The following is a 99,818-nucleotide window of genomic DNA, read 5'->3' as shown; positions in this document are numbered from 1 at the left end:
TCCTTGATAAAGATTATTTTTGGTACAAAAATAATTTTAGCAGGTGTAGCCCTTTTTTTATATTCTAATTTAACCTACTTTTTACATTGGCCAGGGTCAAAACATGAATAATAAATTCTTCCAGTTGTGAAAAAATAAAGTAAAAATTAAAAACATCATAAAATCAAAAATTTCTTTTTTAACTATTTAATTTAGAAATAAAGAGTAAAAATTTTTTTCTGACATTGGATGATTAGAAATATTATTGTATAAAAGTGTCATAACTAATTTTTATAAATTAAAAACGAAAAAGAATTAAATAATCACCAAATTTTAAAAGTTATAACAAACTTATAACTTAAAAAGCTAATTAATCTTTCTTCAAACCTTTCAATATGTAACCTTAAAAACAAGATATGGCCTGTCTTATAAGTATAAAATCAAAACAAGACATTTACCATTTCATATACAATCAAATATTTATCTACTAAATATAGCAATTTACAAATTTTAAAAATTTATTATATAAAAAATTTAAAGTTTAAGATATTATTAATTTTGCCAATAAAATATAAAAATATCATTGGTAATGTTATTAAAAGCTAATTAGCCAACAAATACCAAAAATAATTTAAATTGTAAAAATAACGCAGAAGATATAAAAATAAACTTCAAAAAAATGCACTTTTATAAAAACACATTCTGAAAGAAAGATTAAAATTTTTTATAATAAGCTCATTAATTTTCCAAACTAAAATCTTTTTGAATTAAAATCCAAAAGTCATTATTTTTATAAATACCTCACCATTATTATTTGTACAACTCTACGTATTTATCAATCATTTCATAATAATTGGAATGGGATTTTAAATTATTTCTTTGATTTGAGTTTAAAAAATCTATAAGAAATTTAATAAAATCTTCATTTTTAGAAAGGACTATAGTGTTCATTTCCCTTACACATCCAACATCTGTACTTACAACGGGTATCCCCAATTGTTGAGCTTCAAGGATAACAAGAGGCATGCCTTCCTCATCAGATGTTAATAGAAACACATCAAAATCTGCCATTAATTCTATTGCATCTTTTCGAAAATCAAGAAATTTAATTTTTTTTGTTAAATAAGGTTTTTCATTAAGAATTTTTTTTACTTGGTTTGAATAATAATTTTCAACCACACTTCCACCAATCCATACGAAAAAAACATCATCCACTTTTTTAATAACCTCTTCTGCAATTTCAAGAAATCTTATCGGATTTTTTTGTTTATCAAGCCTGGAAACATTACCAATAATTTTTATATTTTCAGGTATATTAAGTTCTTTTCTAAGCTTTCCTTTTTGAATATTTTCTATTGGTAATATCTCATTTTTAATTACAGCATATTTAGAAGCGGAACCAATTTTAAAATTTTCAGCTTTTTGCTTTTCTCTATTGCAAAGAAATACGATATAATCAGAAAAATTTGCTGCAATACGTTCTAACATAATAAAGATTTTCCTTTTAAGTCCTTTATATTGTTCTATTCCCCAAAAACCGTGCTGCGTGTAAATAATTTTTTTGGTTTTACATTTTTTTGCTGCAATTCTTGCTAAGAAGCCAGCTTTCGAAGAATGAACATGAACTATATCATAATTGCCTAACTTTATAAGCTTCTTAATTTCAAAATATGCTTTTAAATCTTTTATTGGGTTTACATTACGAACAAGATTTTCTAAACGATAATATTTTACACCAATCTTTTCTAATTCTTCAAACAAAATCCCATTCCCTTCACCCGCTGCAACTTCTATTTCAAACTCTTTAGAATATTTTTTCTTTATTCCATATACAATTGTATATAAAACTTTTTGCCCTCCTGCCCAATCCGAACGCGTTATAATCTGTAAAATCTTCTTTTTCAATCATTACACACTCCCTTTGCTTTGATTTCAACCTGCCATTTTACAAAAAGTAAAAGTATAAAAATATACATAAATATACTAAATCAATCTTTTACTTTATACTCACTTACAATTCAATTGTTTTCAAAACTGATACTTAAAACAATTAAATATTAAATAGTTTAAAAAATTAAATTTCTTAGAATAAATAATCCTTCAAATGTGTTATTAAAAATATCAAAATCAATACTATTTCGCACCCCTCTTCCAAACAACCGCTTCAAATGTTTGCAAAATTATCATCAAATCCATAAAAACATTTCTATTCTTAATATAGTACAAATCATAACTTAACTTCTTTTTTGTCTCTTCTATTGACGAGGAATATTTATACATTATCTGTGCCCAACCAGTTAGTCCTGGTTTCAACCTATGTCTTTGTGAATAATACGGTATTTCTTGTTCAAACATCCTAACAAAAGGAATTTGTTCTGGCCTTGGCCCAACAATGCTCATATCTCCTTTTAACACATTTACAAATTGCAACGATTCATCTATCCTAGTTGGACGTATAAACTTTCCTATTTTTAAAATTCTATGTTTTTCATCATCCACAAACCTTGCTTCATTTTTATTCTCTTTTCTCATACTCCTTAACTTTATTAGCATAAACTCGCTATTATCTTTCCCAACTCTTAACTGCTTAAACACAACAGGTCTACCATCTTCAATAAGTATAGCTATAGCAGCTACTAGCATAAAAGGAGAAAAAACTATTAACCCTACAATAGATCCAAAAATATCTAGTATCCTCTTTGCAGGAGATTCATTTACATTCCTAAAAGATATTTTATAATACTCTTCAAATTTTTCAACCACCTTAATCGGTATCCTCTTTAATATCTTTTCAACCAAATTTGGCAAATATTCCACTTTATATGTATTACTCAAAATTTCTAGATCATCTTTTACATATTCTTCAAGTTCTAAATCACACACAAGAACCCTATCAGCTGCTTTTACCTTTTCTTTGAGCACAGCAGGAGATGGGTTAATAAAATCAACAAATTTTATCTTACCTTTTGATTTTTCTTCAATTTCTTTTAAAATATCATAAAATTCTTCTTTTTTGCCGATAACAAGATATTTTTTCACTGGTGTTTTTACAAGTGCAAACTTGTAAAGCACAAAGTGAATAATTGGAAGTACGGTTATAGCTACAAGAAATGAAATTATAAAGAAAAGCTTTGAGATATGAAAATTAAAAGGAAGATTAAGTATTAAAATAATTGCGATACCAAAAAAGTATGAAACTATTATCCTTAAAAAGTGATCATTTTTTGCTTCGATATTTTCATAAGTTCTAAACGCAAATAAAGAAATTACTAGAAAAAGTGAAGAAAATATTGAAAATAATATTGAACTCGTAGTTAAAAATGAAACTATCAAAAAAATAACAAAATCTATAGCAAACAACAAACGAGAAATATTCATAATACTCCTCACTTTCTACTTTAAATTATTATGAATCTTTAAAGCATCAACTTTTAAAAATTCACAAGCTTTTTCCTTATTACAAGTTACACACTCTACCAGAAAAAGTATACCATTCAACAATCTAAGATACAATATTTATCAACATTTCTTAACACATCACTTTCTTTTGATTGCAAATTATATTATAACACACAAAAAATTATCTAAACAATATATTTTCAAAAAATTCACATTGTTGCATAAATTTAAATGATTCTTTTTTTGACAAATCAAAAATTATTAAACAAAAAAATTATTTAAATCATATTTGCGCCAATATTTTCAAATAAATCCTTGAGATTGTTAAAATCTTTTGGGTTCACATATTTTAGTACTATATTTTTATTCTTACAGACATCTTCAATTTTGTGCTTTTTTTCTATATCAACTATTATAATTTGTTTACTTTTCTGCTTGTTATAATACTCTTCAATAAAAAATTTTCGGATAATATCTTCTATATATAAATCATTTTTTAAAGATTGTCCCCATATTATAAGATTTTTTGCATTTTTTAATTCTTCTCTAAAAGTTCTAAAATAAACACTTAATAACAAAGAATCTTTTATCTGCTTTTTCTTTAATTCTGGTGCATTAAAAACTATAGTAGGAGAAAGAAATTCTTTATTCTGGTGGTAGAAATCCCAACAACAGCTTTTTAATTTTATATAATCACCTAAGTATGAAAAATATTTATAAGAACCATGTAAATGTATCAATTTTGATTTTTCATAATCTCTAAAGTAATTATCAATTTCAAAAACATTATAACCATTTCCCCCTCCTCCAAACATATCACGTAGTTTTATTCTTGTATTACCTTTGTTACCGCTTTTATCATAGCCAACTATCATTTCGGCAATTCCATCATAGTTTGTAGTATATACCGAAATATTATTATTCTTTACAAATTCGTATATGTTATAATTTGTATGTTGATAGTAAAAAGCTACTAAATTTTGGTGCAGCCCTTCTTTTTCTGCTTCAATAAACCTCTCAACAATTTTTAAAAGCTCATCTTTAATTTTCACAAAAAATTCTTTTTTAAATTTTTGAAGACATATTTTTAAATCTCCATCCTTTACAAGCGGTAATTTCCCAAGTATTTCTAAAGAATGATTTATAATATCTATAATATTTTCATCTGTTAAGTCTTTGTACTTTCCAATTTTTCTTATTTCAGAAAAAATTGCTCAAACCTACTCCAGAGACTCATTATACCTTTTATTTTCTCCTTTAAACTATCATCTATAAACTTTAATATACTATAATTAAAGCCATTTCCAAGCAATAGTACATTTTCAATCATTCAAAAACCTCCCTCTGCATAAAAAATCAAATAATGAGAAATCTTTTAATTGTTTTTGTAATTCACTAAGCAAATAATTTTTTATCTTTTATAATACTTACTCTTCTTCAACTTTTTTATCAAATACTCTTCAACACTTTTTCTAGACATTTCATCAACATAATTATTAAATCTATCATTTTTGTGAGCCTTTACTTTCACAAAGCTTACTTGTAACTGTTGGCAAAACTGTCTCAACTTTTTTGCATACGAATTAATATACGGATTTTTTGTATTCCTATACGAAGATGCAAGCATTGGAATTTCGTTATAATCGTGCAATATTGTAACTTCTTTTACTCCAAGGTTATTACAATACTCCAATGCTTTAATAACTCCCAATAATTCTGCAATAATGGAATTTCCTCTCTTTATTTTCATCGCATCTTTATACGTAAACTTTATTTCTTCATCTTCAACTACGCAATATGAAAAACCTGCGATGTTTAAATCATCGTAGTAGGATCCATCTACGTATATCCGCATGCATTTGTCCCTCCTCATCAATTTGTTCCTTTTATTAAACGAATCTACATTTCAAAATCTGACATTTTTAAATTAGTAACCTAAATCATCTAAATATTGCCCAAGTTCATTTTCATCCTCGAAATCAGTTCCAAGTTCTGAATTCCAAAACTCCAACATATCTGGATAATCTTCCACTGGTTCATCATCCTCTTCATAATATTCATAGCTATCGTATTCATAGTAATCTTCATCATCTTCGCCAATTTCCCTTTCCCAATAAAAATACCAACCACAATCAAAGCAAATCTTAGCATAATCTGGCATATATTTTCCACACCTCGGACATTCTTTCCACCCTTGGTACATAATAACTCCTCCTTTCTACAAATCGAAAAGATTATATCATATAACCTTCAATTTAAAATTTAAGAAACTATTTTTTATTGCAAATTTAAACTAAATTTACAATATAAATCTTTAAATTACGTATTTCTAAGAAAAATCTCAATAACGCTCACACATAAATACTATATTTTCAATATTCTTTTATCTTTAAGCAACATTAACAAAAGATCAATCACAAAAATTTTATATCTTTCCATATAAATCCTTGACAGTCAATATATACATGTTACAATTTATATACATATGTATACATTTAGTAAACAGACTGCTTTTTTCGTAGATATATATAAGTGAAGGCGGCCGCCTGAAAATGAAAAAACAAAAAAACTTTGAAGGGGGTTAAAGCCATGAAAAAGCTATCTATAAAATGGAATGTTGGAACTGATGAAAATGGCGAGCCTATATTAAAAACACAGTCATTAAATGTCCAAGACAGTGTCGATGCTCAAAAAGCACTTTTAATCGCTCAAACAATAGAAAAGTACACAAACTATTCTCTTTATTCAGCACAATTAGTTACATATACACCAGTAATGTAAGTAAAATAAAAATTTTAAGGGGGTAGGGGAATATGAAAAGACTTACACTTGTTTTTAGAAATCAAGAAGATGGTAAAGCATTCAGGGTAAATGTTCAAAATCCTGTTGAAAATATAGATACAGCTGCTCTTCAAACAGATGCACAAGTTTTAATAGACAACGGTCTTGTTCCAGAAGGATATGTTTTTGACGAGGCAAGAGTTCTTGAATCAAACACAAATGTTTTAATAGACATATTAAAGTAAGGTGAGCTGTATGATATGGTCAATTGTAAAACTCTTTATGAGTCTAGTCGAGCGACCCGGTGAAGGCGAAAAAAAGAAAAAAGAAGTAATAGAACTAGTAGATAGTATATTCGATTATCTACACGTAGATATAGACAGAGAAGATTTAGAACTTGTGCTTTCACCTGCAATAGATTATCTTGCAAACATTTTGTTTAAGTAAAATTTTGAGGGGAAGGCACATGCCTTCTCCTCTTTGTTTTTATCTGTTATGTATACATTTGTAAATTTTATATGTAAGGGGGAATCTATCTTGGATATATACAAAACATACAAAGATGATGTCAAAAATATAGCTGGAAGGTACTATAAAGCATACAAATATAAAATTTTATCTTTCGAAGATTTAGAACAGACCATATGGTATATATTAATGTGCGCGCTTTCAAAATTTGATGGTCGTGGAGATCAAAGAAATTTTGTATTACACTTTATAAAGCAAAAGCTTATATCAATCCTGAAAAACAATCGAAGGCCACCGTATTGTACAGACAATCCATTTACATGTCTGTGCTTTAACTATTTTTCTGCAGATGATGAAAATACAAAATACTATAAAGAAATTCACGGAGAGTATGAATAATAATGGTATAATTAAAAATGATAAAAAAGCAAAGGGAGGAAAAAGCGTGAAAAATTGCGCCCTTATAATGGCAGGAGGAAAAGGAGAAAGATTTTGGCCGTATTCAACCGATGAAAAACCTAAGCAATTTTTAAATCTTTTCGATGAAAAAACTATGATCCAGTTAACAGTTGAAAGGCTAAAAGGTATTTTACCAATTGAAAATACCTTTGTTGTCACAGGGCAAATCTACGTTGATTTGGTAAAAGAGCAGCTTCCAACTCTTCCTGAGGAAAATATCATAATCGAGCCTGCTGGAAGAAATACAGCACCTTGTATTGCATTATCTGCATTTTATATCAAAGAAAAGCTCGGCGATGTAAATCTTGCAGTTCTTCCCGCAGACCACCTTGTAGAAGATGTAGAAAACTTTCAAAAAGCACTATCTAATGCTTTTGAATTTATAAACAAAAATAAAAACGCCATAGTAACACTCGGTATAAAACCAGATAGACCAGAAACAGGGTATGGCTATATTAAATACCAAAGCAAAGACAATTTAAACGTAAACGAATCTGTATTAAAAGTTGAACGATTTGTTGAAAAACCAAGTCTTGAAGTTGCAAAAAAATACCTAAGTGAAGGAAACTACCTTTGGAACGCAGGAATATTTGTCTGGAACACAGAAACTATCCTTGAAAACACAAAAAAGTTCCTTCCAAATACATATAACATTCTAGAAGAAATTTTCAAATATTCTGGAAAAGAATATCTGAAAATACTTGGAGAGCTATACCCAAAGGTAGACAAAATTTCAGTTGACTATGGAATAATGGAACATGCAAAAGATATCTATGTTATCCCATCTGAATTTGGGTGGGACGATGTAGGAAGTTGGACTTCCGTTGAAAGACACAGCAAAAAAGATGAAAATGGAAATGTTATAAACGAAAACACGTACTATTTTGATTCAAAAGCAAATATTGTAAAAAGTAAAAAGATAACAATTTTAAACGATGTTGAAAATCTTGTTGTTATCGAAACAGACGATTACCTTATAATCTCAAGCAAGGAAAATATCCAAAAAATAAGAGAAATAAAAAACAAAATAAATAAAAAGTAGATTCTGGCGGCTTTGAACAATTCAAAGCCGCACTTTTTTAGTGGTATAATCTAAATGATATGAAAAATCTAAGCTTTAAAGAGTTATTAAACCTAAAAAGCAAAAAAATTCTTCATACAACACACGTAAAATCTGACTGTGATGGGATTGCCTCTATATACTGGGGACTATCCACTTTTGGAGGAAGCTACTTTATACCCCCATACGAGCTTAGAAGTGCTGCAGGATTAATTGAAATGCTCAATTTAAAAAGCAGTACTGATAATATAGACGATTTTGACATAATCTTTATATACGACACAGAAAAAAGGCAAGACCTTCCTTTCAAGATTAATAAACCATATGTAATATTTGACCATCACCATAAAAGAGATGGAGAGTTTGTAGAAAATGCACTTTTCTGTTATATCGAGCCTTCCAGTGCAAACGTTATTAACCTTTACAATCTTTCAATAAAAGAAAACCTAAAACTAAATGATGATATCCTTTTTTCCTTTGCAATTGCACTTTATACAGATACAGCAATGTTTAGAACCGCAAGAGAAAACGAGTTTTATTACTTTTCAAAGTTTTTAAAAAATAGACGTTTTGAAGATATCTTAGATGTGGTATACTACAAAGATATAGAAAAAAAGTCTTTTTTAAAAACAATTAAAAAGGCAAAGTTTTACAATATAAAGGGATTAAATGTATGTGTGTTAAAATTTAAAGATAACGATCAATTCTATGGTTTTGTAGATGGTCTTTTTAATGTCTTAAACTTAGATGTCCTTATTGGAATACTAAAAGAAGGTATAAAAATACATGTGAAAAAACGACATGTTCAAAAAATATATCACATGCTTTTTGTACCAATACAAAAAAAGCTAAATATAGAAAGAGTACAAGGAATATGGATGAATTTTTTTGATTACAAAATTCTTTTAAAGGCACTTGAAAATTACAAAGGAGGATGAACTAGTTGCTAGTAGACTTTCACATGCACTCAACTGCCTCAGATGGAACGTTTAGTCCAAATGAGCTTGTGAGGTTAGTAAAAGAAAGAAAAATTGAATATTTTTCACTAACCGACCATGATACTATAGATGGAGTAAAACAAATCAAAGAAAAAAAATTTATCCCCGGTGTTGAGATAAGTATTGAGCACCCTACAACACTTCATATTCTAGGATATGGCTTTGATATAAATGATGAAAAATTAAATAAAGTCCTTGATCAACTAAAACAATACAGATACGAAAGAAACATAAAGATGGTTGAAAAGGCCAATGCACTTGGATTTGACATAACTCTTGAAGAGTTATTAGAAGAGGCAAACGGCACCCTCATTGGCCGTCCACACTTTGCATCACTTTTACTGAAAAAAGGATACGTTGAAGATAGAAAAGAGGCATTTGAAAAATATCTCAAACGCGGTATGCCACTGTATGAAGATAAAAAAAGGTTAGACCTTGAAAGTGCAATTGAAATAATTAATGGCGCAGGTGGTATTGCAGTATTTGCACACCCATATCAAACAAGTAAAGATAAAGATGAAATTGAAAAGCTACTTAAAAAAATGGTGGAGTTAGGGCTAAAAGGAATAGAAGTGTACTATTCAAAACATACAAAAGATATGATCGAAACATATGAAAAATTAGCCGAAAGGTACAACCTTGCAAAAACGGCGGGTTCAGATTTTCACGGTCAAAATACACCTGATATAGAGCTTGGAATAGAAGTAAGCAAAGAAAACATAAAAGAATTTTTATCGCTTTTTTAATTTTTCCTACCTAAAATATTGAATTTTTTAATGTTTTGTTATATAATTTTTAAAAAGAACCCTTTTAAAAGGGAGTGATTTATTTTTGAAAATCAAGGATATTTTAAGAGAATTAAATTCTTTAATTCTTAAGGTAAACTGCGATGAGGAGCTCGAATTTAATTATATCTCTTCAAACTCAAAAGATATTCAAGAAAACACCCTTTTTATCTGCAGAAAAGGGACAACCTTTGATTCACACAATATTGTAGATGACCTCTACAAGGAAGGTGCTAATGTTTTTGTTGTAGAAAGAGAAATAAGAAAATACCCTTACATACAAGTTGTTGATTCAAGAATTGCTGAATCAATAATTGCAAGCTTATTTTACAACAAACCATATGAAAAACTTATCACGTTCGGTGTTACGGGAACTAATGGGAAAACCACATCTGTTCACTTATTCCATCACATCATGCACAACTTTGGAATAAAGGGAAGTATAAGTGGTACAGTGGTAAACGATATAATGGGTGATAAATTTTACCATCCAAATACTACACCAAGTGCTATTGAAGTAATGAGAAATATGTATAAAACCCTTGAAAATGGTGGAAAATACTATGGAATGGAAGTTTCATCCCATGCTCTTTCTCAGTATAGAGTAGAAAGTATAAGGTATGATATAGTAGGTATAACAAATATAACACGGGATCATCTTGATTTTCATGAAACTTTTGAAAACTATAAAAGGGCAAAATTTCATATCTTGAACCTTCTAAAACCAAATGGAATTGCAATAGTAAATCATGAGCTTTTGCAAGAAGTTAAAAATAAAAACAAAAATATAAAACTTGTTAGCTTTGGAGTAGACAGTTCATCAGATTACGTCATACATGAAATTACAACCAATTGGTCCGGTACTTTCTTTAAATTAGATACACCATACGGTGAAAAGAAAGTTGCATCACAATTAATTGGCGAGTATAATGCATTCAATATCACTTTGGTTGTGGCTGCACTTGCCGAAATAGGCTACGATATAGATGAGGTAATTGCATCTGTTGCAACATTCCGCGGAGTTGACGGTAGATTTGAAATCATACCCGAGGCAAAAAAACTTGGAATAGAAATAGTTGTTGACTTTGCACATACCCCCGATGCACTTGAAAAGGTAATACTCTCGCTTAGAAAACTTACCAAAGGAAGACTTATTACCGTTTTTGGAGCAGGAGGCCAATCTGATATAGGTAAAAGACCAATGATGGGAGAAGTAGTATCAAAATACTCAGATATAACCATTATTACAACTGATGATCCAAGGGGTGAAGATCCTCTAAAGATAATTAAAGATGTTGAAGCTGGTCTTGTCTCAGGAAGCTTGAGCCTTTCCATAGAAGATAGAAAAGAAGCCATTGATACTGCAATCACACTTGCAAACAGAGGAGATGTAATATTAATTGCAGGAAGGGGACATGAACCATATCAGGTATTTGATGAAAATCACAAAGTACCATTTAAAGATAGGGATGTTGCAATAGATATTATCTTTCAAAAAATAAATAAAGGGGAAAAAACGTTCAAATGATTACATTTGAAAAGATAAACATAGAACTTCTTAAAAGATTTTTAGGAGATTCAATAAATTTAAATGTTTCCCAAAAGGGAAACAAATTTTTTTGTGATAGTAGCAAAACGTGCAGTATAGTCAAAAAAGATGATGTTATAGAAATCGAGCTTGAAGGAGAAAAATATCTTATCTCAAAAAGTTCAGGAAATTACTACCTTTTAGATTATAAATCTGCCGATAATTTTCATAGGTATATTTTTAATATAGATGGTGAGAAAGCTTTATTTGTATTTAAAAAAGCATTAGATGATGAAGAAATTCTACACCTTCTTTTGTCCATATTTTTCATAGAAAAAATTATTTAAGGAGCTGGTTACGTGTATATACTAAACTTTGTAATTACAGCTATACTAATATACTACTACATAAAACTTATGAAAAAAATTAGAGTCGGCCAATATATCAGAGAAGAAGGCCCTGACCTTCACAACTACAAAAGCGGAACACCCACTGCAGCTGGCATTGTATTTATATCAACTGCAAGTATCTTTTTGCTGATTTCCAAAGCACCTATTATTTTCGTACTCTCCCTTATTCTTTTTGGATTTATCGGCGTTATAGACGATATCTCAAGTATACTTAAAAAGAACGCACTTGGCCTTAGAGCATATCAAAAATCTTTGCTTCAGGTAATTTTTTCTATACTCCTAATTTCTTTTACAACACCCAAGCCAATATTTGGTATCGAAGTTTCAAAGACTACGTATTACATTTTTTGGACATTTGTAATAGTTGGGGCATCAAATGCGGTAAATTTAACAGATGGACTTGACGGTCTTGCGGGGTGGGTTTGGATAACTTCAATGGTACCGCTCATGGTCTTTACTAAAGACTACAGCGTACTTATTATAATATCTTCTGTTCTTGCGTTTTTACTCTTTAATTCGCGCCCTGCATCCATATTTATGGGAGATACAGGATCACTTGCACTTGGTGCATTTCTTGCAACATATGCTATGTATTATAACATAGAAACACAGCTTGTATTTTCCTCAACCATCTTCATAGTCGAAACACTTAGTGTTATAATCCAGGTATTTTCTTTCAAAGTATTTAAAAAGAGGGTATTTAAAATGTCGCCCATACATCACCATTTCGAACTTTTGGGCTGGAAAGAAGAAAAAATTGTTGGAGTCTTTTCTGCGGTTAATCTTTTAATTTCTTTATCTATTCTGAGATGGTGAAAATTTGAAACTACTTGCATATTTTCTCATAACAGTTGTAATATACTACTTTTCAAAAAAATATAATATATTACTTGACTATCCTACAGAGAGGAAAAACCACCACAAACCTACACCTCAAGTAGGTGGAGTTATATTATTTACAATACTTCTTTTCTTCTTTGATTACCCATTTTTAGTACTTTTTTCGCTTCTACTTTTTGGAATGCTAGATGATATGTTTAAGCTTTCATACAAACAAAAATTTGTATTTGAAATAGTTATAGCTATATATATTGTGTATAAATATAAACTAACACTATTTGGAATACACAATATATTCACAGATATTTTTGCAACACTTTGGATAGTAGCATTTTTTAATGGACTTAACATGATAGATGGACTTAATGGCCTATCCACCGGTGTGTCAATAGTATATCTTTCAATGCTTACTCAATTTGAACTTGCACTTTCTTACTTTCCAATATACATCTTTAATTTTTTTGGAAAACTTTTCATGGGAGAAAGTGGAATATTAATTACGGGATTTCTACTTCTTTCCTCAGCACTATCAATAGAGAAAGATATGGTATACTTAACTATCTTTTTTGGATATCCCTTCTATGAAGTGGTGGCAAGCTTTATTAGAAGAGTTATTTCAAAAGAAAATCCTTTTCTTGCAGACAGAAAGCACCTTCACCATATATTTCCCCAAAAAATGGGTAATCTCTTTTTACCATTTTCCTACCTGCTTACCTTTCTGTTTGCAAGCCTTCCTAAAAGTTATATGAGCATATTCTACTACATATCAATCTCCATTATTCTCTTTTTAATCCACTTTAGCCTCATTAAAAAACTGAATAATTAAGTGATATAATTATCTTGAAATAGTTAAAAATTGTTGAGGTGAAAATGTGAAAGGTCTACCCATTGGTCTTCAAGACTTTTCCGATATTGTCAGCAACAATATGATTTATGTTGATAAAACTAAGTTTATATATGACCTTGCTTCTTCTGGCAATAAATATTTCTTTGTCTCTCGTCCAAGAAGGTTTGGTAAAAGCCTTACTCTCAGCATTTTTGAAAACCTTTTTAAAGGCAACAAAGAATTATTCAAAGATACTTGGATTTACGATAAATGGGACTTTAGTCAAACCTTTCCTGTTGTTAGAATCAACCTTGTTGGTCTTAACTGTGAAAGTCTTGAGAAAGTTCAATTAGGGCTTTACATGCAAATTTCTACTATTGCTAAAAAGTTTAACTTAAATCTAAAGTTTCTTGAGAAAGACATCTCATACGGTTTCAAAGAACTTATTCAATCTCTTTCTGAAAAGTTAAATTCCAGAGTTGTTGTACTAGTTGATGAGTATGAAAAACCCGTTTTGGATAATATACACAAAAAAGAAAATGCTCAAAAAATGAGGGAATTTTTGAGAAATTTCTATTCAATTTTAAAAGAAGAAGATTCAAACCTACGTTTTGTTTTTCTTACCGGTATTACCAAATTTACCAAAATGGGTGTTTTCAGCTCTCTAAACAACCTTGAAGATATCTCTTTTGATGATAAATTCTCAACCATGTTTGGATATACACAAGAAGAACTTGAAAGCTACTTTGATGAATATATCAATATATACACCGATAAATTTAAAGTTGATAAGCAATCCTTTCTTGAAAAACTCAAAGATTTCTACAACGGCTTTTCTTTCAACGGAGTTGATAAGGTATATAATCCATATGCTGTGCTGTGTTTTTTTTCAAAAGAAAGGTTTTCACCATATTGGTACGAGTCAGGTTCTCCAAATTTTCTATACGATTATATAAAAAACAAAAACATTGAAATCACCGACATAGTTGGAAAAAAAATAACAGAAAGTGATTTTACAAGCCGTGAAATTGAAAATGCCACAATCGAAAGTTTTTTGACACAAACAGGATACTTAACCTTCAAAGAAAGAGAAATTTTAGAAAACGGAGATGTATGGTACAAATTGGATTTCCCAAATAGAGATGTACAAACAAGCTTTGCAAAACTATTTGCAGAGGCAAGATATGGAATGAATCAAGAAGAAAGATACGAGTTAATCAAGAATATCAGCGAAAGTATCAAAAACAAAGATCCTTTAAAACTTAAAAATGCTCTTCAAGAAACTATTCAAAGTATAAGCTATAGAGCCTTTAAAGCTTCTGAGAACATCCCAGAGCTTCTCTATTCAAGCTGGATTTACCTTATCCTTGCTATGTCTGGCTTTAACGTATCTATGGAAGAAGAGCAAATACTTGGAAGACCCGACATCGTCCTAAAATACAATAACGAAGTATTTATTTTCGAAGTTAAAATAGATAAAAGTGTAAGTCTTGCTATAAAGCAGATCAAAGAAAAAAACTATTTTAAAAAGTTTCTTTCAAGGTCTGTGTATGCAGTTGGTATCTCTATCTCTAGTAAATCAAGAAATGTTTCAGAAGTCTTAATTGAAAAAATTGAAGAGGTGAAAATGTGAAAGGTCTACCCATTGGTCTTCAAGACTTTTCCGATATTGTCAGCAACAATATGATTTATGTTGATAAAACTAAGTTTATATATGACCTTGCTTCTTCCGGCAATAAATACTTCTTTGTCTCTAGACCAAGAAGGTTTGGTAAAAGCCTTACTCTCAGTGTTTTTGAAAACCTTTTTAAAGGCAACAAAGAATTATTCAAAAACACCTGGATTTACGATAAATGGGACTTTAGTCAAACCTTTCCTGTTGTTAGAATCAACCTTGTTGATGTTAACACTGAATCTATAGAAAACTTCTATGCTGACCTTTCTGATTTACTATTTTTTATCTCTCAAGAAAATGATATTTTTCTTGAGAGTAAAACACTAAACGGTAAATTTAGAGAGCTCATTATTAAACTTTCTAGAAAATTCAACAAAAAAGTTGTTGTACTTGTAGATGAGTATGAAAAACCTGTTTTGGATAATATTACAAACAAAGACATGGCAAAAAAATTGAGAGTGATTTTAAGAAACTTTTATGCAGTTTTAAAGGCTCAAGATGAAAACCTACGTTTTGTCTTTCTTACCGGTATTACCAAATTTACTAAAACTGGTATTTTTTCATCTTTAAATAACATTAATGATATATCTCTTGACAAGCAATTTTCAACCATGTTTGGATATACACAAGAAGAACTTGAAAGCTATTTTAAAGAGTATATAGATGTTACATCAAAAGAGTTAAATATAGAAAAAAGTATATTACTCGATGAAATTAAAAAGTACTATAACGGTTTTTCATTCGATGGAGATAAATTTGTGTATAATCCCTTTTCTATACTTCAATTTTTTCAAAAAAAAGAGTTTAAAAATTTCTGGTTTGAAAGTGGCTCTCCATTTTTTCTGTATCAATACCTAAAAGAAAAAAAGGTCACATACAAAGATTTAACTAGTTATCCTGTAAGCGAACTAGATTTTTCAAGTCATGAAATTGAAGATGCACCTCCTAACATCTTTTTTGCACAAGCTGGGTACTTAACCTTTAAAAAAAGAATATACTATGGCCTTGAATATGAATATATACTTGACTTTCCAAATCTAGAAGTCAAAAATGGATTTTCAAAATTACTTCTTGAAGCAAGCTATAATATCCCTAGAAATTACATAAAAGAAGCTGATAGAAATATATATCTAGCATTTTCAAACAATAAGATTGATGCTGCATTTGATGAAATAAAAAGGATCATATCATCTGTGCCATATAACTTACACAAAAAAGAAGAAAGTTACTATCATTCTCTAATATACACGATACTTGCATCAAGTGGTTTGAATGTAAAAGCAGAAGAGGCAAGTAGCACTGGCAAAAGTGACATAGTAATAGAATTTAATGATAGAGTGTATATAATAGAGATTAAAATGGATAAATTTGCAAAAAGTGCGTTAAACCAAATTAAAGAAAAAAAGTACTTTAACAAGTATAATCAAAAAAATTGTATCTTGATTGGTGTAAACATAAGCTTGGAAAAGAAAAACATTGATGAGTTATTTACAAAAGACTGTGTAACTTTGGAAAGAGTCTGGATCCAAAAGTATGGCTGGGAAGAAAAAGTGAAAAATAAATCTTTTCAAAGATTTTTAATTGAAAATAAGAATATCTTGGGAAAATATGGAAAGATAATAGAAGTAAAAAAAAACGATATATTGCATTCTACAATTGAAGAATTAAAACAAGTTAGTATCATCATAGAAGGTAAGTTGAAGGTGGTAAAATATACCTCTGAAGGTTATGAACAGGTATTAAAATATTTAGGTAAAAATGAAAGTTTTGGAGAAGGATTAATTTTTTCCGGAGCTAATTATCCTTCATATATAATAGCAGAAGAAGATTCAAAAATTTTAGAAATATCAAGAGAAGGAATTCTTGAGTTATTTAATAAAAACGTGGATTTTCTTGTATTGTATCTAAATGAAATATCAAAAAAGTTATTGAACTTATCAAATGTCGTAGATATTTTGATTATAAAATCTATAAAGGAGAGAATAATAAAGTACTTTTCATCTTTATATAAGCAGCAAAAATCAAATGTTATTTACTTTAAATCAAAACAAAAAATTGCAAACGATATAGGAAGCGTAAGAGAAGTCGTTTCAAAAAAAATTAAAGAACTTGTAGATGAAAATATAATTGAAGAGATTGATAAAAACCATATAAAATTGATCAATCTAAAAATATTTGAATAATCTGAGAAATAAAACCGTGAGTAAAATCACGGTTTTATTTTTTATTATACACTATAATTATAATAAAGAAAAAAGAAAAAAGGAGGTCGATCTATGAATACAGTGATTTTAATTGGCATTGCTTTAATATTTTTAATTTGGTCATTTTTCAAAAGCAAAGAAAAAACAAAAGAAAGCTTAAAATTATCCAAGAATTTACTTGTAAAAACATTTGTTGAGATTATAGGAGTTATGGCATTAGTAGGATTGGTCCTTGCTATATTACCACCAGAATTGATAAAACAACTACTTGGCAATTCTAATGAGTTTCTAAGTACGGTATATGGAGCTATTATCGGTGCTTTAACAATTATTCCAGCATTTATAGCTTTTCCATTATCAAAATCTCTCTATCAAAGTGGAGCAAACTTAACTGCAATAGCAGCTTTTATTACTACACTAACTATGGTTGGCTTTGCGACAATGCCTATAGAAATAAAATACTTTGGTAAAAAATTTACATTACACAGGTTATGGATAAGTTTTGTAGCGGCAATCTTAATTGCTTCAGGAATGGCGGTGATCTTATGAATAAACTTACAAAACTAATAAAAAACAATAAATTAATATTTATAAGCATAGTTCTATATTCAATTGCTTTTTTTACAAAACCAGATATATTTTTTAGAGGATTAGAAATGACAAAAGGATTTTTAATTGAAATGCTCGAAGTTATGCCTCCTATATTAATAATATCATCATTAATTACAGTTTGGGTGCCTTCTGAAGTAATAATGAGAAACTTTGGTAAAGAATCTGGCATAAAAGGAAAACTTTTATCAATTTTTACGGGCGCAATTTCTGCAGGACCTATATACGCAGCATTTCCTGTAGCGCAAGCATTGTTTTTGAAAGGAGCAAGTATTGGAAATTTAGTTATAATAATTAGCTCCTGGGCAGTAGTAAAAATTGTTATGTTTATGGTTGAATCCAGTTTTTTAGGATTATCATTTGCTACTACAAGGTATGTTTTGACAATTCCAGCAATTTTAGCAATGGGATATATAATGGAAAAATTAGTAAGTAGAGAAGATATAATTGATGAAATAGAAGATAAAGATATAGTATATGAAAATGAAAAAGAAGTTTTAAGCGACTTACCAAATATGAATTGCGGAGCATGCGGGTATTCTAATTGTAGAGCATTTGCTGAGGGTGTAATAAAAGGTGAAGTTGCAATAGATGATTGTGTAATTAGAAGTAAAGTCAAAGAATATGCATAAAAAGATGCCAGCCATAACGGTTGGCATCTTGTTTTAACAATAACGTAATTTATGACAACAAAACCATAGAATTTGAATCTAATTTGTACTACACCTTTTTAAATCTAAAAAACACCTTCCCGTTGTAATGATACTTTTCTATACTTGGATCCTTTAATAACTTTTTGACAATCTTTTCGCTATCTTTAAAATTCCTTTTAACATCATCCATCATTAAAGGATGCCTTTTCAAGATATTTACAACAGAGGTATAATCATCATGTAAAGTTAAAAAACTCCCATCTGCCATCTTTTCGATTGAGTAAGCATTTAAAACCTGTTTTGCATATTCAATATTTTCTTTATCAGGTATTTTAACCCAAGGCTCTGCAGGTGGTCTTACTGGAACATTTACATAAATCCTATCTGGTTTTATTCTTTCAATCTTTTCTTTTAATTTTAAAATCTCTTCATGTGAATCATTTAGTCCTTTAACAAGCATCACCTCAAGCCAAATTTGTCCTTTAAACTCTTTTCTTAACTTTAAAAGACCGTTGTACATCATCTCATATGTAATTTTTCCATATGGACGATTTATCTCTTTAAAAACCCTATCACTACCTGCATCAAATGTCGGCATTATAATATCACAGTTTAAAACCTCTTTTCTAACATCTTCCCTATAAAAAAGTGAACCATTTGTTATTAAAACTACCTGTCTAGAAGTCATTTTCTTTATACCATCTATTAATTCATCTAGTGGGGTAAATAAAAGGGGCTCACCTTCACTGACAATAGTAACTACATCAAAAACATCCTCACCATATACCTTTATATACTCCTTTAATTCACCTAAAATAACATTTACATCAAAAAATGTTTTTCTTTCATTTGTCATATTTAATGTTCTTCCAAGCTGGCAATACACACACGAATAATTACAAACCTTAAATGGTATTGGAGAAATTCCAAGTGATCTACCTAGTCTCCTAGATGGTACAATACCATATACAAAGCTCATTTTTTCACCTCATAAAAAAATGGACATACCAAATAGTATGTCCAATTATTTTTTTGTATTTGGAATCTGATTGTACACCTTTCCACCTAGTGATCTATACACACTCATACTTAAATCCTTTAGATCGTTTTTTGCAGCCATTTTGGAATACTCATACAACATATTTTCCCTAAACCATTTTTCACCAAAACTTTCTGGAATTAAAGATGACTTTGGAATTGTATCGTACATCTTTCTAAAGATTTGAAAGAAAAAATTTGCTACAAATTCTTCTGAAACCTTTTTTAACTTATCAACATTTATTTGATTTACAGTATTTTGAGATACCTTTGAAATATCCATCTATATTCACCCCACATATCACATAACCTTTACCTCTGCATAAATTGCCCCTGCTTTGTGAAGTTCCTCAATGATACCTATTATATCCTGCGGTGTAGCACCTAATGCCTTTAACGCGGAAATCAGGTTTGAAATTGTAGCTTCCTGCCCATCAATTTCACCATTTTTTATACTCACAACAAAGTTTCCATAGCTAAGGGTAAAATCAGAAATCTTTATATCGCCACCAAAAATTACCGTCCCCGTTCTTTCATTTATAACAACCTTTGCGGCTTGATCGGGTATAACTTCTAGCTCTTCTATTATAGACAAAAAGGTAATAATATCATCTGAAAATGCATCGGGTATCTGTACTCTAACAGATGCAGGATCAACTGCTTTTGCAAGTTTTACAGAAAACTTTTCATTTATTGCAGTTGCAACTCTTGCAGAAGTAGTGATATCTGGGTTTTGAAGAAGTATAGTTACGCTATTATCTGAAACAATATTTGCTGGAATTTCCTTTTCTATAAGTGCACCGTTTGGAATGTAGCCTGTAACTTTGAATCTGCTCTGGAGATTAACTGAAGATTTTACTTCAGCGCCACCCACTGAAACAGGTCCCTGTGCTACTGCATATATGTTGCCGTCTGCTCCATAAAGAGGTGTTTGAAGAAGCACACCATTTTCAAGACTCTTTGCACTGCCAAGCGATGCAACTATAACATCAAGTCTCATTCCTTCTTTGTAAAACGGTGGAATGTCGGCAACAACCATAACAAGTGCTGTGTTGTTTGATTTTATATCTTCCTCAGAGATAGGTATCCCAAAATTTTTGAACATGTTTGCAAGGAGTGGAGAATTAAGCGTTCCTCCATCTCCAGTTCCATTTAAACCAACAACTATCCCAACACCGAATAGTTGGTTATCTCGTGCACCTCTAAATTTTGCAATATCCTTTATCCTAACAACCGCTGAAAGTGAAAATACTGCTACAATTAACAAGGCAATGATTATTTTCTTCTTCATACATTTTCACCTCATCTAAAGAGTTCTGCAAGAGATGATAAAATAAGCCCAAGCCAACTTCCTTCATTTGGATCATCTTCAAATATAATTTTCCCATTTTCCCAAATTTGTGCATCCATCAAATCAGTTGAATTAACGGTATTTTTTGCTGAAATCATATCAGGATTGACCCATCCTGTAATAATAATCTCTCTTAGGTCATTACCAACCTTTATATTTTTTCGACCTTCAACGTATAAATTACCGTATTCATCTACCTTTTTAACAACTGCAGTTATCTGCAAAATAACACTTGTTTGACTTTTGTTTGAACTTTTAACTTTATCCGAATCTTTTATAGGCAAAAATCCTGAAAGATCACTTCCAAGTATTTTTGATCCACTACTTATCGCGCCAAGAATTGTATTCTTGAAAGAATCCACCTCAGAACTTGTAGAAAATCTTGGTGATTCATACACCAGTATATTTACAACATCTCCTACTTTTGATGCACGTGGACTTGCTATAATATTGGAAAATTTACTATTTGGGTTATATATAGAATCTGCCAAAATAAATAATGAAAATAAGATTAAAAACGCAGTTAGTAACTTTTTCATTTTGACACCTCCACGACCTTTAACATAGGTCCCTCTACTATAAGCCCGTATACTATCTTTCCACTTTCAATATTTCTTGCCTTAATCACGTCTCCTACGTTTCCACTTTCAAGTGCCCTAAGCATTGTTTTTACGATAACACCAGGCAATTCTACATATCCCACTATAACCTGACCAACCACCACATCTGGAACTCTTTCGAAATACTCTTCAAACAAAGGCTCGCCAACTTTAAAATACTTTCTAGAAATCATTGGAAGCTTTGATACATCTAAAGGTGTTCCCCTTAAAGAAAATATATTTACATCTGCAAAGGTTACATCGTCCAGATTAACTTGATCTCCGTAATTAATATTTCTCGCAGCTACGGGAATTTTCCTAATACATTTTCCTATTAGGTTAACGTTAAAATATCCGACGGTTCTACCATCTTTTTTTAGAGCAAATCTTACCAAAAAACTTCCGCCAACAGATTGAATTACATCGTAATCAAAATTATCGTGTTCAACGATCTTACCATAGGTTGAAGTAACCTCCACGGTTGAATTTACTGGAAGCATTGAAAGAGCAGATTCTGTTGCTATTTTTAATGCCTGCTCAACGGTTAGAGTAGACATACTACTTTCACTAGTTAAAAGATTTGGAAAAACAACCTTTACAACGCCAACAGTAGGGGTGGCCTCAATTTGAGTTGCCACCCTTGAAAGTCTTTGAAGTATGTACTTTATATTAATATCAGTTGAAGAATTCTCAGGAAGATATGCCAGAACAATATTTTGAAGGCTTGTCGCATCAATTTGAGTATAAGTTGCCGCCACATCAAATACTGTAACTTCATTTCTTGTAACCGTTGCAACATCCAAAAACTGTATGTACATTGAAAGAGATAGAATAGGTAACAGCAAAACAAACAAAATACCTTTTCTCACTTATACATCTATCTCCTTTACAGAAAGTGCGTGTCTAAATATAAATTCCTTTCTGCTCTCAGTATCGCTACCCATAAGCATTTCAAACAACTCATCTGCGGTTTCCGCATCTTCAATTGAAACTTTTAACAATTTTCTTGCGTTTGGATCCATAGTAGTCTCCCAAAGTTGCTCTGGATTCATTTCACCAAGACCTTTGTAACGTTGTATTTCATATTTTTTATCTCCTAATGTCTTTTTAAAATCCTCCAATTCCTCGTCACTATAGAAATAATAATGATTCTTTCCAACAGTTAATTTGTAAAGTGGAGGCTGTGCTATATATATTCTTCCCTCTTCAATTAATTCTTTCATGTACCTGTAAAAGAGCGTCAAAAGAAGCGTTCTAATGTGCGCACCATCAACATCGGCATCGGTCATTATTATTATCTTTCCATATCTTAACTTTTTAATATCAAAATCATCGCCGATACCAACACCCAATGCAGTTATAATATCTCTAACTTGTTCATTCTTTAAAAGCTTAAGCCAACTACTCTTTTCTACATTTAATATCTTTCCACGAAGTGGTAAAATTGCCTGGAAATTTCTATCTCTTGCCTGTTTTGCCGAACCACCTGCGGAATCACCCTCGACTATAAAAAGTTCAGATTCTTCAAGCTTTTTAGTAATACAATCTGCAAGCTTTCCAGGGAGCGAAGAGCTTCCAAAAGCACTCTTTCTCTTTACCATTTCACGAGCATGTTTTGCAGCTTCTCTTGCTTTCTTTGCTTCCAGTGCTTTTTGTATAATTATCTTAAGCGTATTTTCATTCGTCTCAAAAAATTCAAGAAGCTTTTCTCTCACTACTTTTGCTACAGCTTCTTGGACTTCCTCGTTACCCAACTTTGATTTTGTCTGTCCTTCAAACTCTGGAGTGCTACTCATCAAAACACTTATAACAGCAACCATTCCTTCTCTTATATCATCTCCACGCAATGAATCTTTCTTTAGTTGCCCCGTTTTTTTACCTAATTCATTAACGACTCTTGTAAAGGCAGATTTAAACCCAGTAACATGTGTTCCTCCATCAACAGTCCTTATATTATTTACAAATGAATAAATCTTTTCAAAATCTGAATCGGTATATTGGAAAGAAACTTCAACTTTAACCTTTTCGTATTCTCCACTAATATATACTGGTTCATGCAAGGATTTGCTTCCCTTACTTAAATGTGAGACAAATTCTTTAATACCACCTGTATAATGAAACGTTCTTTCTGTATTGTTTCTTTCATCTTTAAAATGAATAGTAATATTTGGATTCAAAAATGCAAGCTCTCTAAGTCTCATTAAAATTGTATCCGTATCAAAATCCGTCGTTGAAAAAATTAATGGATCAGGTTTAAACCTAACTATTGTTCCACGTTTTTCAGTCTCAGCTATTATCTTTACCTCACAGGTTGGTGTTCCTCTTTCATACCTTTGATAGTATACCTTTCCATCTCTGTGTACTTCTACTTCAAGCCATTGAGAGAGTGCATTAACAACCGATGCACCAACACCGTGGAGACCACCACTTACCTTGTATGAATCTTTTGAAAATTTTCCACCAGCGTGCAGGGTAGTCATAACAACTTCAAGTGCGCTCTTTCCAGTTTCAGGATGAATATCAACTGGAATACCTCTACCGTTATCTTCTACCTCAACACTTCCATCCTTGAAAATTGTAACCTTTATAGTATCGCAATACCCCTGTAGTGATTCATCTATACTATTATCGACAATTTCATATACAAGATGGTGAAGACCTGCCTTTCCAGTAGAACCTATGTACATTCCAGGTCTTTGCCTTACCGGTTCAAGTCCCTTTAACACTTTTATATTCTGTGCACTATAGTCCATTTATTGCCCTCCTCTTCTTCCTTATTACTACCTTCTTTATAGCATATATCCCTAATCTATCATTCAACTTTCCACGTATCTTTTCTCTAAAAAAATTAAGTTCTGTTACAAAAAGCTGATCATCACATTCAATATAAATAATCCCATCTTCAAATTTAACCACCTTGCAATGCTCATTAAAAGGCTTTCCAATAACATCTTCAAAATGCTCTCTTGAAAGGGTTGAAACATAAAGGTCTTTCATAAACAAATTCTTCTTTGCAAGTTCCCGTAAAATCTCACCCAATCTTTGCATGAAGATACTCCTCAAACATCCTTGAAAATTTTTCAGAAAGTTCTGTTTTTAATGAAAACTTTCCAAGATAATTTACAGGAACTATACCCATGCTCGTATGTGTAAGAAAAATCTCATCTGCATAGAATAGTTCCTTTACCTCGACTATTTTTTCCTCAACAGTGTAGCCGTTTTCTTTTAACATGTCTATAACAAACGTTCTTGTAATACCTTCTAAAATTCCACTTTCAAGTGAAGGAGTAATTATCTTACCACCTTTAACTAAAAAGACGTTAGAAAAACTTCCTTCACATACCTGCCCCTTTTGCCCTAACAGTATCACATCGTAGTTATCGCCTTTGTTTTGCCTTGCAAGAAAAACATCTGCTCTTGAAAGTGACTTAAAGTTAGGTGGTATTGAAGATGGATCAGCATGTCTTACATTTGAAATATCTATTTTGACACTTTCTACTCTTTTAGTTAATATATTTTCGCCAACAGAATAAAGCTCTACCTTATCACTCACAATTGCAAATACCTTTACCCTATCAAAGGAAATATTTTTCTCAATTTCTTTTTCAAAATCATTTAAACTTACTTCATCTTCTCTTCCAAGATACGATAAAGAATTAATTAGCCTTTTGTAATGCTCTTTAACTGCAAAAGGTTTTCCATCATATATACGAACAGTTTCATATACAACTATTCCGTTAAGTATCTTATCTATTAGAGACCTTTCGTTCATACTTTTTAGAAATCACTCCCTCGTCGGTTACCGCCTGTATTGTTACATTTTCTATCTTACCGAATTCTCCGTGGGAAGTTTCATGTAACACGTAGTATTCATCGTATCCTGAATATATCTTGTTTTTATAACTTTCAATTAAAACTTTTGCTTTTCTTCCAACAAGTTTTTTTCTATAGTCCTTTGCAACTGATGTGCTTACTTTTTCTAGAACTTCAACTCTTTCTTTTTTTACATTTCCAGGCACTTTTTTAGGCATCTTTGAAGCAATTGTGTTAGCTCTATCAGAATATCTAAAGGCATGAACCTTTGAAAATAAAACTTCTCTAACAACTTTCAAAGTTTCTTCAAAATCTTTTTCGCTTTCTCCAGGAAATCCAACCATTATATCTGTTGTGATTGAAAAGTTTGGATCAATTTTCCTTATACTATCAACAACCCTTAAATAATCATCTTGAGTATAATTTCTTCTCATGTTTTTTAATACATCCGTGCTTCCACTTTGAAGAGGAATGTGAAGATGATTACAAATCTTTTCTTCTGTTCCTATCAAATTTATTAACTCTTCATCTAAATCTTCAGGATTTATCGAACTCAATCTAATTCTAAAATCACCCTTTATTTTAACAAGGCTTCTTAACAGCTCATGCAAAGAAGAATCAATATCTTTACCAAATTTCCCAAGATTTAATCCTGTGATTACAATTTCCTTGTAATCTTTATTTACAAGCCTTAAGACTTCACTTACAACTAGATCAACTGGCTTACTTCTAATTTTATTTCCCCTTGCAAACCTTATTGCACAATAACTACATGTATTTGTACAACCATCCTGGACTTTAATAAAAGCACGTGTTCTCTCTGCAAGGGAAGAAAAAACAAATTCATCTTCCAATGAATTCTTATTCCAGTACGCTTTATCAACAAAAACACCAGATTCTCTTAAATATTTATCAATATATTTTTTTTCATTATTTCCCAGTATAAGATCAACGCCTTCTTTTTCTAATTCTTCAAATCCAAGTTGAGAATAACAACCTGTTACTACTACCTTTGCTCCTGGAAATTTCCTCTTTAGTCTTCTTATCTGTTGCTTTATCTTTCTTGTCGCCTCGTTTGTAACAACACAACTATTTATTACAAAAATATCCGATTCTACTTCCTCGTTTACCACTATATATCCTTCATTTTCAAGCTTTTCGGCCATAAGTTCTGATTCATATTGATTCAACTTACAACCGTATGTAAGAACGCTGACTCTCATTCAAATTAGTCCTCCCTGCTAACCGCTTCCAAAATCTTCATCCTTGTTATTACACCAAGTAATTTATCATCTTCATCCACCACAGGTAAAATTTTTAAGCTATGTCTTATCATCAAATCAGCAGCATGTAAAAGTGGTGTCGATTCTTTTATAGTAATAGCAGGTTTCGTCATGATTTCAGAAACAGCTCTATTAGAAATTTTCTTAAGATTTCTAACAAATTGATTTAAATCTGGAATAAATGAAGCTGTTTGTAAAAGCGAAAAATAACTTGGAAGTGCTGCACGAATTATATCATTTTCACTTATAAATCCAACCACCTTGTAATCTTCATTTATAACTGGAACTCCAGTAACTTGTTGTCTAGAAAGAATTTTCAGTACTCTTGAAACACTTTCATCTTCTAAAACAGCGGTTATATCCCTTATATAAAAATCTTTAACTTTCATCTTACTCCACCCTCTCAATCTTAAATTTTTCAAAGGCTTTTTCTATATCTTCAAGTTTAGGTGGAACCTTTGCTCTATACCAAGTCTTTGCAAGTGCTGCCGCATAACCATACTTTGCTATATCAACTAAATTATCTGACTTAAAACATTTATATACCATAGCTGCCATGTACGTATCTCCTGTACCCAAAAGGTGTGAATGTTCTATTTCAACAAGAGGCTTTAAAAACCACACGCCATCTTGGGTTACCACTATATCATAATCTATTTTATACGAAAGAACTACCATTTTTATTCCATACTTTATAAGTTCTTTTCCTGCATCAATATAATCTTCCTGAGTTACCAATTCTTTTCCAAACAAAACCTTATCTTTTCTAAAATCAGGCCTTAAAATACAAGGTGCAGATATCTTTAAAGATTCCTGAATTATCTCATCCTTTGTCTCCCAGAAAACCTTTTTTCCGTACTTTAGGGCGATCTTTGTTAAATCACCATATATTTGATTTGGAACACCTTGAGGAAGACTTCCAGAGATAACAACTGCATCAGCACTAGAAACTATTAGAGAAAATCTTCTTAAAAAATGGTCAATGTCCTCTATTGGAACCCTTGGCCCTGCAGAATTTATCTCAGTCAAAGTATGACTTGACTCATCTATAATAGCAATATTTTCTCTTGTTTCGCCATCTATGTGGACAAAATTTGTGGTAATCAAATCTGAAACTTTTCTAAGTTCAGTAAGTACGATATTTCCAATATAGCCTCCAATGAAACCTGTAACTATCGTTTTAACACCGTAAGATGACAAATCTATAGCGACATTAATTGCCTTTCCACCAGGACTCATTTTTGACATTTCAAAAGAGAGTCTATGCAATTTATCGATCTTAAAATTATTAATATAAAACTCCCTGTCTAATGCAGGATTCATACAAACTGATAAAACAGCCAAAATATCACCTCGCAATCGTATACTCTCTTGGCTCTCCCCTAAATTCAATTTTACCATTTTTCATGGAAATAAACAAATCAGCAAGAGGCAAGAAGCGTTTGAAAAAACGCGTTGCAATTATTAGTGATTTTTCCTCTGAAACTACGCTTTTTCTTAAAATTTTGGAAATTTTGTTCAAATGTTCATCATCAAGGTGATCAAGGATACAATCCAATATTATCACCTTGGATTTTTTTAGATAGGCCACAAAAAGGAGGGCAGAAATTTTTTCAAGTACATAAAATGTAGAAAGCTTTGTATTAAACTTATCACTTAATGCCTTTAAAATCCCAAAATCATCCAAAAGCGGTATGTAGTCATCAAAAGAAAGCATTTCATTACCTGTAGCAAGCTCCAAAAATTCACCAAAGCTCAGGTAATCAAGAGCCTCAAAGAAATTAGTATCAACATACAAAACAAGATTTCTAATTTCTTTGATGCTATAGGAAAATAAATCTTGTTGACAAACAAAAGCACTCCCTGTATATTTAATATCATCGTATACTTCCTCGTTCAAACGTGAAAAAGAGCGTAGAAGGGCAGATTTTGAAGAGCCACGTGGACCGTAAAGGACAAGAATTTCTCCTTCTTTCAACGAAAAAGTAATGTTTTCAAAAAGCGGAACATTATTGGAAAAACCTGAAAAATCAACAGCTTCAAGATTTACCTTTTTTGTGTTTTTCATCACTATTCACCATATCTTTTAATCTTTTTTCAAGCTCTTTTTTTGCTTCAGAATTTCCGGAGGAGGTTAACTTTATTAGCTCAATTTGAGAGAGAATCTTAACGCTTTTTGCCACTTATTTCACCTCCATTTGCTATGTCTCATTTTTTATTGTACACTCTTTTTATTAATTTTACTTTTAATCAAATTTACATTTCATCAAAAAAAGTTACAAAATCTGTTAAAAGCAAAAACTTTTAAAATCAAAAACACCATAAAAAAACACCTTTTAGTTACATTATATTAAAAAAAAATTACACAATTGATATTTAATTGATAAATAAATAATACCGCCCCCTTTAGGAGCGGTATTATTACAATTATAATATTTACTATTTTAAAACTACACTTTTTATTCTAACATCACCTTTTGCTCCGGTCTTAAAATAACCTGTCCCGATCGGTGAACTTTTCAAAATGGAAATAAGATAATTTGAAGCAATTATATTTTCATCTGAAGATATAATACTTTTTACACTGGTATTTTTTGCCCAACTTTCCTCAAGTAAATTATCAAGCCATATATTCAATTTCGATTTGTCAACTTCATATGTGTAAACAATTATACTTCCATCAAGTTGTTTTTGAAGCTCAACGGTGTTTTTACTCAAATTCGATTTTTTAAATAAATCTATTTTAACTTTATTACCATCAAAACTATAGTTATAATCGAACATCTTAGTATTTAAAGTTAAACTTTTTACTTCAGAAATTTTTACTGTAATACCTGTTTGATTATCCTTTAAAATTATCGGATATCCATTTATTTTACCATCCACAAAAATTCTATTTCCATATTCGTCATATATTTCCACATAAGTTTCAAGTTTTGAAACATTTGAAGAAGTACTTGGTTTCAGAAACAATCCACAACTACTTAAAATTAATATCAAAACTATACTTATAGAAATTATTATTTTCTTTTTCACAAAAATCCCTCCCTTAATTTCCCGAATACTCAATATCAGTTGAAGGTGGTGTGTAACCAAACATGACTAGGAAAACGTTTAAATCCATTTCATCTATTTTTCCGTCCCTTTCTGAAAAACCTGGAATAAAACCTCTATTTGGTGGTGAAAAATTTTCACGTGGCCCTATATCGTATTTTGGATCGTATATTCCATTTTCTACATAATTTATCAATGCTGTCCTAAACATTACATAATCATCATCATCAACAACACCGTCTAAATTAAAATCACCAGGTAAAGTCAAATATTTGTTAGCTATAAACTTATTCTTCGAATACAACTCTTTCTCAACAGGGTTATTTTTCAATTGTGTATACAATTCTATATTGAAAAGATCAAAGAATTTTGCTTCATTTTGGAAATAAAGCAGTGCTGGTTCATCAAATTTAAGCCAAAGAGATATCGTAGCAACTCTTGTATCTGTCGATATTCCTGTATGAGAGTTTTCAACAAAAACCATTTTTATATAATTTTCATCCAATTTAGTAAGCAATTCTTCTTCGCTAAAGTTTGGATTAACTTCAACGGATGTAACTGTAGAAAGTGTCATTGAAAGCTCAGGGCTTGTAAGTGTTGCATATAGTGTGCTTGAAAGCGCTCCCTTTGCTGCATCTATTAAAATAAACGCTCTTGTCTCACTTTCTGCATACATAGGTACTACAAAAGTTACAGTTCCTGGAAGATCGGTATAGTAAATTTCAACGTATGTAGGAGCTCTCTTAGTATCATCCACACCTAAAGTTAACTTATCAATCGATTTATAATCATAAACACTATATCCTTGCAAATTATCATCCCATTGGTAAACTTTCCATTTATATGCAAAGGTTCCAGAAGGTATTGAAACTTTAGATGAATTATATGCATCAATTGTTTTAGATGTTTCATCCTTTCCAAATTCTAAAAGTTCTGTTGCATCACTACTTGGAAAGTTATATTTAACAAGTATTGCAAACGTTGAATCAGCAAGAACCTCAGCTATTTTATCATCATATCCGAAAATTATTGTAGCTTCTTTACTTTCAAGATATGGTGCTTCATAGCCTGGTATTCCAGAAGAAAATTGCCTGAAAGAATATGTAGCATCAACAATAGGTGCTGGAATTACATCATTTGTAATATTTTTAATAAAGCTGTCATTAAATAAAAGAGTTAAAGTTGTATCTGTAGAAAACTTTACAAGGAGTTTATCAAGTCCTGCTCTACCACTTGGAATTTTGTCATTAGCTTGTTGGTCACTGTTATTTGTATTAGGATTGGTTACATATTCTTCAGTGGTATATGTTGATATATCTCCACTATCTGCTATAGAAACAACTGTCGCATCATAAACAAGACCATATTTTCCATTGGCATCGTTTAGATTTTCTTTTGAAAGCTCAAGTCCTGAAAATCTATCTTTTGCAACAAGAGTTATACTAGTTCTAAATGTAGGAGCATTAGAATCCACAAAACCTGTTCTATATGAATTTTGGCCTTCCATTGCCCAGAAACCATAAGGACCTTTTGCATCAACAAGATAGGCGTAAATTCTATCATGTATTGTAGAAAAAGCAATAATATAGTTTTCCTCATTTATAGAAGAAAGTGGCACCATTGCAGGTGAACCAATCAATGGGAACGTATCATCTATATCTTTTTCCCATTCTTTAGAAATCTCGTATGTATCATAATCCATGGAATATATAACAACTTTTCCTTTCTTTTCTGGATCATTGTTTAAAAGCACAAACATATAAATTTTATTTTCATCACTTTTCTTGAAAAGAAGCGGAGTAGTTGCAAATCTATATCCTTCAAAATCTGAAACAACTGAATAACTAGTCTGCTTCAATAAATCATCAGCAGCCTGGACAACGTGAATTGTTCCAAGATCATCAAACACAAATATATAATTCTTGGAATCAACTAAAACTCCAGCAGCCATACTTGAGCTTCCAAGTTTAATAAAATCAACGTCAGAATTTGTTCCTTCAGGAGGTATTCTATAGAGCGTTCCTTCTCTGCTGATAGCATATATAAAACCTTCACTGTATGCCATTGGAGTTTCAAAAGTACCACCCAATTTTATAGCATTCACAGTTGTTGTATCAAAATCATATGAAGAGTCCAAGGCTATATTATAAAAATTTCCTTTTGAATCTAAAACGAAAAGTGAATCCTTTTTTGGCGATAAAATAGGTGCAATCTCTACAGGACCTTCTGTTTGATATTTATCGTTTGTAGTAGTCACAGCACCAGAAGATGTATCATAAACTATATGATACACACCATTAAAAGTACTGCTACCAAGTCCCACATAAACATGAATATTATTTCCATCTAAAAACGCTGTCAAAGATCGCGAAATATTTCCGGACAGTTCATAATAATTTGATGTTGTATTACTCCTAAAATAAATTCTACTTTTTCCATCATAGTCGGATGTAACATAAACTATATAGTTACTGCTTACAATAACAGGATAGCTAATATGTTTCCATCCTCTTTCTTCAGGAGTTCCGTATTTTCCTGTAATATTTCCCAATCTATTTATGACATAATAATATCCATCTTTTGTAATTATATGAATATCTCCGGTTTGTTTTACAGCAATACCAGACCCTTGAACATAACCAGTCATGGGAAGCTCAATATAATCACTATCCCATAAAGTACTTATATTCAATGAAAAAGCAAATATAGAAACCAAAAACAAAAGTAAAGTCAATTTTTTCATATAAAACACCTCCGCAAAAATTAATATCCTGTTATAACTGTAAATACATCCTCACCTTGGTATTCATTTCCTTCTTTATCTGAGACACCCTTGACAAAGAAATAAAAATAACCATATCCAATTGAAGTATTTATAGTAAATGTTGCTTCCTTTTCATCTGATGAAATTTCTGAAAGCTTCATCTCCAAAATATCATAATAATCCGAGTAATGATCTTCTCTTATATAAAGGATAGGGGTGGCATATTTTGAAATACCACCTGGATCCATAAAACAAGCACTTATAGAATTCATTCCCAATGGAATACTATTTGTTTTAGATATATCAAGCTTTTCACCATTAACGCTCATTGATATCAATCTTGGTGCACTATTATCATTTACACTTATAAATCTTTCGTTAATACCTGCTCTTCCATTTTCATCTTCTGCATAAACAGTGATATAATGCTCTCCTTCTTCAACAGTCCACTCAACAAATGTTTGAACATCGCCATCAAATCTTTTATATTCTTTCCCATCAATAAAATAAACTATCTTTTTGAAATTTATACCTTCTTCTGTTGGAACAACGGAAATGATAGTTGAATGACCAGGTATTAGATTTGTTTCATTTGATATTGCTATTTCAAAATTAAGATAAGTATCTCCTACAAGAATTCTCTTACCTGTCATCGCCTTTTTACCTAGCCAATCTGTTGCCTTAACTATTAATGAATGATCGCCTGGACTTAATTTTCCAATTTGAACTGGTATATTTTTCATCTCTTCTTGATCAACCGTATCTTCTAACTTTAACTCACCATCTAAGTATATTTCATAACTAGATAACTTTACATCATCTGAGATGTCTACATATACCTGAATATTTGAATTTGTTGGATATGAAAATTTTGAATTAATAATAATCGTTGGGGGCTCCTTATCAATAGGATAAACTTTCAAGTTAACTTTGGTGGCATATTCCATGCCAACAAGATTATCGACTTTTACAAAAAACTCTTTATCTCCATCTTCTGAAAAACTTCCCAAGTTCAAAAATATGTCTCCTGGTTTTGTAGTCATTGAAATTTCTTCCTTTCCATATCTTGAAAGGCCAACTGTTTCAACCTTAACTTCCGGATTAGATGTATTTGCATATAAATGTAATATAACATCATCATCGGTGAAAATAGTACCCGGAACCACTGTTATCCCATCAACAAGAGGCTTTTCAGGATCATACACAAATATTTTCGGTTTGTAATCTACATACTCTTTTCCATCAATCAACGACAATGCTTTTGCCATAACAGAATATTTACCAGGTTTTTCAAAAATAACTTTTGTACTATCTGGAATCTTTTTCAATTGCAAAATGTTTTTTTCGTTATATTCATTTGAAATTTCAACCACAACATTTTTGGCACCTATTATATCTCCATCAACGATTAGATCAACTTCTTTAGAAGCTTCCGCAACATCAGGTGCTTTTATGTTAAGACTAAATTCCTTATTTGAACTATTTATTGCACAAGACATTAGCAAAAAAAATACAGAAATTATCAAAAAAATCTTTAGAGTTATTCGCTTCAAGGTGTCACCTCCAAAATCTTTTAGACTCCTTTTCTGATATATCTTTCTATACACAATTTATTATCTCCTATACTATCCAATGAAAAAGCTCCAAATCCCTTCCTCAGGATTTGGAGCTTTACAAGATTTATAAATTATAATGCAAAACTTTTTGTTTCAAATCATTGCGTTTTTTAGTTTTAATTACATATTCAAGTAGTTCGTGCCATACTCCTATTTACATTTCACTGTAAAAAATAAATAATTATTTATCCTTTAACCCAACCATTAACTTTCCATCTTCTTTGAAAACTTCAAAATATCCATTTTCTCCACCAAATCCATCATCTACAAATGCAGGTGCGTTTTTATCAACAACCCATTCACTACCATTTACAACAAATTTGTATTGGTATTGTCCCTCGTCAAGTTCAAGTACAGCTTCCCATAATCCATCATCAACTTCGTAGCATTCAATATCTTGTGCATCCCAGTTGTTAAAACTTCCTGCGATTGTTACATAATCTGCCTGTCCATCATATTTAAATCTTATTACAACATATCCTTCTTCATCAACAAACATCAATTCTGGATCAAAGTCTTCATTGATTCTAAGTTTTGGTTTTTCGACCTTTTCTTCTAAAACAACAAGTGTTCCATCCCTGTCAACCAAAGTAAATATACCATTTTTACCTCCAAAACCATCATCTACATATCCTGGAGCTTCACTATCTTCTTTCCAATTTTTTCCTTCAATAACGTACTTGTATTGGTAAGTACCTGGTTCAAGTTCAAGAGAAACTTTCCAAACGCCATCCACCTTTTCCATAGCAAGTGTATTAGGAGACCAATTGTTAAAAGTTCCTGCCAAATACACCACTTTTGCATCTAACGCTTCGTTAAATGTAAAAACAACTTTTCCGTCTTCAACAAAGACTTTAGAAAACGAAATAAGAGAAAGTACAAGAATTAAAATAATCAAAAATTTCTTCATAAGTATCCTCCTTCCTTTTTGGAAATATTTCCAAAGAAAATTATACAAAATTTATCAAAAATAAAAAAGAAAAGATTGTGAAAAGTTCCAAATTAATCTTTCTCGATTTTAACAATGTCCGTTTTTCTCTTTTTCTCAACAACAAGCATGCTAATCATTAAAAGAAGTGAAAGAGTGGCAAAACCAATAACAATGGAGGTAATAATAACTGCTTGTGGGAATGGATCGGCATAACTTTTAACGCTTTCGGTCTTTATAGGATAATATTCACCAGCTTTTGAAGCAATTACCACAAACAAATACACAACTCCTGTATTTAAAACATCCAACGCTATAACTTTGGAAATTATATGCCTTTTAGACAATAACCCGTATATAGAAAGTAGGATAATAACAAACGGTGGAACAAAATCTACCATATAACCCCTCCAAAGAGTGAAAAGATAGAAACAGAAAATGTCATCAAAGTCAATATAGTTTCAGTGGTAAACGATAAATCAAAATTTATGTTTAACAAAAACCCAATCAGCATTCCCAAAATTACAACAAACAACTTTAAGTTAAAATATGGGAAAATTAAAATAAGTGATGCTAAAAACAAATAAACAAACTTTTTTTCAAATCTAAAATCAACTTTTACTTTTAAAATCTTGCCTGCATAAATGGAAGATAAAAATGAAATTAAATACGAAAGTATCCCATAAACCATCTTGCTTTTTACATAACCACCTAGTGTTAGGGAAAAACCTGAAAGAGATAGCAAACAAATAAGCATAGTTAAAAATAAAAGAATATTAACTTCTCTTTTTATTCTCAAATCTCGCTTTTGATATCTTGTTGTTAAAAACAGTATTGCTTTAGAAATCCCATGAGAAAAGACATAAAGAGGTGCAAAAATTGGGTTTAAAAGCATTAATCCAATTTGAGACATTGAACTATAGGCAAGGACCTTCTTTAAATCTGAAGATATAATTGAAAAAAACACTCCAAAAAGAAATGTTATTATCCCAACAATAAAAAACTCATCTTCACTGGATATTCTAAGTAGTGGAAAAAGTGCAGATTGAGTATATATACTTGAAAGCATAGCAGAAACCTCAGACTCAACATTGGAATGAACCTCAGGAAGCCACATTCCAAACAAAAAAATACCAGATTTTGAAAAAAGAGCCGCCTTTATCAAAAAACCAGACAAACCATTAACATCTAGTATATCAAAAGTGCCATTAACATAATAATACATACCAACTCCAATAAGATAAAAACTCATTGCAAGAGAGCTTGCAAATATGTATTTTAATGCAGTAAGTTTATGCTCAAACTTTTCAGATGACAGTATCAAAAGAGTTATTAACAAAGTTATTGTTTCAAGCAAAACATAAATATTAAATAAATCGTGAGAAATAAAAAGTAAATTCAAAATAGGGTGCAAAAGAGAAAAGAAAAAAAATGTATTTTCATTTGCATATTTAACTATTTGAAAAGAAACCAAAATAGTAACTACAATATTGGTTAAAATAAAATAAAAAGAGGAAGAATCCATAACTAGACGGACTCCTCCATATCCATTTAAAACAATATCAAACCTTTGAAATAAAAGATATATAGAAGAAAGTGGAATTATAAATAACGTATATCTTGTTTTTTTAATAAGGTAAAGTGTAAATACAAATAATATCTGAAAAATTGAAAATACAACAAAGGCTATTGTTGCTCTACCTCCTCAATTATCAAATAATCAGGAAGACCATTTTTAAATGGTGGGAAAAATTCTCCTTCAATTAACGGTTTTGCATACTCTATAAATTTATCAGTCACTTCAAATTCGTTATGAAAATCTTCTGGGAGATACTTTGTCTGTTCTGCAACCTTATTCAGTTCTACAGTTTTAAATTCAACCTTGTATGGATCATTACTTATTCTTTTAATAGTTACCATTACTCCTGAGACACCAGAAAGTGCTAACCTTACTGCTTCTCTTCCTACACCTTCTGCTTCTTCGACATCCGTTTTACTTGCTATATGCCTTCCACTTCTTTGAAGATAATCGGGAATTGCAACGTGAGTCTTCAAGGAAAGTTCTGATCTTACCATACCTGCTATTGTAAACCCTACACCACCAAGCTGTCTATTCCCAAAACTATCCGTATATCCCATATCAGCAACAAAAAATCCATCTTCGTACTTTATACCCTCAGAAACCGCTATTGAACAATAGCCTTTTCTTCTGATTGTTTCATCTACCCTATCAAGAAATCTTTCTTTATTAAAAACAACTTCCGGGAAAAGGATAATATCTGGTCCTATGCCGTTTAACCAGCCAAGTCCAGCTGCAGCCGCAAGCCAACCGGCATGCCTTCCCATTATTTCCATTACAAAAACGCGTGTGGAATCAGCATACATACTTCTCAAGTCAAGAGTAGCCTCCATCATTGCAGTTGCTATATACTTTGCAGCTGAACCATATCCTGGACAATGGTCAGTATAAGGCAAATCATTGTCAATAGTTTTTGGAACACCTATAACTTTGAGCGGAAAGTTTCTTTTTTGAGCTTCGTTATGCAACCTCCATGCTGTATCCATAGAATCATTTCCACCGTTGTAAAAGAAATACTCTATTTCATACTTTTCGAAAATTTCAAATAATTTATTGATATCCTCCTGATTTTTGAGTTTCCTCCTACAAGAACCAAAAGCTGCTGAAGGCGTATATCTAAGGCCTTCTATATCAATGTCATTTATTCTTAAAAGATTTTCTCTTAAAACTCCAGAAATTCCATGAATACCAACATATACCTCAAGTCCAGCTTTTTTTGCTTCATCCAAAACCCCATATGCCGATGCGTTTATAACACTGGTTACTCCACCTGATTGTGCGTATAAAACCTTCATTTAATAAATACCCCCTTTTAAAGTTATTATACCACACAATAGAATAAATAAAGGTTCCAGCGCTTGCTGGAACCTTAATATGCTATTTCTAATATCTTTTTAATATCATCTCTTTCAAGCTTTTTTAGTTTACCCATAGGAGTCATTTTTGAGGCAATTTCGGTTAATTTTTCAATATCTTCTTCCTTAAAGCCAAGTTCCTTTAATGTTGTTGGAGCTCCTATTTTTTTATACCATTGACTTAGTGCATTAATTGCTTCTTCGGGTTTGCAATTTTTCAATCCAAAGATATTTTCACCAAATTGAACAAATCTTTCTGGTGCTTGATTATATACATATTTCATCCATGCAGGAAAGACAACAGCAAGTCCTGCACCATGAGCTACATCAGGATTTAGTGCACTAAGAGCATGTTCTATAGCGTGAGATGACCAATCTCCACCTTTATGTCCAAGGCCAGATACTCCATTTAAAGCAAGGGTAGTAGAAAGGGCAAAATTAGCTCTGGCATCGTAATTTTTGGGATCATCAAGTAAAACTTCAGTAGTCTGTATTATAGTCTTTATTATACCTTCATCAATTCTATCTGTTAAAGAAACTTCTTCACCATCAAAGTAATATTCCATAACATGTGATATAGCATCAACGGCGCCATTTACAAGTTGATTTTGCGGCAATGTATATTGCACTTCCGGGTCAACTACAGAGACTTTAGGATAAACGTGAATTGAACTAAAAGAAAATTTCTCAAGCGTTTCTTCGTTTGTTACAACAGAATTACCATTCATTTCAGTTCCAGTTGCAGAAAGAGTTAATATTGTATACAAAGGCATAGCTTCTTTCACCTTTGCTTTTCCAGAATAAAAGTCCCAAACATCTCCTTGGTATTTTACACCTGCTGCAACCGCTTTTGCACTATCTATTACACTACCACCACCAACCGCAAGTATTGCATCTACATTCTCATTTTTTGCAACAGAAATTGCTTCCTTTACCTTAGACAATACTGGATTAGGTCTTACTCCCCAAACTTCCACTTTTTCAATACCATTTTCCACAAGTGATCTTACTACCTTTTCATATACTCCATTCTTTTTAATAGAACCCCCACCTGCAAGAAGAAGAACCTTTTTAACGTTATCCTTTTTTAAATATTCTCCTATCTTTTCGACGGTATTTTTTCCAAAGACAAGTTTTGTTGGGGTATAAAACACAAAATTTTGCATATCCTTACACCTCCCCTTCAAGTTTTTCAATTAAACTATTCACCCATTTAAAAACTTCTTTTTTCTCTTCTAAATTTACTTTTCTTATCCATCCTTTAAACACGGCACTTTTAAACATTAGATTTTCTACTTTGCTTTCAAGAGCTTTTAGATATTGCTTTTCAATATATGCTTTACCTGCTTTTCCAAAAATTTGGGCCATGCATACTATGAACAAAGCTACATTTTTTATACTCAATTCATCCGAATATTTTTGTAGAAAATTAGTTATGCTCTTTAAAGGTTTTTCATAGTAAATAGGTGATCCAACAACAAACAGATCATATGAAAAATCACCATTGAATTCATTAACCTTAAAGACATCTACAACTGCACCATTTTTTTCAAAAGCTTCTTTTATCCACTTAGCAAAAAGCTCTGTCGATCTTCTTTTAGTATCATATATTATACATACCCTCATATTTAATCCTTTAAATCATCCCTCATTCCGATTTCATTTAATATAATAAAGTCCTTATTACGCCAATCTTTTTTCACCTTTACATGTAAATCAAGAAAAACTTTACCACCAACAAGATATTCTATTTCTTTTCTTGCCTCCTGACCAATTGTTTTTATCATATTTCCTTTATGACCAATAATTATTCCCTTCTGACTATTTCTATCAACGTATATATTTGCGCGTATGTACAATACCCCATTATCTCTTTCTTTTATTTCTTCTATTATGACAGCAACAGAATGTGGAACCTCTTCATATGTATGATGAAAAATCTTTTCCCTTATTATCTCAGATGCCATAAAAGATAGAGGTCTATCAGTTATCATATCTTCAGGATAGTACTGAGGTCCCTCTTCAAGGTTTTCAACAATTAGATCTAAAAGTTCTTTTATTCCTTCTCCCCTTACAGCAGAGGTCTTTACTATGTTCACACAATTTTCAAGACTATTCTTCATTTCATTATAAATTTGTTCGACCTTTTTAGCATCTACAAGATCAATTTTATTTATTACACCTATAGTTTTTGTCTTTGATTGGTTTACATAATCAAAGACAAACCTTTCTGGTTTTCCAACTCCTTCTTTTGCATCCACAACGGTCAAGATTAAATCAACACCTTTTAGTGCACTTACTGCTGCCTTAACCATGTATTCTCCAAGCCTGTACAATGGCTTATGTATTCCAGGTGTATCTACAAATATTATTTGAAAATCATCAGTAGTATGTATAACATTTATTCTATTCCTTGTGGTTTGTGGTTTATCTGAAACAATTAAAATTTTTTTACCGACTATCGCATTAACAATAGAAGATTTTCCTACATTTGGCTTTCCAGCAAGTGCGACAAATCCGGATTTCATATCAGACCTCCTCAAATCTCAATTTCAATGGATATTTGTATATCAAATCTTTCTTAATCTTTTCCCAGATCTTATTTACCTCATCCTCACTTAATGTTTTATCTTCTGCTCTAAACACACAATAAACCGTCACACTCTTGTATCCTTCTTCTATTCCTTTTCCAGCATAAACATCAGATATACCAGCTTCTTCAACGTATTTATACTTATAAAGACTTTCAATTACCTTTCCCATCAAAAAGTCATTTGGAACAAGAAGTGAAACATCACGTCTTACAGATGGAAATTGTGAACTTTCCCTGTATTCTGGAACCTCCACGTAATTTTCATACAAAGGTTGGGTCAGTATTTCTAGTGCGTAAACTTCATCTTTTACATCGTAAAATTTATCCATCATCTCATCATCGAGCATTCCCATAACACCTATTTCTTGACCATTTAAAAGAATCTTTGCACACCTTGTAGGAACAAATCCCTCAACTTCTGCTGGCTCAAATTCAAATTTTAGGTTAAACTCTTCGGCTAAATTTTCAACATAACCTTTAAAGGTATAAAAATCGATCATTCTTTGATCTGTATAATCTCTTTTATTAATCCTTCCCGTTGCAACAAACGCTAATTTCTCAACATCCTTAGGTTGGCCGTATTCTTCAATAAATACCTTCCCAACTTCAAATAGCTTTACATCTCTATTTTGTCTTTTGTAATTATACGAAAGAGAATCAAGAAGCCCATACAGTAATGATGGTCTCATAACAGCCATCTCTTCATTAATTGGATTTGAAATCCTCACACTAAAACCGGTAAAGTTCCATTTGTCTACTATATCATTAGATACAAAAGACAAACTCATTGCCTCTAAAAAGCCTTCCGCTTTTAAAGCATCTTTTAATTTATATCTTAGCTTTTGATTTTTACTTCTTGAATTGCTATTTATCAATATCCTAAAAGGTTCACTTTCTATCTTTTCCATCCCGTATATTCTTGAAATTTCTTCTACAAGATCTATAGGTCTTGTAACATCAAAATACCTATACGTTGGAACAAATACTTTATTACCTTCTACCTCAAAACCTAATCTACCTAGAATCTTTCTTTGTACATCTTCTTCAATATTTTCTCCAACAACCTTGTTTGTAAAATTAAAATCAAAATCGATCTCAGTTCTATCAATTTTTCTTGGATAAAGATCTAGAATGTCAGTAGGTGTTCCACCGGAAAGCTCTAAAATGAGCTCTGTAAGCCTATTTATAACATACATCGCATCGTTTGGATCTACACCTCTTTCAAATCTATAAGAAGAATCTGTTATAATTCCATGTGCTTTTGATGTTTTTCTTATCCTAACAGGATCAAACATAGCAACTTCAAGGAGAATATCTTTTGTATCATCCTTTACTCCTGATTCTTCTCCGCCCATTACTCCACCAAGTGCTAGTATCTTTTCACCGTCAGTAATCAATACTTCTCCACCCAAAAGCTTGTATTTGTTTTCATCCAAAAGTAGTACCTCTTCTCCACCTTTTGCATCTTTTACAACTATCTTTGGAACGTTTTTCAAGTCAAACGCATGCACTGGATGTCCAGTTTCAAGCATTACATAATTTGTGATATCAACAATATTGTTTATTGGCCTTAATCCAGCTGCAATCAGTCTTTTTTTAAGCCACATAGGGCTTTCTTTTACTGTAACATTCCTTATAACCCTTGCAGTATACCTATAGCAACCATCACTTTCAATTCTTATCTCAACTGGAAATTTTTCTTTCCCTTCTATATTCTTAATTTTCAAATTCAAATCAACATCATAAATTGCGGAAACTTCCCTTGCAATACCTATAACGCTGAGACAATCAGGTCTATTTGGTGTAATTTCTATATCAAGTACTTTGTCTTTTAATCCAAAGTATTCAACTACATCCGTTCCTGGTTGTACTTCTTCTTTAAACTTATACACTCCACTTGATTTTTCTTCAAGACCTAACTCTTGAAGAGAACACATCATACCTTCAGACAATATTCCACGCATCTTTCTTGGAACAATCTTTAAATCAAAAAGTCTAGCACCTTCAAGTGCTACCGGTACTGTATCTCCCTTGGAAACACTGAGGTCTCCGGTTAAAATCGTCTTTGTTTGATCACCAACATCAACCTTACATACAATTAATTTATCTGCATTAGGATGTTTTTCAACATCTATTACCTTTCCAACAACTATTTTTCCTTCAACATCGAAAGGATTAATTACTTCTTCTACATTTGTCCCCGTTAAACTAAGCTTTTCAGCAATCTCCTCTGCACTCTTTTCAATATTTACAAAATCTTTTAGCCAATTAATTGAAAGTCTCAAAACAATTCACCTCCAAAAACTATTCTTTTTTCTTTTTAAAATTAATCACAAATCCTGAAATTACAAGAATTAGAAAAATAACTATCGCTACAGAAGAAAAGAACGGTTCATCTACCTTTGAAAAATCACCTTTTAAAATAAAGCCGATTATAACTGCAGAAATAGTGCCAGCTCCTACAAGAATAGACAAAATACCTATTACCTCTGCACTCTTTTTATAAGTTACAATTCCACCTAATATTCCAAGTACAACTGCAACACCTGCGTATAAATACAATGGGTCAAACGATAAAGTAATTCCAAAATAACCGATTATAAAGTTTGCTATATAATAACCAAGGGCACCAACTATTAAAAATCCAAAGATAAATGTTATAGACTTATATATTGCATACAAAACCGCAGCAGTAATAACACCAAAAACAACCATTGAAATTTGATAATACGTTGGATTCGAAAGCCATTCCTTAATTTGCGGAACTCTTTCAACTATTGCTGGAAATAACATGTTAATACCAATTATAAACCCAAATATTGCAACAGATAATTTTTCAACAAATTTTGCAGCAAAGAGAAGAAAAACACCAGCAATCAATGAATAATACCAATAATCATATAAAGGTCGAAGGTAGTGCTCTAATTCAGCCATGGTTTCACCCCTCAATATATTTTAAAACTTCCTGCCGAACTTTTTCATCTTTCATTCGCTCTTGTGCCTTTCTATTATTTCCAGTTGCAAGATAACATAGTGCTAGTTGCACATTAAGCTCAAAATCCCTAAATCCCAACTTTTCAGCCTTTTCAAAGTTAAATATTGCAAGAGAATAATTATCTATCTCCATGAACGCACAACCCATGTTAAAATAACACTCTGCAAAATCTGGTTTTATCTGTAACGCTTGCTTGTAGTACTCTATTGCCTTTGCAATTAAACCTCTTCTTCTATATATATTTCCAAGGTTATTATACGCTTCAGGCACATTTTCCTTTATAAGTTCTCTGTAAATTTTTTCGGCTTCATCAAATTTTCCCTGCTTTGACAATTCAATCGCCTTTATTAGCTTCTCCTCCATTTACAACTTCCTCCGTATACACAAATATATCAGTAAATTTTTCATCTGCAACTTCAAATTTCACAGATACCTTTACAAGCGGTAAAGGAAATATTTTTGCATAGTTGTATGTGATCTTCCATTTAAATTTCCCTCTCTTTTCAAACTCAATTGGAGCTCCTCCCGTAAATTTCCACCTATCATTTTTTACAATTACTTTTCCAAGAAATCTATCAGTTAAAAGGCTATTTGAAATATCTGATGTTGGATATATTGTGTCTTGTTCTCCTTCAATTTGTGCAAATTCTCTGACATCTTCCTCATATATATTTAAAAAATCTTTAGCAAGGTATATATCGTCACCAAAATAATCCTCAAGGCATACATGTGCAGTTAATGTGGCATCACTTGTTTCAAAACTTTCTACTTTAACAAAAATAGGAAGATCATCTTTTAATAAATACCAATTTATCGTATCACTCTTCCAATCAATCACAAAAAGGTGTGGATAAGAATATTCAATAAACATCGGAGTTGAATTAATTTTAAATTCATTACCACCTGCAATTATCTTATTTCCGTCAAAATATATTAATTGGCCTGCAGGAGTTACTTCAAAACTCCAAATTTTATCTTTTAACTTTATTCTATTCTTTAGCTCAAGTGTATAAAGATTATACACTAATATCTGATTTGAAAATGCATCTAATATATATAAATTTTCATAATTAATATCACAATCTAGTGCAATTGTTGGAAGCGGAAGATTTTTTTCAATCACACCATCAGAAAAGATATAAATCTTTGAAGCATCGACAACAACTAATCTATTAGCTCTGTCAACTCCGGCAATTATAGGACTTTTTAAACCTGTGTAGATTGGTTCCTGATTTTCTAGGGTATATATAGAATCTTCCGATGAAATATACACTTTCCCAAAAGAATCTACAGCTATACTCCTTGGATTATATGGAAGTTTAATTATATTCGACATTTTAAAATCGTCTAAAACTATAAGTCTTTTATTTTTTTTGTCGATCACATAAACCTTTTCACCGTATACTGCAAGGCCTACAGGGGAATAAAAATACTCTGTAAGACCTTCTTTCCCAGAAACGCTATTTACAAATTTTAGTTTATAATCTTTCACCTCGAAATTTTCAGGGGAGTTAAAAACCTCTATTTTTTTATACAGCTCCATTATTTCTGGAATATTAGTAATAGTTAAAAGTGTTTTCAAATTCTCACGTGCTGCATCAACTTGATCGTTGTAAATATCTATCTTTGCTTTAACATACCAAAACCAAGGTATTTCCCTTGCAGAAATACTTCCAGTCATTGCATCATCCATTTTTAAACTTGCCTCTGCATATTTTCCTTCACTCCAAAGCTTTATAGCCTCACTTAAAAAAGCCCTGCTTTGCTCTTCAGTTAAAATAGAAAATGATATAACGGAAATTAACAAAAATATCAGAGGAAGAAATTTTTTCAATTTTTTTTCCCCTTTCCAAAAAAGTATTTAACAACATCCGTCTTTCTTTCATTTCCATTTAAAAGCCTTTTTATATTTTCCCTATGCCTGAGCATTGAAAAGAGGGAAAGTGCAAGAAAAATCACCCAATAATCTTTTCCAATAAAAAATGTAAAGATTGATGCTCCTAAAAGACCTACTATAGAACCAAGGGAAACATACTTTGTAAAAATTACTATTAAAAGCCAAATGAGAAAAAATACCAACCCACTCCATGGATTTATTGCAAGAAAAACACCAAAGGTTGTAGCAACACCCTTTCCACCCTTAAACTTTAAATATATAGGAAAACAATGTCCAAAAACTGCAAAACTTCCAGAAAGTAGCATTGCATTAATTCCAAGGCTACTTACAAAAACAACAGCCAAATATCCCTTTAAAATATCAAGAAAAAAGGCAAGTGCCCCGTAAAATGCACCTGCACTTCTTAAAACATTTGTTCCGCCAACATTTCCACTTCCAACTTTTCTTATATCAATTCCTTTAAGCTTTCCAATTAAAAAGCTAAAAGGGATCGCACCCAAAAAATAACCAATTAATATCGCATAAATATGATGTTCCACGTTATTCCCCCTTCAAAATAAATGCATAAATATATTCTTTGTTTCTCACATATAAAAGTCTGTACTTTCCATCTTCAAGATTTGCATTTTTTACAATCCTTAAAGCTTCAATATTGCTTTTTACAATTATTTTTTTGTTTCTCACCTCAAATACAACAACTTTTCCGCTCTTTCTAGCAAGCTCAAACTTTTCCTTGTAGCGTGCAATGTCATCTACCTTTTCAATTTTTATAACTCTTTCTTTTTTAACATCGTATACAACAAAGTATAATTGCATACTTTGTTGCTGTTTTTTACTAACACTTTCGATCAAATCAGGGTCATAAAACACAAGAACGTGATACTCAAAAAATCCCTTTTTCACAGGAACTTTCCATTTTGCAATAACCTTTGAGCTTACAACAAAATTATTAACAACCACATTCACATCTTGTTCATATCCAAAAGCTGATCTTACTCCAAAAATTTTTTCATTTAAAGAGCTATCAGATGTTATCTTAGTACCCAAAAAGGCTGCAAGTTCTTCTCTTGCCTTATTTGCAGCCTGCTGCCAAGCTTTATTTTCATCTCTTTGAGGTAATGTCACACTACCTTCAAAAACGAAAAGATTACCTTCTTCATATAACTTTTTGATCCTCTCTGCTACAGCAAGATCTTTCTCAACAATTATAGAATTTTTCGGGATTTCTCTTACTACAACCCCGGAAAATTCTATAACACTTGTTTTTGGAAAAACTAAGAATAAAAGGCCTGCTATTAAAATTGCAGAAACTCCAATTAAAACATACATCCTCTCCATACCTTCTCACCACCCGTAAATGATTATATCACAGCAGATAGTATTTTTTCCGATGCCTTTCCATCACCAAATGGATTATCAAACTTCAATTCTTTATCAAGGCCTTCAATTAAACTTTTATAGACAGAATCTTCTTCAGTGCCCGCAAGAACTCCATATCCACTTTCTATTAGTTCCGGCCTTTCCGTCGTATTTCTGCAGACAACCACAAATTTTCCAAAACTTGGAGCTTCTTCCTGGATACCACCGCTATCAGAAGCTACTATTTTTGCCCCTGAAAGTAAACTTAAAAATTCAACATAGCCTACTGGATCTAATAATTTTGCATTTTTAAAATTTTCCAGCTCTTCATTAACTACTTTCCTAACCTTTGGATTTAAATGAACCGGAAACACTATTGGCATATTTTTCTCAACTGAAAACTTTTTTATCCCCTTTAATATTTTTCTCATCTTTTCTCCCCAATTTTCTCTTCTATGAAGCGTTACAAGAACATAGTCTTTAACATCAATCAAACTTTTTCTAATTTTTTCAAGATCAAACTTGTTCTTTACATAGTACAGTGCATCAACAACGGTATTACCTGTTATTTTTATTCTTTCATCATCGTATCCTTCCCTTTTCAAATTTTCATATGCATTTTTTGTAGGAGCAAACATTAGGTCTGATACTTGATCAATAACTCTTCTATTCATCTCTTCAGGAAATGGATCTTTCAAATTGTTACTTCTCAGGCCTGCCTCTATATGTCCAACCTTTACTCCTCTGTTAAATGATGCAATGGCACTTGTCATTGCAGTTGTAGTATCTCCCTGAACAAAAAGCCAGTCAAATTTTTCTCTCTCAAAAATTTCATCAATTCTAGAAAATATACGAGAAGAAATCAAATTAAGTGTTTGATTTTCAATCATTATGTTTAAATCATAATCTGGCTTGATGGAAAATACATTAAGCATCATATCCATCATCTGTCTATGCTGTGCGGTTGCAATTAATTTTACATCAAGCCCCATCTCTTTCGCCTTTAAATAAACTGGTGCAACCTTAATAACCTCTGGCCTCGTTCCACAAACTATTGCAAGTTTCATTCTTCACTCCTTAATCTCGTAGATTTTTTTGAAGTAAAAATACAACTGCCAAACCAATTATTGGTACCACAAACATTGCTCTTATACTAAATTTTGAAATGTATCCCATAATGGAAATGAAAAGAAGTGACCCTATACCGGTTGCCGAATAAGTAATACCATTTAAAAAGCCAACTTCACTCTTATCCAATTTTATATTAGCATTTCTTTGTATCAATGGAAAAATTGCCCCCATTGATAGACCAAAAAGATAAAACAAAAAGGGCATTTTTAAGACAATTAATAAAGATAGAAAGATAAAAGATAAAGAAGTAATTGTCAAGACATAAAATCTGTAATTAACGAGCTTTAGCTGAAAATCCATTAAAAAACGTGAAAAAGTAAACACTCCCCAAAAAATACTCAAAAATAATGCAGCTTGTTGCTTTGTAAAGCCAAATTCTAAAAACAAATTAGGTGCCCACGTAATGGTACTTATTTCACTAGCCGAATAAAAGAACAAAGAAAGTACGGTTATATAAAAGAGTGGTTTTAAGTATGGTTTAGATTTTGAAAAAGAATTTTCATTAATCTTTATATCAGGAAATTTCATATTTATATTCCAGACAAGGAGGAAAACTCCAAAAGAAAGATAAACTAAATAAAGATACTTATATGATATACTGCTTTTAAAAAAGAATGAAACAAACATCGGTGATAATATTCCTCCAAGTCCAAAAAAACCATGAAATACTCCAAATTTTGGATCTTCAAAGTGACTAAGAAAAGTTGTAGAAGATGTAAAAACAATAGAAAGTCCTGCTCCCATTAAAAAAACTCCAATTAATATAAAATTCAAGCTTTCAAAGAAAGAAAGTATTAATAAGGAAAATAACAAAAATGTATAACCAATGAAATAAGTCCTTTTTAAACCTAATTTATTAATAAAAAATGAAATAATAAACGAAAATATTGTAGTACCAGCTGTATTAACTACTGGTATGAAAGAAGAAAACGCAACAGTTGCATTTAATTTTTCCTGAAAAATAGGCATAAGCGGTGCTATTGAATTTGCAAGAAGTGCTCCAAGAAAAATATTTAAAACGATAAAAAGCAACTTATTCACCTCTCTTAAAGAGATTTTAGCATATTTTTATCCAATATAAAATAAGAAAAATTATACTTTATTTTCTCTTGTTTATTATTTTTATTTTAAAAATTCAGTCCGTTTCTTATTTTTTCTCTGAAAATCTACTCAAAAATATTTTCATACAAATATGTTAAAATAAGTTTAACCAAAAAACGGGGAGGTGAAAGTGATGAAAAAGATTCTTATAATAACCATTGCAATAATCTTATCACTTAGTATCTTTGCTACAGAAAACGCTTTAGAAATATTTAGTTGGTGGACAGGTGGCGGTGAAGAAGAAGGTTTACTTGCATTATTTAATCTCTTTAACAAATATTATCCAGATATTCATATTATCAATGCAGCAGTTGCTGGTGGAGCCGGTACTAATGCAAAAGCAGTATTGAAAACCAGGATGCTAGGAGGAAATCCTCCAGATTCCTTCCAAGTTCACGCTGGTATGGAACTTACAGATACTTATGTAATTCCAGGACTCATGGAACCAATTACTTGGATTTTGAAAGAGATAGGAGCATACAACAAGTTCCCAAAAGACCTTATAGAAATCGTTAGCTACAAGGGTGAAGTTTATTCCGTTCCCGTGAATGTTCATAGAGCAAATGTTGTTTTCTACAACAAAAAAATTGCAAAAGAAATTGGAATGACAAAAGAACCAACAACATGGCCCGAATTTTTGACATATCTTGATAAGGCTAAAAAAATGGGATACGTTGGTATAGCACTTGGTGATAAAAACAAATGGACATCACTTCATCTTTTTGAAAGTATAATGCTCGCAGAACTTGGACCAGAAAAATACAACAAATTGTGGAAAGGTGAAGCATCATTTAATGATCCTGCTATAAAACAAGCTCTTTCAATTTTAAAAGACATTCTTGCATATGTAAATTCAGACCATTCCGCTCTAACTTGGCAAGATGCAACAAGAATGGTTTTTGAAGGAAAAGCATTCTGTAACATGATGGGCGACTGGGCAGAAGGATATTTAAAGACACTTGGATGGAAACCTGGAGTTGACTTTGGATGGTTTGCACTTCCAGGTACTCAAGATGCATTCATGCTCGTTTCAGACACCTTCGGATTGCCAAAAAATGCTCCTCATAGAGAAAATGCTATAAAGTGGTTAAAATTCCTTGCAACTGTTGAGGCTCAAGATACCTTTAATCCAATTAAAGGATCAATACCTGCAAGAATTGATGCAGATAAGTCAAAATACGATGTATATCTAAAATGGTCAATGAATGACTTTTCTACAAAAGCAATCTGTCCTTCCATAATACATGGTTCAGCTGCTCCAGAATCATTTGCCACAGCTCTCATGGATGCAATAAATATATTTGTCACAGAGCAAAATGTAAATCAAACATTCAAAGAAATACTCTGGATTGCAGAAGATAATGGATATCTAACGGATTAAAACAAACGGGGCATCTTGCCCCGTTATTTTGAGGTGAGAGTGTGAGAAAAAAGAACCTTCTTATTGGACTCTTAGTTATTACACCTTCCATAATTGCGATTGCCATATTTGTTTATGGATTTATAGGCTGGACTGTTAGAACTTCCTTTTCAAATTGGAATAGTTTTTCTACGCTTTTAAGGGGACAATACAAATTCGTTGGTCTAAGAAACTATATTAGGCTTTTTCAAGACAGCAGATTTCAAACGGATCTTTGGAACACCTTCTTTTTTACTCTATTTTTCTTACTTGGAACAATTGCACTTGGTATAATCATGGCAATTCTTGTAGATAAAGGCTTAAAAGGTTCCAGATTTTTCCAAAACCTCTTTCTATTTCCAATGGCAATTTCTTTTGTGGTAACTGGAACTGTATGGAGCTGGATTTTTGCACCAGGTAATATACCTCAAAATCCACAAGGGTTAAACCTTCTACTTTCAAAACTTGGACTTGAAAAACTTATGTGGGGTTGGTACACAAGTACACATTCAATTGGAAAATTCAACGTTGCATTGATACCAGTAATTATAGCTGCTATCTGGCAACTTTCAGGTTATACAATGGCAATGTATCTTGCAGGACTAAGAGGTATTTCTGAAGATATTATAGAAGCTGCAAGAGTTGACGGAGCATCAGAATGGAAAATTTTTTGGAAGATTAAAATGCCACTTTTAACACCAATTACCTTGAGTGCAATGATTATTCTTGGACATATCTCTTTGAAGATTTTCGATTTGGTATTTTCAATGACAGGTAGCGGACCAAACTTTGTTACTGATGTTCCAGCTATCTACATGTTTGAATTAACCTTTAGAAGCAATAGATACGCAATGGGCTCAGCAATTGCTATAATTATGTTATGTTTTGTTGCAGTAGTTATTATTCCATATCTTGCAACAAACTTGAGAGGTGAAAGAAGATGAAAAAGTTCTTTTCGTATTTTTTTCTAATAATAATAGCAATATATATTATTACCCCTCTTTATGTACTGCTTGCAACAAGTTTTAAACCTTTAAGCGAAATTGGAATCTCTGATATGTGGAAATTGCCAAAAAGCTGGTCTTTAAGCGGGCTTATAAAAGCTTTTAACAAACTTTCTCCAAACCTTAAAAATAGTTTTTATTTAACAATCCCTGCTACAATTATTTCTGCCCTTCTTGGTTCATTAAACGGCTATGTATTTTCAAAAGTAAAATTTAAAGGTGTGAATATAATCTTTGCAATTATCCTTTTTGGAATGTTTATTCCATACCAAAGTGTATTGTTTCCATTGATTCGTTTTCTTCAAAGAGTTAATCTTTATGGAACAATAACTGGATTAATAATAGTCCATGTAGTCTACGGTATACCTATAACTTCTTTGATTTTTAGAAATTACTACAGTGAAGTTCCAAACGAACTTATAGAAGCAGCATATATGGATGGCGCAGGTTTTTTTAAAACCTACTCAAAAGTATTATTTCCTATCTCTATACCTGCTTTTGTTGTAGTTATAATATGGCAGTTTACAAACATATGGAATGAATTTTTATTTGCAGTAACTGTTACAAGCAATCCTGCAAAGCAGCCTATAACCGTAGCATTAGTAAACCTGGCAGGAAGCCAGGTTGTAGAATGGAACGTACAAATGGCTGGTGCACTTATCACTGCCCTTCCAACACTTGTTGTTTACATTTTACTTGGAAAATTCTTTATAAGAGGACTTCTCTCTGGATCTGTAAAAGGTTAAAAAGAAAGTTGTGCATCTGAAAATTCTTTTTTTATCCTGTTTATTAACTCCTTTACAGATATAATTTCTTTTACTTTGTATGCATTTTCGCCAGCAAAAGCAAAACCTTCTTTTAAAAAACCAAGTTTTGCATTGGTAAGTGCTTTTGCAATACAATACGGAACTTTTCTAAAATCGCAGGTTTTTAAGCATTTCCAAGAGCATTTTATTGGCCTTTTTTCACCTTTTTCTACACTTTCTATAAATTCATTCTTTATAGCTCTCCCAGGAAGTCCCACTGGACTATCTATTATTGTAATATCCTCTTTCTTGCAATTTACATACATCTTTTTAAATTCTTCTGAGGCATCACATTCCTTTGTTGCAACAAATCTTGTTGCCATTTGAACACCATCTGCTCCCAATTTTAAAAATTTATATATATCCCCTCCACTGTAAATTCCTCCTGCAGCAATTACTGGTATTTTTTTGCCGTATTCTTTTTCATATACATTAACTTGTTTTATAACCTCTTTTAATATCTTCTCTAGTGAGTATTCAGGATCAAATATCTGCTCTTTTTTAAATCCAAGATGTCCTCCAGCCTTTGGACCTTCAACAACAATTGCATCTGGCAATATATCATAATGTTTCTTCCAGTATTTTATAATTAAACTTGCAGCTCTTTTTGAAGACACAATAGGTACTATTTTTACACCAGATTCTTTTATTTCCTTTGCGGGTATATCCAATGCAAGACCTGCACCCATAAAAATAATGTCTATGTGTTCTTCAATTGAAGCCTTTATCAATTCAGAAAAATCTGACAATGCAACCATTATATTAACACCTATTATTCCATCTGAAAGCTTTCTAGCTTTTCTTATTTCCCTTCTAAGCGCTCTAATATTAGCTTGTCTGTAATTTGTATCAAAATCATCTTCAAACATTCCTATACCAGCAGCTCCAATAACCCCTATCCCACCTTCGTTTGCAACTGCACTTGCAAGACTTGAAAGAGAAATTCCAACACTCATACCACCTTGGATTATTGGAAGTCTTGATATTAAATTCCCAATTTTTAAAACCGGTAATTTCATTTAGATCCCCCCACAAAATTTAATTTTTTAAACACAAAAATTATATCATTCTAACTTTTTTAAATCAAGTTAATTTTTACAAAAAAATTGCATTCATGATATAATATAAACAAATTAAGGATTGAGAGAGTGAAAGATTATGAGGAGTCTAAAAGGCCAATTTTTTTATATATTATTATTCCTTATTTTATTTTCCGCATTATCCTTTGGTTTAATTTTGACATACACACTATACAAAAGTGAAATAAAACAAGCAAAAGAATTAATCTACCAAAAAAACAAAGCCGTTTCATTCTTTGTAGAAAGCTATTTTAAAAAATTTTACATTACGCTAGACTTTCTCAGCACATTAGATAATGTTATAAACGCTCAGAAATTAAAAGAAAAAGAAAAAGAAAATATTATAAATTTCTACAAAAAAATTCAAAAAATCGATCCCGATATAAATTATTTGTATTCAGCCTATGAAAATGGATCCATTTTGATATATAACTATACCCCGCCAGAAGGGTTTAATCCAAAGGTTAGGCCCTGGTACAAAGCCGCTATTGAATCTTACCCAAAAATTTCAAATGGGATTCCATACAAAGAAATAAAAACCAAAGAGTGGTTAGTTTCAATGGGGAAGGCTTTATATGATAAAAATGGTAATTTAACAGGAGTTGTAGCTATAGATACATCAGTTAATAAAATAAATGAACTTATAAATAAAAAAGACAATAATTTTGATTCTTTATATAGCTATATTCTCAACAAAAATCAAGAAGTAATATTTCATCCAAATAAAGAATATATCTCAAAAGCTGTTAAAGAATTGGTAAATAAAAACTTCGATTTTTCAAGTAATGAGGGGTACTTTGAATATAAGTTAAATAAATATGATAAGATAGCGTATTATACTAATCTAGATTTTTTAGGTTGGACTGTTGTTACTGTAGTAAACAAAGAAGAAATAATATTAAAAATCATTCATGGATTATTTTTTCCAATATCGATAGTAGTATTTATATCAATTTCTATAGGGATATGGCTCACTTTTTCTTTATATGGAAAAATAATTTCGCCAATTACAAAACTTAAAGAAAGGATCCAAAAAATTGCAAATGGGCATTTAATAAACAATGATTTTAGATACCCAGACAATGAAATCGGAATCATTGCGCATGAAGTTGAAAAATTCACAGAAAAAGAACTTTATAGAAAAAACATCGAATTGTTAGAATTAAACAAAAAATTAAAATATTTATCTGAAAGAGATCAACTAACTGATCTTTACAACAGGCATAAAATGAACAAGGAAATAAGAAAACATTATTATAACTACAAAAGATATGGTAGACCTTTTTCACTTTTAATGGTAGATATTGACAAATTCAAAAAAATAAACGATACATACGGACATATGGTTGGTGATGAGGTACTCAAAAAATTGGCAAAAATACTAGTTAAAAATGTTAGAAAATCAGATATAGTATCAAGATGGGGCGGTGAAGAATTTTTAATCCTACTTTCTGAAACAAACTTAGAGCAAGCAATAGAAGTAGCTGAAAAAATTAGAAAAATTATCGAAACTGAGATCTTCCCAAAAGATATTAAAATCACAGTTAGCATCGGTGTAGATTCTGTAGAAAACTATGAACATATAAAAGATTTACTCATTGTGGTTGATGAAAAATTATACAAAGCCAAAGAAAATGGAAGAAATAGAGTAGAATATTAAAATAAGAACCTCCAAATCGGAGGTTCATTTTTCAATATAGCTTATTATATTTGCAATATCAGAAGGTGTAACTCCAGGTATTCTCATTGCTTGACCAATAGATCTAGGTAAAATTTTTTTTAGCTTTTCCCTTGCTTCAGTTGAAAGATTTGGCACTTTATCAAAATTTATTTTAGAAATATCAACCGACTCATATTCCTCAAAAACTTTAACATCTTCAAGCATCTTTTCAATATATCCTTCATACTTTATCAATATCTCTATCTGTTCTAAAAGTTCTCTATCTTCAATAGGTTCATTATCAAACTCTTTTACATGTCCATACTCAATTTCAGGCCTTTTTAATAGATTATACAACTTTGTTCCTTCTTTTAGAGGAGTTGATCCTAATTCTACAAGTCTATCATTTACAATATCTGATGCTGGAACTTTGACATTCTTAAGCCTTTCTATTTGATATTGGATCTGTTTTTCAAGATTAATTACCTTTTCATAGAACCACTTTGGAATCAAACCTACTCTATAGCCATACTTTGCAAGCCTTAAATGTGCATTATCATGACGCAGTAAAAGCCTATATTCGGCACGAGAGGTTAAAAGTCTGTACGGCTCATCAACACCCTTTGTAGTTAGATCATCTATAAGTATTCCAATATAGCTTTCGGATCTTTTTAAAATCAATGGCTCTTCTCCTAAAATTTTCATTGCTGCATTAATTCCAGCGATTAAACCTTGACCTGCCGCTTCTTCATAACCACTTGTTCCATTAATCTGGCCTGCAAAATATAGACCTTCCACTATCTTTGATTCAAGTGTCTGATATAACTGTGTTGGGTCAATGTAATCATATTCGATTGCGTATGCAGGCCTTACAATAACTACATTTTCAAGACCAGGTACAGTCCTAAGCATTTTTACCTGCGCTGCATATGGAAGACTGGTAGATAAGCCATTTAAATAAAATTCTTGAGAGTCTCTTCCTTCTGGCTCAACAAAAACTTGATGCGAATCCCTGTTAAACTTTACGACCTTATCCTCAATCGAAGGGCAATACCTTGGCCCAACACTTTGAATTAATTTAACATCTCCATACAGCGGCGAATAAACAAGATAATCCCTTATTATCTTATGAGTTTGCTGATTTGTATGGGTAAGCCAACATGGATGATCCTTTGGTAAAACCTTAGGTTCACTAAAATATGAAAAAGCCCTAGGCTCATCATCTGTATCCTGGCGAATCATTTTTGAAAAATCAATACTACTTTTTAAAACTCTTGCTGGAGTGCCAGTTTTAAATCTTGAAAGCTTAAAACCAAGTTCTAACAAAGATTTACTCAAACCTTTTGCAGGAAGATCTCCCATTCTTCCTGCTTCCATAGTATCTCTACCAATAAATATTTTCCCGCGTAAAAATGTTCCTGTAGTAAGTATTACTGCCTTAGCGTAATAATCTATACCAAAAGAATCCACAACGCCTTTTATTTTTCCACTTTCTACCAATACCTTTTCTACAACTCCATATCTGAGTATTAATTCTTTTTGAGTTTGAAGCTTATTTTTCATAAGTTTTGAGTACTCAAACTTATCAATTTGAGCCCTTAAGGCCCTTACAGCAGGTCCTTTACCAGTATTTAACATCCTAACATTTATCATAGTTTCATCTGTTGTTTTTGCCATTTCTCCACCAAGAGCATCTATCTCACGCACAACAATACCCTTTGCAGGGCCTCCTATTGCAGGATTACATGGGGCCCATCCTACGTTATCAAGATTGGTAGTTAATAAAAGCGTTCTAAGCCCAAGCCTTGCAGTGGAAAGAGCGGCTTCAATTCCAGCATGGCCTGCACCAACAACAATCACATCAAAGTACTTATCATCATCAGGTCTTTCAAAAAACAAGGAAATACCTCCTTTAACTTTTTTCAGTATATTTTATTTAAGTATACCACACTATTTTTTCGTATGTCTATATATTTTGTATATATATGATAAAATAATTAAGTAAGGAGGGATTGGTTTGAAAAATAAATTAACTCTTCAAAATCTCTTTAAAATATTCTCAAGTCAGACTAAACTTGAAATACTAATGACCATTTTTGACAACAATCTAACAGCATCTGAAATAGCAAATAGATTAAATAAAGATATCTCAACCATATATAGACACCTTGTGCAATTAAAAAATATAGGAATTTTAAAATCAAAGAGAGTTAAGGGCATTGAGTACTTTGATTTTTCTTCAACCAAAGTATTTCAATTAATTGAAAATGCTATCGAGTTTTTAAACGAAATTAATGGTGAGCATGTTATTGATTGTTCCAACTTAAAAGAATGCTTTTTTGCAAAAAACCCTAACAATTTAAATCCAGATTATGTTCTAGATGTAAGAGGAGAAATATGTCCTGTCCCAGATGTTAAAACCAGAAAAATGCTTGAAACATTAGAAGAAGGAAAAATATTACTAGTAATTGTGGATTATCCATTATCTGCAGAAAGAATACCTATTTCCGTCTCAAAGATGGGGGCAAAAGTGCTTGCAAAAATTTCAGAAAAAGCAGGTGAAGTAAAAATCTTCATACAAAAATAAAGGCGCCCTTCTTAAAAAAGAGCGCCTTTATTTTTAATTAACGTTATAATTTTTCATACTCTTCTTCTGTTATTAAATCTTCTAACTCACTTTCATCACTAATTTCTATTTTTGCAATCCAGCCTTCTTCTTCTGCAGAATCGCTTATTAATTCCGGATTTGTATCAAGCTTTTCATTAACTTCAACAATCTTTCCACTGACAGGTGCATATACACTACTTGCAGCTTTTACAGATTCAATCGTACATAATTGCTCACCTTTTTCTACAACTTTTCCTACTTCTGGAAGATCAACATAAGTTACGTCACCTAAATCTTCTGCTGCCCTTTTTGAAATACCAATTACTCCAACCCCATCATTTACCCTTATCCATTCATGAGTTTTTGAATATTTTTTCATATTTTAACCCCTTTCTCAATTTTTATTTCAAATATGAATAGCCCAATTACCTTCAAAAGCTCCAAGGAGTGTTTCAGTTAGTGTTGGATGTGGGTGTATTGCTTCTGCTATTTTTTCTGTAACCATTTCATATTTTACTCCCAATACTCCCTCCATTATCATGTCCGTTGCGTTTGCTGACACTAGCGTTACTCCCAATACTTTCCCTGTTTCTTTTTCTTCTATCACCTTTGCAAATCCTAATTTCTCTTCCATTGTTCTTGCCCTTCCATTTGCTGATACCGGAAATTTATATATATTTACTTTTTCTCTATCCACTTCTTTTTCTCTTTTTCCTACACTTGCTACTTCTGGATTTGAAAAGATTATCGATGGTACTGCTCTATAGTCCATTTCTATTTCTTCTCCTGCTATGTTATGTGCTGCTACTATCCCTTCGTACATCGCAACATGTGCTAGCATTATCTGTCCCCTTATATCTCCTATTGCATATATGTTGTCTATATTTGTTCTCATACGTTTGTCTGTTTTTACTCCTCTTTCTATTTCTATGCCAAGTGATTTTATATCTTCACTTATATTCGGTCTTCTTCCTACTGCAAGTAGTACTTTTTCAACTTCTATTTCTTTTCCTGCAACTTTTGCAATATATTTTTCGTTCTTTTTTTCCACTCCTTCTACTTTTTCTCCTTCTATTATTTTTACTTTGTTCTTTTTTAGTGCTTTTTTTACTTCTTCTGCTACATCACTATCTTCGTATGGTAAAATATGCTCTGCAAGTTCTACTATTGTTACATCTACTCCAAAGCTTGAAAAGAATGTTGCAAATTCTACTCCTATTACTCCTCCGCCTATTATCAATATCGATTCTGGCATCTTTTCCATCTTAAATACATCATCACTTGTCCATATACCCTCTATCTGATCAAATGGTGGAAAGATAACTGGCACAGAACCATGCGCTAAGATTATATTTTCTCCCTCTATTTCTTGTCCACTATTTTCAAGTAAAACAGTGTTTTTGTCTTTTAATACTGCTTTGTCTTTAAATACATCAATCTTGTTCTTTTTCATTAAAAACTCTATACCTTTTCTAGACATAGTAACAGACTTTTGCATATGTTTCATGATTAAGGATAGATCATATGAAACATTATCAACTAAGATACCAAACTTTTTAGCCTTTTCATTTATCTCAGTAAAAAGGTGTGAGGCTGTAAGCATAGCTTTAGTAGGAATACACCCTTTGTTAGTACAGGTACCACCAAATTCTTCTTTCTCAACAATTGCAACTTTCTTACCAAGCTGTGAAAGCCTTATTGCTGCAACATATCCTCCAGGCCCTCCACCTATTACTATCGTTTCATACATTATTTATCCCTCCTACCTAAAAAGACTAACGGGGAAAGTTCCCCGTTAGCCTATAAATTTTTCTTCTTTTTCTATGAGTTCTACAAAGCCATCATAGTCTATCAAATTATATTTTGCTTCATCTTCTTTGTAACCTCTTGCAAGAAAATCTTCCTTTAATATGTAAACGTTCGCCTTTGTTAATGATGATAAATCTTGTAAATTCCAATATACACCATCCTGGATTAACACTATTGAATCTTCTTCTTTTGCATTTTCGATCTTTAGCTTTTCAACGGGATGGTTTATACCATATTTAACTAAAACTAAAGCCATTAAAATCACCTCTCACATAAAAATAACCAAATCAAATTGATGGAAGAAATCAGATAATTCATTTTTATTAATAAATTGTGCACCATACTCTTCGTCTACATTTTTAACATTGTACTTTTCTAAATCCTCTTTAACGGCATATACTGGGGTCTCGTACCTCTTTATAAATCTTTGAACTATCTTTATCGGAAGAAGTCCCAAAGATTCTGGTTTCGTATCCTTTGATAATGCAACTGTAGCGGCATCAATTAACATTACAGCAGGTTCAATATCTTCACCGTACATTCCAAATGCTGTTCTAAATCCTTCATTTACCCATATTGAACCAACTGGAGATTGATATACAACAAATAAAACCTTTTTTTCCATTATTTTTCACCTCACGCCATAAGACTTATAAATCTATCGCTTGTGTAAATGAGTTCTGCAAGTTCTGGAAGTCCACTTGGATTTGAACCTTCTATTATCATATCCGTCGTAATTCCCCTATAGTCCATACAAATTCCACAAATTTCAACTTTTACGCCTTTATCTATAAGTCCTTTTAAAAGTTGTGAAATATTTCTATCTCCTCTTACAGGTTTCATATGTTTATTAGATGCTATTGCAGAATCACAGAACAAAAAGATTGTAACTTCATGGCCTTTTTTCAAAGCAGCTTCTGCAATTTTTACAGCAGTATCTAAATCTTGATATGTATATGGTTGAACCATAACCTGAATTGTGATTTTCATATTATCTCCTCCTCAGTCCCTTCCAAACAAAATCCATGCCATCGTCCAATTTCCAAGGATAAAGAATAGTGAAGCTAGTAAAGAACCAATTGCCATTTGTGGAACACCTGTAAAGAAATGTCCGATATTACAACCACCTGCTGTAACAGCACCTAATCCCATTAAAACTCCACCGACCATTACTTGAAGATAAGTAATTGGATTTTTAGGCATTCTTAGTTTGAACTCTCCTGCAAGCTTTGCAGAAATCATTGCACCAATTATAATTCCTACAATTTCCCAGCCTTCCCAACTCAAAGGTTGTTTGTTTAAAAATCCTTTAAACAAGCTAATCCATCCACCTGTAATACCAAATCCGTAGTTTCTTCCGGAAGCTGCACTAGACATCCATGCAAGGGGTGCTAATATTGCAAGGATTATTGCAGCCGTTTTGTAACCAAGTTTTGTACTTCTTTCCGTTGTTTTTGTTCCAAAAACGTACCACAAAAGAATTGCCACAAATATAATTCCAACTATCCATGGGTTTACATGAAAAACAGAAGATAGAGTTGGACCAGATTTAGCTGCATATAGTCCTTCTGTATGTTCAACCTTAACAGTGAATTTTGAAACCCATTTTAACCATCCAGAAAATACTCCCGCCTTTGTTGCATATGCTGTTAAACCGTAGAAAATAGCGGCAAACCACGCAGTTGTCATACCTTCACCAGTTCTATATGTAACACCAGACGCACAACCTCCGGCAAGTACCATTCCCATACCAAACAAATATCCACCAATTATATTCCCAACCCAGTTTAAAGGTTTAGGATTTAATGTAATCCAACCCATTTGTGCAAAAAATAGGAATGTGAGAACTTGAAGTGCTATTACTAAAGCTGCAAATTTCATAAGGTAATTATCTTTAAAAAGTCTTACATCTCTAAAAGCTGAATTAAAACATATACGACCTCTTTGAAGAATAATACCAAATATAAGCCCAAATACTATTCCTAAATATGCCATTTTATGCACCCCCAGCTTAGCCGTTTACTTTAATATAAATCTTCCATTCACTTCCTCCAACTTCTTCTATTTCTAATACTTCATGTCCCAATTTCTTTACTGTTTCTGGAATTCTTTCTTTTGACATTGGATAATCAATTAAAACTTCCAAAATTTCACCTGGTTTCATCTTTTTTAATGCTCTCTTTGTTTCAACGTCAGGAACTGGACATACCTCTCCTCTTACATCAATAGTTTTTGTAACTTCATACTTTGCCATACTACCCACCTCCATTATAAAGATATTTTTCACAAATTTTCAGCCTTAATATTGCGATTTTTTTCACATTCCATTTAAATTATAACTTGTTATTTTAACCAAACAGTTTCCAAAAAATTACAGTTTGGTTAATAATACAAATAAATACTTAAAAGCAAAAAAGCTTTTAAAATAAATCTTTCTATTATTTATTAAGAACACTTGTTAACGTATCGTTAACAGATTCAAAGTCTTATAATATTTTCTGCCATGTGGCTAAATTCTTCATCGTGGGTTATTATAAACACTTGCTTTACATCTTCAAATAATTTTTCTATGTTTTCTGCAAGAAGCTTTTTCCTTTCAATGTCAAGGTTAACGGTAGGCTCATCAAGTATATAAAAATCTGATTTTGAAAGGATTTTTGAAAGAGCGGCCCTAATGGCAATTGCAACACTTACCTGCTCTCCACCTGATAGCATCGAAAATGTTCTCTCTATTGATTCTTCAACATTTCTTAGAATAACTTCATAATCATTTTCCGCAGAGAATTCTATCATTTCAACTTTTCCAGTCATTCTAATGTAGTTTTCAGTTGAAAGATTAGAAATCTCATCTGAAATTCTGTGGGCTACCTTCATTCCCAAATCTCTTAATTTTTCTCTAAATTCTCTTGTCAATTTCTGCTTCTTTTCTAAAAATATCCTCTTAGATTCAAGCTCTCTTTTTTCATTTTCAAGCCTTTTCTTTCTTTCTCTTTCCTTAATAAGAAACTTTACATTTTCCTCTAATTTTCCTACTTGCTGTGAAAGCTCTGATAATTTTTCATTTCTTTTATCAATATCTGCAACTAAATTATCTTTTTCACTTTCTATTTCTTCTATATTGTGAATTTTTTCTAATTCTTTTTCAAGAATACTAGATAATTTTTGATTTTTTTCTATATTTTTCTTTGTATCTTTAACTTCTTTTAATATATTTTCTAGCATTTGAGCTTCTTTTTCAAATTTTTTATACAAGTCAAAATCTTCTCTTAATTTATCCATCTCTTTTTGTTTTTCTTCTATAGAATTCACTGTACTTTCCATATCTTTTTCAATATCATTATACTTTATCAGAACTTTTTCAACTTGCTCTAATTCCTTTGAAGTTTTCTCAAAACTTTCGTTAAATAACAATATTTTTTCATTTATGTTCCTTAACTTTTCATCTTCTTCTACAATTTCTTTTAAATATTTTTCATGTTCTTTTTCAAGGCTGTTTTTTCTTTCTTTTGTAATTGAAATTTGCTTTACTAAAGATAATTTCTTTTCTTCATACTCTTTCTTTATTTTTTCCATATCTTCATAGTTTTGAATTTTAAGAATATTTTCAATACTCTTTATACTTTCCTTTTCTCTTTCAATTTCCTCAAGCCTTAAATTTATATTAGAAAGTTCTATTTCTTTTTCTTTTAGATTTTTTTCTAATTCTTCTTTTTCTTTTTTGAAATTTCTTAACTTTTTTAGACTTTTTTCAAGCTCAGATATTTTCTCCTCTATTTTTCTCTTTTCAACAATATATACTTCAAATCCTCCTTTTTCCTTTACATTTTTACATTCTTCTTTCAATATCGGGCATATCCCACTAGATAATTCACGACTTACATTTTTTATATTCTCAAGTCTTGCACGCAAATTTGCAAGATCTTGTACTAATTGATCTTCATAGCTTATATTTTTCTCTAATTCTTCTTTTCGTCGTATTAACCTTGAAATCTCACCTTCAAGCAACTTTTTTTTAAATGAAAGTTTATCTTCCTCTGAAATTTTTAAATGTTTATGTTGTAATTCTACTTTGAGTTTCCCTAGCTCTTCATATCTTTTATTAAACTCCTCTATTTTTGCAGAAAGCTTGGTTTGATCATCCAAAAGACTTTTCAAATATTCATCTAACTTAAAAATCTCTTTTTTTAAATTATTAACTTTTTCATCCTTTTCAGCTATTCTTCTTTCAATTTCTACCTTTTTTTCTTTTAAACTACTAATTTGAAACTCTAATACACTTTTATTTTTTTCTAATTCATTCCTTTTATCTTGAAGCGTTTCTTTCTCACGCTTTTTCTCTTGAAGTTCTTTTTGCTTGGCATTTAATCTTCTTACTTCTTTTTCCAACTCTAAATACTTTTCATATCCTTTTTTTGTTTTTTCTACAATATCCTTGGCTTTTTTTGCATCCTCTAGTCTTTTATTTAAATCATCTAATTTGCTATTTAAATGTTCTTTTTCTTTTTTCAGCATTTGTAAGTCTTTTTTTATTCTTTTATAACTTTCTATTATATCCTCTAAACTTTTTTGTCTTTTTCTTAGATTTTGTATTTCTGCTCTTAGATTTTCTATCTCACTTTTAACTTGCTCTAACTTTTTTTCATGTACTTTTATTCTTTCCTCTAAATTAGCAAAATCTTCACTTTCAAGTTCTAACTTTATCTTTTCTAATTCAACCTTATTAATTTCTAAATCTTTTTCATAACTTTGCTGAACTTTCGAAAGTTTGTCGGATATCTCTTTATACACATCTGTTTCAAATAGCCTATCAAACAGCTTTTTTCTATCAGCATCTGTTTTTGAAAAAAGATCCGTAAGTTGATTTTGGTAAACATACACTACTTTATTAAACACCTCTTCGTTAATTCCAAAAACGTTTTTAATGTATTCTGAAATATCTTCTTTCCCTTCATATTTCAAGCTTCCATCTTTTGAATAAAGACTTGATTTGCTTTGTCCTATACTTTTTTCCAAAACATATTCTTTTCCATCGCTTCCAATGAATTCTACCTTTATTTGAGCTTTTTTACTTCCATCTTTTGAAATAATAGAATTTAACGGCCCACGTGGTGATTTTGAAAAAAATGCAACACTCAATGCCTCAAATATTGAGCTTTTTCCCGTTCCATTTTTTCCAAGCAACAGGTTAATACCTGGTTTAAATTCAAATTCTCTATCTTTATGCACCCTAAAATTTTTTAAACAAACCTTCTTAATTATCATCTTTTTCACCCTTAAGTAATTTGTTTAAAAAATCGTCGAATATATCTATCAAATCCTCTTCTTTCTCCGTTTTCTTTAAAGTAGAGATAAGTTTTGATGTATCATCTGCATTTTTTGAAAAAATATTTCCCCATGACTTAATAATCTCCTTTTCAATTTCTTCTTTGCTAAGATTTTTAAGTTGCCTGCTATTAAATACTTGCCCTTCAAAAATCACCTTCACATTTACCTTTAATGCTCCCTTTGATAGTAACTCTCCTTCAATCCAACTAACATTAGGATATCTGCCAGATGCAGAATTTACCTCAAGGTTTATTATCTCTCCTTCTTCAATATCCAAATTTGCTACAAACTCTTTGTAATTATCTATACGGATTCTATACGTGGAAAGCTTTCTCTTTTTTGATGGATAAAAGGTATATTCTCTTGAATCAGTATCAAAAATTATATAGCCTTTTTGACCTTTTTCGTTTAAATCCCAATATTCAGGAGAACCTGGTATAAAAAAGTATGGATTTGTTGATGGGTATTTATAAAAGGAATGAAAATGACCTGCGGCAATATACAAAACTTTATTTGAAAAAGCATCAATAACTTCTTTTGTCACGCACCCTGGAAGCAAAGTATCAGATAAATCATTAACAATCGCCGTGTGAACAATAACTATATTTTCCCCTTTATCTAAAGATTGAGACAAATCGTGCAATGCCTTCTCATTTAAATTAGATTGATATGAAATTCCAAAAAACTTTATTCCATCAATTTCTATTGGTACAAATTTAAACTTTTCACCATCTAAATAAGACTTTGGAAATATTGCAAGTTCTTTTTTTTCAAGATACCATATCCAAGACTCTTTGTATGTAGAAACTTGATCATGGTTTCCTTCGATAGCTAGAACCTTAATTTCATTTTCCTTTAAAACATTTAAAAGTCTTTCTGCTTTATACAATGTTTCAGGAGAAATATCACTTTTATCAAACAAATCACCAGAAATAATCACCACATCAACTTTGTTTTTTACCGATTCATTAACTATATACTCTGCCGCTTTAAAATAGTCTTCATATCTTTCATTAGAATACAAACCGACACCTCCAGCAGGTCTTCTGCCAAGGTGCCAATCAGAAGTATGTAAAATTTTCACAAAATCACCTCAAACAAACCTTACACTTTTCTCTTATACAATATTATTTGAATTCTATCAGAAACATCTTCAGATGTATCTGATATATCCGCTATCCTATGAACCAAATCTTTCAACTGAATTTTTTCTGCAAGAGGGATATCAAGTGAAAAGATCTTTCTAATAGTACTTCTTTCTATCTCATCTGTTTCATGTTCAAACCTTTCTGTTTCTACAATCATCTGACTTGCCTTTTCAAAATCCTCGAACATTTCCTTTGCAGCTTCCTTTAAAGCTTTGTAAGTTTCAAGTGATTTTGATATTAAAGCTTTCAAGTTTTCGTGAATTTCTTTTGGAATGATTAAATCTTGCAGATCTATCTCATCTGCAACACTTTCTGCTTTATTTGCTATCCTATCAAGTGCTTCAATTGTTCCAAGAAGATCACCTCTAAAATTTGGTAAAAACGCACCTGAATACATTTCAAGTTCTGCTTTCCTTCTTATTTGATCGGCTGTTGTTTCTGCTTTTCTTACTTCTTCTGCTAATTCCTTATGTTTCTCCTTTTTTTCTTCATAAATAAGATTCTGGAGCTTTACTATTGTATCTTCAACTGCATCAAGATGCTGTCTAAAAAGCTCTATAACTACCTGCTCTTTTTTTCCAAAAAAAAGGCTCATATATTTTCTCCTCCTTTACTTTACAAATATATAAATTTGCCGTGGATTTATCGTCCAACTTGTATTTTGTAAAATCATTTCATCTTTTTCTCCAAATTCATAGTTGTCACCATCAAAAAATGCATACCAAACCCATTTATATCCTTTTGGAACTTCGTATGTATTTGGATATGTTGGATCAAGGTTAATCAATACAAGCACGTCTTGGAAGTTATACGACTTTTTCAAAACATACAAGTTTTTCCAATCCCTTTCAATCGTAGTATTCCCAAAAGCAAGTGCTGGATATTCTTTTCTTAAATTGATATATTCTTTAAAAAAGTTTAAAATAGAATATCCATTTTGTTGTTCTTCTACAGATACTCCATCATATGGGTCATCGTATACTGCTCCATCTTCATTAGCATTTCCTTCAGTAATACCTTCGTAAAACTCTTTTGTCCAATAAGTTTGACCGTTTCCTTTTTGATCCTTATACCATTGCATTGGCTCACGCACAGGTATATCCCACGGATATGAATTCCACTTCCATCCAAAAAGTCCTATTTCATCACCATAGTAAATGGTTGGCATACCCGTTAAAGAAAGCAGTAAAGCATTAACTAGCAAATATTGTTTTGTCGCCGAATTTTTGTCACCTTGATATTTACTATCTACAAGTTCAGAAATAAATCTGTCAAGATCATGACTGTCAATAAATGGAAAATGAAAAATATTTAAATTATACAATGATGAATCAACCCAACTAATAGAGTCAGAAATTAAGTTGTCTCTTCCTTCAAAATTCCCCCTTAAATTGTACATAAAACTAAAATTAAAAACAGGCATAGGGGCAAACTTTGAAAGGATACTTGGATCTCCATCGTAAACCTCACTCACAACTATTGCATTTTCCCCAAGTTTATCTTTTATATAGCCTTCTATCTCTTTTGCAATACTTGCTGATTGTTCGACTCCATCGCTCCAATCAAATCCATAGTAATGTTTTGCTGCATCCAATCTAAATCCATCTACTCCCATGTCTATCCAAAAATCTATTATCTTTTTTACCTCTTCCATTACTTTAGGATTGTCGTAATTGAGGTCTGGCATTGACGAGTCAAACAATCCAAAATACCACACAGTCTGTCCTTTTGAATTAACCTTGTAATGCCAATGATTTTTATTTTGAGGCTCATCCAAACTCATAATGTAATAGTTCCAATATGGAGAATTAGTAGTATTTTCAACGGCATCAAGAAACCATGGATGTGTATCCGACGTATGATTAACAACAAGATCCATTACTACCTTTATTCCATTTTCATTTAGAATTTCTATCATATTATCAAGATCTTGTAGTGTTCCATAATCTGGTTCTACATCGTAGTAATCTTCAACATCATATCCATGATACGATTTACTTTTATTAAATGGTAAAAACCATATTGTATCAATTCCAAGAGATTTTAGATAATCTACCTTTTCGGCAACTCCATTAAAGTCTCCCACACCATCACTGTCTGTATCAAAATATGAACGGATGAATAACGTATACATAGTAGACGATGTAAGAGGAACATTCAATGATGTTAGAGTTATATCATCTTTTGAAACCTCATTAATGTTACTTTCAAACCCATTAGCAACTACTCTAATCGCAATTTTCTCCAGATCCCAAAACTGCCTACCCGTAAATTCTGTTGAAAAAGAATTTTGCCCCATTTGAGAAATTATTTCGTATTCATTGCTATTCATATCCTTTTTTAAAACTTCAAAAGTAACATTTGAATTTGTATAATTCCAATCTAATTTAAGCTCATTTGTATCAACGTTATAAGTAGCACTTATACTGTCAACATTTTCCAAATCTATAAGTTTAATATTTTCTTTTTTAAGAACAACTAAGCCGCTCTCTTTGCCATTAGCATAAACATTAATAGCAATTCCACTAAATTTATCGTATTCTTGCTTGGTAAAATTTTCTATTGTATAACTTTTCTCGTTTGTTTTTCCAACAAATTCATATAAACATTCTCCATTAACTACTATTTCCTTGTATACATAAAATTCTGCATTTGTATCTGAATAGTCCCAATTTACTGAAAGTACTCCTTCTAATTCATTTACCTCTCCACTTAAATTTGTTACAGGATCCACAAACGGTAACTCAATTTGCGGGGATATAACTACTATTTTCGGTTCATTAACCTCTGTATCAAATACTACATTAAATGTTAAACTTTTTGTTTTTGCGGGAAGTACTTCTATGCTAAATTCATTTTCAAGATGAACGTTTTCTGGTAATATACTTTCATCCTTTGCCTTAAGATCAGCTTCAAATTTTACAGTCCACATACCAGGATATAATTCTTTATTAAAATAAGTGCTAGTACTTGTAAATGTTACAGAGGCTTCTTCATAAACTTCTTGTGCTGTATCTTTTTTGTAGATCAATTTTGCCGATGTAATATCGTAATTTTTAAAAATAACATCGTCTACTTCAATAATTGTCCTTATTATTCCATTTACAAAAAAAGTTTCAATATAAACGGTATTATTTTTCTCATCTATGATCTGATTATCCTTTTCCCCTGTAAAGATAACTAAATCTCCTTCATATCCTTTTACCTGAAATGTATAAGTTCCAGGAAGAAGTTCAATTTCAAAATAAATATCTGTTTTGTTCGTAGTTTCCTTAGTAAGTACAACCTGATCATTTACATCCTTAACAGTAATAACCACTTTACTTAGATAATCGACAAATGACTCTCTAAAAGCATTCACTGTCGTATTATTATTTTCAATAGATGGTGTATCAATGTCTACTTTTACAAGAATTTTTTGTTTTGAATTTAGCAGTTTATTTTCACTTGTTTTAATCTCTGAAATACAACCATAAAGAAAAAAAGAAAGTAGTAAGATTAAAAGTAAAGTAAAACTAAGATACATCACTCTCTTGCCCATCTTATTCCTCCTTAAATTTTCTAAATCAAGCGATATAATAATTAAAACATCTTCACTATATAGTATATCAAAAATGTAATAACACCAGAAATAACAGGCGTGTTTACCCACGCGCTTACTATTTTTAAAATAATCTTTTTACTTGAAAGTCTAGAACCTCTTGCATAACCTGCTCCGATAACTGCCCCAACAATTGCCTGAGATGTAGAAACAGGAATTCCTAAAAGTGCATAAATCCATACAGTAATTGATTCACCCAGTACAGCAATAGCAGAAGAGTAATAATCAAGTTCAATTATTTGTGTACCAACAGTATACATCACCTTATAACTGTAGGTTAAAACTCCAAGTGCTATACTTACGCCTCCCAATAGCGCTGCGTTTTGTACGCCTATTGTTTTAGCAAAAACACCAGTAATGTTTGCAACATTATTTGCTCCCAGAGAATATGAACCATATGCACCTATAATAAGAGTTCCATAAAAAATTACCTTTTCTTTTACATAAATAGATTTTATCTTGTTAAAAGGTACAGCAAAAATTTTGTATGCCAAAAAGCTAAATATTATCCCACCAATAGGTGTACCTACCCACGCTGCAAAAAGTTTTACAAGAACGCCCCACTTTACATTTCCTTCTATTAAAGAAGTAACAATTAGTGATCCAACAATTGCTTGAGAAGAGGAAACGGGAACTCCTAGATAAGTCATAGTAGTCATAGTTATTGCTGACGCCAAAACAGATATGGAAGCAAGGCCAATCTGACTTGATGAAATACTACTTATTGTTTCAATTCCTTTTGCACCGTCAAGCATTGCCCCTAAAATAATAAATATCGCAGAAATGATTGTAGCAGTTCTATATTTAACTATCCTGTTACTTACAGCTGTTCCAAATATATTAGCTGCATCATTTGCACCAAGGGACCATCCAAAAAATATTGCTGGTAGGATATACAAAAAAATAGCTATCACCTCCAAATAGAAGTGGATCTTTTTATATTACCACACATCAATTATTTAAATCAAAAAAAGATTTTTGAAAAATAATAAACAATAATTGTAGTTAATCCTGAAAAAAGAGGTGTAGCTATCCATGTTGTAATAATTTGAAAAATAATCTTTTTGTTTGTGAGTTTTGAACCTCTTGCAAGGCCTGTACCAATTACTGCTCCCACTATTGCTTGAGACACAGAAACCGGTATCCCGATAACAGAATAGATCCAAACGGTTATAGATTGGCCAAGGATGGAAATAGCAGAAGAAAAGTAATCAAGTTCAATAATTTTTTTACTGACTGTATACATTACTTTCTTATTACTAAAAAGTGCACCAGCAGCTATACTTAACCCTCCAACAAGAGCTGCCATCTTTAACCCTATTTGATTTGCAAACACTCCGGTAATATTTGCAACATTATTTGCACCTAAAGCGTATGAACCATATGCACCAACTAGTAATGTAGAAATTACCAACACTTTCTCCCTAACCCAAAGAGACCTTATCTTATTAAACGGCACAGAAAGTATTCTATAAAGTAAAAAGCCAAAAATAATTCCTCCAACAGGTGTGGTAACCCATGCAATAACTAATTTAATTAAAATCTTCCAATTAACATTGTTATTTAATATACCTACAGCTAATATTGCACCAACAATTGCCTGAGAAGATGAAGATGGAATACCAATTTTTGAAAGAACCAACATAGTTATTGCTGCTGAAAATACAGCTATTGCTGCAAAATAAAGAGACATATTAGAAAAATTACTTATTGTTCTAATACCTTTTTCTCCACCTATTAATGCTCCTAAAAGAACGCACAATGCAGCTACTTTAGTAACTGTTTTGTATTTTAAAACCCCATTTTCAACTGAGGGGCCAAATATATTGGCAGAATCATTAGAACCAAGAAGTACTCCAAAAAATATAGCAAACACTACGTACAAGAATCTTTCCCCCTTTCTCAAAAAATGGCGGTAATATTAAGGATATTAAAAATTTCTAATTTTGTCAAATTTAGATGAAAAAAATTAGTAAAAAAAATATCGGGGAGAAATCTCCCCGATATCTTCAAATATCCATATCCTTACTTTAAAAGTTCTTGAGCGGTTTTAATTCCCATATCAAAGGCTTTCATATTTAAATCAACAGCCTTTTTTGGAACACTAACTTTAATAACTTCTCTAATAGATTCTGGAGAAAGTGGAAAATCAGGAGTTTGAGTCAAAGCACCTATTAAAACAACATTGGTTGCTATTATATTACCTGCATCTTTAGCTATACTTTCTGCATCAAAGCTTATATATTTTGCATTAAATTTATTCTCTACTATATCTTTTATCTGTTCATGAGATGGATAATTTGCAAGTCCCATAGCAACTTGTACTGGTTGTATTGGTCTAGAATTTGTAAATACAAGTCCTCCTTCTTTTAAATAATTTATGTATCTAAGTGCCTCTACAGGCTCAAAAGATAGAATAACATCTGCTTTTCCTTCAGGTACCATTGAGCCGTATACATTCTCACCAAATCTAACATATGAAATAACACTACCAAATCTTTGGCTCATACCGTGCACTTCTCCTACCCTTACCTTGTATCCTTCGTTAAGTGCAGCCCACCCTAAAAGGTTTGCAGCAGTTAAAATTCCCTGACCACCGACTCCGGTAATAACGATATTATATTCTTTAACGGCTACCATTATTCCGCCTCCTTTACCAATTCAAAAGCACCAAATGGACAAACTTGTGCACAGCTTCCACAACCCCAGCACATCGTTGGATCAATCTTTGCCTTGTTATTTTCTGGATCCCAGAAAATAGCTGGACAACCAAATGTAGAAATACAAACCTTACATCCTGTACACTTGTCTGTGTTTACTTTATACAGTGGTAATTTTTCTTTATTCTTTCTTGCTTTACCCACTCTGTAAAGTGCACAAACCTGTCTTGATACAACAACACTTACTCCTTCAACCTCAAGAGCTTTCTTTATAACTTCCGTTGTTTTCTTTATATCATATGGATTAACAACTTCTACAAAATCAGCTCCCATAGCTTTTACAACATCTTCAATTGGTATTCTCTTTCCAACACCATGTGGAGTTTCCCCTGTTCCAGGATTTGGTTGGTCTCCAGTCATTGCAGTTATCTCGTTGTCTACTACAACAACCAAAATATTTGATCTGTTGTATATAGCATTTGCAATTGCTGGAAGACCTGTATGATAGAATGTAGAATCTCCTATTGTTGCAACCACAACTTGTTTCTTTTCATATGTCTCTTCATTAGTTGCTCCATTTAACGCCACACTTAATCCATGTGCAACTCCAATTGAACCACCCATTGCAACTGTTGTATCAACAGCGTTTAATGGTGGAAGTACTCCAAGTGTATAACAACCTATATCACTTGGGAATATTGCTTTCTTTCTTGTTGCTTTATTTATCGCAAAGAAAGAATTTCTATGTGGACATGCTGGACACAATGAAGGTGGTCTTGGAGGAAGAACACTACTAATTTCTTTATATTTTTCATCCAATTCTTCAAAGTTTATTGGAGTTTCAATTCCCAAAAATTTCGAAATTGCAATAACTGCACGCTTTGTATCCATTTCATATATTCTTGGGACAATATTTTTCCCATATATTGGTATATTTAATCCCTTATCATACGCCCACATCTTTATTTGTTCCTCAACAACAGGCTCAAGTTCCTCAACAATCAATACTTTTTCAAGCCCTTCTAAGAACTCCTCAACTAATTTATATGGAACTGGGAAAGGTGTTGCAAGCTTTAAAATCTTTACATCATCAATATTCAACCAAGAAAGTGCTTCTTTTACATATGCATATGAAAGTCCCGGCGCGATAATTCCAACCTTTCCGTTTCCTTCAATCTTGTTAAATGGACAATTTGCAAATTCTTCGCGTATTTTTTCGATATTTTCAAGAATTTTTGGATGGAAATTCCTTGAATGTGCAGGAATATCAACAAATCTTTTTGGATCTTTTTCAAATTTTCCATGTCTTCTCACTTTATTTACTATATCATCTGGAAGTTCTCCTAAGACAACATCTCCTCTCATATGAGAAGATCTAGTTGTTGTTCTAAGAATCACCATATGTTTGAACTTTTCGCTAATTTCAAACGCATATTTTGTCAAATCTTTTGCTTCTTGAACACTGGATGGTTCAAGAACAGGAACATTTGCAAATTTTCCAAAGACTCTTGTATCCTGCTCATTTTGAGATGACCACATGCTGGGATCATCTGCAACCATAACAACAAATCCGCCTTCAACGCCCATTCCAACGGCACTCATGAATGTATCGGCGGCAACGTTTAAACCAACGTGTTTCATAGCTGTCATGGATCTAAGACCACTCCATGCAGCAGAAAGGGCTGTTTCAAAAGCAACCTTTTCATTTGTAGAATACTCCATGTAAACTCCTGCGTCTTTTGCAACTGCCGCCATAGTGTCTGTAAGCTCAGAACTTGGAGTACCTGGATATGCTGCAAAAACTGCTATGTTTGCTTCAAGTGCACCTCTTGCAATAGCATGGTTTCCAAGAAGTAAAATCTTCTCTCCAGGCTTGTTAAGTAATACCATATCAGTAACCTTTGCCATCTTATCACTCCCAATACATAATTTTTTCATTACCCACATTTATAATTTTCCAATAAATAAGACAAAAACGCAAATATATTCAGAATATAAATCAATCAATTTTTTAGGTATATCTACGATTTTTTAAGAATACCAGTTTTTTTAACAAGTTTTGAAAAGAATTTAACACACAAATTTATAATATTTTTAACAAGAATGGTATATTTTAAGAGTTATAATAAATAGTGTGATCAAGATTATTATATTCTCATTGTTAGAGGGGGTAGACTCGTGGAAAAAATATTTGCAGTAGCAATAGTAGTGATTGCATACGGTTATATCATCTTCGGGAAAAAATATAAAGCCCCAATTGTGTTTGGTCTTGCACTCATAGTTGCTGCTCTTAGATTGGTAGAAGGTCTTGAACCAGAGAATATAAGCAGAGTAATCGATTTTAATACTCTGGGACTTTTGGCTGGTATGACGGTAATCGTTGAATTTTTGAAAAAAACAGGCCTTTTCCAATTTCTTGCAATTAGAATTGTTAAAAAAGGCGGGAAGAGATTCTTTTTAACAATTGTAGGATTGATGGCTCTGGTTGCACTTTCTTCTGCATTTTTAGACAACCTTGTGACAATTATCCTTATAGCTCCAATGATATTTTTAATTACTGATTCTCTTGGTCTCAACCCTATCCCATTTTTAATGCTGACCATAATAATAGATAATATAGGGGGTATGTCAACATTAATTGGAAGTCCTTTGAACCTAGTTCTTGGCTCGGTAAGTGGTTTAGGCTTTAATGATTTTATCAATAACATGTGGTTTATTACAATAATAAGCTTTTTAATATCCGTATTTATGTTTAAAAAATACACAAAAGTTGATAAGTCCGTTGAAGAAAAGTTAGAAAAACTTTCTGATATTGATGAAAGCAGGGCAATTACAGATAAAAAATCTTTAAAATTTACTCTAACTGTTTTCTTAATAGTCTTATCACTCTTTGGACTTCATCAAATAATAGAAATTGATCTTTCATTTGTTGCACTCCTAGGTGCAATAGCAGTTATGTTGTTCCACAGAAAACAATTTAACGATATAAGTAATGAAATTGACTGGGATACTTTATTCTTTTATGCCGGACTGTACATACTCTCCTTTGCACTAGAAGAAGTTGGTATTACAAACTTACTTGCAGGTTTATTTACTCCACTTTTAAACCACCAATTTTTATCTATCTTTGTAATATTCTTATTTGTTTCAATTTCAATTCCATGGCTCAGTGCTGTTCCAGGAACATTGATCATAGCACCTGTTATTAAAATTCTTGTAGCTTCAGGTTTTTCATCCACATTTTGGTGGGTATATGCAATAAGTGCAAATCTTGCTACAAATTTAACTCCACTTGGTGCTGTTCAAAATATCGTTGGAGTAAATCTTTTATCAAAACAAATTGGTAGAAACTTTTCCTTTGGAGAATACATAAAGTGGGCTTTTAAACCTTATTTTGTTACTTCATTAGTAGGATTTCTATACATATTACTTAGAATCTATATTGGAGGTTAAGTATGAAATGTAGAGGTTGTGGTGCAGAGCTTCAATACACAGATCCAACAAAACCTGGATATATTCCAAAAGAAATTCTGGAAAATGAGCCTGATCCACTATGTCAAAGGTGCTATAGAATAATCCACTATGGAAAATTAACAGTACCTGTACAAGAAGAAATATTCTTACACCAAATCGATAAAGTGATCAAAAATTTTGAAAAAGTATTATACGTTATAGATATTACCGATTTTGAAGGCACGTATAGAAGTGAAATAATGGAGAAATTGCAAGGGAAAGGTGTGTACTTTGCTATAACAAAGTTTGATCTTCTTCCAAGGTCGCTTTCCTCCATTGAGGCACAAGAATGGCTAAAAAAAAGATTAAATACAACGTCTGAAAAAATTTTCCTTACAAGTAGTAGAAACGGATTCGGCTTGAAAAAACTTGAAAAATTCTTAAAAGATTCAAAAAAAGACATTTTAATCGTAGGAGTAACCAACGTCGGAAAATCCTCTCTTATTTCGGCTTTTACAAAAGAGCATCCAACAATATCACCATTTCCCGGAACAACACTTGGAATAGTTAAGAGAAAGGTTTTTAACACCTATATATACGACACTCCAGGAATTTTGACAAATGACAGAGTCATAGATCTTTTATCTCCTGAGTGTCAGGCCAAAATACTTAAAACAAATAAACTAACAAGAAAAACTTTTAAAATTGACCAGTCACGTGCCATTTTAGTTAGTGCTTTTTGCAAAATAGAGGTTGAATTTGATGGAGATAAAAAGCCGATTTTTCAAATATTTGCTCCTGAAAAAGTAACCTTTCATGAAACAAAGAGTGAAAGAGCGGATCAATTGATCTACGAAAGGGCTGGAGATTTTTTGCTGCCACCATGTAAAAAAACTGATATGTCAAAATATAACTTTAAAACAGAAAGAATATCAGTCAATCAAGAACAAGAAATTTCAATAAATGGCTTATGTTTTATCAATATCAAAAGAGGTCCGTTTGTAGCAAAAATTACCGTTCCAGAAAATATAAATATTACTTTAAGAGATAGATTACTAAAACCAAAAAGAGGAGGTTAAAAAATGAAAGTTAAAGAACCTGGAATTATTGCTGGTGTAAGTAACAGACACGTTCATCTTTCAAGAGAAGATGTAGAAATTCTTTTTGGAAAAGATTATCAACTTACTCCAATAAAAGATTTAGGTCAACCTGGTCAATTCGCCTGTCAAGAAACTGTGATCATAGTTGGACCAAAAGGTGCTATTGAAAAAGTAAGAGTTTTAGGTCCAGAAAGAAAAGAGACACAAATTGAAATATCCCTTACAGATGCATTTAAAATTGGGGTCAGACCTCCTGTAAGAGATTCAGGAGACCTTGATGGAACACCAGGAATAGTAATCGTTGGACCTAAAGGCAGTGTAATTAAAGATAAAGGTGTTATTATAGCAAAAAGACATATTCACATGCACACTTCTGATGCAGAAAAATATGGTGTAAAAGATAAAGATATAGTAAAAGTTTTAGTTGAAAAAGAAGGCAGAAGACTTATATTCGACGATGTTTTAATAAGAGTTAGTGAAAAATACGCGCTTGAATTTCACGTTGATACAGATGAAGCTAACGCTGCGCTTTTAAAGACAGGGGATCTTGTTTACATTATTGATGAAGAATAATAAAAAAACAATCTAGAAAAATCCCCTTCTAAAAAAGAAGGGGGTTTTTTTGTTTTTTATTTATCATGATATAATATTTTTGGATATTTCCAAAAAAAGGCAAAGGAGGAGTTAAAGATGAAAGAATACATTGAAAGAGTCAACAAAGCTGTAGAATTTTTAAAAGAGCACATTGACAATATCCCAAAAATTGCTATTATACTAGGTTCTGGTCTTCATGGAATCGCAGAAAGTATTGAAAATCCAAAGAAATTTTCCTACAAAGAAATCCCAGGTTTTCCAGTTTCCACAGCACCAGGTCACAAAGGAGAATTAATCTTTGGAAAATTAAACGGAAAAGATGTAATGTTGATGAATGGAAGATTCCACTACTATGAAGGCTACGATATGAAAACTGTTACGTTTCCAATTAGAGTAATGCAACTCCTTGGTGTTGAAATCTTAATTGTTACTAACGCAGCAGGTGGAATGAATCCAGAATTTGAAATTGGACGTCCAATGTTCATTACCGATCATATCAATATGATGGGAGATAATCCTTTGATTGGACCTAACGTTGAAGAATGGGGACCAAGATTTCCAGATATGTCAAATGCATACGATAAGGAGTTAAGACAAAAAGCAACAGAAATTGCTAAAAAGTTAAATATACCATTCTATGAAGGTGTTTATGTTGCAGTCTCTGGACCAAACTTTGAAACTCCAGCAGAATTAAAAATGCTTAGATGGATGGGAGCAGATGCAGTTGGTATGTCCACAGTTCCTGAAGTGATAGTTGCAAATCATGGTGGATTAAAAGTACTTGGAGTTTCTGCAATTACAGACAAAGCTGTTCACGAAGATCTTAAACCACTTACTGCAGAAGAAGTACTTGAAGTTGCAAACAAGACTGGTGGAATGATCGTTAAAATAATCTCCGAACTTATAAAAGAACTATAAGGAGGCATCAAAATAAAATGTCTTTCAGGACAAAAATATTGTTGTTTGCAATATTTTTGGTAACGATTCCAATGTTTTTGGTTACTTATGTCAATATATCAACTGTAAGTTCCCAATTAGATACTTTACAAGATGAAGTCAAAAATAATATAAACGAGAATGTTGTCAAAAAATACGAAGATTATCTCCAAAAATTTCAAGCTGAGATAATTGCACAATCTGAAGAATACACAAATGAACTTGAAAAAACTGTTCACGAACAAGAGCAAAGAATTCAGAAAAAATTCGATGAAATTTACTTAAAAACTCTTTCTACACAAGCCAATTTCACATTTCAAACAGTAATTAATTTAATAAAACAAGAAAATGAACAACTTCTTACCGGTGCAAGGATTGCTGCTTCTTTAAAAGAGATTGTAGATGCAGCAAACGAAAAAAAGCTTTCTATCACCGAAAGAAAAGCTCTTTTATTTCCCTTTATAGAAAAATACAACTTTGAATACGCTGGTCTTTGGACAATTGATGAAACAAAGCCAAAAATAAAAAGCAAGCTCTATGCTGAAATTGACAACAAGTTTGTTGTAGAATATGCTAAGGTTTCTTCAACCTCTGCAAATATTTCATTCTATAAAAAACCTCCATATAAGGAAGAACTTTCAAAGATTTTCAAAGAACTTTTAAATTCTAAATCAGTCTTCTACCGAACCTTTATCTTCCCATACATAGATTCACTATACTCGATTGCTGTAGTTCCCGTTATGCACCCGGTACTTGGAAATACAATAAACGGCTTTGTGGTATTTGTAGACAAATTAGATAACAGCTTTTTGGATAATATAAAATCAATTTCAAATTCTGAAATTACATTGTATGTAAACAACAAAGCACTTATTACCACTAAAGTGGGAGAAGATGGAAAAAGATTAACGGGACAACCCCTTTCACAAAGTAATAACAACATAATTGAAATCCTTGGAAAATCTTATTTTGCAAAAAAAGGTAGTTTTACTTATCTTGGTAAAGAAATAGGTACCCTTGAAGTTGCAATACCATTTGAAAAATTAGATACAAGCTTTAATTTTCCAAAACCAAAGCCATTTGTAATTCCTGAGCTTGAAAAACCAAATGTAAATATTAGCTTAAAAATAGATAATAAAGCAATCGTTCAAAAATCTATACTCCTTGTATTAATTATTCTTGCTATTAGCATCGTTCTTATATTTGTAATAACAAAACAACTTCTTAAATCTTTAGAGCATTCAAAAACCGTAATTGAAAAATTATCTGAAGGTGAATTTGTAAACATTGAAAGTGACAAGGCATCTGGAGAATTTAAAATAATCTTAGATTCCTTGAAAAAACTTTCTGAAACATTTAAAGACTTTGCTAAAAAGCTCCTTTCAAGTTCAAATCAACTCGTATCAGAAGTTGATAACCTTGAAGAGCTAAATAATATCTTGCAAAAAACCTCTCAAGATTTCTCTGAAGCTGTAAAGGTATTTTCTAACAACACATCTATTATTTTAGATGACTTTGACGAAATGAAATCAAGCACAGACAATGCAAAAGATGTTATTAATCAAGTTGTAACTACTCTTGAAAATCTTGTTGATGAAATACTCGAAGCAGAAGAAAAAATTGATGAAAACCAAAAATTTGTCAGAGAACTCGATGAAAGTATCAAAAATTCTCTGGAAACTATCGAGAAATTCAATAGCTATATAAACCAAACAATTGGACAATTTAACCAAGTAACCGAAGAAATCTCGAAAATTCAAAACGTTGCAAACCAAACAAACCTTCTTGCACTTAATGCGGCAATTGAAGCAGCAAGGGCAGGAGAAGCAGGAAAAGGATTTGCAGTTGTTGCAAACGAGATAATGAAACTATCAATCGAAATTAATGAAATCTCGAAAAAATTAATGAAAGATATGGAAAATTACACTGAAAATCTTGGTAGTTTAAATGCTGTATATGAAAACTCAAAGGAAAGCTTTAACACTCTTTCAAAAACCAAAGAAGATTTCTCTGAAAGCTTTAAAATAATAACTCAACGTATTGAAAATCTTGTTAATACTACAAAGAATGTATCTTCTATTTTGGAACAAACAAAAGAGGTATTCAACCATATGGTAGAAATTTCTTCAAGGTCTGCCCAAAATGTTGGACAAACTGTCGACAAAATGACTACAATTGAAGTAAAAATGAAAAAGCTAGAAGAATTTTCTAAAAAACTAAACAAGATGGTCAAAGACATAGATTCAGTCTCTGAAAGGCTTAAACAAATAGCTAAATGGTTTAAGATAGGAGATTAATAAATAATGGAAATAATCGACTTTGTCGAAACACAATTTTTGAATTGGGCAATGCTCATTAGCAGATTAACTGGGATGTTCTTAATTACTCCCTTACTGTCAGCGGCATTCGTGCCAACGACAGTGAGGGCTTTTCTTGTTCTTGCACTCTCTTATATGTCACTACCACAGGTAGATACTATACCACTTGATACACCAGTTATCACTATCGTTCTTTCTCTTCTAAACAATTTCCTTATTGGCTTTGCCATAGGACTTCTTGCTTATTTTATATTTGGTGCATTTTCTATCGCAGGAGAGTTATTAGGAATCGAATCTGGTTTTGGTCTTGCTACTGCTATGGATCCAACAATGGAAGAAACTCCAATTGTTGGACAATTAATATTTCTTCTTTCATTATTTGTTTTTATTTCCTTAAATGGTCATATGGTTGTATACCAAGGAGTTATAGATTCCATAAAAATTTTTCCTCTATATTTGGATAAATTAGATTTTTCCTTAGTAAAGTTTATTGAAACAAAATTTATCGAAATGTTCTTTATTGCTTTAAAGATTGGGCTCCCGGTAATTGGATATATGTTTATAATAAACGTTCTACTTGGAATACTCTCAAGGCTTGTTCCACAGATGAACGTCTTTATGGTTGGAATTCCTCTAAAATCGCTTTTGGTATTCGTAATCTTTTTAGGGATGGTGCCGATATGGGCAGAGACTTCCGCAAAACTTACTGTGCTTTTAGAGAAGGTAATTCAACAATTTCTTTCAGGATAGATCTACAATTATTTGCCGATCCTGATAAAACAGAAAAGGCAACACCAAGGAGAAGACAAAAGGCTAGAGAAGAAGGACAAGTTCCAATATCCAGAGAGTTAACCTCTGGATTTACGTTTCTTGCTGCGGTACTTGGCTTTGCTTTTTTAGGTCGCGGAATTATAATTGGCCTACAATCTGCTGTTGCATTTTTTGCAAAACTCCCATCATATGATTCTTTAACTATACAAGATCTTGGCATTTATACAATAGAAGCTTTCAAAGGTGTTATAATAGATCTTATTATTTTTGTATCGCTTGTAATGATGACTGGAATTGTTACTGGAAGCCTTCAAACAAAATTTTTAATAACTTTTAAAAGCATTAAACTTGATTTTTCAAAGATAAACCCAATTAGCGGACTTAAAAGAATGTTTTCCCTTAGATCACTTTTTGAACTTCTTAAATCCATTCTAAAACTAGTGATTGTTGGCTATGTTGGATACCTTGTCGTAAAATCAAATTGGAACAAGCTCCTTCTTGCAACAGATACAAGTGTAAGTGAAGGTGCACTTCTTATCTGGGACATCACATTTGAGCTTTTAATTAAATGTGGGATAGCACTATTTATTGTCTCAATTGCTGATTACTTTTTTTCAAGATATGAATATGAAAAAAATATAAGAATGACAAAGCAAGAAGTAAAGGAAGAATTTAAAGAAGTGGAAGGAAATCCTGAGATTAAAAGGAAACAACGTCAAATCATGATGCAATATTCTATGCACAGAATGATGCAGGAAGTACCCGAAGCTACCGTCGTGGTAACTAACCCAACACACTTTGCTGTTGCAATTAAGTATGACTCAGATGAAATGGATGTTCCAATAGTTGTTGCAAAAGGTGCAGATAAACTAGCTCAAAAAATAAAAGAAATTGCAAGGAAAAACAACGTACCAATATTAAGAAATCCACCACTTGCAAGGGAATTATATTTTAGTGTGGAAATAGGTGATGAAATACCCCAAAAACTATACAGAGCCGTTGCAGAAGTTCTTGCATACGTATACAGTCTAAAAGAGAGGTATTAATTTTCTTATTACCTTGTCAACAGGCCTTTTAGGAAGTATAAATTTTCCAATATAGCTTTTTATAAGAATATAACCTTTACCATCTTCAAATTCAATTTTTTCTTTAAAAGGGCCAAAGTAATTTTTACCATCACTTGCTTGTCTTTCAACAACACATTTTCCGTTATAATCCAAAATTTTGTATCTTACACTCTTAATAGCACCCGTCTTTATTCTTTCCTTAAAAGAAATACTCTGCGGTGAAGTATATACAATTTCAGAAATGCCACGGGAATAAAAATCATGCCTTATGTAATTTACAATATAAAAGGCTTCAAGGCTTCTTAAATAGTCCCTTTTAATAGTAAGATACCACTTAAAAACAGAATTTAGCATCATACAACATGATGCTAAAACTATAACTGCTATTATTATTCCAACTAAAACTTCGGAAAAAGAAATATTTACCCCCCTATATTTTTCTTACATATCAAATTTTTCTTTAGGTGCTTCCCCCTTGGCTATTCTATCTAATACCCCATTAATGAATTTACCACTATTTTCAGTTCCATATGTCTTTCCAAGCTCTATCATTTCATCTAAAGTAACTTCTATAGGAACATCATCAACGTATAAAAGTTCATATGTTCCAAGTCTTAAAATGTTTCTATCTGTAACAGAAAGCCTATCTAATGTCCAATTTTGGAGATATTTAGAAATAATTTCATCTAAAGATTCTATAGTCTTCTTAATTCCTTCTATATAACTATATGCTTGCTCTCTAAGCTTTTCATCTTCCAGAGAACTTACATGCTGCTTGGCTATTTCAGTTAAATCTTCGTCTTTTTGAAAGTCCCATTGAAAAAGCGTTTTAAAAACACTTTCACGCATTTTATGACGCCTTTTTATCAATTATTCTTCCTCCTCTGCTGGTTCTATTTTTTCAACCACATCGATGATAGAAACGTTAACTGCAGACACCTGAAGTTCCGTCATTCTCTGAATATTTTCCGAAATATTCTGCATAATTTTCTTTCCAAATTCAACTAAACTCTTTCCATATGGAGCTACAGTCTTAACATTTACTATTACGTTATCATCCGGTGTTCTTTCAATTTCAATATTTTTCTTCAACTTTTTTGCATCTTTATCATCCGCAGACAACTCAAGAACTTCTAAAAAACTTCTAAACGCTATTTCTTTTAAAACTTCATCACTAATATTTATACTTCCTTGCTCAAAATCCATGGGCTCCCCCTCCTTCTTATGCCCTTTCTATGTACTCACCTGTTCTTGTATCTACCCTAACTTTTTGACCTTTCTCAACAAAGAATGGGACAGTTATCTTCAATCCTGTTTCCAAAACAGCTGGTTTTCCTCCACCAGAAACGGTATCACCCTTAAAACCTGGATCTGTTTCTACAACTTCAAGAACAACACTTGTTGGAAGTTGTATGCCAATTGGTTTGTCTTCATGCATTATCAAATCCACTTCTGTATTTTCAACTAAATAATTTTTTTCTTCCTCTATATCACTTTCGGGAATACCATATTGTTCAAATGTTTCATTATCCATAAAGTAATAGCTTTCACCATCGTTATATATATATGAAGCTTTTCTAAATGTTATTTCTGCTTCTTCTACTTTTTCACCACTGTTAAAGTTTACTTCCCTTACAAGTCCTGTAGATATATTTTTAAGTTTTGTCCTAATTAATCCTGATCCTCTTGCTCTAAAATGCTTGTTTACATCAATCACCCTGTAAATTTCACCTTCATACTTTATGTACATTCCCTTACTTAAAGAACCTACATCTACCATCAATACACCTCCTAGTTAAAATATTTAATAGCAAGTAGGGTCATATCATCGTGCTGCGGTGCACCTTGAGAGAATTTTAAAACATCATTTTCAACGTTGTATATTATTTCCTTTGCAGATAAAAGATAAACCTTCTTTAAAATTCTTTCAAGACGTTCAAAATCGTATTCTTCGCCATTCAAATTTCTTGCCTCTGGAATCCCATCTGTATAAGCAAATATTAAATCACCACCAGAAAGCTGGAAGGTTTGGATTTCAAAATCCATATTCTCAAACATTCCAAGAGGAGTATTTGTAGATTCAACCTTAGATATGGAAGAAGAATTTACTATATAAAGTGGATCATGCCCAGCATTTATCACTTCAAGAACACCATCTCTTGATATCTTAAAAGATACACACGTTACAAATCTATCCTCGCCAACATCTACAGAAACCATGTTATTTAAACTATTAAACGTTCTTTTTAAATCTCCATCAGTACTCTCTATCAAAGATTTAAAAGCGCTTCTCATAGAAGACATAATTAAAGATGCAGGAAGTCCTTTTCCAGATACATCAGCAACGATTCCAAATAAAATGTCATTTTTTACAAAGACATCAAAATAATCTCCTCCGACATGTATTGCTGGTGTGCTTTCACCAAAGGAATCAAAATTATCATCACGTGGAAACTTCTTTGGAAAGAAATTAAGTTGGATATTTCTTGCAATTTCTATCTGTTGATTTAATCTTTCTCTTTCAATTTCTTCTTTCAATGCTATTTCTCTTTCAATACTTCCTGAAATCTGCTGAGCCGTAGATTCTACGATCTTTTTATCTCCTGCAGTAAAAATAGAACCACTTTCTTTTCCAACAAATAATAGATAACCGGCCTTTTCATCAGATGCAGTTGAGATATATTTAAAAATTATACTTTCATTATTTAATTTTTCACATCTTTCTTTAATAACTGTCTCCGAAGAAAATTCCTCGGCATCCTCACTAACAAGCTGATTAATATTTTCTGGACATGTTCCAACTGTTTCCATAACCTTTCTCTCATAATTCAAAGAAATAATTCCACATTTAAATCCCATCGCCTTCTTCAATGTGTAAAGTATAGGTTTTAAAATCTGCTTTGTCTCAATATTAGAAGCAATAATCTTACTAATTTCAAAAAGTGTGGAAATTTCCTCATATAACCTTGTTATCTCTTCAAGTTGACTCTCAATTAAAATGGTTGAAGACTCAAGCTCTTGCTTGTAAGCTAAAATTTCCGCGTGTATTTTTTCTATTTCTTCCTCAATTACATCTAATAGTTTTTCTTCTGATTCATAAACTTTTGGTTCTTTGCCAGAAATTCTGCACAGCATTTCATAAACATCTTGTAATCTTTTAATCATTTTCAATCAACCTCTTAACCTCTTCAATCAATTGTGATGGACTAAATGGCTTGGTAATTACCATCTTCGCTCCGAGAGATTTTGCAAGCCTTTCATCTTCACTGCCACCCTTTGCAGTTAAGATTATAACCGGGATATCTTTAATAGATTCATCTTGACCTTTTTCCTTTAAAACCCCAAAACCATCAAGCCTTGGCATCATAATATCTAGAATTATCAAATCTGGCATTATTTCCTTCATTTTCTCAAGACCATCAACACCATCAACTGCCTCATAAACTTCAAAACCGGCTTTCTTCAAATTAAAAGATGTAATCTTTCGCAGAACTTCGGAATCATCTACAACTAATATTTTTTTCATTTAAGCACCCCTTTCAAAAAGAAGAGAAAGAGCTTTATCTTGAATATAAGCTTCTTTTCTTAACGCAAGAAAAACTTTATCTGATAAAAGATATGGATTAAAAATATTTTCCTTTCTAATAATATAGTTTATCACAACATAATGATTTTTTTCAAATTTTCTTACATTTTTAAGAACATCCAGACTAATTTGACGTATCCCTCGTTTTGTTTTCTTTTCAATAACTTTAGTTGTATCAAAATCAAAAGGCTTTTTTACAAAAACTAAAAATTCGTATTTTTCTATTTTTGATAAATTTACTAAATTTTTAGTTACATAATCTACTTTCAAATGAGGCGGCTGAACTGCTGTAAGTTCGTTATAAACAATTTGTGGATCATAGTCTTCTTCAAGATTTATATTTACATAAAATGCAAGATCGATAACACCCGTTGATACCGGATCAATATATGAAAATTTAGGTTTTGGATGAAAACCTTCTGTAAAAGTTAATTTTAAATTTGTTCTTCTAAAAGTTCTCTCAATCATAGTAATTGTATCAAGTCCTGATACAAATCTATATGGACCTAGTTTCTTAAACCTAACAAGATAGCTATAACTCATTTATTTTTCTCCTTTTTCACCTGAAATACATAAATCTTCCCATCTTTCATATCAGGAACATATAAATATCCATCCTTATAATATAGATCCGAAGGTGATGAAAAACCTTTCTTTTCAAGTAGTTTGTTCCAATCTTTGTCATACACAACTACATTCTTGGAGTTGTAACCTGAAACAAAAAATAAATCATCAGCAAAAAAGATCCCATCTCCACCTTTAACATCTGAAAGTGTAAAGCTTTCAACAACACCTTCTTTAGAACATTTATATACTGTTGCAGGATCTTCAAAAGAAATTACATACAAGTATTTTCCGTCAGTTGTAATACCGTTTGGTCTTAAAATATTAAAGACTACATTTAATTTATCATTCTCTAAGATATAAACAGAGTTACCGTAAGTGTCAGTAACATAAATCTTTCCTTCATACATAGTAACATCATTTAAGTACCTTGGAAAAGTAGCAAAATAACTTTTGTATGTTTTACTACTTATATCATATTTTATTAATCTATCAAAATCAACAATCCACAAATCTTTTCCACTTAAATAGAGGCCTCTTGGATCAACAAGAGACAAGATATATTCATTCTTTTCTTTTGATTGATAGAGAACATTTCCATCTTTTACATATAATTTTCCCATATTTGAAATAAAATATCCACCACTGTTATCTACAACAACACTTTCAGGTGCAAAAAGTCCCCAAATAGAAAAAATTAAGCTCAAAATGATTTTCATAACTACCCCCCCAAATAAACTTCTTTTACAATTTTATCATTCAAAACTTCTTTTGGCTGTCCACTTGCAATTATATCACCTTTGTGTATTACATATAATCTGTCAACAATATCTTTTAATGCTTCCACACTGTGATCCGTTATAATTATACCAAGCCCACGTTCTTTTAATGATATAACCATCTTTTGAATTTCTTTAACCGTTTTTGGATCTATACCAACAAAAGGTTCATCAAGCAGCAAAAACTTCGGAGAAAGTGTCATCATCCTTGCAAGTTCAAGTCTTCTTTTTTCACCACCTGAAAGATAAAACGCATATTGATCCTTTAACGAATCTATTCCAAATTCTTTTAATAGTTTTGGTATTTTTTTCACATCTTTATCATGATATTCAATAACAAGTTTTAAATTATCTTCAACGGATAATTGTCTAAAAACCGATGTTTCTTGTTGGAGATATGTTATACCAAGTTTTGCCCTTTTATGGATAGGAATTTTTGTAATATCCTTTTCACCTAAATAGATCTTTCCAGAGCTTGGGATAACAACACCAAGTATAATATTAAATAAAGTAGTCTTGCCGGAACCATTTGGTCCCAGCAAGCCTACCACTTCACCTGTTCTAACATTTAAATTTATACCATTTAAAACCTGTTTTCTACCGAATCTTTTTTTTACATCTCTACAAATTATCTCCATATCATACTTATTGATTCATGCTTTTTAAATACTCTATAAATTGAGCAGTAATATCGTACTTTGAATTTCCATATGCCATTGTTTTGCTATTAAATACAAAATCATATCCCATTATCTCTGCATATTCTGCAATCTTTTGAAGTATTTCCTGCTCAAGCTCTGCAAACTTTTTCTGGTATTCGCTGTTTAACAAATCAGAGTATTGTTTTTGCTTTTGAGTGTATTCTGCAATTTTTGCATTTATTAAATCCGCTGCTGCTCCTTTTTCTTTCATATCGTTGATCTCGGCTGCAAGTTCATTTAACTTTTTTTGATAAAATTGAACATCTTCCTGATATTTTGCCTGAAGATCAATCCATTTATCGTATGATTGTAAAACCTTTGTAGAATCAATGTAGGCAAGCTTTGGACCTTGGGCGCTATCTCCCCCTGCAAACAAGAGTACAAATGACAAAAGAATTAAAGATGCTAAAACTACCATACCAAGCTTCTTCACAAAATCCACCTCCTAGTTTCTCGCCCTTGCTTTTGACACTATTGATCTTCTTCCTCTCTTTTTAAAAACGGAAAGAATTATTTCAGCCTCTCTGTAAGGAACTGTAATAAAGGAAAATTTATCCAATACCGTAATATCACTTATAACTTTACTTGATATACCGGTATTTTTAACTATGTAATCAATCAATTGCTTTTTGTTAATTCCAGATTGTTTTCCAAGTGCAATAAATAATCTTACAACTTCTTCTTTCTTTGAAGAAATTTGAGAAATATTATTGTAACTTTCTGGGTTTAAAGATTTATAGCCCATACTAAGCAATGTTGCAACAACCTCTTCGGCGGGAAGTTCACTGAGGAGTTCTTTTGCAAGTTCATAATAAATATTATGTTTTCTAGAATTATTTTCAACAACTTGTTTTTTTATCTTTTTCGCCTTTGTCTTTATAATCTGATCTACAGATGGGACTTTTCCTTCCTTTATCTTAGCATTAGAAAACTTCTTTATTCTAAACAATTGTCTGTATTCCCTTGGAGTTACAAAGGTTATTGCAACACCTTCTTTTCCGGCTCTTCCTGTTCTTCCTATTCTGTGAACGTAATGTTCAGGATTTAAAGGAATTGAATAATTAATAACGTGTGTTAAGCCTGTTATATCAATCCCACGTGCAGCAACATCGGTTGCAACAAGAATATTAACCTTTTTTTCTCTGAATTTTTTTAATACTCTTTCCCTTTGATATTGAGAAAAATCTCCATGAAGTGCTTCTGCATCATATCCTCTTTCAATTAATTTTGATGATACAGTATCAACCTCAACTTTTGTTCTACAAAATACCATACCATAGAACTCTTCTTCCATGTCTATTATTCTACACAACGCCTCAAATTTATCACTTTCTCTTAGTTCAATATATATCTGTTCTGTTAAATTTGTTGTCAACTGCTTATCCTGAATCTTTATAACCTCATAATTTTTTATATACTTTTTTGCAAGATCAATTATTCTCTTTGGAATTGTTGCAGAAAACATCAAGAAAAATTTATCATCAGATGTGCTCTTTAATATTTTCTCAACATCATCAATAAATCCCATATCAAGCATTTCATCTGCTTCATCTAAAATAAAATATTCCACTTTTGAAAGGTCTATTGTTCCCCTTTCAAGATGATCCAATATTCTTCCTGGTGTTCCAACGACAATATCTACACCTTTTCTCAAATGATCAATCTGTCTTTGGATGGATTGACCACCATATACCGGAAGAATCTTTAATTTTTTTCTCTTTAGAGAATTAATCTCTTCAGAAACCTGGAGTGCAAGTTCCCTTGTTGGTGTTAAAATAATCGCTTGAACATACCCCTTGTTTTCTAGTAGTTCAATTAAAGGTATTCCAAATGCTGCTGTCTTTCCTGTCCCAGTTTTTGCCTGTACTATTAAATTCTTCTCCTTTTTCAAGAGTATAGGTATTACCTTTTCCTGTACTGGCGTTGGACTTTCAAATCCTTTCTCGTTGATTGCCCTCAACGTTTTTTCACTCAAGTTAAAATCCTCAAAATTCACTTTTTTTCCTCCATTCTCATCCTCATTATTTTAGAAAGCTCAGTAGAAAGTCGTCTTTTTACGCTAGTTGGCAGATGATCAATAAAAAGTATTCCATCTAAATGGTCTCTTTCGTGTTGAACAATTCTTGCACTGTACCCCTCAAACAACTTTTCCTGAACTTTCCCATATTCATCCTGATATCTTAATTTTACCCATTTATACCTTTCAACATCTTCAAATATACCAGGAAGACTTAAACAACCTTCTTCTCCAATTTCTTTTTCCTGAGAATGTTCTATTATCTCAGGATTTACAATGATTAAAGGACCGCTGCCATCGTCCATTGCAAAAAATCTTAAAGAGATACCAACCTGTGGTGCCGCAAGTCCAACACCATCTTCAAGGTACATTGTCTTTAACAAGTCTTCTTTTATTTGTTGAATATATTCAAAATCTTCCACTATTTTTGCCTTTTTTCTCAAGATTGGATCACCGTATAGTCTTATCTTCATACCTTTCCTCCAATCTTTTTAAATATTCTTCATTTGTTAAGAAAACACTTATCGGAGTCACTGAAACATAATTTTCAGCAATAGCCTTGTAATCAGCCTTTGGATCAGGATCATCTTCAATTATAGTTCCCATCATCCAATAGTAATTTCCTCCAGAAGGATCAACACGCTTTTCAAAGTAATCATCGTACATTCTCTTACTCTGTCGTGTCAACTTCCATCCCTTAATCTGATCATATGGAACCGAAGGTACATTTATATTGAGAGCAGTAAACCTTGGAATGGATTTTACATCAAACTCTTCAAGAAAATCTAGTATAAACTTTGCCGCTGTTTCATACATAGGATTTTCAAAGCTATAACTTGAAACTGCAATTGAAGGCACACCTGCTATAGCACCCTCAAGTGCTCCACTAACAGTTCCTGAATACACAACATCAGTTCCTAAATTATTTCCTCTATTTATTCCACTTATTAGCAAATCAGGTTTTTCCCCAAGTACAACATCTATTCCCATTTTTACACAATCAGCTGGTGTCCCTGATACAGAATATATCTCAAAGTTTTCATTTATGTCTAACTTTCTAAGCCACAGTGGAAGTCTTAATGTAATTGCATGTCCAACTGCACTTTGCTCAGTTTCTGGGGCAACAACTGTTACCTTGTATTTCTTGCTTAATGTTCTAGCAAGACATAGTATTCCATCAGCTGTTACACCATCATCGTTTGTTACCAAAATATTCATACACTTTCACCTCTTACTTGTCACTTATACAAATCAAGAATAAGTCCATTAATTTCCTCAACCTTTGCAGCATAATTGATCGTTCCGGCTTCACTTGAAATCAATTTCTCTGCAAGATTTTGAAGTTTTGAATCGATTTCTTCGACAATAACATGAAGACGCGGAGTATTAGTTGCATAATCCATTTTTCCACCAAGCTTGTACATCTTTTTCTCAATAAGCTTCAAAAACTTCTTTATCTTTTCTTTGTATTTTCTTAAAGAATCTGGAGTTGGGGAACGAACAAAATCGTTCCCCGCCTCCAGAATGTCATTTACTATTCTTTCAAGCTCTTGGTTTATTTGTTCTTCTTCCACATCAAGCAAAACATCGAAAAAACCGGGGGTTTCACTGGAAAAGCTGACTTTGTGTTTTCCTTTTAAACCTTTTTTCTTCTTTATATTTTCATTTTTTATCTTAGGATCCCCGGTTGGCTCGATTCTCATTTATTCCACCTCTACAGCTTTTGCAACCTTTTCAGCAATCTTTCTAAATTCTTCTTCAACTTCACTTTCTCTCATATAAAGGGTGACTGGCTTTCCTTCATCTGCAAGTTTTGCAGCCTTTGGATCAAGAGGAATTTGTCCTAAAAGATCTACATTGTATTCTTCTGCAAGAATTCTTCCTCCACCACTTCCAAATATTTCAATTTTTTCTCCACATTTTGGGCACCTTACAAATGACATATTTTCGACTATACCAATTAATTTTTTGTTCATCGAATGTACAAAATCAATTGCCCTTCTTACATCATCAAGGGCTACTTTTTGAGGTGTAGTTACCATAACTACTCCATCGAGATCATCGAGTGTTTGGAATAAACTTAACGCTTCATCGCCTGTTCCAGGTGGTAAATCAAAAATTAAAAAGTCAAGTTCGCCCCATTTTGTATCTCCTAAAAACTGCTTTATAGCAGAATGTTTGAGTGGACCTCTCCATATGACAGCTTTTCCACTTTCAACAAGCATACCTATAGAAAGGGCCTTTAAATTAGGTAAAATTTCAGCAGGAACTATCTCTTCACCATCAACAGATGGGTTTTTCTCACCAAGCATCCTTACTATGTTAGGACCGTGCATATCAAGGTCAAGAAGCCCTACTTTGTAACCGCTCTCTGCAAGTGCTGTTGCAAGGTTTACAGCAACTGTGGTCTTTCCAACTCCACCTTTTCCACTTAAAACTGCTATCTTGTGTTTTACATTTTTCATCTTTTCTTTAATTTTTGTGTTTTCATTATTCAAATTAAACTGTGGCTGCATTATCTCACCTCCATATTTCTTTTTACATCATTATAACACATACATATTAATGTTAATATGTATAAATAATGAATTTTCTGTCAAGAATTAGAATTAAAGAGCATTTTGTGATAAACTAACTATGAAAGGGGGTGGAAAACTATGAAAAAAAGCAACATTTTTAAATTTTTAAGTTACTTATTTTCGATCGTTTCAACTTTTCCAGTGGCCATCCCTGTATTGCTAACAATTATTGTTTTAATAAGTAAAGGTAAATTTTTATACGATTTTATGATGCCCGCAGAATTAATTTTGTTTACAATCATTGCTTCCTTAGGCATTATTACTTTGCAAATTATAGATAAAAAAGCGTTCTTTGAGTACAAAAAGCTAGCTATATACCTTTCACTATCTATTTCTAACTTCTTAGCTGCCAATATATATGCTTATCTTACAGGTCTTGCCCACGGAGATGCAAAGTTAAACGGGATACATTTATTTTTCATAACAATCTTTGTAATTTTGTGGCATCTTTTTGCTATATTAATTTCAATAGAATGTTTCAAATTAACAAAAAAAATCAGCACGAGGTGATTTTGCTTTGATCATTCTAAATAATCTCACAATTTCATTTCCAGGAAAAACTCTGTTGTCGGATGTTAATTTAAATATATCCGATAAAGAAAGGGTTGCATTAATTGGTAAAAATGGCTCGGGAAAAACAACACTTTTAAAGGCAATAGCTGGTATTTTTAACGACTATACAGGAAAGATAATCACTTCCGGTAAAATTTTGTATCTTGACCAGTTTAGAACATTTGATGAAAAAACTCCATACGAATACTATATGAAAGTAGCTAACACTCCAGAAAAAGAAAGGCTAGTTAGAAGCATACTCAAGGGTTTGGGATTTGAAGAAAAAGATTGGCACAGAGATATCTCTACTTTTAGTGGTGGCGAGAGAACAAGGCTTCAAATTGGAAGGCTTTTCATTGAAGATGCGGAGTTTATTCTACTAGACGAGCCAACAAATTATCTTGATATTTTAGGAATAAGGTTTCTTAAAAACCTCTTAAAAAACTTTAACGGAGGATATATTATAATTTCGCACGATAGAAGCTTTTTAAGAGATACATGTGAAAGATTTTTAGAAATAAACAACGAAAAAATATGGGATTTTAAAATGAAATTCGACAATTACCTTGTTGAAAGAGAAAGACTTATACTTCACCAACAAAGAACAATGAAAAATAAGCAAAAGGAAATTGAAAGGTTAAAAAAGATAATTGAAAGATACAGAAAATGGGGAAGAGAAAAATTCATAAAACAAGCAAAAAGTAAGGAAAAAATGCTACAAAAGATGCTTGAAGAGCTTGAATCTGAAGTAACTTTCAACGAAGAAGAAGTTGATAAAAAAATATCCCTTCCAACTCCTGAAATGCCAGGTCACGTAGTTTTAACCGTAAAACATTTAAAATTCTTGGATATCCTAAAAGATGCAAGCTTTACTATTCATTCTGGAGATAAAATGGCCCTTCTTGGTAAAAATGGCTCTGGAAAAAGTACTATCCTAAGGTTAATTAAAGGAAATATAAATGGCTCAGGAACAGTTGAATTTGGATACAATGTAAAAGTAGAATTTCTTGATCAATTTGTAGAAGAATTAGATGAAGAAAGTACTGTATTTGAAGAAATATCAAATGAAATGGAATTTGAACCAGATTATGTAATACGAGCGTACGCTGGAAGATTCGGCTTCAAGGGTGAAGATGTATTTAAAGAAATACATAATCTTAGTGGTGGTGAAAGACAGATCCTTGCACTTGCAAAGGTGCTCCTTAGAAAGCCAAATCTTTTAGTGCTTGATGAACCTACAAATCATATGGATCTAGATACTCTAGAGGCACTTGAAAACGCTTTAAGAGAATTTAAGGGAAGCATCATACTTGTTTCCCACGATGAGGAGCTCATAAAAAACGTGTGTAACAAATTTTTTGTATTAGAAAATGGAATACTAAAAGAAATATCTGACCTTAGTGAATATGTTCCAACCGAAGAAAAAGAAAGAAAAAAGAAAGAAAATATAGAATTTGAAGAGAAAAAGAAACTGAAGAACAAATTAAAAAGCCTAAAAGAGCAATTGAAAAAGAAAAGAGAAGAAGAAGAAAAATTAATAAAAGAGCTTGAAAGAGTTGAAGAAAAGCTCTTAAATGTTAATTCTGATTATATAAAAGCAGAAAAGCTTGTAAATCAAAAAAATGAATTAGAAGAGAATATATTTAATACAATGCATGAGATCGAAGAACTTGAAAAACAAATTGAAGAACTTGAAAAAGTTCTATAGTTTTTCAACAACATTTTTTACCCATTTTCTACTGTGATATCTTGAATAGAGAATAATTGCCTTTGCTATTTCATCACTCATTGTAAAAAGATAAACAATTGGCAGTGAAAACTTTAAAATAAGGCCTGAAAATGCAGCAAGAGGAACTCCAAGAAGCCATAATGTTCCTGCTTCTACCATAAAAGAGTATCTTGTATCCCCACCTGCTCTTAAAAAACCAACAATGTTTAAACCATTAAAAACCTTGATTGGTATAAAGGCCATGGAAATTGTTATGGTTACTCTAACAAGTATTTTTACTTCATCAGAAACATCAAAGAAGTTTACTATGTAGTAGGAAAGGATAACGGTCAAAGTTCCAGAAATAATCGCTACAATCTGTGATAGCTTTATTACCTTTTTTGAAACATCAAAAGCTTCTTTGAATCTAGATGCCCCAAGATAATTTCCAACAATAACGGATGCAGCTGATGCAATTGAAAATGTAAATGAATATGCAAATCCTTCAATAGTTCCCATTATATTTCTTGCCGCTATCGTTTGAGTACTCATATGAGCGTATATAACAGAATACATAGTCATACCAAAAGACCATGCAAATTCATTAGCAATTGTAGGTAGTGTGTAATGGAAAAAGTTCTTTAAAAAATTCCTATCAATCATCTCAACATGTTTGAGTGTAAAAAAACCTGGAAGATTTTTTACCTTTATGATAAAAATTAAACTAACAAGTCCAACTATCCTTGCAATAAGGGTCGCTATAGCCGCTCCTAAAATTCCAAGTTTTGGAAAGCCAAATTTTCCAAAGATTAAACTATAATTTAAAAATACATTCGTTGATAATTCTACTATCGTTACATACATAGGAATATGAGCCTTTTCCACGCTTCTTAAAACAAAAGAAAAGACCATACTCAAAGCAAATATTGGAAAAGAAAAAGAGATAATTTTTAAATAAATAATTCCTTCTTTAATTACAAGTGGGTCAGGACTAAAAAACCTCATAACAACTTGTGGAAAGAAAAAAGAAAGAGTAAAAAATACCGCAGAAAAAAGTAAGGCAGTAGCGCTTGTTACTGCGGATGATTTTGCTATTCCATCTATATCTTTCTTCCCCCAAAATTGTGAAAAAAAGATGGAACCGCCTGATATAAGTCCGAATAATATAAGATTGTATAAAAAGAAAAATTGATTTGAAAGTCCCACACTTGCAATTGCAACTTCACCAAGTTTTCCAATCATTAAGGTATCAACAAAATTGACACCAGTAGATAAAAATTGTTGTAATGCAATGGGAAGTGCTATTGCAAATATTTTTTTATATATTCCCATATAATTCCTCCTTAGTTAGGATTACTAATTATTTTAACATACGTAAAAATAATTGACAATATTAGTAAAAATTAGTTATAATAAAAAAGAATTTACAAAAAAAGGAGTGAAAAAGTGGAAAAATTCGAAGAGGCTGCAAGCATATTAAAGGCACTTGGACATCCAATTAGACTTAAGATATTATACTTACTAAGTGAAAAAGAACATTGTGTTTGTGAATTATTATCTAAAATAAATACGAGCCAACCAAATCTTTCACAACATCTTTCTATCTTAAGAAATTTAAAATTAATCAAAGATGAAAGAAATGGAAACATGGTAATCTACAAATTGCAAGATAACGAGCTTGTCAAAGCAATTCTTAGCGCTTTAAAATAATTTTTTTATTGACAATATAAGCACTTTATTATATACTGATTATTGAAATTACTGACTATTATAGAAAGGATGATTTTTTGTGAAGGATTTTGTGATCATTTTAACAATCTTTTTAATATTCTACTTCGTCCCATTTAATGCTTCTATCGTTCAAGATAGTATATTAAATGGATTTCAAATGCTGCAAGAATATGCAAGAGAGCATGTATTGCTTTGTCTTGTACCGGCATTCTTTATTGCCGGAACTATAAGTGTCATGCTCAAAAAAGATGCTGTACTAAAACTTTTAGGACCAACTGCAAAAAGGATTATTTCTTACCCCATCGCAGCAGTAAGTGGTGGAATACTTGCAGTGTGCTCTTGTACCATTCTTCCACTTTTTGGAGGGATATATAAAAAAGGGGCTGGAATTGGACCGGCTACCACGTTTCTTTTTGCTGGACCTGCAATTAATATAGCAGCAATATTTTTGACAGCTAGAGTTCTTGGTTGGGATCTAGGTTTGGCAAGATTAATAGCAACTATAACTGCTGCTATACTGATTGGCCTGATAATGGAATTATTATTCCAAGAAAAAGGTGAAGGTGGTTTTATTACAACAGAGGAAAAAAGTGAAAATAGTCTAAAAGTACTTATATTTTTCTTGCTACAACTTGCATTCTTAATAATTGGTGGATTAAAAATTAATCCAGCAGTTAAATATACAACAATGTTTGCCATATCAATTATTGTATTTTTAATGGCAGTATTTTCATTTAAAAAAGATACTACAAAAAGCTGGCTTGAAGAATCTTGGGATTTTGCAAAAAAGATTTTACCTTATCTTTTTGTTGGAGTATTTTTAGCAGGAATAATAACAAAACTTCTTCCTCAAGAAGTGGTTACAAAAATACTCGGAAGCAACGGAGTACTTTCAAATCTTTTCGCATCAGTTATTGGAATGTTTATGTATTTTGCAACACTTACTGAAGTCCCAATTGTTCAGGCTTTAAGAGAACTTGGAATGGCAAAAGGACCAACACTTGCACTTCTTATGGCTGGAAATTCTTTGAGCCTTCCAAGCATGATCGTTATAACAAGACTTTTTGGAAAGAAAAAGGCATTTACATACTTTACCTTGGTTGTGATATTTTCAACAATATTTGGTTTAATATACGGAAGAATATAAGGAGGGGAAAATATGGCAAAAAAGATTGAAATTTTAGGAAGTGGTTGTCCAAGATGCAAACAAACCGAAAAAATAATGAAAATGGCAGTAGAAGAACTTAATATCGATGCAACTATTGAAAAAGTACAAGATATCAACGAGATTATCTCTCGCGGAGTTGCTGCAACACCAGCGGTTGCAATCGATGGAAAAATAGTTATTTCTGGAAAAATTCCAACACTTGACGAAGCAAAAAAGATTTTACAATAAGTATAAATAGAAGAAATAAGAGGGGAAATTTACCCTCTTATTTTTTACTTGACAAATTAGTATAAACTAAGTATAATTGTAGATGAAGTCTAAAAGTTAAATTATTCTCAAACTAAGGAGGCTGAAAAAATATGAAGGTTATAGTTATAGGTTGTACACATGCTGGAACTGCGTTTACAGTAACAGCAAAAAAATTATATGGAGACAAAGTAGATATTACAATATATGAGAAAAATGACACAATATCGTTCCTCTCATGTGGAATTGCACTCCACGTTGGTGGTGTGGTGAAAGATTCTGAAAAACTTTTCTATTCTTCCCCAAAACAATTATCTGAAATGGGAGCAAATCCAAGAATGAAACATAAGGTAATTGATGTCAACACAAAGGAAAAATGGGTTCTTGTTAAGAATCTTGAAACCGGCGAGACTTTCAAAAATAATTACGACAAATTATTGATATCTTCTGGTTCATGGCCAATTATTCCGAACATTCCAGGAATTGACCTTGAAGGAATAAAACTTTCAAAAAACTTTTATCATGCACAAGATATAATTAATCATTCAAAAAATGCTAAAAGAATTGCCGTTATAGGTGCAGGATATATTGGCGTTGAACTTGCTGAAGCTTTTAAAGAAAAAGGAAAAGAAATTATGCTCTTTGATATAAAAGATAGAATTCTATCAAGATACCTTGATAGAGAATTTACAGATATTTTAGAAACAGAATTAAAAAATAACGGTGTTGAGCTTATCCTTGGAGAGAAAGTTGTAGAATTTAAAGGTGAAAACAACCATGTAAGTAAAATTATCACTGACAAAGGCAAATATAATGCTGATATGGTTGTGCTTGCAATGGGATTCAAGCCTAATACAGATCTTTTTAAAGGAAAAGTAGAAATGCTAGAAAACGGAGCAATTAAAGTCGATAAGTATCTTCATACTTCCGAAAATGATTTATTTGCAGTAGGAGATAGTGCAGCTGTTTGGTTCACACCTACTAATTCATATGAGTATATTCCACTTGCAACAAATGCTGTTAGGATGGGAACAATAGCCGCATACAACTTATTCGATGATACGGTAGAATACAAGGGAACACAAGGAACTTCAGGTGTTAAAGTGTATTCATACAACGTCTTTACTACTGGATTAAGCCAACAGTTTGCGCAAGAGAGAAATTTAGATGTGAAAACTATATTTACAATAGAAAATAACAGACCAGAGTTTATGCCTGAGTATGAAAAAGTATACATAAAAATCGTATATGATGATAAAACTAAAAAGATCCTAGGTGGTCAAATAATGTCTAAAGCTAATGTGGCAGAAAGTATAAATACTCTTTCGCTTGCTATTTCAAATAATATGACACTAGTTGATCTTGCATTTTCAGACTTTTTCTTCCAACCCCACTTTAACAAACCTTGGAACTTCTTAAATACTGTTGCATTAAAGGCTATTCAGTAATTAAAAATTTATTTTCTAATCTCCCCTGCCTTTTTAGGTAGGGGAGCTCTTTAATTAAGCTTTTTCCAATTCAATTTTTGATCTATTAATTAAAATATTTAATCTGTATATTGAAAAAATAACAATTATTATACCTATCCACTGTCTCATTGTTATTACATTTGGAAAGAATAACTGTAATGCACCCCGAAAAATTGGACAGAAATCAAGAAACTTTTGTGTAGTTTAAGTATTCTTCGTATACCTCTCGTGGGCTTCTGTATTTCAATGC

103 protein-coding genes are annotated in these 99,818 nt (G+C 31.7%); 33 read left to right on the top strand and 70 right to left on the bottom strand.

The genetic code is table 11. The features are described 5' to 3' along the window. Positions 1-789: 789 nt before the first annotated feature. From EO083_RS05900 to EO083_RS05880, 6 genes are all read right to left on the bottom strand, one after another. Positions 790-1,884, bottom strand: a complete 1,095-nt coding sequence (locus EO083_RS05900) for a glycosyltransferase (protein WP_126993250.1) — start codon at positions 1,882-1,884, stop codon at positions 790-792. 228 nt (positions 1,885-2,112) lie between these two features. Beyond that, positions 2,113-3,357, bottom strand: coding sequence for an exopolysaccharide biosynthesis polyprenyl glycosylphosphotransferase (locus EO083_RS05895; protein ID WP_126993249.1), 1,245 nt, complete (start codon positions 3,355-3,357; stop codon positions 2,113-2,115). A 299-nt stretch (positions 3,358-3,656) separates the two neighbouring features. Next, positions 3,657-4,430, bottom strand: a complete 774-nt coding sequence (locus tag EO083_RS05890) for a hypothetical protein (protein ID WP_126993248.1) — start codon at positions 4,428-4,430, stop codon at positions 3,657-3,659. A gap of 143 nt (positions 4,431-4,573) precedes the next feature. Then, a complete protein-coding gene (locus EO083_RS10105; RefSeq protein ID WP_277600364.1) occupies positions 4,574-4,708 on the bottom strand; it encodes a hypothetical protein in 135 nt (44 codons plus the stop codon). Between the two features lie 81 nt (positions 4,709-4,789). Then, positions 4,790-5,233 (bottom strand): RNase H family protein, encoded by a 444-nt coding sequence (locus EO083_RS05885; RefSeq protein WP_126993247.1) that lies wholly within the window; start codon positions 5,231-5,233, stop codon positions 4,790-4,792. Positions 5,234-5,305: 72 nt separating this feature from the next. Then, on the bottom strand, positions 5,306-5,581 hold the full coding sequence (locus tag EO083_RS05880; RefSeq protein ID WP_126993246.1) for a hypothetical protein: 276 nt from the start codon (positions 5,579-5,581) through the stop codon (positions 5,306-5,308). A 386-nt stretch (positions 5,582-5,967) separates the two neighbouring features. Here EO083_RS05880 and EO083_RS05875 point away from each other — a divergent pair, with 386 nt between their 5' ends. The 15 genes from EO083_RS05875 (at position 5,968) to EO083_RS05805 (ending at position 18,653) form a co-directional block, all read left to right on the top strand. After that, complete coding sequence (locus EO083_RS05875; protein WP_012579866.1) at positions 5,968-6,159, top strand: DUF1659 domain-containing protein; 192 nt, start codon at positions 5,968-5,970, stop codon at positions 6,157-6,159. A gap of 32 nt (positions 6,160-6,191) precedes the next feature. After that, a complete protein-coding gene (locus EO083_RS05870; RefSeq protein WP_126993245.1) occupies positions 6,192-6,404 on the top strand; it encodes a DUF2922 family protein in 213 nt (70 codons plus the stop codon). A 10-nt stretch (positions 6,405-6,414) separates the two neighbouring features. Beyond that, positions 6,415-6,606, top strand: a complete 192-nt coding sequence (locus EO083_RS05865; protein WP_126993244.1) for a hypothetical protein — start codon at positions 6,415-6,417, stop codon at positions 6,604-6,606. A 90-nt stretch (positions 6,607-6,696) separates the two neighbouring features. Beyond that, the gene (locus EO083_RS05860; protein WP_126993243.1) at positions 6,697-7,026 is read left to right on the top strand and encodes a sigma factor; all 330 of its coding nucleotides are present in this window, start codon (positions 6,697-6,699) and stop codon (positions 7,024-7,026) included. 46 nt (positions 7,027-7,072) lie between these two features. Next, complete coding sequence (locus tag EO083_RS05855; protein ID WP_241229985.1) at positions 7,073-8,128, top strand: mannose-1-phosphate guanylyltransferase; 1,056 nt, start codon at positions 7,073-7,075, stop codon at positions 8,126-8,128. Positions 8,129-8,187: 59 nt separating this feature from the next. Further along, positions 8,188-9,084, top strand: coding sequence for a DHH family phosphoesterase (locus EO083_RS05850; RefSeq protein ID WP_126993241.1), 897 nt, complete (start codon positions 8,188-8,190; stop codon positions 9,082-9,084). Between the two features lie 5 nt (positions 9,085-9,089). After that, the gene (locus EO083_RS05845) at positions 9,090-9,890 is read left to right on the top strand and encodes a PHP domain-containing protein (protein WP_126993240.1); all 801 of its coding nucleotides are present in this window, start codon (positions 9,090-9,092) and stop codon (positions 9,888-9,890) included. Positions 9,891-9,975: 85 nt separating this feature from the next. Next, positions 9,976-11,457: a UDP-N-acetylmuramoyl-L-alanyl-D-glutamate--2,6-diaminopimelate ligase gene (locus tag EO083_RS05840; protein WP_126993239.1), complete on the top strand. Its 1,482-nt coding sequence runs from the start codon at positions 9,976-9,978 to the stop codon at positions 11,455-11,457. Beyond that, the gene (locus tag EO083_RS05835) at positions 11,454-11,804 is read left to right on the top strand and encodes a hypothetical protein (RefSeq protein ID WP_126993238.1); all 351 of its coding nucleotides are present in this window, start codon (positions 11,454-11,456) and stop codon (positions 11,802-11,804) included. Before EO083_RS05840 ends, EO083_RS05835 begins: the two co-directional genes overlap by 4 nt. 12 nt (positions 11,805-11,816) lie before the next feature. Continuing rightward, positions 11,817-12,683, top strand: a complete 867-nt coding sequence (gene mraY, locus EO083_RS05830) for a phospho-N-acetylmuramoyl-pentapeptide-transferase (RefSeq protein ID WP_126993237.1) — start codon at positions 11,817-11,819, stop codon at positions 12,681-12,683. 4 nt (positions 12,684-12,687) lie between these two features. Further along, a complete protein-coding gene (locus EO083_RS05825) occupies positions 12,688-13,533 on the top strand; it encodes a glycosyltransferase family 4 protein (protein WP_126993236.1) in 846 nt (281 codons plus the stop codon). 46 nt (positions 13,534-13,579) lie between these two features. Next, positions 13,580-15,166 carry a PD-(D/E)XK nuclease domain-containing ATP-binding protein gene (locus tag EO083_RS05820; RefSeq protein ID WP_126993235.1) on the top strand — a complete coding sequence of 529 codons (1,587 nt, stop codon included), beginning with the start codon at positions 13,580-13,582 and terminating at the stop codon, positions 15,164-15,166. Beyond that, entirely contained in the window at positions 15,163-17,391 is a 2,229-nt protein-coding gene (locus tag EO083_RS05815; protein WP_126993234.1) for an AAA family ATPase, read from the top strand. Before EO083_RS05820 ends, EO083_RS05815 begins: the two co-directional genes overlap by 4 nt. 93 nt (positions 17,392-17,484) lie before the next feature. Further along, on the top strand, positions 17,485-17,961 hold the full coding sequence (locus EO083_RS05810; RefSeq protein WP_126993233.1) for a permease: 477 nt from the start codon (positions 17,485-17,487) through the stop codon (positions 17,959-17,961). Then, entirely contained in the window at positions 17,958-18,653 is a 696-nt protein-coding gene (locus tag EO083_RS05805; RefSeq protein ID WP_126993232.1) for a permease, read from the top strand. Before EO083_RS05810 ends, EO083_RS05805 begins: the two co-directional genes overlap by 4 nt. An 88-nt stretch (positions 18,654-18,741) precedes the next feature. On the opposite strand, the gene EO083_RS05800 is transcribed toward EO083_RS05805, so the two are convergent. The 31 genes from EO083_RS05800 to EO083_RS05655 form a co-directional block, all read right to left on the bottom strand. Continuing rightward, positions 18,742-19,653, bottom strand: coding sequence for a radical SAM protein (locus tag EO083_RS05800; RefSeq protein WP_126993231.1), 912 nt, complete (start codon positions 19,651-19,653; stop codon positions 18,742-18,744). Positions 19,654-19,698: 45 nt separating this feature from the next. Then, on the bottom strand, positions 19,699-19,995 hold the full coding sequence (locus EO083_RS05795; protein ID WP_126993230.1) for a rod-binding protein: 297 nt from the start codon (positions 19,993-19,995) through the stop codon (positions 19,699-19,701). 18 nt (positions 19,996-20,013) lie between these two features. Further along, positions 20,014-21,003 carry a flagellar basal body P-ring protein FlgI gene (locus EO083_RS05790; protein WP_126993229.1) on the bottom strand — a complete coding sequence of 330 codons (990 nt, stop codon included), beginning with the start codon at positions 21,001-21,003 and terminating at the stop codon, positions 20,014-20,016. Positions 21,004-21,014: 11 nt separating this feature from the next. After that, positions 21,015-21,602, bottom strand: coding sequence for a flagellar basal body L-ring protein FlgH (locus tag EO083_RS05785; protein WP_126993228.1), 588 nt, complete (start codon positions 21,600-21,602; stop codon positions 21,015-21,017). Continuing rightward, the gene (gene flgA, locus EO083_RS05780) at positions 21,599-22,531 is read right to left on the bottom strand and encodes a flagellar basal body P-ring formation chaperone FlgA (RefSeq protein WP_126993227.1); all 933 of its coding nucleotides are present in this window, start codon (positions 22,529-22,531) and stop codon (positions 21,599-21,601) included. The genes EO083_RS05785 and flgA overlap by 4 nt, the downstream gene beginning before the upstream one ends. Further along, a complete protein-coding gene (gyrB, locus tag EO083_RS05775; RefSeq protein ID WP_126993226.1) occupies positions 22,532-24,415 on the bottom strand; it encodes a DNA topoisomerase (ATP-hydrolyzing) subunit B in 1,884 nt (627 codons plus the stop codon). It abuts the gene before it with no gap. Next, positions 24,405-24,710 carry a DciA family protein gene (locus EO083_RS05770; protein WP_126993225.1) on the bottom strand — a complete coding sequence of 102 codons (306 nt, stop codon included), beginning with the start codon at positions 24,708-24,710 and terminating at the stop codon, positions 24,405-24,407. Before EO083_RS05770 ends, gyrB begins: the two co-directional genes overlap by 11 nt. Next, complete coding sequence (locus EO083_RS05765; protein WP_126993224.1) at positions 24,694-25,434, bottom strand: aminotransferase class IV; 741 nt, start codon at positions 25,432-25,434, stop codon at positions 24,694-24,696. The genes EO083_RS05770 and EO083_RS05765 overlap by 17 nt, the downstream gene beginning before the upstream one ends. Further along, positions 25,409-26,698 (bottom strand): tRNA (N(6)-L-threonylcarbamoyladenosine(37)-C(2))-methylthiotransferase MtaB, encoded by a 1,290-nt coding sequence (gene mtaB / locus EO083_RS05760; RefSeq protein ID WP_126993223.1) that lies wholly within the window; start codon positions 26,696-26,698, stop codon positions 25,409-25,411. Before mtaB ends, EO083_RS05765 begins: the two co-directional genes overlap by 26 nt. 5 nt (positions 26,699-26,703) lie before the next feature. Further along, complete coding sequence (locus tag EO083_RS05755) at positions 26,704-27,147, bottom strand: CBS domain-containing protein (RefSeq protein ID WP_126993222.1); 444 nt, start codon at positions 27,145-27,147, stop codon at positions 26,704-26,706. Position 27,148: 1 nt separating this feature from the next. Next, the gene (locus tag EO083_RS05750; RefSeq protein ID WP_126993221.1) at positions 27,149-28,102 is read right to left on the bottom strand and encodes a 1-phosphofructokinase family hexose kinase; all 954 of its coding nucleotides are present in this window, start codon (positions 28,100-28,102) and stop codon (positions 27,149-27,151) included. Positions 28,103-28,106: 4 nt separating this feature from the next. Beyond that, positions 28,107-28,826 carry an ATP-binding cassette domain-containing protein gene (locus EO083_RS05745; protein ID WP_126993220.1) on the bottom strand — a complete coding sequence of 240 codons (720 nt, stop codon included), beginning with the start codon at positions 28,824-28,826 and terminating at the stop codon, positions 28,107-28,109. After that, positions 28,798-28,941 carry a hypothetical protein gene (locus EO083_RS09880; RefSeq protein WP_004100797.1) on the bottom strand — a complete coding sequence of 48 codons (144 nt, stop codon included), beginning with the start codon at positions 28,939-28,941 and terminating at the stop codon, positions 28,798-28,800. The genes EO083_RS05745 and EO083_RS09880 overlap by 29 nt, the downstream gene beginning before the upstream one ends. A 256-nt stretch (positions 28,942-29,197) precedes the next feature. Continuing rightward, a complete protein-coding gene (locus tag EO083_RS05740) occupies positions 29,198-29,794 on the bottom strand; it encodes a hypothetical protein (RefSeq protein WP_126993219.1) in 597 nt (198 codons plus the stop codon). Between the two features lie 13 nt (positions 29,795-29,807). Then, complete coding sequence (locus EO083_RS05735; RefSeq protein WP_126993218.1) at positions 29,808-32,555, bottom strand: hypothetical protein; 2,748 nt, start codon at positions 32,553-32,555, stop codon at positions 29,808-29,810. Positions 32,556-32,575: 20 nt separating this feature from the next. Further along, positions 32,576-34,129 carry a hypothetical protein gene (locus tag EO083_RS05730; protein ID WP_126993217.1) on the bottom strand — a complete coding sequence of 518 codons (1,554 nt, stop codon included), beginning with the start codon at positions 34,127-34,129 and terminating at the stop codon, positions 32,576-32,578. A 244-nt stretch (positions 34,130-34,373) separates the two neighbouring features. Next, a complete protein-coding gene (locus EO083_RS05725; RefSeq protein WP_126993216.1) occupies positions 34,374-35,102 on the bottom strand; it encodes an early set domain-containing protein in 729 nt (242 codons plus the stop codon). Between the two features lie 92 nt (positions 35,103-35,194). Beyond that, positions 35,195-35,521, bottom strand: coding sequence for an NADH-quinone oxidoreductase subunit K (locus tag EO083_RS05720; RefSeq protein WP_126993215.1), 327 nt, complete (start codon positions 35,519-35,521; stop codon positions 35,195-35,197). Continuing rightward, positions 35,515-36,645: a proton-conducting transporter transmembrane domain-containing protein gene (locus EO083_RS05715; protein ID WP_241229983.1), complete on the bottom strand. Its 1,131-nt coding sequence runs from the start codon at positions 36,643-36,645 to the stop codon at positions 35,515-35,517. The genes EO083_RS05720 and EO083_RS05715 overlap by 7 nt, the downstream gene beginning before the upstream one ends. Before the next feature lie 161 nt (positions 36,646-36,806). Next, positions 36,807-37,994, bottom strand: a complete 1,188-nt coding sequence (locus tag EO083_RS05710) for a 6-phosphofructokinase (RefSeq protein ID WP_126993213.1) — start codon at positions 37,992-37,994, stop codon at positions 36,807-36,809. Between the two features lie 74 nt (positions 37,995-38,068). Next, positions 38,069-39,220, bottom strand: a complete 1,152-nt coding sequence (locus EO083_RS05705) for an iron-containing alcohol dehydrogenase (protein ID WP_126993212.1) — start codon at positions 39,218-39,220, stop codon at positions 38,069-38,071. 4 nt (positions 39,221-39,224) lie between these two features. Next, positions 39,225-39,680, bottom strand: coding sequence for a flavodoxin domain-containing protein (locus tag EO083_RS05700; protein ID WP_126993211.1), 456 nt, complete (start codon positions 39,678-39,680; stop codon positions 39,225-39,227). Between the two features lie 2 nt (positions 39,681-39,682). Next, positions 39,683-40,582, bottom strand: coding sequence for a GTPase Era (gene era, locus EO083_RS05695; RefSeq protein ID WP_126993210.1), 900 nt, complete (start codon positions 40,580-40,582; stop codon positions 39,683-39,685). Between the two features lies 1 nt (position 40,583). Further along, positions 40,584-42,932: a phenylalanine--tRNA ligase subunit beta gene (gene pheT, locus EO083_RS05690; RefSeq protein WP_126993209.1), complete on the bottom strand. Its 2,349-nt coding sequence runs from the start codon at positions 42,930-42,932 to the stop codon at positions 40,584-40,586. Positions 42,933-42,951: 19 nt separating this feature from the next. After that, positions 42,952-43,581, bottom strand: coding sequence for a hypothetical protein (locus tag EO083_RS05685; protein ID WP_126993208.1), 630 nt, complete (start codon positions 43,579-43,581; stop codon positions 42,952-42,954). Between the two features lie 4 nt (positions 43,582-43,585). After that, positions 43,586-44,005 carry a tetratricopeptide repeat protein gene (locus EO083_RS05680; RefSeq protein WP_126993207.1) on the bottom strand — a complete coding sequence of 140 codons (420 nt, stop codon included), beginning with the start codon at positions 44,003-44,005 and terminating at the stop codon, positions 43,586-43,588. After that, on the bottom strand, positions 43,977-45,476 hold the full coding sequence (locus EO083_RS05675; RefSeq protein WP_126993206.1) for a hypothetical protein: 1,500 nt from the start codon (positions 45,474-45,476) through the stop codon (positions 43,977-43,979). The genes EO083_RS05680 and EO083_RS05675 overlap by 29 nt, the downstream gene beginning before the upstream one ends. Further along, positions 45,473-46,078 (bottom strand): glycerol-3-phosphate 1-O-acyltransferase PlsY, encoded by a 606-nt coding sequence (gene plsY / locus EO083_RS05670; RefSeq protein WP_126993205.1) that lies wholly within the window; start codon positions 46,076-46,078, stop codon positions 45,473-45,475. The genes EO083_RS05675 and plsY overlap by 4 nt, the downstream gene beginning before the upstream one ends. Before the next feature lies 1 nt (position 46,079). After that, positions 46,080-46,877: a hypothetical protein gene (locus EO083_RS05665; RefSeq protein WP_126993204.1), complete on the bottom strand. Its 798-nt coding sequence runs from the start codon at positions 46,875-46,877 to the stop codon at positions 46,080-46,082. A gap of 23 nt (positions 46,878-46,900) precedes the next feature. After that, on the bottom strand, positions 46,901-47,965 hold the full coding sequence (wecB, locus tag EO083_RS05660) for a non-hydrolyzing UDP-N-acetylglucosamine 2-epimerase (protein ID WP_126993203.1): 1,065 nt from the start codon (positions 47,963-47,965) through the stop codon (positions 46,901-46,903). A gap of 10 nt (positions 47,966-47,975) precedes the next feature. Beyond that, positions 47,976-49,070, bottom strand: a complete 1,095-nt coding sequence (locus tag EO083_RS05655; RefSeq protein WP_241229982.1) for an MFS transporter — start codon at positions 49,068-49,070, stop codon at positions 47,976-47,978. Between the two features lie 193 nt (positions 49,071-49,263). Between EO083_RS05655 and EO083_RS05650 the strand changes: the two genes are divergently transcribed. The 3 genes from EO083_RS05650 to EO083_RS05640 are packed head-to-tail and all read left to right on the top strand — an operon-like array spanning position 49,264 to position 52,279. Further along, the gene (locus tag EO083_RS05650) at positions 49,264-50,511 is read left to right on the top strand and encodes an ABC transporter substrate-binding protein (RefSeq protein ID WP_126993201.1); all 1,248 of its coding nucleotides are present in this window, start codon (positions 49,264-49,266) and stop codon (positions 50,509-50,511) included. A 41-nt stretch (positions 50,512-50,552) separates the two neighbouring features. Continuing rightward, positions 50,553-51,473, top strand: coding sequence for a carbohydrate ABC transporter permease (locus tag EO083_RS05645; RefSeq protein ID WP_126993200.1), 921 nt, complete (start codon positions 50,553-50,555; stop codon positions 51,471-51,473). Then, positions 51,470-52,279: a carbohydrate ABC transporter permease gene (locus tag EO083_RS05640; protein WP_126993199.1), complete on the top strand. Its 810-nt coding sequence runs from the start codon at positions 51,470-51,472 to the stop codon at positions 52,277-52,279. The genes EO083_RS05645 and EO083_RS05640 overlap by 4 nt, the downstream gene beginning before the upstream one ends. Here EO083_RS05640 and EO083_RS05635 read toward each other — a convergent pair. Beyond that, positions 52,276-53,358, bottom strand: coding sequence for an NAD(P)H-dependent flavin oxidoreductase (locus EO083_RS05635; RefSeq protein WP_126993198.1), 1,083 nt, complete (start codon positions 53,356-53,358; stop codon positions 52,276-52,278). The two genes, EO083_RS05640 and EO083_RS05635, sit on opposite strands and share 4 nt — an antisense overlap. A 139-nt stretch (positions 53,359-53,497) precedes the next feature. Here EO083_RS05635 and EO083_RS05630 point away from each other — a divergent pair, with 139 nt between their 5' ends. After that, on the top strand, positions 53,498-55,078 hold the full coding sequence (locus EO083_RS05630; RefSeq protein ID WP_126993197.1) for a sensor domain-containing diguanylate cyclase: 1,581 nt from the start codon (positions 53,498-53,500) through the stop codon (positions 55,076-55,078). A gap of 24 nt (positions 55,079-55,102) precedes the next feature. Here EO083_RS05630 and mnmG read toward each other — a convergent pair whose 3' ends face one another. Then, on the bottom strand, positions 55,103-56,977 hold the full coding sequence (gene mnmG / locus EO083_RS05625) for a tRNA uridine-5-carboxymethylaminomethyl(34) synthesis enzyme MnmG (RefSeq protein WP_126993196.1): 1,875 nt from the start codon (positions 56,975-56,977) through the stop codon (positions 55,103-55,105). A 118-nt stretch (positions 56,978-57,095) separates the two neighbouring features. Between mnmG and EO083_RS05620 the strand changes: the two genes are divergently transcribed. Beyond that, positions 57,096-57,665 (top strand): sulfurtransferase TusA family protein, encoded by a 570-nt coding sequence (locus tag EO083_RS05620; protein WP_126993195.1) that lies wholly within the window; start codon positions 57,096-57,098, stop codon positions 57,663-57,665. A 43-nt stretch (positions 57,666-57,708) separates the two neighbouring features. Here the strand turns inward: EO083_RS05620 and gcvH are convergent, their stop codons facing one another. The 15 genes from gcvH to iorA form a co-directional block, all read right to left on the bottom strand. Further along, positions 57,709-58,065: a glycine cleavage system protein GcvH gene (gcvH, locus tag EO083_RS05615; protein WP_126993194.1), complete on the bottom strand. Its 357-nt coding sequence runs from the start codon at positions 58,063-58,065 to the stop codon at positions 57,709-57,711. A gap of 27 nt (positions 58,066-58,092) precedes the next feature. After that, on the bottom strand, positions 58,093-59,436 hold the full coding sequence (lpdA, locus tag EO083_RS05610; protein ID WP_126993193.1) for a dihydrolipoyl dehydrogenase: 1,344 nt from the start codon (positions 59,434-59,436) through the stop codon (positions 58,093-58,095). 45 nt (positions 59,437-59,481) lie between these two features. Beyond that, complete coding sequence (gene tusB, locus EO083_RS05605; protein ID WP_126993192.1) at positions 59,482-59,751, bottom strand: sulfurtransferase complex subunit TusB; 270 nt, start codon at positions 59,749-59,751, stop codon at positions 59,482-59,484. 12 nt (positions 59,752-59,763) lie between these two features. After that, on the bottom strand, positions 59,764-60,120 hold the full coding sequence (locus tag EO083_RS05600) for a DsrE family protein (protein ID WP_126993191.1): 357 nt from the start codon (positions 60,118-60,120) through the stop codon (positions 59,764-59,766). A gap of 11 nt (positions 60,121-60,131) precedes the next feature. Further along, entirely contained in the window at positions 60,132-60,485 is a 354-nt protein-coding gene (locus EO083_RS05595) for a DsrE/DsrF/TusD sulfur relay family protein (RefSeq protein WP_126993190.1), read from the bottom strand. 12 nt (positions 60,486-60,497) lie between these two features. Further along, positions 60,498-61,490, bottom strand: coding sequence for a thiosulfate transporter TsuA (tsuA, locus tag EO083_RS05590; protein WP_126993189.1), 993 nt, complete (start codon positions 61,488-61,490; stop codon positions 60,498-60,500). A 16-nt stretch (positions 61,491-61,506) separates the two neighbouring features. Next, positions 61,507-61,749: a sulfurtransferase TusA family protein gene (locus tag EO083_RS05585; RefSeq protein ID WP_126993188.1), complete on the bottom strand. Its 243-nt coding sequence runs from the start codon at positions 61,747-61,749 to the stop codon at positions 61,507-61,509. A gap of 224 nt (positions 61,750-61,973) precedes the next feature. Beyond that, positions 61,974-64,757 carry an AAA family ATPase gene (locus EO083_RS05580; RefSeq protein ID WP_126993187.1) on the bottom strand — a complete coding sequence of 928 codons (2,784 nt, stop codon included), beginning with the start codon at positions 64,755-64,757 and terminating at the stop codon, positions 61,974-61,976. After that, positions 64,747-65,904 (bottom strand): metallophosphoesterase family protein, encoded by a 1,158-nt coding sequence (locus EO083_RS05575; protein WP_126993186.1) that lies wholly within the window; start codon positions 65,902-65,904, stop codon positions 64,747-64,749. The genes EO083_RS05580 and EO083_RS05575 overlap by 11 nt, the downstream gene beginning before the upstream one ends. A 20-nt stretch (positions 65,905-65,924) precedes the next feature. Continuing rightward, entirely contained in the window at positions 65,925-66,563 is a 639-nt protein-coding gene (locus EO083_RS05570; protein ID WP_126993185.1) for a TIGR00153 family protein, read from the bottom strand. A gap of 15 nt (positions 66,564-66,578) precedes the next feature. Continuing rightward, the gene (locus tag EO083_RS05565; RefSeq protein WP_126993184.1) at positions 66,579-69,509 is read right to left on the bottom strand and encodes an alpha-amylase family glycosyl hydrolase; all 2,931 of its coding nucleotides are present in this window, start codon (positions 69,507-69,509) and stop codon (positions 66,579-66,581) included. Between the two features lie 41 nt (positions 69,510-69,550). After that, positions 69,551-70,468, bottom strand: coding sequence for an inorganic phosphate transporter (locus tag EO083_RS05560; protein ID WP_126993183.1), 918 nt, complete (start codon positions 70,466-70,468; stop codon positions 69,551-69,553). Positions 70,469-70,533: 65 nt separating this feature from the next. Further along, complete coding sequence (locus EO083_RS05555) at positions 70,534-71,445, bottom strand: inorganic phosphate transporter (protein ID WP_241229986.1); 912 nt, start codon at positions 71,443-71,445, stop codon at positions 70,534-70,536. A gap of 149 nt (positions 71,446-71,594) precedes the next feature. Next, the gene (locus EO083_RS05550) at positions 71,595-72,209 is read right to left on the bottom strand and encodes an indolepyruvate oxidoreductase subunit beta (protein ID WP_126993181.1); all 615 of its coding nucleotides are present in this window, start codon (positions 72,207-72,209) and stop codon (positions 71,595-71,597) included. Beyond that, on the bottom strand, positions 72,209-74,137 hold the full coding sequence (gene iorA / locus EO083_RS05545) for an indolepyruvate ferredoxin oxidoreductase subunit alpha (protein ID WP_126993180.1): 1,929 nt from the start codon (positions 74,135-74,137) through the stop codon (positions 72,209-72,211). Before iorA ends, EO083_RS05550 begins: the two co-directional genes overlap by 1 nt. Positions 74,138-74,407: 270 nt before the next feature. Here iorA and EO083_RS05540 point away from each other — a divergent pair, with 270 nt between their 5' ends. The 7 genes from EO083_RS05540 to flhB all read left to right on the top strand — a co-directional run bounded on the left by EO083_RS05540 (position 74,408) and on the right by flhB (position 82,447). After that, the gene (locus tag EO083_RS05540; RefSeq protein ID WP_126993179.1) at positions 74,408-75,682 is read left to right on the top strand and encodes an ArsB/NhaD family transporter; all 1,275 of its coding nucleotides are present in this window, start codon (positions 74,408-74,410) and stop codon (positions 75,680-75,682) included. A 2-nt stretch (positions 75,683-75,684) separates the two neighbouring features. Then, the gene (gene yqeH, locus EO083_RS05535) at positions 75,685-76,761 is read left to right on the top strand and encodes a ribosome biogenesis GTPase YqeH (protein ID WP_126993178.1); all 1,077 of its coding nucleotides are present in this window, start codon (positions 75,685-75,687) and stop codon (positions 76,759-76,761) included. Positions 76,762-76,764: 3 nt separating this feature from the next. Further along, positions 76,765-77,355, top strand: a complete 591-nt coding sequence (locus EO083_RS05530; protein WP_126993177.1) for a phosphate propanoyltransferase — start codon at positions 76,765-76,767, stop codon at positions 77,353-77,355. A 117-nt stretch (positions 77,356-77,472) separates the two neighbouring features. After that, positions 77,473-78,294 carry a purine-nucleoside phosphorylase gene (locus tag EO083_RS05525; protein WP_126993176.1) on the top strand — a complete coding sequence of 274 codons (822 nt, stop codon included), beginning with the start codon at positions 77,473-77,475 and terminating at the stop codon, positions 78,292-78,294. A 17-nt stretch (positions 78,295-78,311) separates the two neighbouring features. Continuing rightward, positions 78,312-80,609, top strand: coding sequence for a methyl-accepting chemotaxis protein (locus EO083_RS05520; RefSeq protein ID WP_126993175.1), 2,298 nt, complete (start codon positions 78,312-78,314; stop codon positions 80,607-80,609). A gap of 6 nt (positions 80,610-80,615) precedes the next feature. After that, on the top strand, positions 80,616-81,380 hold the full coding sequence (fliR, locus tag EO083_RS05515) for a flagellar biosynthetic protein FliR (protein WP_126993174.1): 765 nt from the start codon (positions 80,616-80,618) through the stop codon (positions 81,378-81,380). Then, positions 81,311-82,447: a flagellar biosynthesis protein FlhB gene (gene flhB / locus EO083_RS05510; RefSeq protein WP_126993173.1), complete on the top strand. Its 1,137-nt coding sequence runs from the start codon at positions 81,311-81,313 to the stop codon at positions 82,445-82,447. The genes fliR and flhB overlap by 70 nt, the downstream gene beginning before the upstream one ends. Here flhB and EO083_RS05505 read toward each other — a convergent pair. The 15 genes from EO083_RS05505 to EO083_RS05435 form a co-directional block, all read right to left on the bottom strand. Next, on the bottom strand, positions 82,430-82,822 hold the full coding sequence (locus EO083_RS05505; protein WP_241229981.1) for a hypothetical protein: 393 nt from the start codon (positions 82,820-82,822) through the stop codon (positions 82,430-82,432). The genes flhB and EO083_RS05505 overlap by 18 nt on opposite strands. Positions 82,823-82,909: 87 nt before the next feature. After that, complete coding sequence (nusB, locus tag EO083_RS05500) at positions 82,910-83,317, bottom strand: transcription antitermination factor NusB (RefSeq protein ID WP_373277306.1); 408 nt, start codon at positions 83,315-83,317, stop codon at positions 82,910-82,912. Between the two features lie 21 nt (positions 83,318-83,338). Beyond that, positions 83,339-83,674 carry an Asp23/Gls24 family envelope stress response protein gene (locus EO083_RS05495; protein ID WP_004100923.1) on the bottom strand — a complete coding sequence of 112 codons (336 nt, stop codon included), beginning with the start codon at positions 83,672-83,674 and terminating at the stop codon, positions 83,339-83,341. Between the two features lie 16 nt (positions 83,675-83,690). Further along, positions 83,691-84,248: an elongation factor P gene (gene efp / locus EO083_RS05490; protein ID WP_126993171.1), complete on the bottom strand. Its 558-nt coding sequence runs from the start codon at positions 84,246-84,248 to the stop codon at positions 83,691-83,693. An 11-nt stretch (positions 84,249-84,259) separates the two neighbouring features. Continuing rightward, a complete protein-coding gene (locus tag EO083_RS05485; protein WP_126993170.1) occupies positions 84,260-85,633 on the bottom strand; it encodes a PP2C family protein-serine/threonine phosphatase in 1,374 nt (457 codons plus the stop codon). After that, positions 85,626-85,994 (bottom strand): response regulator, encoded by a 369-nt coding sequence (locus EO083_RS05480; protein WP_126993169.1) that lies wholly within the window; start codon positions 85,992-85,994, stop codon positions 85,626-85,628. The genes EO083_RS05485 and EO083_RS05480 overlap by 8 nt, the downstream gene beginning before the upstream one ends. Beyond that, positions 85,995-86,597, bottom strand: a complete 603-nt coding sequence (locus EO083_RS05475) for a TIGR03936 family radical SAM-associated protein (RefSeq protein WP_126993168.1) — start codon at positions 86,595-86,597, stop codon at positions 85,995-85,997. Then, positions 86,594-87,337, bottom strand: a complete 744-nt coding sequence (locus EO083_RS05470; protein WP_126993167.1) for an NHL repeat-containing protein — start codon at positions 87,335-87,337, stop codon at positions 86,594-86,596. Before EO083_RS05470 ends, EO083_RS05475 begins: the two co-directional genes overlap by 4 nt. 2 nt (positions 87,338-87,339) lie before the next feature. After that, entirely contained in the window at positions 87,340-88,035 is a 696-nt protein-coding gene (lptB, locus tag EO083_RS05465) for an LPS export ABC transporter ATP-binding protein (protein WP_126993166.1), read from the bottom strand. 7 nt (positions 88,036-88,042) lie between these two features. After that, positions 88,043-88,531 carry an OmpH/Skp family outer membrane protein gene (locus EO083_RS05460; protein ID WP_126993165.1) on the bottom strand — a complete coding sequence of 163 codons (489 nt, stop codon included), beginning with the start codon at positions 88,529-88,531 and terminating at the stop codon, positions 88,043-88,045. Positions 88,532-88,543: 12 nt separating this feature from the next. Further along, positions 88,544-90,094 carry a DEAD/DEAH box helicase gene (locus tag EO083_RS05455; RefSeq protein ID WP_126993164.1) on the bottom strand — a complete coding sequence of 517 codons (1,551 nt, stop codon included), beginning with the start codon at positions 90,092-90,094 and terminating at the stop codon, positions 88,544-88,546. Next, positions 90,091-90,588 carry a peptide deformylase gene (gene def, locus EO083_RS05450; RefSeq protein WP_126993163.1) on the bottom strand — a complete coding sequence of 166 codons (498 nt, stop codon included), beginning with the start codon at positions 90,586-90,588 and terminating at the stop codon, positions 90,091-90,093. The genes EO083_RS05455 and def overlap by 4 nt, the downstream gene beginning before the upstream one ends. After that, on the bottom strand, positions 90,566-91,333 hold the full coding sequence (gene surE, locus EO083_RS05445; RefSeq protein WP_126993162.1) for a 5'/3'-nucleotidase SurE: 768 nt from the start codon (positions 91,331-91,333) through the stop codon (positions 90,566-90,568). The genes def and surE overlap by 23 nt, the downstream gene beginning before the upstream one ends. Before the next feature lie 20 nt (positions 91,334-91,353). Next, positions 91,354-91,818 (bottom strand): YaaR family protein, encoded by a 465-nt coding sequence (locus EO083_RS05440; RefSeq protein WP_004100942.1) that lies wholly within the window; start codon positions 91,816-91,818, stop codon positions 91,354-91,356. Beyond that, entirely contained in the window at positions 91,819-92,631 is an 813-nt protein-coding gene (locus tag EO083_RS05435; RefSeq protein ID WP_126993161.1) for an Mrp/NBP35 family ATP-binding protein, read from the bottom strand. Positions 92,632-92,772: 141 nt separating this feature from the next. On the opposite strand from EO083_RS05435, the gene EO083_RS05430 reads away from it, so the two are divergent. Together EO083_RS05430 and abc-f are read left to right on the top strand one after the other, a co-directional pair. Beyond that, positions 92,773-93,204 (top strand): hypothetical protein, encoded by a 432-nt coding sequence (locus EO083_RS05430; RefSeq protein WP_126993160.1) that lies wholly within the window; start codon positions 92,773-92,775, stop codon positions 93,202-93,204. A 7-nt stretch (positions 93,205-93,211) separates the two neighbouring features. Next, positions 93,212-94,954 (top strand): ribosomal protection-like ABC-F family protein, encoded by a 1,743-nt coding sequence (gene abc-f / locus EO083_RS05425; protein WP_126993159.1) that lies wholly within the window; start codon positions 93,212-93,214, stop codon positions 94,952-94,954. Here abc-f and EO083_RS05420 read toward each other — a convergent pair. Further along, the gene (locus tag EO083_RS05420) at positions 94,949-96,286 is read right to left on the bottom strand and encodes an MATE family efflux transporter (RefSeq protein WP_126993158.1); all 1,338 of its coding nucleotides are present in this window, start codon (positions 96,284-96,286) and stop codon (positions 94,949-94,951) included. The two genes, abc-f and EO083_RS05420, sit on opposite strands and share 6 nt — an antisense overlap. Positions 96,287-96,400: 114 nt before the next feature. Here EO083_RS05420 and EO083_RS05415 point away from each other — a divergent pair, with 114 nt between their 5' ends. The 4 genes from EO083_RS05415 (at position 96,401) to EO083_RS05400 (ending at position 99,547) form a co-directional block, all read left to right on the top strand. Continuing rightward, positions 96,401-96,664, top strand: coding sequence for an ArsR/SmtB family transcription factor (locus tag EO083_RS05415; protein WP_126993157.1), 264 nt, complete (start codon positions 96,401-96,403; stop codon positions 96,662-96,664). 79 nt (positions 96,665-96,743) lie between these two features. Continuing rightward, complete coding sequence (locus EO083_RS05410; RefSeq protein WP_126993156.1) at positions 96,744-97,832, top strand: permease; 1,089 nt, start codon at positions 96,744-96,746, stop codon at positions 97,830-97,832. Positions 97,833-97,844: 12 nt separating this feature from the next. Continuing rightward, on the top strand, positions 97,845-98,081 hold the full coding sequence (locus EO083_RS05405) for a thioredoxin family protein (RefSeq protein WP_126993155.1): 237 nt from the start codon (positions 97,845-97,847) through the stop codon (positions 98,079-98,081). Positions 98,082-98,212: 131 nt separating this feature from the next. Next, a complete protein-coding gene (locus EO083_RS05400; RefSeq protein ID WP_126993154.1) occupies positions 98,213-99,547 on the top strand; it encodes an FAD-dependent oxidoreductase in 1,335 nt (444 codons plus the stop codon). Positions 99,548-99,818: the final 271 nt, after the last annotated feature.

Source organism: Thermosipho globiformans (genome assembly GCF_003990895.1).
Taxonomy (GTDB): domain Bacteria; phylum Thermotogota; class Thermotogae; order Thermotogales; family Fervidobacteriaceae; genus Thermosipho; species Thermosipho japonicus.
The sequence above is the reverse complement of the archived record's forward strand: the minus strand, read 5'-3'. Positions and strand labels throughout refer to the sequence as shown.

What these genes read in the sequence shown, in the direction of transcription:
- EO083_RS05895 (WP_126993249.1), bottom strand. Translation starts at nt 3,357, where the DNA reads ATGAATATTTCTCGTTTGTTGTTTGCTATAGATTTTGTTATTTTTTTG.
- EO083_RS10105 (WP_277600364.1), bottom strand. Translation starts at nt 4,708, where the DNA reads ATGATTGAAAATGTACTATTGCTTGGAAATGGCTTTAATTATAGTATA.
- EO083_RS05885 (WP_126993247.1), bottom strand. Translation starts at nt 5,233, where the DNA reads ATGCGGATATACGTAGATGGATCCTACTACGATGATTTAAACATCGCA.
- EO083_RS05880 (WP_126993246.1), bottom strand. Translation starts at nt 5,581, where the DNA reads ATGTACCAAGGGTGGAAAGAATGTCCGAGGTGTGGAAAATATATGCCA.
- EO083_RS05875 (WP_012579866.1), top strand. Translation starts at nt 5,968, where the DNA reads ATGAAAAAGCTATCTATAAAATGGAATGTTGGAACTGATGAAAATGGC.
- EO083_RS05870 (WP_126993245.1), top strand. Translation starts at nt 6,192, where the DNA reads ATGAAAAGACTTACACTTGTTTTTAGAAATCAAGAAGATGGTAAAGCA.
- EO083_RS05865 (WP_126993244.1), top strand. Translation starts at nt 6,415, where the DNA reads ATGATATGGTCAATTGTAAAACTCTTTATGAGTCTAGTCGAGCGACCC.
- EO083_RS05850 (WP_126993241.1), top strand. Translation starts at nt 8,188, where the DNA reads ATGAAAAATCTAAGCTTTAAAGAGTTATTAAACCTAAAAAGCAAAAAA.
- EO083_RS05835 (WP_126993238.1), top strand. Translation starts at nt 11,454, where the DNA reads ATGATTACATTTGAAAAGATAAACATAGAACTTCTTAAAAGATTTTTA.
- EO083_RS05810 (WP_126993233.1), top strand. Translation starts at nt 17,485, where the DNA reads ATGAATACAGTGATTTTAATTGGCATTGCTTTAATATTTTTAATTTGG.
- EO083_RS05805 (WP_126993232.1), top strand. Translation starts at nt 17,958, where the DNA reads ATGAATAAACTTACAAAACTAATAAAAAACAATAAATTAATATTTATA.
- EO083_RS05800 (WP_126993231.1), bottom strand. Translation starts at nt 19,653, where the DNA reads ATGAGCTTTGTATATGGTATTGTACCATCTAGGAGACTAGGTAGATCA.
- EO083_RS05795 (WP_126993230.1), bottom strand. Translation starts at nt 19,995, where the DNA reads ATGGATATTTCAAAGGTATCTCAAAATACTGTAAATCAAATAAATGTT.
- EO083_RS05790 (WP_126993229.1), bottom strand. Translation starts at nt 21,003, where the DNA reads ATGAAGAAGAAAATAATCATTGCCTTGTTAATTGTAGCAGTATTTTCA.
- EO083_RS05785 (WP_126993228.1), bottom strand. Translation starts at nt 21,602, where the DNA reads ATGAAAAAGTTACTAACTGCGTTTTTAATCTTATTTTCATTATTTATT.
- gyrB (WP_126993226.1), bottom strand. Translation starts at nt 24,415, where the DNA reads ATGGACTATAGTGCACAGAATATAAAAGTGTTAAAGGGACTTGAACCG.
- EO083_RS05770 (WP_126993225.1), bottom strand. Translation starts at nt 24,710, where the DNA reads ATGCAAAGATTGGGTGAGATTTTACGGGAACTTGCAAAGAAGAATTTG.
- EO083_RS05765 (WP_126993224.1), bottom strand. Translation starts at nt 25,434, where the DNA reads ATGAACGAAAGGTCTCTAATAGATAAGATACTTAACGGAATAGTTGTA.
- mtaB (WP_126993223.1), bottom strand. Translation starts at nt 26,698, where the DNA reads ATGAGAGTCAGCGTTCTTACATACGGTTGTAAGTTGAATCAATATGAA.
- EO083_RS05755 (WP_126993222.1), bottom strand. Translation starts at nt 27,147, where the DNA reads ATGAAAGTTAAAGATTTTTATATAAGGGATATAACCGCTGTTTTAGAA.
- EO083_RS05745 (WP_126993220.1), bottom strand. Translation starts at nt 28,826, where the DNA reads ATGAAAAACACAAAAAAGGTAAATCTTGAAGCTGTTGATTTTTCAGGT.
- EO083_RS05735 (WP_126993218.1), bottom strand. Translation starts at nt 32,555, where the DNA reads ATGAAAAAATTGACTTTACTTTTGTTTTTGGTTTCTATATTTGCTTTT.
- EO083_RS05725 (WP_126993216.1), bottom strand. Translation starts at nt 35,102, where the DNA reads ATGAAGAAATTTTTGATTATTTTAATTCTTGTACTTTCTCTTATTTCG.
- EO083_RS05720 (WP_126993215.1), bottom strand. Translation starts at nt 35,521, where the DNA reads ATGGTAGATTTTGTTCCACCGTTTGTTATTATCCTACTTTCTATATAC.
- EO083_RS05715 (WP_241229983.1), bottom strand. Translation starts at nt 36,645, where the DNA reads ATGGATTCTTCCTCTTTTTATTTTATTTTAACCAATATTGTAGTTACT.
- EO083_RS05710 (WP_126993213.1), bottom strand. Translation starts at nt 37,994, where the DNA reads ATGAAGGTTTTATACGCACAATCAGGTGGAGTAACCAGTGTTATAAAC.
- EO083_RS05705 (WP_126993212.1), bottom strand. Translation starts at nt 39,220, where the DNA reads ATGCAAAATTTTGTGTTTTATACCCCAACAAAACTTGTCTTTGGAAAA.
- EO083_RS05700 (WP_126993211.1), bottom strand. Translation starts at nt 39,680, where the DNA reads ATGAGGGTATGTATAATATATGATACTAAAAGAAGATCGACAGAGCTT.
- era (WP_126993210.1), bottom strand. Translation starts at nt 40,582, where the DNA reads ATGAAATCCGGATTTGTCGCACTTGCTGGAAAGCCAAATGTAGGAAAA.
- EO083_RS05685 (WP_126993208.1), bottom strand. Translation starts at nt 43,581, where the DNA reads ATGGCTGAATTAGAGCACTACCTTCGACCTTTATATGATTATTGGTAT.
- EO083_RS05680 (WP_126993207.1), bottom strand. Translation starts at nt 44,005, where the DNA reads ATGGAGGAGAAGCTAATAAAGGCGATTGAATTGTCAAAGCAGGGAAAA.
- EO083_RS05665 (WP_126993204.1), bottom strand. Translation starts at nt 46,877, where the DNA reads ATGGAGAGGATGTATGTTTTAATTGGAGTTTCTGCAATTTTAATAGCA.
- wecB (WP_126993203.1), bottom strand. Translation starts at nt 47,965, where the DNA reads ATGAAACTTGCAATAGTTTGTGGAACGAGGCCAGAGGTTATTAAGGTT.
- EO083_RS05650 (WP_126993201.1), top strand. Translation starts at nt 49,264, where the DNA reads ATGAAAAAGATTCTTATAATAACCATTGCAATAATCTTATCACTTAGT.
- EO083_RS05640 (WP_126993199.1), top strand. Translation starts at nt 51,470, where the DNA reads ATGAAAAAGTTCTTTTCGTATTTTTTTCTAATAATAATAGCAATATAT.
- EO083_RS05635 (WP_126993198.1), bottom strand. Translation starts at nt 53,358, where the DNA reads ATGAAATTACCGGTTTTAAAAATTGGGAATTTAATATCAAGACTTCCA.
- EO083_RS05630 (WP_126993197.1), top strand. Translation starts at nt 53,498, where the DNA reads ATGAGGAGTCTAAAAGGCCAATTTTTTTATATATTATTATTCCTTATT.
- gcvH (WP_126993194.1), bottom strand. Translation starts at nt 58,065, where the DNA reads ATGAAAAAATATTCAAAAACTCATGAATGGATAAGGGTAAATGATGGG.
- lpdA (WP_126993193.1), bottom strand. Translation starts at nt 59,436, where the DNA reads ATGTATGAAACGATAGTAATAGGTGGAGGGCCTGGAGGATATGTTGCA.
- tusB (WP_126993192.1), bottom strand. Translation starts at nt 59,751, where the DNA reads ATGGCTTTAGTTTTAGTTAAATATGGTATAAACCATCCCGTTGAAAAG.
- EO083_RS05600 (WP_126993191.1), bottom strand. Translation starts at nt 60,120, where the DNA reads ATGGAAAAAAAGGTTTTATTTGTTGTATATCAATCTCCAGTTGGTTCA.
- EO083_RS05595 (WP_126993190.1), bottom strand. Translation starts at nt 60,485, where the DNA reads ATGAAAATCACAATTCAGGTTATGGTTCAACCATATACATATCAAGAT.
- tsuA (WP_126993189.1), bottom strand. Translation starts at nt 61,490, where the DNA reads ATGGCATATTTAGGAATAGTATTTGGGCTTATATTTGGTATTATTCTT.
- EO083_RS05585 (WP_126993188.1), bottom strand. Translation starts at nt 61,749, where the DNA reads ATGGCAAAGTATGAAGTTACAAAAACTATTGATGTAAGAGGAGAGGTA.
- EO083_RS05580 (WP_126993187.1), bottom strand. Translation starts at nt 64,757, where the DNA reads ATGATAATTAAGAAGGTTTGTTTAAAAAATTTTAGGGTGCATAAAGAT.
- EO083_RS05570 (WP_126993185.1), bottom strand. Translation starts at nt 66,563, where the DNA reads ATGAGCCTTTTTTTTGGAAAAAAAGAGCAGGTAGTTATAGAGCTTTTT.
- EO083_RS05565 (WP_126993184.1), bottom strand. Translation starts at nt 69,509, where the DNA reads ATGGGCAAGAGAGTGATGTATCTTAGTTTTACTTTACTTTTAATCTTA.
- EO083_RS05550 (WP_126993181.1), bottom strand. Translation starts at nt 72,209, where the DNA reads ATGGTAGCCGTTAAAGAATATAATATCGTTATTACCGGAGTCGGTGGT.
- iorA (WP_126993180.1), bottom strand. Translation starts at nt 74,137, where the DNA reads ATGGCAAAGGTTACTGATATGGTATTACTTAACAAGCCTGGAGAGAAG.
- yqeH (WP_126993178.1), top strand. Translation starts at nt 75,685, where the DNA reads ATGAAATGTAGAGGTTGTGGTGCAGAGCTTCAATACACAGATCCAACA.
- EO083_RS05530 (WP_126993177.1), top strand. Translation starts at nt 76,765, where the DNA reads ATGAAAGTTAAAGAACCTGGAATTATTGCTGGTGTAAGTAACAGACAC.
- EO083_RS05525 (WP_126993176.1), top strand. Translation starts at nt 77,473, where the DNA reads ATGAAAGAATACATTGAAAGAGTCAACAAAGCTGTAGAATTTTTAAAA.
- EO083_RS05520 (WP_126993175.1), top strand. Translation starts at nt 78,312, where the DNA reads ATGTCTTTCAGGACAAAAATATTGTTGTTTGCAATATTTTTGGTAACG.
- fliR (WP_126993174.1), top strand. Translation starts at nt 80,616, where the DNA reads ATGGAAATAATCGACTTTGTCGAAACACAATTTTTGAATTGGGCAATG.
- flhB (WP_126993173.1), top strand. Translation starts at nt 81,311, where the DNA reads ATGGGCAGAGACTTCCGCAAAACTTACTGTGCTTTTAGAGAAGGTAAT.
- EO083_RS05505 (WP_241229981.1), bottom strand. Translation starts at nt 82,822, where the DNA reads ATGCTAAATTCTGTTTTTAAGTGGTATCTTACTATTAAAAGGGACTAT.
- nusB (WP_373277306.1), bottom strand. Translation starts at nt 83,317, where the DNA reads ATGCGTGAAAGTGTTTTTAAAACGCTTTTTCAATGGGACTTTCAAAAA.
- EO083_RS05495 (WP_004100923.1), bottom strand. Translation starts at nt 83,674, where the DNA reads ATGGATTTTGAGCAAGGAAGTATAAATATTAGTGATGAAGTTTTAAAA.
- efp (WP_126993171.1), bottom strand. Translation starts at nt 84,248, where the DNA reads ATGGTAGATGTAGGTTCTTTAAGTAAGGGAATGTACATAAAGTATGAA.
- EO083_RS05485 (WP_126993170.1), bottom strand. Translation starts at nt 85,633, where the DNA reads ATGATTAAAAGATTACAAGATGTTTATGAAATGCTGTGCAGAATTTCT.
- EO083_RS05480 (WP_126993169.1), bottom strand. Translation starts at nt 85,994, where the DNA reads ATGAAAAAAATATTAGTTGTAGATGATTCCGAAGTTCTGCGAAAGATT.
- EO083_RS05475 (WP_126993168.1), bottom strand. Translation starts at nt 86,597, where the DNA reads ATGAGTTATAGCTATCTTGTTAGGTTTAAGAAACTAGGTCCATATAGA.
- EO083_RS05470 (WP_126993167.1), bottom strand. Translation starts at nt 87,337, where the DNA reads ATGAAAATCATTTTGAGCTTAATTTTTTCTATTTGGGGACTTTTTGCA.
- lptB (WP_126993166.1), bottom strand. Translation starts at nt 88,035, where the DNA reads ATGGAGATAATTTGTAGAGATGTAAAAAAAAGATTCGGTAGAAAACAG.
- def (WP_126993163.1), bottom strand. Translation starts at nt 90,588, where the DNA reads ATGAAGATAAGACTATACGGTGATCCAATCTTGAGAAAAAAGGCAAAA.
- surE (WP_126993162.1), bottom strand. Translation starts at nt 91,333, where the DNA reads ATGAATATTTTGGTAACAAACGATGATGGTGTAACAGCTGATGGAATA.
- EO083_RS05440 (WP_004100942.1), bottom strand. Translation starts at nt 91,818, where the DNA reads ATGAGAATCGAGCCAACCGGGGATCCTAAGATAAAAAATGAAAATATA.
- EO083_RS05435 (WP_126993161.1), bottom strand. Translation starts at nt 92,631, where the DNA reads ATGCAGCCACAGTTTAATTTGAATAATGAAAACACAAAAATTAAAGAA.
- EO083_RS05430 (WP_126993160.1), top strand. Translation starts at nt 92,773, where the DNA reads ATGAAAAAAAGCAACATTTTTAAATTTTTAAGTTACTTATTTTCGATC.
- EO083_RS05420 (WP_126993158.1), bottom strand. Translation starts at nt 96,286, where the DNA reads ATGGGAATATATAAAAAAATATTTGCAATAGCACTTCCCATTGCATTA.
- EO083_RS05405 (WP_126993155.1), top strand. Translation starts at nt 97,845, where the DNA reads ATGGCAAAAAAGATTGAAATTTTAGGAAGTGGTTGTCCAAGATGCAAA.
- EO083_RS05400 (WP_126993154.1), top strand. Translation starts at nt 98,213, where the DNA reads ATGAAGGTTATAGTTATAGGTTGTACACATGCTGGAACTGCGTTTACA.